This is a genomic window from Streptomyces sp. NPDC016640, from assembly GCF_043076215.1.
In the GTDB taxonomy this organism is placed as follows: Bacteria; Actinomycetota; Actinomycetes; order Streptomycetales; family Streptomycetaceae; genus Streptomyces.
The window spans coordinates 1-111,862 of sequence record NZ_JBIBRG010000016.1; the positions used below are offsets into that span (position 1 = coordinate 1).

General features: G+C 70.4%; 102 protein-coding genes and 18 pseudogenes (1 of these 120 cut by a window edge). 68 read left to right on the top strand and 52 right to left on the bottom strand.

Annotated elements, in window-relative coordinates:
• Positions 1 to 212 precede the first annotated feature (212 nt).
• Positions 213 to 752 (top strand): winged helix-turn-helix domain-containing protein, encoded by a 540-nt coding sequence (locus tag ACF07S_RS27490; RefSeq protein WP_391975397.1) that lies wholly within the window; start codon positions 213 to 215, stop codon positions 750 to 752.
• Entirely contained in the window at positions 749 to 1,276 is a 528-nt protein-coding gene (locus ACF07S_RS27495; RefSeq protein ID WP_391967237.1) for a transposase, read from the top strand. The genes ACF07S_RS27490 and ACF07S_RS27495 overlap by 4 nt, the downstream gene beginning before the upstream one ends.
• Positions 1,277 to 1,300: 24 nt before the next feature.
• Here the strand turns inward: ACF07S_RS27495 and ACF07S_RS27500 are convergent, their stop codons facing one another.
• On the bottom strand, positions 1,301 to 1,810 hold the full coding sequence (locus ACF07S_RS27500) for an SUKH-4 family immunity protein (protein WP_391975398.1): 510 nt from the start codon (positions 1,808 to 1,810) through the stop codon (positions 1,301 to 1,303).
• Positions 1,811 to 2,037: 227 nt separating this feature from the next.
• Here ACF07S_RS27500 and ACF07S_RS27505 point away from each other — a divergent pair, with 227 nt between their 5' ends.
• From ACF07S_RS27505 to ACF07S_RS27515, 3 genes and pseudogenes are all read left to right on the top strand, one after another.
• Complete coding sequence (locus ACF07S_RS27505) at positions 2,038 to 2,535, top strand: SRPBCC family protein (protein ID WP_391967229.1); 498 nt, start codon at positions 2,038 to 2,040, stop codon at positions 2,533 to 2,535.
• Positions 2,532 to 3,380, top strand: coding sequence for a helix-turn-helix domain-containing protein (locus ACF07S_RS27510; RefSeq protein WP_391967230.1), 849 nt, complete (start codon positions 2,532 to 2,534; stop codon positions 3,378 to 3,380). The genes ACF07S_RS27505 and ACF07S_RS27510 overlap by 4 nt, the downstream gene beginning before the upstream one ends.
• Before the next feature lie 215 nt (positions 3,381 to 3,595).
• Positions 3,596 to 4,053: pseudogene (locus ACF07S_RS27515) on the top strand (transposase); the annotation flags it as partial.
• A 361-nt stretch (positions 4,054 to 4,414) separates the two neighbouring features.
• Here ACF07S_RS27515 and ACF07S_RS27520 read toward each other — a convergent pair.
• The 4 genes and pseudogenes from ACF07S_RS27520 to mobF all read right to left on the bottom strand — a co-directional run.
• Positions 4,415 to 4,804 (bottom strand): annotated as a pseudogene (locus tag ACF07S_RS27520) (transposase); the annotation flags it as partial.
• Between the two features lie 48 nt (positions 4,805 to 4,852).
• Entirely contained in the window at positions 4,853 to 6,025 is a 1,173-nt protein-coding gene (locus ACF07S_RS27525) for an ISL3 family transposase (RefSeq protein WP_391975399.1), read from the bottom strand.
• A gap of 213 nt (positions 6,026 to 6,238) precedes the next feature.
• On the bottom strand, positions 6,239 to 6,796 hold the full coding sequence (locus tag ACF07S_RS27530) for a GNAT family N-acetyltransferase (protein WP_391975400.1): 558 nt from the start codon (positions 6,794 to 6,796) through the stop codon (positions 6,239 to 6,241).
• 93 nt (positions 6,797 to 6,889) lie between these two features.
• A pseudogene (gene mobF, locus ACF07S_RS27535) lies at positions 6,890 to 7,638 on the bottom strand (MobF family relaxase); the annotation flags it as partial.
• 219 nt (positions 7,639 to 7,857) lie between these two features.
• On the opposite strand from mobF, the gene ACF07S_RS27540 reads away from it, so the two are divergent.
• From ACF07S_RS27540 to ACF07S_RS27550, 3 genes are all read left to right on the top strand, one after another.
• Entirely contained in the window at positions 7,858 to 8,055 is a 198-nt protein-coding gene (locus ACF07S_RS27540) for a hypothetical protein (protein WP_391975401.1), read from the top strand.
• A 219-nt stretch (positions 8,056 to 8,274) separates the two neighbouring features.
• Entirely contained in the window at positions 8,275 to 8,574 is a 300-nt protein-coding gene (locus ACF07S_RS27545) for a hypothetical protein (protein WP_391975402.1), read from the top strand.
• Positions 8,575 to 8,583: 9 nt separating this feature from the next.
• Positions 8,584 to 8,844, top strand: a complete 261-nt coding sequence (locus tag ACF07S_RS27550) for a hypothetical protein (RefSeq protein WP_391967479.1) — start codon at positions 8,584 to 8,586, stop codon at positions 8,842 to 8,844.
• Between the two features lie 65 nt (positions 8,845 to 8,909).
• Here the strand turns inward: ACF07S_RS27550 and ACF07S_RS27555 are convergent, their stop codons facing one another.
• Entirely contained in the window at positions 8,910 to 9,854 is a 945-nt protein-coding gene (locus ACF07S_RS27555; RefSeq protein ID WP_391975403.1) for an AraC family transcriptional regulator, read from the bottom strand.
• Positions 9,855 to 9,934: 80 nt separating this feature from the next.
• Between ACF07S_RS27555 and ACF07S_RS27560 the strand changes: the two genes are divergently transcribed.
• Positions 9,935 to 10,780 carry an SDR family oxidoreductase gene (locus ACF07S_RS27560; protein ID WP_391975404.1) on the top strand — a complete coding sequence of 282 codons (846 nt, stop codon included), beginning with the start codon at positions 9,935 to 9,937 and terminating at the stop codon, positions 10,778 to 10,780.
• Between the two features lie 208 nt (positions 10,781 to 10,988).
• On the opposite strand, the gene ACF07S_RS27565 is transcribed toward ACF07S_RS27560, so the two are convergent.
• Positions 10,989 to 11,465 carry an integrase gene (locus ACF07S_RS27565; protein ID WP_391975405.1) on the bottom strand — a complete coding sequence of 159 codons (477 nt, stop codon included), beginning with the start codon at positions 11,463 to 11,465 and terminating at the stop codon, positions 10,989 to 10,991.
• A gap of 79 nt (positions 11,466 to 11,544) precedes the next feature.
• Here ACF07S_RS27565 and ACF07S_RS27570 point away from each other — a divergent pair.
• Positions 11,545 to 12,731 (top strand): IS3 family transposase gene (locus ACF07S_RS27570; protein ID WP_391975406.1). Its coding sequence is split into 2 segments (ribosomal slippage): positions 11,545 to 11,823 and positions 11,826 to 12,731, totalling 1,185 coding nucleotides; the frame shifts between segments, so codons are not numbered across the junction.
• Positions 12,732 to 13,107: 376 nt separating this feature from the next.
• Here ACF07S_RS27570 and ACF07S_RS27575 read toward each other — a convergent pair.
• Complete coding sequence (locus ACF07S_RS27575; RefSeq protein WP_391975407.1) at positions 13,108 to 17,712, bottom strand: glycosyl hydrolase family 18 protein; 4,605 nt, start codon at positions 17,710 to 17,712, stop codon at positions 13,108 to 13,110.
• Between ACF07S_RS27575 and ACF07S_RS27580 the strand changes: the two genes are divergently transcribed.
• From ACF07S_RS27580 to ACF07S_RS27615, 8 genes and pseudogenes are all read left to right on the top strand, one after another.
• Positions 17,711 to 17,923 (top strand): hypothetical protein, encoded by a 213-nt coding sequence (locus ACF07S_RS27580; protein WP_391967485.1) that lies wholly within the window; start codon positions 17,711 to 17,713, stop codon positions 17,921 to 17,923. The two genes, ACF07S_RS27575 and ACF07S_RS27580, sit on opposite strands and share 2 nt — an antisense overlap.
• Before the next feature lie 291 nt (positions 17,924 to 18,214).
• Positions 18,215 to 18,934, top strand: a complete 720-nt coding sequence (locus ACF07S_RS27585) for an IS6 family transposase (RefSeq protein ID WP_391975408.1) — start codon at positions 18,215 to 18,217, stop codon at positions 18,932 to 18,934.
• Positions 18,935 to 19,466: 532 nt separating this feature from the next.
• Positions 19,467 to 19,745 carry a polyprenyl synthetase gene (locus ACF07S_RS27590; RefSeq protein WP_391967496.1) on the top strand — a complete coding sequence of 93 codons (279 nt, stop codon included), beginning with the start codon at positions 19,467 to 19,469 and terminating at the stop codon, positions 19,743 to 19,745.
• Positions 19,735 to 20,790, top strand: a complete 1,056-nt coding sequence (locus ACF07S_RS27595) for a polyprenyl synthetase family protein (RefSeq protein ID WP_391975409.1) — start codon at positions 19,735 to 19,737, stop codon at positions 20,788 to 20,790. Before ACF07S_RS27590 ends, ACF07S_RS27595 begins: the two co-directional genes overlap by 11 nt.
• A gap of 82 nt (positions 20,791 to 20,872) precedes the next feature.
• Positions 20,873 to 22,033 carry an oxygenase MpaB family protein gene (locus tag ACF07S_RS27600; protein WP_391975410.1) on the top strand — a complete coding sequence of 387 codons (1,161 nt, stop codon included), beginning with the start codon at positions 20,873 to 20,875 and terminating at the stop codon, positions 22,031 to 22,033.
• 173 nt (positions 22,034 to 22,206) lie between these two features.
• A pseudogene (locus ACF07S_RS27605) lies at positions 22,207 to 22,257 on the top strand (hypothetical protein); the annotation flags it as partial.
• A gap of 121 nt (positions 22,258 to 22,378) precedes the next feature.
• Positions 22,379 to 22,908 (top strand): annotated as a pseudogene (locus ACF07S_RS27610) (ISAzo13 family transposase); the annotation flags it as partial.
• 41 nt (positions 22,909 to 22,949) lie between these two features.
• Entirely contained in the window at positions 22,950 to 23,129 is a 180-nt protein-coding gene (locus ACF07S_RS27615; protein ID WP_391975503.1) for a hypothetical protein, read from the top strand.
• A 141-nt stretch (positions 23,130 to 23,270) separates the two neighbouring features.
• Here the strand turns inward: ACF07S_RS27615 and ACF07S_RS27620 are convergent, their stop codons facing one another.
• The 6 genes and pseudogenes from ACF07S_RS27620 to ACF07S_RS27645 form a co-directional block, all read right to left on the bottom strand.
• Positions 23,271 to 24,032 carry a DJ-1/PfpI family protein gene (locus ACF07S_RS27620; RefSeq protein ID WP_391975411.1) on the bottom strand — a complete coding sequence of 254 codons (762 nt, stop codon included), beginning with the start codon at positions 24,030 to 24,032 and terminating at the stop codon, positions 23,271 to 23,273.
• Positions 24,029 to 25,033 carry a GlxA family transcriptional regulator gene (locus ACF07S_RS27625; protein ID WP_391975412.1) on the bottom strand — a complete coding sequence of 335 codons (1,005 nt, stop codon included), beginning with the start codon at positions 25,031 to 25,033 and terminating at the stop codon, positions 24,029 to 24,031. Before ACF07S_RS27625 ends, ACF07S_RS27620 begins: the two co-directional genes overlap by 4 nt.
• 143 nt (positions 25,034 to 25,176) lie before the next feature.
• A pseudogene (locus ACF07S_RS27630) lies at positions 25,177 to 26,263 on the bottom strand (integrase core domain-containing protein).
• A 270-nt stretch (positions 26,264 to 26,533) separates the two neighbouring features.
• Positions 26,534 to 26,641: a SapB/AmfS family lanthipeptide gene (locus ACF07S_RS27635; protein ID WP_391967461.1), complete on the bottom strand. Its 108-nt coding sequence runs from the start codon at positions 26,639 to 26,641 to the stop codon at positions 26,534 to 26,536.
• A gap of 25 nt (positions 26,642 to 26,666) precedes the next feature.
• On the bottom strand, positions 26,667 to 29,315 hold the full coding sequence (gene lanKC / locus ACF07S_RS27640; protein ID WP_391975413.1) for a class III lanthionine synthetase LanKC: 2,649 nt from the start codon (positions 29,313 to 29,315) through the stop codon (positions 26,667 to 26,669).
• Between the two features lie 507 nt (positions 29,316 to 29,822).
• Positions 29,823 to 30,929 carry a YihY/virulence factor BrkB family protein gene (locus ACF07S_RS27645; RefSeq protein WP_391975414.1) on the bottom strand — a complete coding sequence of 369 codons (1,107 nt, stop codon included), beginning with the start codon at positions 30,927 to 30,929 and terminating at the stop codon, positions 29,823 to 29,825.
• A 283-nt stretch (positions 30,930 to 31,212) separates the two neighbouring features.
• On the opposite strand from ACF07S_RS27645, the gene ACF07S_RS27650 reads away from it, so the two are divergent.
• From ACF07S_RS27650 to ACF07S_RS27660, 3 genes and pseudogenes are all read left to right on the top strand, one after another.
• Complete coding sequence (locus tag ACF07S_RS27650; protein ID WP_391975504.1) at positions 31,213 to 32,031, top strand: DUF2382 domain-containing protein; 819 nt, start codon at positions 31,213 to 31,215, stop codon at positions 32,029 to 32,031.
• A gap of 447 nt (positions 32,032 to 32,478) precedes the next feature.
• Positions 32,479 to 32,610: pseudogene (locus ACF07S_RS27655) on the top strand (IS6 family transposase); the annotation flags it as partial.
• Between the two features lie 56 nt (positions 32,611 to 32,666).
• The gene (locus ACF07S_RS27660; RefSeq protein ID WP_391975415.1) at positions 32,667 to 33,902 is read left to right on the top strand and encodes an IS701 family transposase; all 1,236 of its coding nucleotides are present in this window, start codon (positions 32,667 to 32,669) and stop codon (positions 33,900 to 33,902) included.
• Positions 33,903 to 34,141: 239 nt separating this feature from the next.
• On the opposite strand, the gene ACF07S_RS27665 is transcribed toward ACF07S_RS27660, so the two are convergent.
• The 3 genes from ACF07S_RS27665 to ACF07S_RS27675 all read right to left on the bottom strand — a co-directional run bounded on the left by ACF07S_RS27665 (position 34,142) and on the right by ACF07S_RS27675 (position 35,926).
• The gene (locus ACF07S_RS27665) at positions 34,142 to 34,963 is read right to left on the bottom strand and encodes an NAD(P)H-binding protein (RefSeq protein ID WP_391975416.1); all 822 of its coding nucleotides are present in this window, start codon (positions 34,961 to 34,963) and stop codon (positions 34,142 to 34,144) included.
• 346 nt (positions 34,964 to 35,309) lie between these two features.
• A complete protein-coding gene (locus ACF07S_RS27670; protein WP_391967466.1) occupies positions 35,310 to 35,687 on the bottom strand; it encodes a fic family toxin-antitoxin system, toxin component in 378 nt (125 codons plus the stop codon).
• Positions 35,687 to 35,926, bottom strand: coding sequence for a hypothetical protein (locus tag ACF07S_RS27675; protein ID WP_336542613.1), 240 nt, complete (start codon positions 35,924 to 35,926; stop codon positions 35,687 to 35,689). Before ACF07S_RS27675 ends, ACF07S_RS27670 begins: the two co-directional genes overlap by 1 nt.
• Before the next feature lie 691 nt (positions 35,927 to 36,617).
• On the opposite strand from ACF07S_RS27675, the gene ACF07S_RS27680 reads away from it, so the two are divergent.
• The 5 genes from ACF07S_RS27680 (at position 36,618) to ACF07S_RS27700 (ending at position 39,382) form a co-directional block, all read left to right on the top strand.
• Positions 36,618 to 36,749 carry a hypothetical protein gene (locus ACF07S_RS27680; protein WP_391967467.1) on the top strand — a complete coding sequence of 44 codons (132 nt, stop codon included), beginning with the start codon at positions 36,618 to 36,620 and terminating at the stop codon, positions 36,747 to 36,749.
• Complete coding sequence (locus ACF07S_RS27685) at positions 36,746 to 37,288, top strand: hypothetical protein (protein ID WP_391975417.1); 543 nt, start codon at positions 36,746 to 36,748, stop codon at positions 37,286 to 37,288. Before ACF07S_RS27680 ends, ACF07S_RS27685 begins: the two co-directional genes overlap by 4 nt.
• A 245-nt stretch (positions 37,289 to 37,533) precedes the next feature.
• On the top strand, positions 37,534 to 37,668 hold the full coding sequence (locus ACF07S_RS27690; protein ID WP_391967469.1) for a hypothetical protein: 135 nt from the start codon (positions 37,534 to 37,536) through the stop codon (positions 37,666 to 37,668).
• A gap of 644 nt (positions 37,669 to 38,312) precedes the next feature.
• The gene (locus ACF07S_RS27695; RefSeq protein ID WP_391975418.1) at positions 38,313 to 38,894 is read left to right on the top strand and encodes a competence protein CoiA family protein; all 582 of its coding nucleotides are present in this window, start codon (positions 38,313 to 38,315) and stop codon (positions 38,892 to 38,894) included.
• A gap of 248 nt (positions 38,895 to 39,142) precedes the next feature.
• The gene (locus ACF07S_RS27700; protein WP_391975505.1) at positions 39,143 to 39,382 is read left to right on the top strand and encodes a hypothetical protein; all 240 of its coding nucleotides are present in this window, start codon (positions 39,143 to 39,145) and stop codon (positions 39,380 to 39,382) included.
• Positions 39,383 to 39,579: 197 nt separating this feature from the next.
• On the opposite strand, the gene ACF07S_RS27705 is transcribed toward ACF07S_RS27700, so the two are convergent.
• The 3 genes from ACF07S_RS27705 to ACF07S_RS27715 form a co-directional block, all read right to left on the bottom strand.
• Entirely contained in the window at positions 39,580 to 40,821 is a 1,242-nt protein-coding gene (locus ACF07S_RS27705) for a serine hydrolase domain-containing protein (RefSeq protein WP_391975506.1), read from the bottom strand.
• Positions 40,822 to 40,883: 62 nt separating this feature from the next.
• Positions 40,884 to 41,300: a hypothetical protein gene (locus tag ACF07S_RS27710; RefSeq protein WP_391967471.1), complete on the bottom strand. Its 417-nt coding sequence runs from the start codon at positions 41,298 to 41,300 to the stop codon at positions 40,884 to 40,886.
• 31 nt (positions 41,301 to 41,331) lie between these two features.
• Entirely contained in the window at positions 41,332 to 41,730 is a 399-nt protein-coding gene (locus tag ACF07S_RS27715) for a hypothetical protein (protein ID WP_391975419.1), read from the bottom strand.
• 229 nt (positions 41,731 to 41,959) lie between these two features.
• On the opposite strand from ACF07S_RS27715, the gene ACF07S_RS27720 reads away from it, so the two are divergent.
• The 4 genes from ACF07S_RS27720 to ACF07S_RS27735 all read left to right on the top strand — a co-directional run bounded on the left by ACF07S_RS27720 (position 41,960) and on the right by ACF07S_RS27735 (position 45,317).
• Entirely contained in the window at positions 41,960 to 42,943 is a 984-nt protein-coding gene (locus ACF07S_RS27720; protein WP_391975420.1) for an ArsR/SmtB family transcription factor, read from the top strand.
• 217 nt (positions 42,944 to 43,160) lie between these two features.
• Positions 43,161 to 43,304 (top strand): hypothetical protein, encoded by a 144-nt coding sequence (locus tag ACF07S_RS27725; RefSeq protein ID WP_391967474.1) that lies wholly within the window; start codon positions 43,161 to 43,163, stop codon positions 43,302 to 43,304.
• Positions 43,301 to 44,437, top strand: coding sequence for a hypothetical protein (locus ACF07S_RS27730; RefSeq protein WP_391967475.1), 1,137 nt, complete (start codon positions 43,301 to 43,303; stop codon positions 44,435 to 44,437). Before ACF07S_RS27725 ends, ACF07S_RS27730 begins: the two co-directional genes overlap by 4 nt.
• Before the next feature lie 118 nt (positions 44,438 to 44,555).
• Entirely contained in the window at positions 44,556 to 45,317 is a 762-nt protein-coding gene (locus ACF07S_RS27735) for a transposase family protein (RefSeq protein ID WP_391975421.1), read from the top strand.
• Positions 45,318 to 45,447: 130 nt separating this feature from the next.
• On the opposite strand, the gene ACF07S_RS27740 is transcribed toward ACF07S_RS27735, so the two are convergent.
• Together ACF07S_RS27740 and ACF07S_RS27745 are read right to left on the bottom strand one after the other, a co-directional pair.
• Positions 45,448 to 45,600 carry a DnaB-like helicase C-terminal domain-containing protein gene (locus ACF07S_RS27740; RefSeq protein WP_391975507.1) on the bottom strand — a complete coding sequence of 51 codons (153 nt, stop codon included), beginning with the start codon at positions 45,598 to 45,600 and terminating at the stop codon, positions 45,448 to 45,450.
• Positions 45,601 to 45,995: 395 nt separating this feature from the next.
• On the bottom strand, positions 45,996 to 46,196 hold the full coding sequence (locus ACF07S_RS27745; protein WP_391966299.1) for a hypothetical protein: 201 nt from the start codon (positions 46,194 to 46,196) through the stop codon (positions 45,996 to 45,998).
• 380 nt (positions 46,197 to 46,576) lie between these two features.
• Here ACF07S_RS27745 and ACF07S_RS27750 point away from each other — a divergent pair, with 380 nt between their 5' ends.
• On the top strand, positions 46,577 to 46,903 hold the full coding sequence (locus tag ACF07S_RS27750) for a beta galactosidase jelly roll domain-containing protein (RefSeq protein ID WP_391975422.1): 327 nt from the start codon (positions 46,577 to 46,579) through the stop codon (positions 46,901 to 46,903).
• A gap of 21 nt (positions 46,904 to 46,924) precedes the next feature.
• Positions 46,925 to 47,362: a VOC family protein gene (locus ACF07S_RS27755; protein ID WP_391966301.1), complete on the top strand. Its 438-nt coding sequence runs from the start codon at positions 46,925 to 46,927 to the stop codon at positions 47,360 to 47,362.
• Positions 47,363 to 47,510: 148 nt separating this feature from the next.
• Here the strand turns inward: ACF07S_RS27755 and ACF07S_RS27760 are convergent.
• The 4 genes and pseudogenes from ACF07S_RS27760 to ACF07S_RS27775 all read right to left on the bottom strand — a co-directional run.
• Positions 47,511 to 47,714 (bottom strand): annotated as a pseudogene (locus tag ACF07S_RS27760) (hypothetical protein); the annotation flags it as partial.
• A 127-nt stretch (positions 47,715 to 47,841) separates the two neighbouring features.
• On the bottom strand, positions 47,842 to 48,009 hold the full coding sequence (locus ACF07S_RS27765) for a hypothetical protein (RefSeq protein ID WP_391975423.1): 168 nt from the start codon (positions 48,007 to 48,009) through the stop codon (positions 47,842 to 47,844).
• A 137-nt stretch (positions 48,010 to 48,146) separates the two neighbouring features.
• Positions 48,147 to 48,440: a hypothetical protein gene (locus ACF07S_RS27770; protein ID WP_391966303.1), complete on the bottom strand. Its 294-nt coding sequence runs from the start codon at positions 48,438 to 48,440 to the stop codon at positions 48,147 to 48,149.
• Between the two features lie 62 nt (positions 48,441 to 48,502).
• Positions 48,503 to 48,691 (bottom strand): zinc ribbon domain-containing protein, encoded by a 189-nt coding sequence (locus tag ACF07S_RS27775; protein WP_391966304.1) that lies wholly within the window; start codon positions 48,689 to 48,691, stop codon positions 48,503 to 48,505.
• Between the two features lie 67 nt (positions 48,692 to 48,758).
• Between ACF07S_RS27775 and ACF07S_RS27780 the strand changes: the two are divergent.
• The 3 genes and pseudogenes from ACF07S_RS27780 to ACF07S_RS27790 form a co-directional block, all read left to right on the top strand.
• Positions 48,759 to 48,947, top strand: a pseudogene (locus ACF07S_RS27780) (integrase core domain-containing protein); the annotation flags it as partial.
• Positions 48,946 to 49,060, top strand: a pseudogene (locus ACF07S_RS27785) (transposase); the annotation flags it as partial. The pseudogenes ACF07S_RS27780 and ACF07S_RS27785, both read left to right, overlap by 2 nt.
• 111 nt (positions 49,061 to 49,171) lie before the next feature.
• Positions 49,172 to 49,459: a hypothetical protein gene (locus tag ACF07S_RS27790; RefSeq protein ID WP_391975424.1), complete on the top strand. Its 288-nt coding sequence runs from the start codon at positions 49,172 to 49,174 to the stop codon at positions 49,457 to 49,459.
• Here ACF07S_RS27790 and ACF07S_RS27795 read toward each other — a convergent pair.
• Positions 49,434 to 51,284, bottom strand: a complete 1,851-nt coding sequence (locus ACF07S_RS27795; RefSeq protein WP_391975425.1) for a DUF4157 domain-containing protein — start codon at positions 51,282 to 51,284, stop codon at positions 49,434 to 49,436. The two genes, ACF07S_RS27790 and ACF07S_RS27795, sit on opposite strands and share 26 nt — an antisense overlap.
• 869 nt (positions 51,285 to 52,153) lie before the next feature.
• On the opposite strand from ACF07S_RS27795, the pseudogene ACF07S_RS27800 reads away from it, so the two are divergent.
• A pseudogene (locus ACF07S_RS27800) lies at positions 52,154 to 52,441 on the top strand (transposase); the annotation flags it as partial.
• Between the two features lie 99 nt (positions 52,442 to 52,540).
• Here the strand turns inward: ACF07S_RS27800 and ACF07S_RS27805 are convergent.
• From ACF07S_RS27805 to ACF07S_RS27815, 3 genes are all read right to left on the bottom strand, one after another.
• Positions 52,541 to 53,950, bottom strand: coding sequence for a lyase family protein (locus ACF07S_RS27805; RefSeq protein ID WP_391975426.1), 1,410 nt, complete (start codon positions 53,948 to 53,950; stop codon positions 52,541 to 52,543).
• Positions 53,947 to 55,452 carry an NAD-dependent succinate-semialdehyde dehydrogenase gene (locus ACF07S_RS27810; RefSeq protein ID WP_391966307.1) on the bottom strand — a complete coding sequence of 502 codons (1,506 nt, stop codon included), beginning with the start codon at positions 55,450 to 55,452 and terminating at the stop codon, positions 53,947 to 53,949. The genes ACF07S_RS27805 and ACF07S_RS27810 overlap by 4 nt, the downstream gene beginning before the upstream one ends.
• Before the next feature lie 98 nt (positions 55,453 to 55,550).
• Positions 55,551 to 56,249: a type 1 glutamine amidotransferase domain-containing protein gene (locus tag ACF07S_RS27815; protein WP_391966308.1), complete on the bottom strand. Its 699-nt coding sequence runs from the start codon at positions 56,247 to 56,249 to the stop codon at positions 55,551 to 55,553.
• Positions 56,250 to 56,458: 209 nt separating this feature from the next.
• On the opposite strand from ACF07S_RS27815, the gene ACF07S_RS27820 reads away from it, so the two are divergent.
• Positions 56,459 to 57,328, top strand: coding sequence for a helix-turn-helix transcriptional regulator (locus ACF07S_RS27820; RefSeq protein ID WP_391975427.1), 870 nt, complete (start codon positions 56,459 to 56,461; stop codon positions 57,326 to 57,328).
• Positions 57,329 to 57,467: 139 nt separating this feature from the next.
• On the opposite strand, the pseudogene ACF07S_RS27825 reads toward ACF07S_RS27820, so the two are convergent.
• The 3 genes and pseudogenes from ACF07S_RS27825 to ACF07S_RS27835 all read right to left on the bottom strand — a co-directional run.
• Positions 57,468 to 57,781 (bottom strand): annotated as a pseudogene (locus tag ACF07S_RS27825) (Tn3 family transposase); the annotation flags it as partial.
• A gap of 11 nt (positions 57,782 to 57,792) precedes the next feature.
• Positions 57,793 to 58,722: an enoyl-CoA hydratase-related protein gene (locus ACF07S_RS27830; RefSeq protein ID WP_391975428.1), complete on the bottom strand. Its 930-nt coding sequence runs from the start codon at positions 58,720 to 58,722 to the stop codon at positions 57,793 to 57,795.
• Between the two features lie 61 nt (positions 58,723 to 58,783).
• On the bottom strand, positions 58,784 to 59,746 hold the full coding sequence (locus tag ACF07S_RS27835; RefSeq protein ID WP_391975429.1) for an alpha/beta hydrolase family protein: 963 nt from the start codon (positions 59,744 to 59,746) through the stop codon (positions 58,784 to 58,786).
• A 165-nt stretch (positions 59,747 to 59,911) separates the two neighbouring features.
• On the opposite strand from ACF07S_RS27835, the gene ACF07S_RS27840 reads away from it, so the two are divergent.
• The 8 genes from ACF07S_RS27840 (at position 59,912) to ACF07S_RS27875 (ending at position 71,129) form a co-directional block, all read left to right on the top strand.
• Positions 59,912 to 60,508, top strand: a complete 597-nt coding sequence (locus tag ACF07S_RS27840; protein ID WP_391975430.1) for a TetR/AcrR family transcriptional regulator — start codon at positions 59,912 to 59,914, stop codon at positions 60,506 to 60,508.
• 782 nt (positions 60,509 to 61,290) lie between these two features.
• Entirely contained in the window at positions 61,291 to 61,488 is a 198-nt protein-coding gene (locus ACF07S_RS27845; protein WP_391966313.1) for a thiazolylpeptide-type bacteriocin, read from the top strand.
• A gap of 53 nt (positions 61,489 to 61,541) precedes the next feature.
• Entirely contained in the window at positions 61,542 to 61,721 is a 180-nt protein-coding gene (locus ACF07S_RS27850; protein WP_391966314.1) for a thiazolylpeptide-type bacteriocin, read from the top strand.
• Between the two features lie 155 nt (positions 61,722 to 61,876).
• Positions 61,877 to 64,564, top strand: coding sequence for a lantibiotic dehydratase (locus tag ACF07S_RS27855; protein ID WP_391966315.1), 2,688 nt, complete (start codon positions 61,877 to 61,879; stop codon positions 64,562 to 64,564).
• Positions 64,561 to 65,721: a lantibiotic dehydratase C-terminal domain-containing protein gene (locus ACF07S_RS27860; RefSeq protein ID WP_391975431.1), complete on the top strand. Its 1,161-nt coding sequence runs from the start codon at positions 64,561 to 64,563 to the stop codon at positions 65,719 to 65,721. Before ACF07S_RS27855 ends, ACF07S_RS27860 begins: the two co-directional genes overlap by 4 nt.
• Entirely contained in the window at positions 65,718 to 67,475 is a 1,758-nt protein-coding gene (locus tag ACF07S_RS27865; RefSeq protein ID WP_391975432.1) for a hypothetical protein, read from the top strand. Before ACF07S_RS27860 ends, ACF07S_RS27865 begins: the two co-directional genes overlap by 4 nt.
• Entirely contained in the window at positions 67,472 to 69,394 is a 1,923-nt protein-coding gene (locus ACF07S_RS27870) for a TOMM precursor leader peptide-binding protein (RefSeq protein ID WP_391975433.1), read from the top strand. The genes ACF07S_RS27865 and ACF07S_RS27870 overlap by 4 nt, the downstream gene beginning before the upstream one ends.
• Before the next feature lie 46 nt (positions 69,395 to 69,440).
• On the top strand, positions 69,441 to 71,129 hold the full coding sequence (locus tag ACF07S_RS27875) for a thiopeptide-type bacteriocin biosynthesis protein (protein ID WP_391975434.1): 1,689 nt from the start codon (positions 69,441 to 69,443) through the stop codon (positions 71,127 to 71,129).
• Positions 71,130 to 71,392: 263 nt separating this feature from the next.
• On the opposite strand, the gene ACF07S_RS27880 is transcribed toward ACF07S_RS27875, so the two are convergent.
• Positions 71,393 to 72,031 carry an IS6 family transposase gene (locus ACF07S_RS27880; protein WP_391975435.1) on the bottom strand — a complete coding sequence of 213 codons (639 nt, stop codon included), beginning with the start codon at positions 72,029 to 72,031 and terminating at the stop codon, positions 71,393 to 71,395.
• 13 nt (positions 72,032 to 72,044) lie between these two features.
• On the opposite strand from ACF07S_RS27880, the gene ACF07S_RS27885 reads away from it, so the two are divergent.
• Positions 72,045 to 72,953, top strand: coding sequence for an alpha/beta fold hydrolase (locus ACF07S_RS27885; RefSeq protein WP_391975508.1), 909 nt, complete (start codon positions 72,045 to 72,047; stop codon positions 72,951 to 72,953).
• Positions 72,954 to 72,966: 13 nt separating this feature from the next.
• On the opposite strand, the gene ACF07S_RS27890 is transcribed toward ACF07S_RS27885, so the two are convergent.
• Positions 72,967 to 73,716, bottom strand: a complete 750-nt coding sequence (locus ACF07S_RS27890) for a transposase family protein (RefSeq protein ID WP_391975436.1) — start codon at positions 73,714 to 73,716, stop codon at positions 72,967 to 72,969.
• Between the two features lie 113 nt (positions 73,717 to 73,829).
• On the opposite strand from ACF07S_RS27890, the pseudogene ACF07S_RS27895 reads away from it, so the two are divergent.
• The 11 genes and pseudogenes from ACF07S_RS27895 to ACF07S_RS27945 form a co-directional block, all read left to right on the top strand.
• A pseudogene (locus tag ACF07S_RS27895) lies at positions 73,830 to 73,991 on the top strand (MBL fold metallo-hydrolase); the annotation flags it as partial.
• A 283-nt stretch (positions 73,992 to 74,274) separates the two neighbouring features.
• Positions 74,275 to 74,712, top strand: a complete 438-nt coding sequence (locus tag ACF07S_RS27900; protein WP_391975437.1) for a transposase — start codon at positions 74,275 to 74,277, stop codon at positions 74,710 to 74,712.
• 104 nt (positions 74,713 to 74,816) lie between these two features.
• Entirely contained in the window at positions 74,817 to 75,695 is an 879-nt protein-coding gene (locus tag ACF07S_RS27905; protein ID WP_391966322.1) for a CPBP family intramembrane glutamic endopeptidase, read from the top strand.
• A 28-nt stretch (positions 75,696 to 75,723) separates the two neighbouring features.
• Positions 75,724 to 76,941 carry a sensor histidine kinase gene (locus ACF07S_RS27910; protein ID WP_391975438.1) on the top strand — a complete coding sequence of 406 codons (1,218 nt, stop codon included), beginning with the start codon at positions 75,724 to 75,726 and terminating at the stop codon, positions 76,939 to 76,941.
• Positions 76,942 to 76,945: 4 nt separating this feature from the next.
• A complete protein-coding gene (locus ACF07S_RS27915) occupies positions 76,946 to 77,638 on the top strand; it encodes a response regulator (protein ID WP_391975439.1) in 693 nt (230 codons plus the stop codon).
• 98 nt (positions 77,639 to 77,736) lie between these two features.
• A pseudogene (locus ACF07S_RS27920) lies at positions 77,737 to 78,444 on the top strand (IS6 family transposase); the annotation flags it as partial.
• Positions 78,445 to 78,661: 217 nt separating this feature from the next.
• On the top strand, positions 78,662 to 79,729 hold the full coding sequence (locus ACF07S_RS27925; protein WP_391975440.1) for a nitrous oxide reductase family maturation protein NosD: 1,068 nt from the start codon (positions 78,662 to 78,664) through the stop codon (positions 79,727 to 79,729).
• 643 nt (positions 79,730 to 80,372) lie between these two features.
• Positions 80,373 to 80,525 (top strand): hypothetical protein, encoded by a 153-nt coding sequence (locus ACF07S_RS27930; protein WP_391975441.1) that lies wholly within the window; start codon positions 80,373 to 80,375, stop codon positions 80,523 to 80,525.
• A 193-nt stretch (positions 80,526 to 80,718) separates the two neighbouring features.
• On the top strand, positions 80,719 to 81,087 hold the full coding sequence (locus tag ACF07S_RS27935; RefSeq protein WP_391966327.1) for a hypothetical protein: 369 nt from the start codon (positions 80,719 to 80,721) through the stop codon (positions 81,085 to 81,087).
• Between the two features lie 739 nt (positions 81,088 to 81,826).
• Positions 81,827 to 82,402, top strand: a pseudogene (locus ACF07S_RS27940) (SGNH/GDSL hydrolase family protein); the annotation flags it as partial.
• A gap of 326 nt (positions 82,403 to 82,728) precedes the next feature.
• Entirely contained in the window at positions 82,729 to 83,103 is a 375-nt protein-coding gene (locus ACF07S_RS27945) for a MarR family winged helix-turn-helix transcriptional regulator (RefSeq protein ID WP_391975442.1), read from the top strand.
• A gap of 378 nt (positions 83,104 to 83,481) precedes the next feature.
• Here ACF07S_RS27945 and ACF07S_RS27950 read toward each other — a convergent pair.
• Positions 83,482 to 83,667, bottom strand: a pseudogene (locus tag ACF07S_RS27950) (DUF6411 family protein); the annotation flags it as partial.
• A 161-nt stretch (positions 83,668 to 83,828) separates the two neighbouring features.
• Here ACF07S_RS27950 and ACF07S_RS27955 point away from each other — a divergent pair.
• Positions 83,829 to 85,634: a B12-binding domain-containing radical SAM protein gene (locus tag ACF07S_RS27955; RefSeq protein WP_391975443.1), complete on the top strand. Its 1,806-nt coding sequence runs from the start codon at positions 83,829 to 83,831 to the stop codon at positions 85,632 to 85,634.
• A 27-nt stretch (positions 85,635 to 85,661) separates the two neighbouring features.
• Here ACF07S_RS27955 and ACF07S_RS27960 read toward each other — a convergent pair whose 3' ends face one another.
• Positions 85,662 to 86,606: a DMT family transporter gene (locus tag ACF07S_RS27960; protein ID WP_391975444.1), complete on the bottom strand. Its 945-nt coding sequence runs from the start codon at positions 86,604 to 86,606 to the stop codon at positions 85,662 to 85,664.
• Positions 86,607 to 86,862: 256 nt separating this feature from the next.
• On the opposite strand from ACF07S_RS27960, the gene ACF07S_RS27965 reads away from it, so the two are divergent.
• The 3 genes and pseudogenes from ACF07S_RS27965 to ACF07S_RS27975 form a co-directional block, all read left to right on the top strand.
• Positions 86,863 to 87,039, top strand: coding sequence for a hypothetical protein (locus tag ACF07S_RS27965; RefSeq protein ID WP_391975445.1), 177 nt, complete (start codon positions 86,863 to 86,865; stop codon positions 87,037 to 87,039).
• A 349-nt stretch (positions 87,040 to 87,388) separates the two neighbouring features.
• A complete protein-coding gene (locus ACF07S_RS27970; RefSeq protein ID WP_391975446.1) occupies positions 87,389 to 87,877 on the top strand; it encodes a hypothetical protein in 489 nt (162 codons plus the stop codon).
• Positions 87,878 to 88,183: 306 nt separating this feature from the next.
• Positions 88,184 to 88,340, top strand: a pseudogene (locus tag ACF07S_RS27975) (IS5/IS1182 family transposase); the annotation flags it as partial.
• Between the two features lie 284 nt (positions 88,341 to 88,624).
• On the opposite strand, the gene ACF07S_RS27980 reads toward ACF07S_RS27975, so the two are convergent.
• Entirely contained in the window at positions 88,625 to 89,290 is a 666-nt protein-coding gene (locus tag ACF07S_RS27980) for a ScbR family autoregulator-binding transcription factor (protein ID WP_391975447.1), read from the bottom strand.
• 520 nt (positions 89,291 to 89,810) lie between these two features.
• On the opposite strand from ACF07S_RS27980, the gene ACF07S_RS27985 reads away from it, so the two are divergent.
• Complete coding sequence (locus tag ACF07S_RS27985; protein ID WP_391975448.1) at positions 89,811 to 90,569, top strand: HAD family hydrolase; 759 nt, start codon at positions 89,811 to 89,813, stop codon at positions 90,567 to 90,569.
• 33 nt (positions 90,570 to 90,602) lie between these two features.
• Here the strand turns inward: ACF07S_RS27985 and dhaL are convergent, their stop codons facing one another.
• The 3 genes from dhaL to ACF07S_RS28000 form a co-directional block, all read right to left on the bottom strand.
• A complete protein-coding gene (gene dhaL / locus ACF07S_RS27990) occupies positions 90,603 to 91,256 on the bottom strand; it encodes a dihydroxyacetone kinase subunit DhaL (protein WP_391975449.1) in 654 nt (217 codons plus the stop codon).
• Between the two features lie 47 nt (positions 91,257 to 91,303).
• On the bottom strand, positions 91,304 to 92,302 hold the full coding sequence (locus ACF07S_RS27995) for a dihydroxyacetone kinase subunit DhaK (RefSeq protein WP_391975509.1): 999 nt from the start codon (positions 92,300 to 92,302) through the stop codon (positions 91,304 to 91,306).
• 515 nt (positions 92,303 to 92,817) lie between these two features.
• On the bottom strand, positions 92,818 to 93,012 hold the full coding sequence (locus ACF07S_RS28000) for a hypothetical protein (RefSeq protein WP_391975450.1): 195 nt from the start codon (positions 93,010 to 93,012) through the stop codon (positions 92,818 to 92,820).
• A 1,168-nt stretch (positions 93,013 to 94,180) separates the two neighbouring features.
• Between ACF07S_RS28000 and ACF07S_RS28005 the strand changes: the two genes are divergently transcribed.
• Positions 94,181 to 95,035: a DUF4397 domain-containing protein gene (locus ACF07S_RS28005; protein ID WP_391975451.1), complete on the top strand. Its 855-nt coding sequence runs from the start codon at positions 94,181 to 94,183 to the stop codon at positions 95,033 to 95,035.
• A 5-nt stretch (positions 95,036 to 95,040) separates the two neighbouring features.
• A complete protein-coding gene (locus tag ACF07S_RS28010; protein ID WP_391975452.1) occupies positions 95,041 to 95,724 on the top strand; it encodes a class F sortase in 684 nt (227 codons plus the stop codon).
• 668 nt (positions 95,725 to 96,392) lie between these two features.
• Here ACF07S_RS28010 and ACF07S_RS28015 read toward each other — a convergent pair.
• Entirely contained in the window at positions 96,393 to 97,523 is a 1,131-nt protein-coding gene (locus tag ACF07S_RS28015; protein ID WP_391975453.1) for a LuxR C-terminal-related transcriptional regulator, read from the bottom strand.
• 121 nt (positions 97,524 to 97,644) lie between these two features.
• Positions 97,645 to 98,172 (bottom strand): hypothetical protein, encoded by a 528-nt coding sequence (locus ACF07S_RS28020; protein WP_391975454.1) that lies wholly within the window; start codon positions 98,170 to 98,172, stop codon positions 97,645 to 97,647.
• 395 nt (positions 98,173 to 98,567) lie between these two features.
• Between ACF07S_RS28020 and ACF07S_RS28025 the strand changes: the two genes are divergently transcribed.
• Positions 98,568 to 98,732, top strand: coding sequence for a hypothetical protein (locus ACF07S_RS28025; protein ID WP_391975455.1), 165 nt, complete (start codon positions 98,568 to 98,570; stop codon positions 98,730 to 98,732).
• 170 nt (positions 98,733 to 98,902) lie between these two features.
• On the opposite strand, the gene ACF07S_RS28030 is transcribed toward ACF07S_RS28025, so the two are convergent.
• On the bottom strand, positions 98,903 to 100,150 hold the full coding sequence (locus ACF07S_RS28030; RefSeq protein ID WP_391966345.1) for a hypothetical protein: 1,248 nt from the start codon (positions 100,148 to 100,150) through the stop codon (positions 98,903 to 98,905).
• A 13-nt stretch (positions 100,151 to 100,163) separates the two neighbouring features.
• On the bottom strand, positions 100,164 to 101,006 hold the full coding sequence (locus ACF07S_RS28035) for an alpha/beta fold hydrolase (protein WP_391966346.1): 843 nt from the start codon (positions 101,004 to 101,006) through the stop codon (positions 100,164 to 100,166).
• Positions 101,007 to 101,223: 217 nt separating this feature from the next.
• Here ACF07S_RS28035 and ACF07S_RS28040 point away from each other — a divergent pair, with 217 nt between their 5' ends.
• Both ACF07S_RS28040 and ACF07S_RS28045 read left to right on the top strand, forming a co-directional pair.
• On the top strand, positions 101,224 to 103,056 hold the full coding sequence (locus ACF07S_RS28040; protein WP_391975456.1) for an AMP-binding protein: 1,833 nt from the start codon (positions 101,224 to 101,226) through the stop codon (positions 103,054 to 103,056).
• Positions 103,057 to 103,082: 26 nt separating this feature from the next.
• A complete protein-coding gene (locus tag ACF07S_RS28045) occupies positions 103,083 to 103,367 on the top strand; it encodes a hypothetical protein (RefSeq protein WP_391975457.1) in 285 nt (94 codons plus the stop codon).
• Positions 103,368 to 103,639: 272 nt separating this feature from the next.
• Here the strand turns inward: ACF07S_RS28045 and ACF07S_RS28050 are convergent.
• The 7 genes and pseudogenes from ACF07S_RS28050 to ACF07S_RS28080 all read right to left on the bottom strand — a co-directional run.
• Positions 103,640 to 103,769: pseudogene (locus ACF07S_RS28050) on the bottom strand (S-(hydroxymethyl)mycothiol dehydrogenase); the annotation flags it as partial.
• Between the two features lie 90 nt (positions 103,770 to 103,859).
• A complete protein-coding gene (locus tag ACF07S_RS28055) occupies positions 103,860 to 104,642 on the bottom strand; it encodes a TSUP family transporter (protein ID WP_391975458.1) in 783 nt (260 codons plus the stop codon).
• A 280-nt stretch (positions 104,643 to 104,922) separates the two neighbouring features.
• Positions 104,923 to 106,050: an LLM class flavin-dependent oxidoreductase gene (locus ACF07S_RS28060; protein ID WP_391975459.1), complete on the bottom strand. Its 1,128-nt coding sequence runs from the start codon at positions 106,048 to 106,050 to the stop codon at positions 104,923 to 104,925.
• A gap of 16 nt (positions 106,051 to 106,066) precedes the next feature.
• A complete protein-coding gene (locus ACF07S_RS28065) occupies positions 106,067 to 107,164 on the bottom strand; it encodes an LLM class flavin-dependent oxidoreductase (RefSeq protein ID WP_391975460.1) in 1,098 nt (365 codons plus the stop codon).
• Entirely contained in the window at positions 107,161 to 108,603 is a 1,443-nt protein-coding gene (locus ACF07S_RS28070; RefSeq protein ID WP_391975461.1) for an NtaA/DmoA family FMN-dependent monooxygenase, read from the bottom strand. The genes ACF07S_RS28065 and ACF07S_RS28070 overlap by 4 nt, the downstream gene beginning before the upstream one ends.
• Before the next feature lie 21 nt (positions 108,604 to 108,624).
• Entirely contained in the window at positions 108,625 to 109,827 is a 1,203-nt protein-coding gene (locus ACF07S_RS28075; protein ID WP_391966353.1) for an LLM class flavin-dependent oxidoreductase, read from the bottom strand.
• 297 nt (positions 109,828 to 110,124) lie between these two features.
• The gene (locus ACF07S_RS28080) at positions 110,125 to 111,075 is read right to left on the bottom strand and encodes a glutathione S-transferase C-terminal domain-containing protein (RefSeq protein WP_391966354.1); all 951 of its coding nucleotides are present in this window, start codon (positions 111,073 to 111,075) and stop codon (positions 110,125 to 110,127) included.
• A 558-nt stretch (positions 111,076 to 111,633) separates the two neighbouring features.
• Here ACF07S_RS28080 and ACF07S_RS28085 point away from each other — a divergent pair.
• Positions 111,634 to 111,862: the 5' end (the start) of an amino acid ABC transporter permease gene (locus ACF07S_RS28085; RefSeq protein WP_391975510.1), read on the top strand. The gene runs 701 nt beyond the window's last position; the window shows 229 of its 930 coding nt (coding positions 1–229); its start codon is at positions 111,634 to 111,636; the stop codon falls past the right edge of the window.

Consider the following 111,862-nt stretch of genomic DNA (forward strand, 5'->3'; position numbering starts at 1 on the left):
GTCAGCCCGCCCCCTTGTGGATACCGCATGTCCCGGTGATACCGCACGGGCGACCAGCCGTCAGCCCCTACGACTCCACGAGTTCAACCTCAGTAACTGAACTAACTTGACTGTTTTCGCAGGTCAGTCGAGGTATCTGCTACTGAACTTGATTGAGTGATGTCGGGATGGTTCGCCTGACAGCGGCCTGCTGGCTCCGGTAGCTCTGGGGCGTGAGATACGCGCAGGGTGGTGGGCTGACCGACGCGGAGAGGGCCGCGCGGGAGCGGGTCCGGTTGCAGGCTGTCGTCCGCTTCGAAGGTGGGGAGACGAACCGCGAGGTCGCCGTCGCTTTGCGGGTGAGCGAACGGTCGGTGGAGCGGTGGCGCCGGGCCTGGCGCGAGCGTGGCGAGGCCGGGGTGCTGTCGCAGGGCTCTCCGGGGCGGTCTCGGCTCAGCGAATCGCAGATCGCCAGGCTGGAACGTGAGTTGCAGCCTGGTCCGCTGGTCCACGGCTGGGCGGACCAGCGGTGGACGCTGGCGCGGATCAAGAAGTTGATCGGTCGGCTGTTCCACTTCTCCTACACCGTCGAGGGCACGTTGCGGTTGCTGAAGCGGCACGGGTGGAGCTGGCAGCAGCCGACCAGGCGCGTCATCGAGCGGGACGACGAGGCGGTTGAGGTGTGGAGGAGGGAGACCTGGCCGCGGGTAAGAGCATCGCGGCGGAGCACGGGGCCTGGATCGTCTTTGAGGACGAGGCCGGGCAGTCGATGACTCCGCCGCGTGCCAGGACCTGGGGGCGGATCGGTCACACCCCGGTCGTGCGGGTTCGAGGCCGCGGTTCGGGACGCGTGTCGATGGCGGGCATGGCCTGCTTCAAGCCGGGCCGGCGGTCCCGGCTCATCTATGCGATCCGCGAGTATCGGGGCCGCAAGGACGAGCCGAAGGGCTTCGGCTGGCGGGACTTCCGCGACCTGGTCGTCCGCGCCCGTATCCAGCTCGGGGGCCCGATCGTGCTGGTCTGGGACAACGTCCGCCTCCACCTGACCGCCGGTATGAAGGAGTTCATCGACGCGAATGCCGAGTGGCTGACTGTGTTCCAACTCCCAGCTTACGCCCCTGACCTCAACCCGACCGAAGGCATCTGGGCGCTGGTCAAGCGCGACCTGGGCAACCTGGCCGCCGCGGACCTGGGGGAGATCACCAGAGCCGTGAAACGTCGGCTCAAGGGGATCCAATACCGCCCTGCCCTCGTCGACGGCTGCATCGCTGCCACCGGTCTGAGCCTGGACGGCTGACCGAACCCGGGGACCGGTCCCAGATCACGCATCCCAGTTCGCATAGTCCCCGATCGCCACGTCGTCACAGAAGGTCTCCCAGAACCCGTTGTGCGCGAGAGCGGTCTCGTCGATGCCGGAGATGAGATCGCGCAGCTCTTCCGCCGCCTCCTCGAATCTCTCCTCGTCGTCGTCCGCATGGAACGGGAAGCGTGCGATCACGGCCGCGACGCAGCGGTTGAAGGAGTCGAGGTCGCTGTTTACGTGATGGGCCGTCGCTGACTCGATCTTGGGGACCTGCACCACGTGACCAGTGGCCACGTCGACGGCGATGCGTCCGAACAGGCCACTCGTCGCGATGGCGACCAGCCCCCGCTCACCGAATCCCCCGAAGTACACCGGCTTGCTCAGCGGCCGGTACTCGTATCCGATCAACCCGCCTGGAACGCCGGTCTCCCCGAGATCGACAGCGATCTGGGTGGGCACCTCGACCGGGGCCTCGACGTGGATCAAGACGAACTCGGGCTTCGGCAACTGCGGCAGGGACTGGATCACGAGAGGATCCTCTCCCGATGGACCGCCCGGCAACACCCATAGGATCGCGAGCCAGGCGAATCAGGTCGGGCGGCCAGCCCCGACATCACGCAATCAAGTTCAGCAGCAGCGCTCCGGCGACGACACGACGGACACTGCGCCGTTGACACGGCGAACACGACGAGACCGCGAGGGTATGTACTGACAGGTGTCTGCCTCGGGCAGGCGCCGGCCGCGATGCTCGTGGCATGACCAAAACGAGCGTCCCGATCACCGTCTTCGCCCGTACAACATCCAGCCCCGCGCACACCTACCAGGTCATCGTGCCGATCGACCTCGCCCAGGTGTTCAAGCCGTGGGGACCCTTCCCCGGCGTCGCGGAAGTGCGCGGCCAGACCGGCACCTGGAACCGGCCGGGGATGTCGCGCCAGACCTGGTTCACCGACGGCTCCAAGGCCGACGAGCGGCTTACCGAGATCGCGGAGGGGCACGGGTTCGCCTACGAGCTGAGCGGCTTCACCAACGTGCTGGCCAAGCTGGTCTCCGGGGTGCGCGGCGAGTGGTCGTTCTTGCCCGATGGGACCGGCACGTCGATCCGGTGGACGTACGACTTCCGGCCGCTGCCAGGCCGCCGCTGGATCGTCGCGGGGCCGTTCAAGCCGCTCTGGGCCCGCTACATGCGCGCTGCGCTCACCAGGATGGTGACCGTGGTGCAGGAAACACCCAGTGGCATGATGGAGGAGTGAGCGACCTGAGCTTCGGCGCCTTGCTGCGCGGCTGGCGCGACCGCCTCGACCCGGCCGATGCCGGCTACACCCGGTCAGCCCGCCGCCGCGCCCCTGGCCTGCGCCGCGAGGAACTCGCCGAGCTCGCCGGCCTCTCCGTCGAGTACGTGCTGCGCCTGGAGCAGGGCCGGGCCACCACTCCCTCCGCGCAGGTGGTCTCGGCCGTCGCCCGCGCGCTGCGGCTCACCCCGGCCGAACGCGACCAGCTCTTCCGCGCCGCCGGCCTACTCGCCCCGCGCGACCACACCGTCGGCACGCACGTGCCGCCGAGCATCCACCGCCTCGTCGCCCGCCTCGGTGACCTCCCGATCGGCGTGTTCGCCGCCGACTGGAGCCTGTTGTGGTGGAACGACATGTGGACGGTTCTGCACGGCGACCCGTCCGGCCTGCCGCCCACCGAACGCAACCTCGCCCGTGCACTCTTCGGCACGGGAGAGGGCCGCTGGCACCTGTACCCCCTCTCATCGGCGGCCGGAGAGTACGCGTTCGAGACGGCGATCGTCGCGGACCTGCGCGAAGCGGTCGCCCGCTATCCGGCCGACCCGGAGCTGGCCGCGCTCGTGGACGGGTTGCGCAGGGCCTCGCCGTTCTTCGGTGAACTGTGGGCCGTGGCGGGCATGGAGCAGCTGACCGGGGACCTGAAGACGATCAGCCATCCCGAGCTTGGCGACGTCACCCTGGACTGCGACGTGCTGACCTTGCCAGGAGCCGACCTGCGCATCGTCACCTACACCGCGGCCCCGGGAACCCGCGGCGCCGACCAACTCGATCTCATGCGTGCGTCCCGGCTCAGCGAAGCCCGCTGACCATCGGAGCGCTGAGGAACCCATTCGGCATCTGGCCGTGAAGCTCTCGACGAAGCGCGAGCCCTTCAGCGCCTCGTCGAAGTACACGGTTCCCAACGCGCGGTCGCCCGATCGCTCGCAAAGTCCAGCGGTTGGGTCACCCAAAGACTTGAGGCTGATCCTTTGGAGTGGACACCCTGACAATGGATCTTGATGGTCCAGGGAGGGATGTCCAAGTGGGACGCAGGTCTCCGTACCCGGAGGAGTTCCGGGAAGACGCCGTCGCGCTCTACCGTGCTGCAGCGGGCAAGCGGACGTACGCGGCGGTGGCTGCGGATCTCGGCATCACTGCCGAGTCGTTGCGGACGTGGGTCCGTAAGGATGAGGTTCAGGCTGTGCCCGGACGCCGTGGCGCGGGCGGGAGCGAGGCGGAGGAGCTGGCCCGGCTGCGGGCGGAGAACGCCCGGTTGCTGAAGGCCGAGAAGGAGTGGCACCTGGAGCGCGAGATCCTGCGCCGGGCAGCCGCCTATTTCGCTCGGGAGGTGAGGTGACACCCTGCCGCTGGGACTTCATCTCCGACAACCGTGCCGACTTCGGCGTCAAGCGGATCTGCCGGGTGCTCGGGGCATCGCGCGCCGGCTACTACCGCCACCTGGCCACCGGGCAGGCCCGCGCCGGGCGCCAGGCCGAGGAGAATCCGAGCCGCTCCCCATGCCGTCGCAGCTGGCGTCAGTCCCGTCCTCTCCACGCGAGTAGAGGTGAGCCGATCCGCGGTGACGCGATCTGGCTCAAGGTCGAGTCCTCTCCGCGCGAGCGGAGGTGAGTCGGCGCCCAAGTTCGACGGCGAGTTCGACCCGACGTCCTCTCCGCGTGAGCGGAGGTGAGCCGTCCACCCAGCGTGGCCTGGGTGGACTTGTTGAGTCCTCTCCGCGCGAGCAGAGGTAAGCCGACGGCCACGATCGTCTCGCGGTGTCGGCGTCGGGTGAACCGTGGTTCTGGATCACTTTCCGTGCTGAGACCACGAAGGGTCACCACAACCGCGATCATGAACGGCCTCACGCTGTGAGGAGGACCCGCTTGCGGAGCAGGTCGAAGTTGGCCCGGCCGAACATCTGCCGCTTCAGCATCTTGATCTTGTTGTTGTGGCCCTCGACGGCGCCGGAGCTGTAGGGGAGGCTGAGTCCGGCGACGACCGCGTCGCGGTCCTGGCCGATCCCGTTGACGAAGCCGTGCAGGGCGGGCAGGTCATCGGCCTGAACGCGCTCGATCCACTGGTCGAGGTCCTGACCTTGGCGATTGTTCATCAGCTCGGCGAAGGCCCGCACGTGCCCGGCGGTCCGGTCGAGTTCGGGGCAGCGGGCGAGGATCGTCTTGAGCCGCCGTTCCTGGTCGTCGTCGAGACGGTCGGGGCGGCGGGTGAGCCAGCCGGTCACGCCCCGCACGGACGGGGCTTTGCGGGGCGGATCGTCGTGGGGACGGGATTCGCGGAGCCGCTATATGTACTTCTTCACGACGCTTTCGCCTCCGGGGTAGCCGCGCTCGCGGAGTTCCTCGAACAGGCGGCGGGCGACGGTGCAGCCCTCTGCCCACCGCTGGTGTAGGTAGGGCTTGTAGGGATCAAGGATGCTGGACCGGCCGGTCCAGCGGCCGACCAGAAGCTCGTCCGCGGTGGCCGCGTGGGCGAGGCGGCGGACGGTGTTGCGGGCCAGACCGAGCCGCCGGGCGATGGGCCGCAGCCCGAGCCCTTCGTCCAGGAGGGCGTGGACGGCCGCGTGCTGCTCGCGGACCCTGTCGGACAGGCGGCCGGATTGCCGTGGCTCGCCTGCGGAACGTGATTCCAGGTCTGTGATCTGTTCGGCCGGTGCGGGACGAACCGGGCCCGGCTCCTCCGGCTCGCGCAGCAGGGCACGGTGCTGGATGACCGTCTTCTCGACGGCCTCGACCAGGTTCGTCCAGATGTGCCACCGGTCCGCGACGTGGATAGCGTCCGGGGCGCCAAGCCGCCCGGCCTCGGCGTAGGCGGCGGAGCGGTCGCGGCAGATCACCTTGACACCGGGGTGGTCCGTGAGCCACCAGGCCACCGTCGAGGTTTCCCGGTCGGGCAGCAGATCGACCGGGGGGTGTGTCTCGATGTCCACCAGGATCGTGCCGTAGTGGTGCCCCTTGCGCAGCGCGAACTCGTCCACCCCGAGTACCCGCGGCGTGGGCACACCGGGTTCCGGCAGGCGACGTATCAGCCGCAGGAGCGTCGATCGGATCGCCCGGACCGCGAGCGTGTCCGCCAGGCGGGCGCCGGCCCGGCCCGCCAGCATCACCGCTACCTGTTGCAGTACCGTCTGCAGCCCGGTGCTTCGCCTCCCGTGTCGGAAGGTCAGCCCGTCGACCTGTTCGGCGAACGTCGCCTGTGGGCAGGCCTGTTCGCGGCAACGGAACCGCCGAACCTGTAACTCGACCACCACCGGTCGACCGCCGACCGCGTTGTCCACGAGCCGGCGTACGTACCGGCTGTGCACCCGGGCCGATGCCGTCCCACAGGTGGGGCACACCGCCCGCTCCGCTGATGTGCGAGCCCGTACGACCACCAACTCGCTGTCGAGCACGACGTTTTCGATCACAACACCTTCCACCTTGTGGAACCACAGGTCCTGGAGGAGAACATCATCCACGGTCGTTCATGATCGCGGTTGTGGTGACCCTTCGTGGTCCCGGCACGGAAAGTGATCCAGAACCAGGGTTCGGCCGTCGCCGACAGCCGGACGTGTACGCGCAGCAGTGCGGGCGGGCTGCGGCCTCGAGCGGAGGCTTCGGCCTGGCTGCTGACCGTCGCCCTCGCACCGGGCGACGGGCCCCGCTCCTGGCCTGTGCCGCCTGGGGTCGGCTCAGTGGCAGGGCATGCTCATGTAGAGCGCCTGCTCACCCTTGGAAGGGGTGCCTTCGTAGAGGGTGGTGTCGAGTCCGCAGAAGGCGAAGCCCATGCGCCGGTATGCGTGGATCGCCGGCGCGTTGATGCTGGTGACCTCCAGCCAGAGGTGGCCGGCACCCCGCTCGCGGGCGAACTCCCTCGCGAGTCCCATAAGCGCGCGGCCTACTCCCCTGCCCCGGTGCGGTGGGGCGACTGCGATGTCCTCGATGATCAGCCGACGGTTCCAGCCGGAGTACGAGACGGCGGCGAACCCGGCCAGGTCACCGGCGACGCCGTGGGCGACGAAAGTGCAGGAGTCCACGGCGTCCTCGTCGTCGCCGTCCGGCTCGTCCTCGGGAAACACCTTGGTCAGGGGCGGCTCCACCGGGATCTCCCGCAGCGCGAACCCCTCCTCGGCGACGGTCACCTGGAAGACGGTGTCGGTGGTGAAGGAGTCGTCCAGGGCCCTGATGGCCTCGGTGTCCTCGGCAGCGGCGATGCGGTACCGGTAAACCGTGTCGCCCACAGTGGTCATGGCACGACGCTACGACCGCTCCCACCACGGCAGGACGGGTTTCGGCCGGTCACACCCGCACCTGCCCGATCCAAGGCTCCAGGTCGCCGGACACGGCGTCACCTCTCGCGGCTCCCACGCCCACCCCAGCCGGGCGGACACTTCCTCCATGAAGTACAGGAGGTAGAGAGTGTCGGCCGCGACGATGTGGGCCAGCATCGAGTCCGCCGACAGGTTGCCCCACGTGCCCTTGCCGTCCGGCCGTCGCGCGCGGATCAACACCACCGCATGATCATAAAGAAGTGGCTTCGACTCGGTGGCTCTGGACTCGTAGTGCCAGAACACCGCGACGATCAGCCCGTCCTTGACCCGGGCGCGGCGCTTGCCGCCGCCTTTCCAGCGGATCTCCGCGACCTCATCCCCCAGCCACGCCAGCGTCTTGTCCCGGGCGATCTCCTGGCACAGCTCCAGCACCGAGCGGGTCTCGTCATCTCCCAGAGCCCACGCGATGTGTGCCGTCGGCGGGGGCCGGAACACCAGGTCGAAACCCAGCCAGGGGGTGCGCTCCTTGGCCTTGTCGGTCTTGGGCGAGCGGTTGTGCTCGATGGGCCTGCCCAGCACAGTTCCCCGCCACGCCTGCGCCGGGCTCTTGCCCTGCGCCAGCAGCTCGCGCTCGATCCGGCCGGCGTCCGGGTGCCGGTCTTCCCCCAGGAGCAGTTCGGCCTGCCGCTCGGTCACCACGTCCTCGGCCATCAGGCCGACCGCGGCCAGGCCCCGCCCTTCCAGATCCCGGGCGGGACACCGGCTTCGTCCTGGGCGGCGCGCAGCGGCATACCCGCAGCGCGGTGGCCGTCACCGACCATCACACCGCAGAAGAGATAGCGCACCCCGTGCCCCGGGCGAACCCCCGACATACTGATCACTGGCCCATGGAACCCCAGCGCTGACCTGCGAAAAAGCGCGGTCCCGGGCCCGTCCCGCCGGGCGGGAGGCCATCACTAGATCTTTACCGCATCGCCCGCCGGGCGGACCGTCACAGCAGCCCGCGACGGTAAGCCGCCGACCTGTGCACAGTCCGCCGTATGACTACCGAACTGCTCCACGGAGACCTCTGCCCGCTGTGCGGCCGGCCCCTCACGCTGCGCCCGACCGTCGTCGTCCGCTCGAACGTGCCGTACCCCACCTGGACCGACTACCTGCCCTACTGCACCGCCTGCGCCAATGACCTGCCCGACGTGCAGAGGTGGAACGACCTGATGAACGACCGCTACGGCCTCTGACGCGGACCGTGCGAATGCTGCGCCACGACCACATCAGCACCACCCACTACGAAATCCGCCCCGAGCCGACTCCAACGCCATCCAACGCGCACCCACGCACCACTTCCCCGACCGTTCACCACCGCTGAGCGCACCGCGTCACCGACGCCCTTCAACACGAGCAGCCACGACCGCCCCCGGCCGACCGGCCGGGGGCTTCGTGCGTCCTAGGGGTTCATCGTGCCCACCTACGAGACCTTGCCGCGCTTCGCCGTCGACCTGGACCGCCTCCCCCCGGAGCAGCGTCGCCGATTCCGCCGTACCGTGGCTGCCTTCGTCGAGGACCTACGCACCGGCAGCTTCCGCGCCGGTCTCCGCGTCCAGTGCGTTCAGCAAGCACCGGACGTCTACGAACTGACCTGGTCCATGGGCACCGGCCCCGCAGGACGCGCGACGTGGGAGTACGGGCCCGCGTGCCGCCCCGGCGTGTTGACTGAACTACTTTCGACGTTTTCGCAGGTCAAACGGGTTGTCTGTTAGGTTCTCGGCATGCTTGATCACAGCGGTCCCGGGAGGGATCTGAGGAGCTTCGCCCTGCCCGACTCCGGTCAGCTGCTGGCGACGGGAGACGTCTGGGAGCCGTACCGGTTGGTCGATCAGCATGGTCTGCCGGTCGAGCCGGTCGCCGTGTATTTCAAGGACCTGCTTGCGGCGGACACCCCGGCAACCACGCTGCGGTCGTACGGCAACGACCTGCTGCGGTGGTGGCGGTTCCTTCTCTGCACCAAGCAAAAGGACACGCCGGGGTGATTGGTTCAGGTATTCACGGACCCGTCCGTCTCGCCTTCACACTTCGTGGGACAGAGCGGCGGGACTCATCCGGCCCGCCACTGCGTCGGTTCCGGGCTCCGGTGATCACTGGGCCGCGTGCCGCGCAGCCGCTTGAACGCCACGCTCAGCGCGAAGGCGTTGGCGTAGCCCACCTTCCTTGCGATCGTGCCCACCGTGTCGTCGGTCTCCCGCAGCAGGTCCGCGGCCAAGGTGATCCGCCAGTCCGCGAGGTAGGCCATCGGTGGTTCGCCGACCAGCGCCGTGAACCGCCGGGCGAGCGCTGCCCGCGATACCCCCACCTTGGCCGCCAGGTCCGCCACCGTCCAAGGGCGGGCGGGTGTGTTGTGCAGCAGCCGCAGCGCGGTACCCACGACCGGGTCGTCCAGTGCGCGGCACCAGGCCGGGGCATCGGTGTCTGGGTTGTCGAACCAGCTGCGCAGCGCGGAGACCAGCATCAGGTCCAGTAGCCGGTCCAGCACCAGCTGTTGTCCCGGTCGCTCTCTGGTGACCTCCTCGGCCACCATCTCCACCGATGGGTAGGGGCTGCCCTCGGCCGGTACCACCAGCACGGCGGGCAGGGCCTGCAGCAGTCGTTCGCTGAGCTCTCCCCGGCGCTCGAAAGCCCCGCTGACCAACACGGCAGCCCCCTCGGCTGGCGTTCCGCAGGTCCGGGCGGGCCTAGAGGCGTGCTCTACGCCCTCGGCTCCCGTGCAGTAGTCGGCGCTGGTCACCATCAGCGAGGGTGTGGTCGCGAGGTCGTCGGCCACTGTGTAGGGCGCGTCGCCGCGGATGACGGCGATGTCGCCGACGCCGATGGGCACCGGTTCGTGCTGGTCGGGAACGATCCAGGCCCGGCCGCGCAGCATCGTGGCCAGCGTCAGCGGGGCGCCACTGGCCATCCGCAGGGCCCAGGGCGGTCGCATGATCGTCTGACGGAAGACGGCGCTGCGCGCCCGTACCTCTGCCAACAGCTCCGACACGGCGTCCATGCCCCCAGCGTAGACGCCTAGACATCATGTGGAGCTTGCTAGCCATGGATCGTCTCGGCGCCCGCCGGTTGACTGGGGTCATGTCTGAACATCCAATCCTTGTCACCGGGGCAACGGGTAAGTCTGGCCGCCGCGTTGTCAGCCGACTGCGGGCCAAGGGGCTGCCGGTTCGCGCGGCTGCCCGGAACGGCGAGCACATCTTCGACTGGACCGACAGCGGCACCTGGGATGCGGCTCTGGAGGGCGTGCGGTCCATGTACATCGTGCAGTTGGACGGCACGAAGCTCGTTCGCCCGTTCATCGAGCGGGCGGTGCAGCATGGGGTGCAGCGAATCGTGCTGGCCTCGGGGCGTGGTATCGACAATCCGGATTACGCGAAGGACAGCAGCGGTGTCTTTGAGGGCATCGTCGACAGCGAGGCCGCCGTGCGGGAGAGTGGTCTGGAGTGGACGATCAGCAGGCCGGGCTGGTTCGCGCAGAACTTCAGTGAGGGCTTCTTCGCCGATGGCATCCTCGCCGGTGAGCTGCGGCTGCCCGCCGGCGATGGGGCTGCCAGCTTCGTCGATGCCGAGGACATCGCCGCGGTGGTGGTCGCCGCACTGACCGAGGACCGGCACGCCGGCCAGATCTATGAGTTGTCCGGACCCCGGGCGGTGACGCTGACCGAGGTGGTCGCCACGATCTCCGAGGCTACCGGCCGCGAAATCCGCTACGTGCCGCTCTCCGTCGAGGACTACGTCGCGGAACTCGTTCAGCAGGGATTGCCGCCCGCGGACGCCGAAGCCTTCGCGGACGTCATTGAGCCACTCAGGGAGGGTACGGACGAGTACGTCTCCGACGGCGTGCAGCGTGCCCTTGGTTGCCCGCCGCGGACCTTTGCCGAATTCGCCAAGTCCACTGCTGACGGAGGCGGTTGGCCAGGCTGACCGTCTTACCGAAACTGGCGCGACCGGGCAGAATCTGCAGTCGCCCAAGGTCGTCACTTCCCTGGGCGGCTGCGGCCGTCGCCGCCAGAGCGTCTCGCGCTGGGGCTATTGCGCAGTACATGAACCGTCGCTCGCGGAGCGGCCGAGTAGGCGGCCGTCGAACCAGTCGGTCATCCCCGGCCGTAGGCCGCGTATCCGATCCGATGGGTCACAGGGAGCCGTCGCGCGAGTCAGGCAGCGGCGGCGGGATGCCGGGTATGCCGAGGTCGACCGGCGCCATGCGGGCCAGCCGCCGGCTCTCTTCGCGTTTCTGACGCAGGAAGGTGAGGGTGAGATCGATGCCCTCAATCTCACCGAGCCATCCCTCTTGCTCGGCACGGGCCCGGCGGGCCAGGAGGTCGATCTCGTCGAGGCGAGGCAGCATCTTAGGGTTGATGTTGAGCATGGGACATCGCAAACAAGCGTGTTCATGCCGACAAGGGGTGCCGTAGGGCCGAGCACGCCCGCCCGGCTCAACCTTTCGGTGGTCGAAGTGTTCTTCAAACCCGCGCCACTCGGTGTCAGTGACCGGGCGGTACTCGTCTGCGGGGCGGGCCTGGCGACGCCGGTCGAGAAAGCCCTGATAGTGGCGGACGACGTCTTCGTTGAACACGGCGACGTAGCCGCGAGTTGTCTGCAGATTCAAGTGGCCGAGTAGGGGGATTGCTGCAGGGTTGGGTGACATCTGACCTGGCCGCCGTCAGGCGGGCTGGAAGGATGGAGCAATGCCCAAGCCGTATCCCAAGGAGTTCCGCGAGGACGTCGTGCGTGTCGCGCGCAGCCGCGAGCCTGGCGTGACGCTGGAGCAGGTGGCCGCCGATTTCGGGGTCCACACGGTCTCGCTGACGAAGTGGCTGCGCCGCGCGGGGACCGAGGACAGCACCGCCACCAGGTCCGCGACGGCGCCGGCCGAGTCGGCCGAACTGCGCGAGGCCCGCAAGCGGATCCGGATGCTCGAGCAGGAGAACGAGGTGCTCCGGAAGGCCGCGGCCTGTCTGTCGCAGGCGAACCTGTCGGCAAAATGATGTACCCGCTCGTCCGCGAGCTGGCCGCCGCCGATGCCCCTGCAAGGGTGCCGGTGGCGGTGACGTGCCGGGTATTGGGTCTGGCCCGCCAGCCCTACTACCGGTGGCTGGCCCGTCCGGTCACCGACGCGGAACTGACCGAGGCCCACCGGGCCAACGCCCTGTTCGACGCCCACCGCGACGATCCCGAGTTCGGCCACCGCTTCCTCCTCGACGAAGCAAGGGCCGCCGGTCGGGCGATGGCCGAGCGGAGCGGATGGCGAATCTGCCGCGGCAACGGCTGGTGGAGCGTGTTCGGCAAACGCAAAGGCCGCGGCAAGAACGCCAAGGCGGGCCCGCCGGTCCACGACGACCGGGTCCGGCGCGACTTCACCGCCCCGGTGCCGGACCGGCTGTGGCTGACCGACATCACCGAGCACGCCACCGGCGAGGGCAAGCTCTACCTGTGCGCGGTCAAGGACGTGTACTCGGGCCGGATCGTGGGCTACTCCATCGACTCGAGGATGAAGTCCCGCCTCGCGGTGAGAGCCCTTGAATCCGCGGTCGCCCGCCGCGGCCAGGTCGCCGGATGCATCGTCCACTCCGATCGCGGATCTCAATTCCGTGCACGGAAGTTCGTGGCCGTTCTCGCACGTCGCAGCATGATCGGTTCGATGGGAAGAGTCGGTGCGGCCGACGACAACGCGGCCATGGAGAGCTTCTTCGCGCTGCTGCAGAAGAACGTCCTCGACCGCCGACCCCGGCGGACCCGGAACGAACTGCGGATCGCCATCGTGACCTGGATCGAGCGCACCTACCACCGCAGACGGCGCCAGGTCCGCCTGGGCCGATTGACGCCCGTCGAGTACGAAACCATCATGGCCCCTCACGCAGCACCCGCTGCGTAAACCCCGACTGTCACCCGATCGCGCAGCAGTCCCATGTGCTGGTTCAGTCGTCCGTGACAGCTCTTCTGTGGCGAAGTCGTTCCCGGAGAGAGCCGACCATCGGGAGAGTGTCAGTGTCCACGCGCAACTGCGGCCCTACCTACTGAAGAACCGACGTGCTCCAGTACTCCGCCGGAAGCACCACAGCGATTTCCGCTCATCCGTAGGGGTCGGCTGCGCCAAGCCCGCCACAGCAGTTGCACTTGAGCGCTGTCGGCGAGACCGGCCCCGTCCAAAAGGTGGGCTCCTTGTCCCCCTCGCATCCCGCGAGGGGGACAAGGAGCCCACTCATGGCCGAACAGGTCCAGCCTCGATCAGGCTGGGCGGCTGAGAACGGTCAGTCGGCGTTGCCGATCAGCTTCCAGGACTCGTGGTCGGCGTCGGCCCCGCTGCCGGGGGCATTGCCCTGCGTCCACCACTTGGCCTTCCAGACCTTGCCGTTGTACTTGACCGTGGTCTGCTCGATCGGCTGGCTCGCCGGGGAGTAGACCTTGGTCGCGTCCCAGTTCCCGGCGCTGCATCCACCGGCCGGCGGGGTCGCCGAACCGAGTCCCTTGAGGTTGTCGGTCACCGGCGCGTACGCCGTACCGCCGATCGACAGACTCGTGTTCACCGGACCGGTGATCGGGAGGTAGTAGATGATCGGCAAGTCGAGCGACTTCCCGGCCGGGATGATCTGGCAGTAGTCCAGCGTCGTACTGATCCGGTGGAGCGTCGTACCGGGTGTCAGCTTCCACTGGCCGCCTTGGGCATCGGTTTGCCAGTTGCCGTCCTTGACCAGCCATGACGTCGAGGCCGGGATGTCGAACGACAGCTTCGTGTCCTTGCCACCGCCGAGCGTGCGCCCGGTGTTGTTGGTGATTCGGACGGTCGGCTGCAACGGCCACAGGTTCGCCGTCGAAGTCGGGTAGTTGACCAACTCGACGCTCACGTTGGCCGTCACTGTCGGCGCGGCACCGCTGCTGCCGGTGCGCAGACTGTTGTCGTAGGCGCCGATATTGCCCAGCTTCTCGTTCAGCCGGGTGGTCAGCGTGTACCCCATCCCGCACGGGGTGTCCGGCTGGACGTCGGCCGGGCAGGCGTAGTCGCCGCCGAGTTCCCACATCATCACGCCGCCCGCACCGGTCGACTTGACCAGATCGGTGACCGCGTCGATGCCCTGCTCGTCCTCGGTCGAAAGGAACACCTTCTTCTCGGCGTTCCACAGCCACGACGTCTTGGTGGTGTCGTCCCAGTACCGGGTGTAGTGGCCCGTGCGCCGGTCGGTGACGTCGGTGTGCGGCTTCAGCCCGACGTTGGGGGCGTAGACCGGGGTGATGTTCTTCTCCAGGTTCTTGGCGTGCCACAGCGGGTTCGTCCCGGAGCCGAGCTCGCTGCCGTTGTTGGTCTCGTCGTGCCAGATGTTGTCGATGCCGAAGGCACCGTCACCGCACGGCCGTTTGATGCCCGTACCCGGCTCGCAGCCGTTCGGCTTGGGCGACGTACCCCACAGGCCGTTGGTGCCGCCGGTAACGTTCTGCCAGCCGCGCGTGTAGTAGGGCACACCGATGTTGACGCGCCCGGCCTGCATCGCGCCGCGCATGTACTTCATCGCCCAGTCGGTGTTGAAGTACCCGATCTTCCCGTTCTCCGGGGTGGCGTACTGGTCGGCCAGTTCGGGGTCCTTGCCGTCGTCGAACAGTGCCGCGTTCGGGCCCACGACGTCGTTCCAGGTGCCGTGGTAGTCGTACGCCATTAGGTTGGTGAAGTCCTGGTACTTCAGCGCGGTCTGGTTCGCCATCCCGCGGGCCAGGTAGCCGGAGGCCGACGACGCCGAGGTGAGCAGGTAGTACTTGCCGTCCGCGACGGAAGCCCGGTTCAGCGAGTCCCGCAGCGTCTTCATCAGCGCGGCGTATGTCGTGGGCAGGCCCTTGCGGCGCGGGTTCGACACCGCCCAGTCGGCCGGATTGCCGGTGTCCTCGAGGACCGTGGGGTACTCGAAGTCGATGTCGACACCGTCGAACCCGTAGGTCCGCAGGAAGTCCACGACCGAGCTCGCGAACGTGTCGATCCCGCCCTGGTTGACCGAGCCGTCGGCGTTGGTGGTCATCGTGTAGAAGCCACCGGAACCGGCCCAGCCACCGACGGATATCAGCGTCTTCACTCGCGGGTGCAGGCGCTTGTACTTCGTCAGCAGGTTGAAGTGCCCCTTGTAGGGCAGCGAGGGATCCATCTCGGCGCCGGCCTCGCCGGGCCACTCCTTCTGGGTGGCGTTCGAGTCGACCTTGATCTTGTTGTTCTCCACCGACGCGAACGCGTAGTTGAGGTGGGTCACCTTCGACCAGGGGATGTTCTTCACGAGGTAGTGCGGTGTGCCGTCGGCGCCCGTGCGGCCACCGTTGAAGTAGCCCACGACCCGGCGGCTGCGGCCCTCGCCGAGCCATTCGCGGCCGTCGCTCTGGTAGATCTTGCAGTACGGCGTCGCCACACCCGGAGTGGTCGCCAGACCGTCCGGTCGGCAGTCGCCGGTCGCGGCCGGCCGCGTACCGCCGTCGTCGCCACCGGGGTGCGACTCCATAGGGTCGCCGACACCGCCGTTGACACCGAGATCACCGGCACCGCCGTCGGTGCGGCTGCCGTCGCCGTAGCTCGGCACCAGCCAGCCGTCGATGTCACCGGCACCACTCGCCGCGGCCGCCTTGGCTGCCTTGAGGACGGTCTTTGCCGTCGTAGCCGTAGTCGTAGCCCCGGAGCGGGTCAGGGTGAAGTCCTGGATCCCGTCGCCGTTCAGGTCGGCGAAGGTCCCGGTGGTGCCCTGGAACGGGTCGCCGGCGCGGATCACGCCCAGCGACTTCCAGCCGGAGGTGACGCTCCACGGCGAGCCGGTATTCTCCCAGGCTCGGACGTCACCGGTGGTGAACTCGACCCGGACCGTGTCGGCCTTGCCGTCACCGGTGATGTCGGCGAAGGCGACCTGCGCGGCGGGCGACTCACCCGGAGTGGCGAAGCCCGAGATCTTGCTCCAGCCGCCCGGAGTGGGCATTTCCTTGCCCTTGTTCTGCCAGGCGGTCGGGAAGCTCATCCGGTCCACCGTGATCAGGTCGTCGCGGTGGTCACCGTCGAGGTCGGTGAAGTACATCTGCGGCGGGTAGCCGAGGTTGTTCGCGACGATCGTCGCGGTGCCCCAACTGATGCTGTTGCCGCTGCTGGTGTTGCGCGACATCCGCATCGCGACGATGCCGGTCGGCGAGTCGGCCGGCGGCAGGATCCGGATGTAGTCGTCCTTGCCGTCACCGTCCAGGTCGGCGAAGTAGACCTCATCCGGGTTGTTCCCGCGGTCGGCCGGGCTGATGTCGCCCAGTGAGACCGCTTCCTCGGTCGGGTCGTCGTTGCGCCAGCCGGTGACCTTGCCGTCCGTACCGACCACCGCGTAGTCGGCCTTGCCGTCGCCGTTCAGGTCGGGGAAGGCGATCTTCGAGCCGGTCGCGGCGGCGTCCCGGATCTTGCCGATCGGCTTCCAGACGTACGAGCGGCCGCTGATCATGTGCTGCAGGAGCGCGATCCGAGTGCCTGCGGCGAAGGTGTCCGCGATCTTCTTGTAGCCGGCGTCGGTCGGGTAGATCTCGTTGGTGATGTCCTCCGTGGTCACCGCGCCCATGTCGACCAGCACCAGCCGTGCGCCGCCCTGGATCTTGGCGTAGGCCATCGTGCGGAGCGCACTGTTGTAGGCGTCGATCCGGGCCTGGTACGTCGGGTTCGTCGACGGCGGCAGGGTGCCGAGCAGGACGGTCGTCGTCGGCGAGGTCCGGTGGATCTCGTCCAGGAAGCCCCGCATCTTCCCGGCCGTCGCGGCGCCGTCGGCACCGCCGGTCAGGTCGGCCGTGCCCGCGATCAGGGTCATCATGTTCGGCCGCAGCGTCTTCAGCGCGGGGATCGTCTGGGCCTTGATGTCGTCGATTCCCTTGCCCTCGAACCCCATGTGGTCGGGGTCGCCGCGCTTGCCGTTCTTCTGCTCACCGACGAAATCCGTGCGCCCGAAGATGACACTGAGCGCGCCACCGAACAACGCAGCGACGGTCATGCCCTTCGCCTGGGTGCTCAGTCCGTCCCGGTAGCCGGTCTCGTCGGTGCTGTTCGCACCGACCGTGATCCCGTCACCGACCGGCATCACCCGGAGCTCTTCGACCGGGCTGGCGGCGGGCGATGGAGTGGGCCCGGCCGCGTTAGGTCGGCCGAACTGGACCGGCCGGTGGTCGGAGTCGCCCTCGGAGCGGACATCGACCGCGGTATCGAGATTCAGGTGGGTGGTGACGAAGTAATCCAGCTCATGACCTTCCTGGTGGGTCGCCCTACCCGAGCTGCGGATCTGCATGCCCGGCGGGAAGTTGGCCCGCGCAGAGAGGTCCTCCGGCTCGACGTTGAAGTCGCCACCGATCGTCGCGTGGTAGGTCACACCACGCTGGGTCCCGAGGGCCGCGATCCGGTCGTTGATGGCTCTCAGCATCGGCGCGGAGTCACCGCCACCGCCGGACAGGCCATGGAAGGTGAAGTACCACTCGTTGCCGAACCGCGCCCCGAGCGCGTTCCGGCCGGCGTCGACCGGGTTGCCGACGACTATCAGCTCGTCGGGCCCCTCACTCAGGACGAGCGCGACGTTGACCCGGCCGCCGATCCGGCGCGGGTTGGTCGCGTCGTCGTCGGTCTGCAGGAAGTAGACCTCACGGGTCGGGATGGGATTGCGCCAACTGGAGTCGACGACCCAGGTGTGGTGCAGCACGGTGTGCTGATGCGTGTTGCCCTGGCTGTCGACCGTGGTGAAGGTCTCGCGGGGCTGTTCGGTGCTGCCCGGAGGAGGCTCCGGGCCGGCCTCCTGAACCATCACGATCGGCACCTGCAACGCGAACTGCCTGACCGTGTTGGTCCACTTGCTGCCCGTCGGTGCGCCGTTGTTGGCCCCCTGCATGTTCCAGGAGACCAAGGGCGTGGTCGCCGCAGGAAAATCGGTGGCGGAGGCCGGAACGACAAGTGTCGCTGCCAGCCCGGCCATCATCACCACTACGGCGATTAATCGGCGGAACAAAGAGTTCCTCCCCGTTTCTCACATCCAACGGATCGGGAACAACCGATCGCTGGTCACTAGTTGGCTTCTCAAGGTACGTCTCGATCGTTCCTGATGCTACGTCAACTTATCGTCGAGATCTGGGTGTTGAGTGCCGATGGCCTACCGGAGTCGGAGCAGGCTGAGCCCGGATCCACCGTCTTGATTCAGGAGTGGCCATTCCGGGGGGCTCGTCGGCACCTCCCGTCCGCTCCGGAGCGACCGGCCGCCGCTCAGTGTGGGTGCGCACCGGCAGTGAGCCGACGACCGCGCGTAGCCCGCTGGGCTTTGCGGATGGCGGGCGCTGTCACGTTGGCCTGACCGGGTGGGATGATCTTCTGGTTGGTCGTGCTGGGAGGGGTCGTCCGTGGGCAGCGCACCGCCGTCGTACAAGGGGCACCGGTACCCGGTCGAGGTGATCGCGCACTGCGTGTGGCTGTACTTCCGCTTCCCGCTCGGCTTCCGCGAGGTCGGGGAGCTGATGCTCGAGCGCGGCATGATGGTGACCCACGAGACGATCCGCCGCTGGTGCGCGAAGTTCGGGCAGTCCTACGCCGACGGCCTGCACTGCCGCCAGCCCCGGCCCGGGGACAAGTGGCACCTGGACGAGGTCTTCGTCAGGGTCAACGGCGAGCAGCGGTACCTGTGGCGGGCCGTCGGCCAGGACGGCAACGTGCTCGGCATCTTGGTCCAGAACCGGCGGGACACCGCTGCGGCCAGGCGCTTCTTCCGTAAACTACTCAAGAAGACTTGCTCGGTGCCGCGGGTGGTGGTCACCGACAAGCTCCGTTCCTACGACGCGGCCCACCGCGAGGTCATGCCCTCCGTCGAGCACCGCTCGCACAAGGGTTTGAACAACCGGGCCGAGAACTCCCATCAGCCCACCCGGCAGCGTGAACGCGCCATGAAAGGCTTCCGCAGCGTCGGCGGAACCCAGCAGTTCCTGTCCGCGTTCAACGGCATCTCACCCCACTTCCGACCCCGCCGCCACCTGATGAGCACCCCCGGCTACCGAGCCGAGATGGCCATCCGCTTCGCGATCTGGGATCAGATCACCGGCGCCGCCGGCCAGCCCGCCAAGGCTTGAGCACCGGCCCGAAACCCGGCCCTCCCCACGCCCCGATACGCGGTCAGAGACCCACGCACCCAATAATGTGACAGCGCCCGAGGAACGGCTCCACTCCGCCCTCAACTACGTACCGCCCGCCGAGTACGAACGCGACTGGTGGCGACAACAGGAACCCACCCCGCAGTCCGGCTGAAACAAGATCACCGGACTCTACAGAACTCGGGGCAGCTCACCCGCCGCCGGCACTCCACCCACGGCCACCTCAGCCCCAACGAACACGAACGCCGACACCACACCGCCAGGATCACGCTCGCCGTGTGATCAAAGACCGCGTGTCCACCACCACGAAGGAAGGTCCGGTGGGGGACACGCGTACCGCACACCGGTGCATGGCGAAAGGCTGGGCCAATGATGCACTAATCGCACATTCATAGGTGTGATCGCTCATTGGTGAGTTCCTCCTTCTCTCCGCCTGGTGCGACGCGACGCTGGAAAGGGATGGCGTGAGCAAGGCGCCTTGGGACATAAGTTCTGTGGTTGGGGAGAAGGCATGACACGGCAGTCGGAACGCCCAGGGAACCCGGAACAGCAAGCGGTGCTATTGGTGGCGGGGCTGGCCGATCTGGCGGTGAGCACTCTGTGGTCGGCTCTCGGAACGATGCGCGGGCTGCTGCGTCGTTCTGATACGGCTGAGCTGGCGGCCGAGGCCAAATTGGACCTGATCGTACGCGGGCGCCTGGCACTCGACCGGTACGCAGCCGTACCACCGGCCCATCTGGAAACCCTCGCGCGGCACTCCTTGGCCCGGCAGGCCAGTGATGGTCTCTGAGTACTGGGAGCCGACCGCGTTCAGAGCCCGCATCGACGAGGTGCTGCATCATTTCATCGCCCAGGAAGCCGACCAGCTCGCGGCGATCGATCCCGCTCTGGACCCTGTTGCCCGGCAGGTGGAACAGGCGGTCACGGACGGCAAACGGCTGCGAGCAGCGTTCTGCTACTGGGGCTGGTGTGCGGCCGGCCAGCCGGACAGTGACGCGCTGGTGCGGGCGGCGGCTTCCATGGAGCTGGTGCACGCCGCCGCGATGGTGCACGACGACCTCATTGACGACAGTGCACTGCGACACGGTCGTCCTACCGCGCACGTGGCCCTGCGAGCCGCGTTACGGCGCCGCCCACGGGCGGCGCATGCGGCCCGGTCGCTGGCGATGCTGTTGGGTGATCTGCTGATGTCGCTGGCCGGACAACTGTTCGTCACCAGCGGCCTGCCCGTCGCCTACCTCGGCCGTGCCCGCCCGTTGTGGGCGGCTCTCGCCCGCGAGCTGATCGCCGGCGAGTGCCTGGAGATCCTGCACACCGCAACCACTCCTGACACTTCTACGTCGCTGAAGGTGATCCGGTACAAGACCGCCAAGTACACCGTCGAGCAGCCCCTACTGATCGGTGGTGCTCTGGCCGGCGCCAACCAGCGGCTGCGCGAGGGGTATTCGGCGTACGGGCTGCCGCTGGGTGAGGCATTCCAACTCAGGGACGACCTGCTGGGTCTGTTCGGGGATCCGGAGCGCACCGGTAAGGCCAACCTCGACGATGTGCGCGGCTATCGTCCCACCGCCCTGCTGGCAGAGACATGGCGCATTGCCGGTGACGGAGAGCGCGAGCAGCTGCGCGCCCTGCTGGGCCGACGCGACCTGGACCACAACGGACTGGAAGCCGTGCGCGCCGTGATGCTCCAGCTGAAGGCGCCGGACCGTATCGAGGAAATGATCACCGCTCGGGTCCAAGAAGCCACAGACTGCCTGTACGAGCTGGACATCTCCGGGCACGCCACGGCGGCTCTGACCGCGCTGGCCCAGTCGGCGACGGTCCGCCGCCACTGACGCCCTCGACAGCAGCGCGGCCGTACCGCCCCATGCCCGCGCCGTCACCTCCGCTCGCCCCGCAACATCAAGGAGCCCTGTGATGACCTACACCGAGGCGTCGATGGACGCGCTGCGCCAGGTGGGCGACGAACTCGCCGACGCCACCGTCGCCACGCTGTTCGAGCGCGGCGAAGTCGGAAAATTCAACACCCTCATGCGGTACGTGTCCAGCGCCGGTACTCCCCTGCCCGACGGGCTGCCCGACGTGGCCCGGGAATACCTTCGGGTCACCAGCGCCCCGCCGGCCTGGGTGGAGTGGGGGGTGATGGAAAAGGCCCGCCTGTTCTTCATCGACAACAACGTGCACATCTCCACCGCGCTGTCGTTCGCCTCGATGCCCGCCTGCTACGTCGTCCCGCACGTGGCCAAGCTGCTGTCGGCCACGCACGGACTGAAGTACCCGTCCAAGCGGATGGCGGAGACCGGCCAGTTCACCGTCTACCTCATGCAGCCCGGCGCGTTCGAGGCCGGCAGCCGCTTCATCCCCGCCGCGCAGAAGGTCCGCCTCCTGCACGCCTCCATCCGCCACCACCTCAAGCGCGAGAACCTCTGGGACACCACGTCGCTGGGCGTGCCGATCTGCCAGGAGGACATGATCGGTGGTCAGATGTTCTTCTCCCTCCTCGTGCTGGACTCGCTGCACCGCCTCGGCATCCACATGTCCGCCGAGGGCGCCGAGGCGTACTTCTACGCCTGGCGGGTGGTAGGAGCGATGCTCGGCGTCGACCAGGACGCCGTCCCCAGCACCTTGGAGGAAGCCCGCCAGTTCCTGGACCTGTACATGATCCGGCACATGGGCCCGTCCGAGGAGGGCGCGCACCTGACGCGGCAGTTGATCGACCTGTATGAGGAGGTCGTGCCCGGCACGCTCTTCGACCCAATCGTCTCCGCGCTGATCCGCCACCTGATCGGCGACACCTGCGCCGACTGGCTCCAGGTCCCCCGTACCGCCTGGGACACCGTCGTCAAGGCCGTCCCCCACCTGCTCGGCGTCTTGGAGACCATCGAGGACCGCTCCCCGCTCGGCGCCTGGGCACTGGACCGCCTCGGCCACCTCACCACCATCCTCGAGCTGTCCTCCCTCACCCGAGGACGCGTCATGCACTACGCCATCCCCGAACAGCTCAAGAACGAGTACGGCATCACCGGAACGGTGCCCCGCACACACCGCTGGACCCCGCCCGCACCCACCATCATCTGACAAACAGCTTCAGGCGCGGCGTCGGGTGAAGCCTGCCGGATCGCAGCACCGTCGGGCTCGCTGCCGCGTAGTGCCAGGCATAAGGCAGATCAATGACGCGCATGTGGAAAGGCCGGGTCGGCCGCGGTGGAGGTCGCGGCTGCGGATGACGAGACCGCGTTCGCGGTCCCGAGGTGCTCGCCGAACCCTGGGGAACCGCGCCAGCACACCGTACGACCCGGAAGCCCGGCGGGCCGGGCGTGCGGCTGCACTGCTTCCTGGACATGCGTCAGATCGCGCGTCGGAGCCTAAGGGCCCGCAGAGAATCAAGGTGTTGCTTCCCGCGATGCGGCTCGTTGTTGTGGTATGAGCGTCTCCGACGAGGTTCGTGGCCAACTCTCTGCGAAGTTCGCGGTGTTGTTCCCGCACCTCGACGAACGGCAGCGGCGGCTGATGATGGGGGCCGAAGCCCGGATCCTGGGCCACGGCGGTATCCGGGCGGTCGCGCGGGCAGCCCAGGTCAGCGAGAGGACGGTCCGCAGGGGCGTGGACGAGCTGGAGGCCGGCGAGGAACCTCTGGGCCGGGTGCGCAGGCCCGGTGGTGGCCGCAAGAGGGCCGCGGATCTTGATCCGGGGCTGCGGCCCGCGCTGCTGGCACTGGTGGAACCTGACGAACAGGGCGATCTGATGTCGCCGCTGCGCTGGACGGTGAAGTCGACCAGGATCTTGGCGGCCGAGCTCACCGGTCAGGGCACCGGGTGAGTGCGGACACGGTCGGGGACCTGCTGCGGGAGGAGGGCTTCAGCCTGCAGGCGGGCGTCAAGACCCTCGAGGGCAGGCAGCACCCGGACCGTGACGCCCAGTTCCGCTGCATCAACGAGCAGGCCAGAGGGCACATGGGCTGCTCTACCTGCGCAAACTCGGCACCCGCGACCTCCTGGCCCAGCTCTTCGGAGTCAACACCAGCACCCTCACCAGGGCCGTTCACCAAGTCCAGCCCCTCCTGGCCGAGCACGGCTGCACCATTCCACCCTCGACGGCCAGGTTCCGGACACCCGCTGACATCACCGCGTTCCTCGCCAACAGCAGCCCCACAAAGATCAAACCAGCACGTTGATTCTCTGCGAGCCCTTAGCGATCACTCAGGTCGGAAATATCGATGAGAAGTGACAACACCGGAGGCCGTAACCGATCCAGGCTGTGGGCCTGCGGGCGGTGAAGCGGGCGGTGCCTGTCCGCTCAGCGGCTCCGGCTTCGGCTACACCTGCGAGGCGGCCAGCAACTGCATTGCTTTTTCCTTCAATTGGGGACTGGCGACTGCGGCGTTGCCGGAGTCGAAGGGGGGCTGGGGGTCGTATTCGACGGCGAGTTGGATCGCCTTGGCCGTGTCGTCGTCTGTGATGAGGGAAGCGAGATACAGGGCCATGTCCACTCCCGCCGACACCCCGGCCGCAGTGATGATCTTCCCTGAGCGTACGTAGCGCTGCGGCAGATAGGTCACGTCGAACGTGGACTGGAGGTATTCGGCGGAAGCCCAGTAGGTCGTCGCCCGCCTTCCGTCCAGCAGCCCGGCCGCGGCGAGGACGATGCTGCCGGTGCACACGGAGGTCGTCCATTGGCTGTGCCGGTGGATCTGGCGGATCCAGCGCAGGAGCGCCTCGTTGTTCATCGCCGCGACGGTGCCGCGGTTGCCCGCGCCCGGCACGAGGAGGACGTCGAGACGGTCCACCTCGTCGATGGACTGCTCAGCGACCACGGCCACGTCTGCCGTGTCTGTGCGGACCGCGCCGCGCCGCTCGGCGATCATCGTCACGGTCGCGTCCGGCAGCCGGGACAGCACCTCGGCCGGACCGGTCGGGTCCAGCAGGCTGTAGCCGTCGTACAGCAGGATTCCGATGTTCGGTCCCGCGCCGCCCCGCGGAACGGCGTGCGCCCCGGTCGGGACTGCAGCCGTGGCGGCGAGCGCGGCCGTGGCCACGGTCCCCCGGAGTACGTTTCTGCGTGTTGTCGAATGCCTCATGACCCGGCAGTTTTCTGCCTCGGCGCGACGCGCGCAGCCGGCATGTCCGGCATCCTGCGAATCCTGTCCCCCGTGACCCCGTAGTGGTCCAGGAACGCCTGCCGCAGCGTCTCCGCCGACCCGAAACCGCAGCGACGGGCGACCGCCGCCATGGACAGTCCGCTGGACCGCACCAGACGCGCCGCTGCTTCGGTACGCGCCACGCGTACGGCCTGTGCCGGAGTCGTACCGAGGTGCGCGGTGAACAGGCGTGACAGGTGCCGAGGGCTGACTCCCGCCCGCGCTGCCAGGGTGGCGGGTGTGAGGTCCTCGGCCAGATGACCGGCTATATGGCCCACCAGGTCCCGCACCAGCCGGTTCTCCGGCGGCGGAGCGGCCAGGAACATGGAGATCTGCGCCTGATCGGCTGGCCGGTGCAGGTGCGTGACGAGTTCTCGGGCGACGGCACGAGCCAGCGTCGGCCCGTGGTCGTCCTCGATCAGCGCCAGCGTCAGGTCGAGTGCGCTGGTGACCCCGGCCGAGGTGTAGACGTTGCCGTCGCGTATGTAGAGAGGAGCAACATCCACGGCCACGGCGGGGTGACGCTCGGCAAGTTGTTTCCCCCACCCCCAATGGGTCGTTATCCGCCGGTGGTCCAGCAGTCCGGCGGCGGCGAGCACATAGGCGCCGGTACACACAGAAGCCACCCGTCGACTGAGTCCGGCCAGCCGGCGCACCTGGCCCAGTAGCGGCTCGTCCGACGCCGCGTCCTCACAGCCGATGCCGCCCACCACGAACAGGGTGTCCAACTGCCCCGCGACCGTCTCCAGCCCCTGCCCCGCTCCCATCAGGATCCCCGCCGAGCTACGGGCGACCCGACGGCCCAGGGTCCCCAGCTCGATGGAGTACGGCGGCTCGGCGCCATACCGGTTGGCGATGTCCAACGCGCCACTGGGACAGGCGATGTCGAGAATCTGCGCACCGTCGTAGGCGACGATCAGCACGCGCCGCTTGTTGTCCATGCCCTGATACCAGCACATCCCGCAACGCCACCTACCGGCGCGGCAGCAACAGTCCAAGACCGTCGACGGCTTTCTGGAGGGGGCCAGCGTGGCGCGGCCGGTCACGGAAGTCCCTGTGCCGCTCGAAAAGTCATCGTCGCCGGTCAAGCGATATAGCGGTACTCGCTGATCACGCCGCCGAGGATCCTGGTCCGCAGCACTCGGCGGGCGTTGAGGTCGTGCACTGTGACGTCGGGCCGTTCCTTGGCATCAGGCGGTAGTTGCTGTCGGGCTTGGTGAGGTCGGTGGGTGTTGTAGTGCCGCTGGTAGGCGGCCAGGACCTGGCGGGCGTGGGCCTCGTTCACGATCAGGACGTGGTCGAGCATCTCGCGCCGGATGCTGCCAACGATCCTTTCGCAGTGGGCGTTCATCCGAGGAATCCGCAGGGCACTCAAGATCACCTCCAGCTCCTCGGCCTCGAAGACCGTGTCGAATGCCGCACCGTACTTGCCATCGCGGTCACGCAGCAGGAACCGCAGAGACTCCATGCGCATGCCCAGGTCGGCGGCGAGATTCCGCGCCTGTTGCACGGCCCGCTCCCGGGTGGGCTGGGCGGTGACTCCGGTGATGTGCAGGCGCCTCGTGCCGTGCTCGAGGAACACCAGTGCGTACAGCCTCGTGCCGAGCGCGGTGTCGAGGTGGAAGAAGTCTGCCGCGATGGTCCCCTCGGCTTGGGCGGCCAGGAACTCGCGCCAGGTTGGACCGGCACGACGCGGCGCCGGGCCGGTGCCCGCGGCGTGGAGGATCTCCCAGACCGTCGAGGCGGCGATCCGATGCCCGAGTCGGGTGAGCTCCCCTTGGATCCGTCTGTGCCCCCCACCGCGGGTTCTCCTGGGCCAGCCGCAGAACGAGCGTCTTGATCGCCCCTCGGGTGGGTGGGCGTCCGATGCGTCGGCGTGCGGTGTCATCCCACTTGGCAGCGACGAACCTGCGGTGCCAGGCGAGCAAGGTGCCTGGGGTGACCGGGAAGACCTCGCGCCAACGTCGCCGGGGTATCAGCCCGGAGAGGGCAGCGAACCAGAACCGGTCGGCCGGCTCGTAGCGGACCGGGCCGGCAATCTGCCGGCGCAGGACTGCGTTCTCATGCCGCAGCACGAGCAGCTCGGCGCCCTTCGCGGTGTCACGGCGCAGCAGCACCGACGGGACGGACAACAACCTCCGGGCCACCCTGTACAGCAGAGACACGATCACGCGGACATGATCCCAGGACCGAACTGCATCACTCCCACCTGCGACGATGACTTTTCGAGCGGCACAGGCCAGCAGGTGCACACGAACACCGTCTGGACCCTCTCCTGCACGGTCTCAGGAACTCCGCGGCCGACGCGAGTCCCGGTCCGGCGGCCCGGTTCCCCGGCGGAGTCTCCAGTCGCCGGCAGCACCGCTGTGCCGATCTCGGGCGGAGCGGTGCTGCCGGCGGCCCGCAGGGCGTCCAACAGCGGGACTGGGTGTGCTGGCAGCCTATTCGCAGAGCAGGAGACTGATGGCGCTGTCCCCGATGTCGATGGAGGCGTCCTGCGCCTCCGGGGTCTCCTCCGGCTCCAGGGTCTGCAGGTCGAGCAGGATCATGATGGGTTCCTTTCCTTCTCGCGGGTCATCGCCGGGTGGTGGCCGGCGAGCATGGGGGGCCGGTGGTCCGTGTCCCGGCGGTGTTCCCGGGCGTGCCGCCGAGTGGGGCTGGCCCGGGGAGGAAGGGAAGTGCGGAGCGTCGGCTGCCCAGGGCGGAGTCGAGGGCGAGGAGGACGCCGGCGGTGCCGGTGGCGAGGTCCATCGACAGACGCATCATCTGGTGTCCGGGGAAGGCCAGGTGCCCCCGGTAGGTCATGGCGTACCAGTGCATGCGGTGGACGTGGGCGTCGATGTCGGCCCGGAGGTGTTCGTTGTCGGGTGTCCGGGCCAGGTGGTGCAGGAGTCCGGCTCTGCCCTGGTACAGGCCGGGCTGGGCGTAGTAGGTGCTGCGCGCGGCGGTGAGGATGGCCGAACGTGCCCGGAGGAGGTCGTCGTCCGCACGATGGGCGAGGTAGTCGTCGATGACCATGCCGATGCCGGCGCTGCCGTCGCCGAGATAGGGCAGGGAGCGCCGGCCTTCGCCGACGTGGAGGCCGTGGTCGGTGCTCACGCAGCGGTCCAGGTCGGAGGCGAGCGCGCGGTGGGCGAGGTCGAGCAGGCGTGTGTCACCGGTGTGTTCGTGCAGCCGCAGGAAGGCCAGGGCGGTGCCGGCGAGGCCGCGCATCAGACCGGCGCGCCGATGAGGCGTGGACTCGTACCGGGAGAGGCGGTCGGCGAGGATGTCGGCGCCCTTCAGTGCAAGGCCCTCCAGCGTGCTGTCAGCGGTGCTCCGGGCGAAGTGGCGCAGCACGACGACGATGCCGGGCAGGCCACCGTGCAGGTCGCTGCCGAGCTGCTCCCAGGGTGCGTGGAGGATGCGGTCGATCAGCTCCAGGGCGTGGTCCCGGTGACCGAGGCGGTCCAGCACGTAGGCGACGCCGGACAGGCCGTCGTAGAGGCCGAGGGGTGTCGTCGGCTTCGGCGCCGCCGTGCGCTCCAGCAGCCATCGTTCACCCGCCTCGTGGCGAAGGGCGCCGACTTCGTCGAGGACGTAGAGGACTCCCGCGGCGCCGTGGGCCAGACCCAGCCCTCCGCCGTCACCGAACTGGGCGATGTCCCCGGGGTGGAGGCGGTCGCCGCGCTGGGGGGTGGCACTGGCGTGAAGGGCCCGGATCATCGAGTCACGGCTTCGGGGCCAGTCGGCGGGCGGGACTGTCGTGCCGGGGTCGTGCTGTACGGGCTGGGCGGGAAGGAGTCCTGCCGAGGGGGCCCCGGCGGCGGGCCGGAGGATCTCGGCCACCGCCTCGGCGAGCCACTCCCGCGGGACGGGGAAGACTTCGGTGATCGCCCTGGCCAGGCTGATGGCCTTGGTCCGGTCGATGGTCAGCAGGGAGGTCATGGGCATGAACAGGGCCAGGCGCAGGCAGGCCAGGGCGTAGCGGTCCACGGCGACGCCCCGCCTGTCGGGGGGTGCGGCGAAGGCAGGGCTGGCCATGGTCTGGCGCCCGGAGGTCGCGGCATCGCCCGCGGCTTCGAAGTCGAGGAGCCGTGTGCTTCCGTCGTCGGCGACCATGATGTTGAACAGGTGCAGGTCGTGGAAGACGAGTCCACGGCTGTGCACGGCCCGGACGGCCCGCTCGACCCGCTGGTGGATGTCCATGGCCCATGCCGTGTAGTCGGCCACGTCCGCCGGTGCGGGAGCCGGCCCGTGGAGCGGATAGCGGCGGGCCAGGCACTCGTTGAGGGGCGTGCCGGGCAGGAACTCCATGACCAGGAACCGGTGATCCCCCACGGCCAGCCAGTCCCTGAAGCCGGGCGCGACGCCGAGGCCGTCGAGACGCTGCAGGGCGTTCCTCTCCCGGGCGAGGCGGGTGACGGCATCGGCGCCGTCAGCAGCGAGCCCAGCGTACGGTCGGGCCTCCTTCAGGACGACCTTGTCACCGGTGCGGGTGTCGGTGGCCGTGTAGACACCACCGCCGTTGGAGTAGTGCAGCGCCTGGTCGATCCGGTAGGGCAGGCCGGCGGTGGTGACGGCGTTGCGGGCGGCGCGCGCGGGTTCCAGGAACGCCGGCAGTTCCACCCAGGCGGGCACCCGGAAGGAAGGCGTGCGCCGGTCGGGTACGAGCGTTCCCTCCCGGTTCTCGACGGCCGGTACCCGCACGCCGCGTTCGTCGAGGCAGTACCGGAGCGTGAAGGCACCGTACCGGACATAGAGGGGACCGTCGCCCCACCGCAGGTCGGTGAGGACGTAGGGGCCCGGCTCGCCTTCGAGCAGGCTCCCCAGTTCCGTCAGGACGGTGTGCAACTGCCGTTCGTCGGCCGGGTAGAGCGTGGCGAACTTCCCGCTCCCGTGCCTGGCGGCGTACTTGCTGTTGCGGAGGTGCCAAAGGTGCGGCCGTGGCACGAACTTGAAGGCGACAGCCCGTTCCGTGCAGTACGTCCACACCGTCGAGGCGACCTTCTCGGCGTTGTGCTGGGTCGCCGAAACGTGGAGCTTCCAGCCCTGGAGCGGCTTGCGGCATCCCGCCGCCGCGGGTGGGTGAAAGGCAAGCCAGTCCCCGAAGACCGTGGTCTGCCACCCCTCCGGCAGCGGCCGCTCGGCCGCCGCGTAGGACACAGGCGTCGCAGAAGCCCCGTCCGGGCGGTCGTAGAAGCAGGAGTCGCCCAGGACGAAAGCCTCGTAACCCTTCTCCATCGAAACTCCCTGCGCAGCGCGAACGGCGGTCCGGCCCTGCGGACGCCGGGACACGGCCGTTTCACCTGGGGCGATTCGGGACCGGCGGCCGTCTTCCGGCCCGCCCGCCACGGCAGTCAGCGCCACCGCTGTGCTGCCTGCTGGCAAGCCTGCCCGTCGGCACACGCCACCAGACCCTCCAGTACGACAAATCACCCGCCCGGAGTCCTCTAGTGCGACAACGGCACGGACCGGAACCCGGTGCCGCGGGCGGGTCGTCGAGCGCACGGTCCCCGGCCGTCCGGCCACCGCCCTCCGTCACCCCGCCGCGAGCGCGATCCGCGCGCTCACCCGGCCTCCCCCGGCCTCGGCGCGACCCCGTGCCGCTGCGAGCGCCTCCTCCAACCGGCCACGCGGGACACGGTGGTGGTCTAGCATGCCGATGACGGATAGCTGCTCCTGCGGTGATGCACTTGGGTCAGGTCTTGGCGGCGGCCGTCGGTGATCAACTGTTCCTGCGGGTGATGCCTATTGCATGCGGCGTCGGTCTTCGTCGTCCCATTTGCGGGTGTCACGCGGTTCGACGTACGGCTCGTCCTCGGGCGGGTGACCGCCGGCGATGGCGCGCTGGCGGGAGGTTTCGGCGTCGAACTCCAGGCCGAGCAGGATGGCGATGTTGGTGATCCACAGCCACACCAGGAAGATGATCACTCCGGCGAAGGTGCCGTAGGTCTTGTTGTAGGAGGCGAAGTTCGCCACGTAGAACGCGAACCCTGCCGAGGCGATCATCCAGATGATCAGGGCCAGGAAGCTGCCCGGGGTGACCCACTTGAAGCCGCGGACCTTGGCGTTAGGGCTGGCCCAGTACAGGATCGCGATCATGAGGGTGACCAGGACGATAAGGACCGGCCACTTCGCGATCGACCACACGGTCAGTGCGGTGTCACCCAGTCCGATCACCTCGCCGGCCCGGCTGGCCAGGGGACCGGTGAAGACCACGATCAGCGCGCTGGCCACCGCGAGGATCATCAGCACGACCGTCAGGGCCAGCCGCAGCGGCAGCACCTTCCACACCGGGCGGCCCTCGGGTATGTCGTAGACGGCGTTGGAGGTGCGGATGAACGCCGCGATGTAGCCGGACGCCGACCATACGGCCAGGACCAGGCCAACGATTGCCATGATCGACCCGATGCCGGCATTGCCCTGCAACTGCCGCACCGCGTTACGGATCACATCGCTCGCCGTGCCCGGGGTGAGCTGCTGAACGTTGTCCAGGACCGCGTTGGTGGCCGATCGCCCGGCCAGGCCCAGCAGAGAGACCAGCACGAGAAGGGCGGGGAAGAGGGACAGGATGCCGTAGTAGGTCAGGGCTGCGGCGCGATCGGTCAGCTCGTCGTCCTTGAACTCCTTGAACGCGCCACGCAGCACCGCCCACCACGACTTCTTCGGCATCTTGGTGGGAGCGTCAGGCGCCCTGCGCTCCACCTCCGGATCCGGACCGAACCCCTCCCGCCCGCTGTCGCCGACCGGCGCGTCGGTGCCGCGGCTGCGCTCACCGGGCTCCGGGTCAGGTGCATGGCCCCGGCCATGGCGAGCGTCCTCACGCTTGTGACCTAGTTTCATCAGTTTCGCCATACCGGGACGAGTAACCACAAAAGTGACAGTCATCCAGCGTCTCGTACCTGGCTCGACGCGTACGACGTCACCGCGACGTCGGATGACGGCACGCCGCGAGCGGGGCGCATTCGGTCTCCTCGGTGGAGGGAGGAGTAACTGCAGTGGCTGGTGTGGTCAGCGGGGCAAGTGTCGCAGGTGCTGCAGACAGCACATTGCGCAATAAATAGGAGATATGCCGGTTTCATCCTCTTTGTTGGTGGTGACCCATGCACAAATCAACGAGCAAGGGACGCGAAAAAACATGATCACTCGTGAGCAGATACCGACTGTGCTGGACCACCCTGTCTATGACACAGACGGCAACAAGATCGGAGACGCGCGGCACGTCTTCTTCGATGACGTCACCGGTGAGCCGGAGTGGGTGAGTGTCAGTACCGGCCTATTCGGTACCAGCGAGTCGTTCGTACCCATCCATGACGCCACCGTCGTCGAGGACCACCTCGAGGTGCCTTTCGACAAGAGCCGGGTCAAGGACGCCCCCAACGTCGACGTGGACGCCGGCGGTCACCTGTCCGAGCAGGAGGAGCACCGCCTGTACGAGCACTACGGCATCGACTGGGACACGGCCTGGCAGCAGACTGACCAGACCGACCAGCCAGGCCAGGCCGGGCGGGCTCACAGCAACACCAACGAGACGACCGGCATGCCTCGCGCCGACTACGCCGACACCGGCGTGGGCGGTGATGACGCGATGACGCGCTCAGAGGAACGCATGAACGTCGGCACCGAGCGGCGTGAGGTCGGCCGGGCGCGGCTGCGCAAGCACGTCGTCACCGAAGAGGTGCAGCAGACCGTTCCGGTACGCCGGGAGGAAGTCCGCGTCGAACGCGAACCGATCACGGACGACAACCGGGAGGCCGCCCTGTCCGGACCGGACATCACGGAGGCCGAGCACGAGGTCATCCTGCACGAGGAACGCCCCGTGACCGAGACCGAGACGGTGCCGGTGGAGCGCGTGCGAATGACGACCGAGGAACGCACGGACGAGGAGACGGTGCGCGGCCAGGTCCGCAAGGAGCACATCGACACCGAAGGCGTCGAGGAGCGGCGCGACCGGTAGGGGTGACCTGTCCCGTCTGGACGCGCCGGCCCGCTCGGTTTACTGCACGAGCGGGCCGGCGCTTGGGCGCCCGGCGGCCCCAACTGCCGACCACATGCGGACATGTCAGCCAGGTGGCCGCCGCGACGTACCAAGTCACCGTGCGGGTAACCCGCCCGCCCACCGCTCAACCCCTCTCGCTCGAACCCGGGCGCAATCGGTGTCCTGATCTGGACTGTTCGGGGTACTCGCGTGCGTACCACGCCCACAGGTCACAGGACGGGCCCGTAGGCGTGGACATATGAGGACCGAAGAAGACGGGAGGTGATCATCGTGTCGACCATGCAGCCATCCCCTGCCGGCTCCGACCGCAGGACCACTCACGACGGTGACGAGCCGGTGGGCGAGCTGGTGCAGTGGGCGTCGCAGCAGTTGACGGGGCGCTGTCACGTTGGCTGAGCGGGTGGGATGATCTTCGGGGTGGTCGTGGTGGAGGGGGGGTCGTCCGTGGAGGTCACGTCGCCGTCGTACAAGGGGCACCGGTACCCGGTCGGGGTGATCTCCCACTGCGTGTGGCTGTACTTCCGCTTCCCGTTGTCCTAGTAGTGCTTCGTTACGTTGGGTTATCTTGCGTGGTGGTGGGCGTCTTCTCCGGTATGAGGCTGGGGGAGGTGGAACGGCTCCGGGGTGAGTTATCGGAGTTCGTTGCCGGTGTGTTCGCCTCGGTGCCGCGGCGGGATCAGCGGCGGTGGGGCGAGCGTTATCTGCGGGGCCTGATGCTGGACGGCCGGCGCAAGTCGATCCAGCCGATGGCCGCCCGTCTGCCGGACGGGAACATGCAGGCCCTGCAGCAGTTCGTGAACCAGTCCCCGTGGGATCCACTGCCGGTGCGGCGGCGGATCGCCGAGCAGCTGTGCGAGACGGTCCGGCCCGAGGCGTGGGTCGTCGATGACGTGTCGTTTCCCAAGTGCGGCACCGCGTCGGTGGGGGTGGCCCGGCAGTACTGCGGAGCACTCGGCAAACGGGCGAACTGCCAGGTCGCGGTCAGCGTCCATGCCGCCACCGACACCGCGTCCTGCCCGCTGGACTGGGAGATGTATCTGCCGCGTGAGTGGACGGATGCACCGGAGCGATGCCGCAGGGCCAAAGTGCCGGATCACGTCGTCCACCAGGAGAAGTGGCGTCTGGCGCTCGGCCTGCTCGACACGCTCGGCGAGTGGCAACTGAAGGCGCCGGTCGTGGTCGCCGATGCCGGCTACGGCGTCAGCACGCCCTTCCGGCTAGGTCTCGAGGAGCGAGGGCTGGCCTATGTCCTGGCGTTGACCGGGAAGGAAGTCGCTCACCCGGAGAATGCCGAGCCGCACCAGCCCTCTTACGGCGGGCTCGGACCGCCGACGCTGCCCCGCTACCGCACCCCACCGCGAGCCGTCTCGGTCCTCGCCGCAGAGGCCGGTGCCGGCCGGTTCACCGAGGTGACCTGGCGCCGCGGCAGCAAGGGCGCGATGACCTCACGATTCGCGGTGCTGACGGTCCGGCCCGCGGGCAAGCAGTCCCTGGCCGCAGCCCAGGAGACGGGCGGCGGCCGCAACCGGTGGGACGGTGTCCTGCCCACCCGGACGCTCCTGGTCGAATGGCCGGACGGCCAGGACACCCCGACGGGCTACTGGATATCGAACCTGCCCGCCACCACACCGGTCACCGACCTGGTGCGGTGGGCGAAGATGCGCTGGCGGATCGAGCACGACTACCGCGAGCTCAAGCACGGCCTGGGCCTGGACCACTTCGAAGGCCGCACCTGGCGCGGCTGGCACCACCACGTCACCCTCGTCACCGCCGCCCAGGCCTTCCTCACCCTGCGGCGACTCGACCCAAAAGCACCCACGCCGGCCTGACCCTCTACCAAGTCCTGGACGCACTCCAGGACCTGCTGAGGTGCTGGACCGGCACCTGCACCACCTGCGGCCGTCCCCTCACCACACGCAGAACCAAAGCCAGAACCTAACGAAGCACTACTAGTGAAAAGTCCTGGTCATGCCGCAGATGTCGAAGCTCCAGCTGCACGCGGCCTTCGATGGCGAACGTCACCCGGGACACGGCGAGTGGGGGAATGTGGCGGGCCCGTTCCCGCGTATCAGGCGCGGAAGGCGTCGGCGTGTTCGACGGCCCATTGTGCGAAGGTCCGCGGCGGGCGGCCGACAACTTCCTCGACCGTTGAAGTCACCCTGGCCACCGTCTCAGGCACGGTCGCCCACATGTGCAGCATGAACTCGATGCCCTCCTCGGGCCACCCCTCAGCCCGCCAGTGCCGACGTGCCTGATCATCGGTCAGCTCGGTGAAACGGATCTCACGGCCGGTCGCCGCCGCGATGGCGGACACCTTGTCGGCCGGCATGAGTGCTTCGGGGCCCGACACGATGAGGCTCCTTCCCGCATAGCCGCCCCTTGCCAGCACGGTCGCGGCAACGGCGGCGACGTCCGCCTCGTCGGCCGAAGCAGTCCTGCGGTTCGCGTACGGCTCGCGAACCTCCGCCGTACGCCGGATGACCTCAGCCCATCCCAGTGCGTTCGACATGAGGTCGATCGGCCAGATGAACGTCCATTCCATGCCGCTGTCACGGACGGCTTTGCCCAGCTCTCCTTCACCGGGCGACAGGACCGTCAGCCGCTGCACGCCCGCCTCGGCGGCCATCCCCATGAGCTGCGGCCCCGTCTGCAACGGGGCGTGGTCGTGCCCGGTGGCTCCGAGCAGGTGCACGGCGGAGACTCCATCGAGAGCCGCGGCCATTGTCTGCGGCTTCGTAAGGTCGCCGCCCACCACTTCGACATCGTCGGGCAGGCTGGTCACCTCGGCCGGGGTGCGCGTGAGCGCGCGAACCGTCTGTCCGGCCTGCCGAAGTCGCTCGACCACGTGGCGCCCCAGAGTTCCCGTCGCACCAGTAACCAGAATTGTCACGTCACTCCTTGCCTGCTGCCCGTTGAGGCGGGCACCGCGCTGAGCGGTGGCCGAGCCGCGTTGCCCGGCCGCAGACGAAAGTACGTGGCAGTTAGGTCAGATACTGTCCTCAATCCGACCGAGGCACGGACCGCGCTGCACACCACTGGCTCTAGCCATGCGGGATCGTGCTCGTGGGCATGGCGCCCACCACCCCTCGGCACGGGACGCAGGCACTCCCTCCGCCGGCGACAAGCCCTGGCCTCTGCGCGCAGCCGAAACCCATGGCAACCCACAGCGAACGCTGCTGCGTACAACAGGTTCACGAGACGTGGTCCCGCGGAGGGCGGTGGCGGGCCTGCGGGCGTCAGGTGGTGGTGGGCCAGGTCCGCAGCAGAGCGGCGATCTTCCCCGCGGTGCAGGCGGGGTCAAGGAGCAGTTCCTTCAGGGCGATGGCGTCCTCACGGCCGGGTTTGACGGAGATCCCGGCGGCTTCGAGGTACATGACGCCGGACGCGGCGGCGACGGCCATGTTGGAGCGCTCCAGCCAGCGGCATCGGCCCAGTGTGTGCACCAGGGCGGCGGCTTTTGCGTAAGGGCCGCCGTAGACGGGCTGCTCGAACAGTTCGGCCCGGTGGCGGGAGACCGCCGAGATGGGAACGCCGTAGTCGTCGGGGGCCGGATCGTGCGCCCCGGCGGCCTCGGCGACTTGCAAGATCCAGGGAACGTCGATGTGCAGATCCATCAGGCCGCGCGTGCTCCCCTGGGTGCTTGCTGGGCTTGTTCGGCCTCGTCGAAGACCGCCTGGTGTTCGGCCAGGAAGCGGGCTGCCGCGTCCACCGCTCGGGCGCGCAGGCCGCTGGCATCGTCCTGTACCAGCCTGGCGAGGTAGTCCCCGATGCTCAGTCCCAGATCGGCGGCGCGTTTCTTCGCGAGTTCCGCAACGTCCTCATCCACGCGCGCGCCCAGCTGTGTCTTCGCCATACCGGCATGGTAACAGCTGTTACCGGGATAGGGGGCGGCCGCCGACCGGTGGTCTCCTCCGTCCAGTCCCCGTCGAAGAGGGCGGGTAACCAGGCGTTCATGACCAGCGTCCAGTTGGCCGGCCCGCCGCTCGGGGCGGGCCCCGGTCCTTGCCGTGTCACCGCCGGCCCCGGGTGGTCGCACGAGCGGCGGGAACGCACAGCCTTCACGGTGGCGGAAAGAGCTCCCCTGGCCTGCGCGGTCCGCTCGCAGGTGCGGCGCGTGCGGCGGGCGGGGTGAGCAGATTGCTCTCGAGAGCCGAATCAGAGCACCCCTCCGCCCGAGAGGCAGTGCGGGGTGCGCGGCGGGCGACGGCTGGGCGTGGTGCCGGACGGCGGCCGGCCACTGCGGCTCCGGGCGGTGTGCAGCTCTTGACCGTTTCTCGCCCGCGACCTGCACCCGCGTGTACGGGGCGCGGTTGGCGTACCTTCCGGAAGGGTCGGCGACCGGCTCGCGTCGTGGGCACCGGCACTGCCGGCATCGTCGTCACCGCGCCGGCCGCAACTCCCGTCCCACCACCCGCACACACCGAGAGGACCCGCCATGCCCACCGTCCCCCGGACGAGACCGCCCCGCCCCAGGCTTCCCCGCCGCAGCCTGCGGACGTCTGAGCGCGGGCGAGGCGGCCGTCACCATCGCCGCGATCACCGCGGTGACGGTACTCACCGTCCTCGAGCGGCCGATCCCCGCCGTCCTGACCGCGATCGCCTCGGCTGCCGCCTGGCTGCTGCTCCCCCACCGCGCGCACCAGCTCCTCGCCGCGCTCACCAGGGCCGGCCGGTGAGCTCCCCCCGCTCGAGCACGGTCGAACTGGCGCTCCTGCGGGGCTGGTTGCACGGCATCAAGGGCGCCTTCACCTACGCCACCATCGCCCGCCGCGCCAGCGACCACGGGCAGCCCGTCTCCGAGCGGACCCTGCGCCGGGCCGTGCGCCAGACCCTTGACGGCCGGCTTCCCGCCCTGCGCATGGTCGAAGCCTTCGCGCACGGCGCCGTGCACGCACGGGCCCACGCTGCCGGCGGGAGTCGCGGCGCCGCCCCGCCCGAAGTGCAGCGCGCCGAACAGGCGGGACGCGCCCTGTGGGAGGCCGCCGAGCGCAGCCTCCACTGGCGAGCGCAAACCCGCCCGCACCGGGTGACGTGGGTGCCGGGCCACATCACCACCCCGGCCGGGCTCGCCCGGGCCGTGCGGCGGCTGCACCAGGAAGCCGGCAACCCCTCCCTGCGCGTCCTGGCCGCCGCCCCCGAAGCCGACGGCCGGCTCTCCCGCAGCGCGCTCCAGCTGGCTCTGAAAAGAAACGGCTGCTCAGCGAGCAGCTGCTGACCGCGTTCGCCGCCGCCTGCCACGCGAGCGAACCCACCCGCCAGGCGCTGCTCGCCGCCCGCCGGCGGATCACCAGCACGCCGGAGCCTGCCGTCTTCACGTGCGCTGGCTACCCGTGTGAGACCGCCGAACGCGCCGAGGACCTCCGGGCAGACGAGACCGCCCGGCCCTGGCTCACCCCCGAACCCGAACCCGACTGGTACGACCGACAGTCGCGCGACGAGGAACACACCGCCGACGACCGCATGACCGCATGGGTCGACAGCCTCACCGCCGCCGAGGTCGGACAACTGCAGCAGCAAACCGCCGCCTCCCGTGCCGGACGTGACCTGCGCGCCGAGCTCACCAACCTCCTCGCCCGCACCGAACCCCCGCAGTAAGGCCGGACATCCCATGCCGTCGTACGGTGCCGTACGGCCGCGGCGGCCGGGGAGACCACCCTGCCCGCCGCTCCGCGCGGACCGACGGCGAAGGCCGACGCGGCCCGCCGACAGCGAGAATCCTGCGGACCACCGCCCGACGGTGCGCAGAACAACGGTGCGGCGCACCCCCACGGTCTGCGGCGAGCGGGGCAGCTACCGACCGAGCTGCCGACGGAAGACGTCCCGTCCTCGTGGCCACGGAGCCGCTCGGTCGCTCACCGACGCCGGAACGCGGCCTGTTCCGGGCCCGCCGCACCCTGGACGGCCTCCTCGGCGACCTGCGCATCCGGCGCCTCCTGGGCGTGCTCCAGCTCCACCGCCGCCAGGACCCGCTGCCCGTCCGTACCCCTCCCGCCGGAGACGGCTTCGATCGGGCCTGTGTCCCTGGGGCCCCCGTCGGCCCGGGTTGGCTCATGAGAGAGACTGAGTCGCCCGGTGGCGTGCCCTTGTCCGGCCGATGCTGCTGCCGTTCGTGCGCAGATGGGCCGGCCTGGCCGGCCCATCTGCGCACGAACGGCAGCAGCCGCGGTGTCCTCATCTGGTGTACCGCCGTCCCGGCATGAGGGGATGCTGTCCTTCTCGGGCCACACGGGAGGGGGCTGATGGGGTACACCGCTGTGCATGCGGGCTGGGGCCGACTGGATGCGTCGCTGGACGATCTTGGTTGTGGCCGGTCCTGGGCGGACGTCCGCCGTGTGAAGGGGCTGGAGCTGGCGTGTCCGGAGTGCCGGGGAAGGGTGTTCGCGCACGTCTCCCCCCACCGCGCCAGGCACTTCTACCACCAGGTGCGGCCGCGCGACTGCGAGTTGGCGAACGAGTCGCCGGAGCATCACCTGCTGAAGCCGGAGCCGGCCACCGCCGCCCGGGCGGCGGGCTTCAGATGTGAGCTGGAGGTCGGCAACGAAGCCCGTACCTGGCGTGCCGATGTGCTGGTCTTCGATGAGCAGGACCGGCCGTTCATGGCGCTGGAGGCGCAGTTGTCGCCGATGACGCCGCAGGACGCGCGGACGCGGACGGATCGCTACGCGGCGGACGGCGTGGCGGTGTGCTGGGTGGCGATGGAGAAGCGGCCGTGGGAGCGCGGCGTGCCCTCCCTGCGGGTGGCGCCCCCAGGGACCGCGGGGACGCGTGGACGGTGCGTCATGGCATGGCGCGCTACACCTGGGCAGCGCCACGCACGGTGAGGACGAAGGCGGCGTGGACACACATCAGCTGTTGTCTGGACGAGGCGGTCCGGTGGATTCTTCAGGGACGGGTCCATGCCCATACCGGCCCGGACGGCACGGTGTGGTGGACCGCCCACTCCTACGTCCACCTGGCCATCGCCCGGGCCCGGCTCGAGGCCGATGCCGAAGCCGTCCAACAGGCGGCTGCGGCCGAGCAACGCCGACGGGCCGCACAGCAGCAGGCCGCTGCCACCGAGCGAGCCCGACTGGCCGCCTCCGCGCTCGACTCGGACGTGGTCGGCTGGGCCCGCTACGACGGCACCGGCGCCACCCGCCCCACCACCGGCGACGGCGACGAACCCCCGTACCGCGACGGGGTCGCCGCCCTGCGGGACGGCTGGCGGCTCTTCCAGGCGTCCCAGCTCATCCCCCCGTGCCCGGGGGCGGAGCACGCGACCTCGTTCCTGAAGCGCGAGTTCTTCTTCGAGAAACTCGTCGCCGTGTGAGGGCGGTCGGGCCGCCGGGCCGTGCGGCGGTGGGGCCGCATCACATCCCGTGGACGTCGCGGGGCCGGGCGAGGGCCGCGCCGTGCTCGACGCGACGCCCTCGCCCGGCCGGGCGGATGCGGGAGCGTCCTTCACCCCCGGCACAGGCGGGGGGGTGGAGGACGCGGCCGTCATCGTGGGCCCGGGTGGGCCGATTGTCAGCGGTTCTCGGCCAGGTCCGACTCGGCCGGGAGCACCGGCGTCCCGGTCCGCGCGGAGGACGACGTCACAGCGGCCGGCTTCTTGCCGCAGAACGCCGCCTCGAGCGTGCCGCCAAGCGCCGTGTTGGCGGACCCCTTGTTCGAGGTGTTGGCCATCGCCGAGAGGCTGCGGCGGCCGTCGCGGGTGGCGAAGGCGTAGGTGTAGTAGCCCTGCACGGTGCCGGTGTGGCCGTAGACCTGGGTACCGCAGGACAGGTCGTAGCGGCGCAGGCCAAAGCCGTAGAAGCGGGTGTTGGTGGTGTCGGTCGGCGTGACGGTGGTCATCGCCTCCAGCATCTCCGGCGAGAGCAGCTTGCCCCGCATCAGCGCGATCACGAAGAGGTTCAGGTCGGTCGGGTTGGAGATGACCGCCCCCGCCGACTGCGCCCAGGACACCGTCTGCTCGGTGGAGTCGACCAGCGGGCCGCCCGCCTCGTCGGGGTGCAGGTAACCGCGGACGTGCAGCCCCGTGATCTGGACGTCGGGGTGCACGTACGAGGTGTTGCGCAGGCCCAGCGGCTCGATGATGCGGCGCTGGTACTCGGCGGCGACCGGCTTCCCTGTGAGTTTCTCGATGAGCATGCCCACGACCACGAAGTTCGTGTTGGAGTACTGGTACGACACACCGGGTTCGGTGGTGCGGGGCTCCTTCAGCGAGAGATCCACCAGCTCCTGGTGGCTGAAGACCCGGTTGCGGACCGCCTCGAAGCCGGGGACGGTGTGCTCGAACATCGCGTTCGTGTAGTCCCACAGCCCGCTGCGGTGGGTGAGCAGATGACGCACCGTAATCCGGTCGTCGGGCAACAAGCCCGGCAGGTACCGGTTCACCGGGGCGTCGAGCTCCAGCTTCCCTTCCTGTACCAGCTGGAGCAGGACCACGCTGGAGAAGGTCTTGCTCACACTTCCGATCCGGAAGCGGGCGCGGATGTCCATGGCCGCGCCCGACTCGCGGTCGCGCACGCCCAGGGTCCGGGTCTCGATGCCGTCGGGGCCGATGAACCGGGCCATCGCTCCCGGGGCGCCCTGGGCCATGGCGGCCTTCAGCGCGGCGGACACGCCTTCCATGTCGGGGGCGGGCGTGGTCTCCCGCGCGGCGCCGGGAGCGGCGGGCGCGGCGTGCGCGCCGGTGGCGGGGAGCACACCGGCGGCGAGAGCGGCGATCAGGGTGACGCCGACGGCCAGGCGTCGGCGGTTGTACAACGTCACGTCAGTTCCTCAAATCTGCTGAGCGGTGCGCGGGGCGGCGGGAGCGGGCGACCGCGTCAGCTCGCGCGGCACTGTTCAACCTGCTGCTTCCACACGTCCGGGCTGCCGCTGTTCAGGTACCAGTCGTTGACGAAGCCACTACGGCTGTTGGGGAGTTCAACCAACATCCAGTAGCGGTAGTTGGGGTTGTCGACGGCGCCGTCACCCGTCGTCCAGCAGTCCAGACCGACCTCGTTGCCGTTGTACAGGCGGCTGTACGCCTGCTCGATGGGGCCGTATCCGTAACCCGGGCCGGTCCGTACCTGGAGCCAGGACCCCGGGTTGATGCCGGTGACCGTGGTGCAGGGGATGATGGAACCGGACTTCTCACACGGGTAGGTCGCGGCGTTCGCCGGAGCGGCCGTGACCATCACGGTCGCGGCGGTCGCGAAAACGGTGGCGAAGCCGAGGATCTTGCGGCGTACGGAGTTCATGGGGTCCCCCTCTGTGTCGTGGTCAGATTCTTCAGCACTGCCGGATTCGCTGCTTCCATACGTCCGGGTTACCGGTGTCCAGGTACCAGTCGTTGACGAAGCCCGAGCGGACACCGACGTCGACCCGCATCCAGTAGCGGTAGTTCGGGTTGTCCGCGGCCCCGTCACCCGTGGTCCAGCAGGACAGGCCCACTTCCTGACCGTTGCCCAGGCGGCCGTTCGGCACGTCGGCGTAGCCGTAGCCGGGGCCGGTGCGCATCTGCAGCCAGGAGCCGGGGTCGATGCCGGTGACGTACGCGCAGATCGCGCGGTCGCCCGACACCTGGCAGTCGTGGATGGCGGCCTCGGCCGGAGTCACCAGCCCCAGCGTGGCCGCCAGGGCCGCCGCCGCGGCGAACAGTCCGGTGCCGGCACGGCGTCGAAGTTTCATTCAGTGCCCTGTCCCTGTGACGTGTCGTGCGTGGGGCACGGCGAAATGCGCGGCCGGTCGGCCGCCACCGCCCCCGTGGTCGGAGACAGTCTGTGCAGGGTCAGCGGCGCTGCCCAGCATTTCGAAGGACTTCAAAATGTGTCCCGGTCGCGTCTTTGCCGAGGCCAATGAAACCTTTACCCGGGCTCGTGCGTCAGAGGGGGTGGCAGTACGTCGATGGGGAGTGTTCATGTCCCGGTTCTCCGCATTGCGCCTGGGGCCGCTGGAGACGGTCCCTGTGTCCGTCGTGGCGCAGCCCGGCGTCACCCTGATGTCGCTCGTCGCGGATGTCCTGGGCGGGCGTTCCCAAGGTGTGCACCCCAACTGGCGGCGCGCGCTGCGCTCCGCGGTGCCCGAGGGGGCCGAGGCGGTTCTGCGGCCGCTGTTCGCCCGCGAGTACTCGATGGTCCCCGATTGCCTCACTCCCACGGCACCTTTGTGGGAGACCGACCTGTCGGTCCAGCTCGAACGGCTGGCGGAGGTCCCCTCCGACGTGCTGCTGCGGGAGCTGGAGACGGACTTCGCGGGGACGGTCCCCCGGCAGTGGCAGGGGGTCGTCGACCGGCCGAAGGCCTTCATCCATTCCTACGCGGCCATTCTGGGTGCCGTGTGGGAGGCTTTCGGACCGATCTGGGCGCGGGCCGGCTCGCTGCTGGCCCGGGAGACCGAGCGGGTGGGGGTGGCGACCGTCAGCAACGCCCTGCCGCTGGTCCTGTCCGGCCTCGGACCCAAGATCCGTTTCTCCGGGCAGACGCTGTCCGTGCCGGATCCGCACCCCGAGACGTTCGAGCGGGGTACCCGCCGCGTGGTGCTGGTCCCGATCGTCTCGGGCAACGGGGCCTCGGTCTTCAGTTTCGACCGCTCCGACGCCGTGTGGTTCGGCTATCCCGTGCCCGGCCTGGACACGCTGTGGAAGGCCGAGCGGGCCGCCCCCGCGAAGGACCCGCTCGAGCTCATGGTGGGCTCCCTGCGGGCGCGGATCCTGCGGGAGCTGGCGCGTCCGTGCACCATGGGCTCGCTGGCCTCCGCGCTCAACTGCACGCCGGCGACGGCGACGTACCACTGCGGCCAGTTGGAGGCGGCCGGTCTGCTCACCCGGGAGCGCCGAGGACAGCACGTGGTGGCCCGGCGCACGACGTCGGGTGCGGCGCTGGTCGGCCTGCTGACGGGGTGAGTCGGCGGAGGCGGTGGAGGTGCTGGTCGGCCTGCTGTCGGGGTGAGCCGGCGGAGGTGCTGGTCGGCCGCTGTCGGGGTGAGCCGGTGGTGCGGGGGCCGTCACCCTGACATCCGTCAGGACCGCGGGCACCGCTCCCTTTTCTAAGGTTCAAGTCGTCCTCCAGGCCCTGGTGGTATCTCGGGGCTCCCTCCACAGACAGGAAGCGACGGCTCGCATGCGCCCGTTCCCCTCCACGCTGCCCGCGTTCGCCGACAGGCCGGGCGACGTCGGCCTCGACAGCGTCCGGATCACCCGGGTCCGCCGTGGACTCCCGTTCCGGCCCGGCAATGCGCTCGCCTCTCGGGAGTACGACCTGTGAGGCGCCGTCTGCTCGCGACCACGGTCGCCCTGCTCCTGGTCGGCGGCGCGGTGGGGTCCGCTGCCGCCGACGCCCCGGCCGGGCGCCCCGCACCGGCCGACGCCGCGTCCGTCCAGGTGCCCGCCGGCGTCAGTGCCGGGGTCGCCGTCTTCGACCGGCAGACCGGCACCTTCACCGAGCAGCTGAACCCGAACATGCAGTTCCGGTCGGCCTCCGTGGTCAAACTGCTGATCGCGCTGGACTACCTCTGGAACCGCGGCCCGGACTACCAGATCCCGTCCGGTGACCAGGCCAAGTGGAACTCCATGCTGCGCAGCAGCGACGACGACGCGGCCAGCGAATTCTGGGTGCGCAACGGCGGGGGCTCGATCGTCACCCGGATGGCCCGTGAGCTGTCCCTCTCCAGCAACACGACCCCGCCGCCGGCCAACCAGGACGGCATGTGGGGCTACACAGCCTTGACGGCCGCGGACACGGTGAAGATCTACCGTTACCTGCTGGACACGGCGCCCGCCCGCGTCCGCGAACTGATCATGGGCAATCTGAAGCAGTCCACACGCTGCTCCGCCACCGACCACTTCGACCAGCACTTCGGTATCGCGGGCGCCTTCAACAAGCCGTGGGCCGTGAAACAGGGCTGGTCGGGTTTCGGCGACATCGAGCAAGGTACGTGCCGCCCCGCCACGTCGGCCCTCAACGGCAAGGCAGCGTCCGTCGACCTGACGAAACCGGCGCTGCACACGACCGGGACGGTGGGTTCCGGTGACCGCTCCATCGTGGCCGTGTACACCCTGCACGACGTCGGCACCTCGTACGGCAAGGCGTACACCGACCTGGGCAGGCTGACCCGTTCGCTGAACGTTCCCGGTGGCGTACGACCGGCGGGCACGTGGTTCGGCACCTGGAGCTCCGGTGTCAACGTCCGCCCCGAGCCCAACACCACCCGCGACCCGCTCCTCCAGCTCCCCGCCGGGGTCGAGGTGCTGGTCGGCTGCCAGACGCGAGGGGAGACCGTCTCGGTCCCGCCCTACACCAACGAGTGGTGGGCCTACCTGCCTCAGTACGGGGGCTATGTCAGCAACATCTACATGAGCAGTCCGGACAACCAACTGCCCGGCGTCGCGCAGTGCTGAGCAGTGAGCCCCTTCCAACCTCCCAAGGACGACTGGGTGTTGGACGGGCCTGCGGAATGGCGAAGCTCCTGGTAGACGAGTTGTCGACCAAGATCAACCGTCGTTCCAGGAGCTCCGTGTGCTTGTCTACCCGTCGGCCATCGACCTGTCCACCGCGCAGCTGCGTCACCTGAGCCGGGAGCTGGCGGCACGACGTCGGGAGATAGGCACTCGGTGGCGGCGGCTGACGGTCGGTCGTCAAGCCCTGCTCGCCCTGGCCCACCTGCGGTGCGGCGACACCTACGCACAGCTCGCGGCCGGGTTCGGTATCGGGATCGCCACCGTGTACCGCTACATACGCGAGGCGATCGACGTCCTGGCCGCGCTCGCGCCCATGCTCAACGAGGCAATGGCGACGGCCCGTTCGAAGGCGTACGTGATCCTGGCCGGCACCGTGCTGCCCATCGACCGGATCGCCGCCGACCGGCCCTACTACTCCGGCAAGAAGCGGCACCACGGCATGAATGTGCAGGTGCTGACCGATCCGTTCGGCCGGCTGCTGTGGGCCTCGCCCGCTCTACCCGGCGCGACACACGACCTGACGGCGGCCCGCGAGCACGGCATCATCGACGCCCTCGCCGAAGTCGGCCTCAAGGCTTACGCAGATAAGGCGTATCAGGGCGCGGCCCGCAACGTCCGAGTTCCGTTCAAGGGGCGCCGCCTCAAGCGGTGGCAACGGCGTCACAACACCACCCACGCCAAGATCAGGTGCGTCGGCGAACAGGCAATGGCCACGCTCAAGGGCTGGCGTCTCCTGCGCAAGCTGCGCTGCAGCACCAACCACATCACCGCGATCGTCAAGGCTGTCCTCGCCCTTCATCTCGCTGCCGCGTCAGGATGAAAACACCTCAGTGGGGACGAAGCGTCAGCTACGGGTGGAGCAGCGGCTGCGACGCCAGCACCCACTCCGCAAGGGTGTTCTCGTACGACATGAACGGCAACAACGCCGACTCCTGGTTCTCGATCGTCCTTCATTCGCGCACCATCCCGTCGTCGTTGAGCTGGGACAGGGCGATGACGTGGCAGTCGAGCTGGACGGACAGCTTCTTCAAGCCGCGCGAGACAGCGGCGACGGCCTGCTCGCGGGTTGTGCTGCGGGACTGCTCGATCTCGACCAGCTGCAGGTAGGCCGCCTACGCCCTCCAGGCCGGCCGGCCCGAAGAAGCCCTGGAAATCTTCGAACACGGCAGGGGAGTGCTCCTCGGCCGGCTGCTGCGCACCCGCGACCTCGACCTCGATCGGCTGCGCCGGCAGGCACCCGCCCTGGCCGACGAGTTCCTGCGGCTGCGCGAGGAGGAGACCGGCGGGTCGGCTGGCCCCTCCGTACCGACGGCCACCACCGAACAGGCCGCCGAACGGCGTCGCGCCCACGCCGCCGCATGGCAGCGCCTGCTGGGCCGGATCCGGGCACTGCCGGGGTTCGATGGCTTCCTGCGCCCGCCCCCGGCCGAGGAGATCCTCCGCCAGGCGGGAGACGGACCCGTGGTGCTCCTCAACATCAGCATCCGCTGCGACGCCGTCATCGTGACCGACGGCCCCTGCGCTCCACCACAACCCAGCGGAGGACCTCCTCCGCCTCGTCGAACTCTCCTTCCTGGCGGAGTTGCTCGGCCAGCTCGAACGAGAGCCGTACGACCTCCGGATGGTGCGGGCCGTGTTCGGCCGCGAGATGCCCCAGCTTCATGCGCGTCATCCCCGACGGCGTCAGGGAGAGCGTCATATTCATCACGGGGATGCCGTCCTCGCCCTCGTGATGGGTGATCCGCTACGAGCCCAGGCCCTCCAGCTCGCCCTCGTCGGCCGCCCCGTCCGGTGCCGGTGACGGCCCGGGCACGGGGGCCGAGGAGGGCTGAGTCCATGCGGCCGGGCTCTCCGTCCCGGAGCGCGCGCCCCGTCCGCGCCGACGGAACGGCCACCTGCCCCGACCTGTCCGTATCGGCCATCCCCACTCCTTCGTCAACCGAGGGAGTCGTTCCCCGTCCACCGGCGGTCCACCCCCGCGCGTCCGCCCTCTCACCGCATGTCCAGCTGGCACCTGCCCGGCCACGACGACGCCGACTGGGGGAAGGCCGAACTCCTCCGCGACACCGGCAGCAGGACGTGCCCCGGTACCGGACCCACTTCCGGCTGGACGTCCCGAAGGGCATCGACGCGTCGGTCGGGCTCACCCTCGACGACGACAGGTCCCGCGCCTGGCGCGCCCAGATCTTCGTCAACGGCTGGAACCTCGGCCAGCACGTGAACGACGTGGGCCCGAAGCACCCTCCGTACCTCCGAAAGGAGCGCCCCCGCGGCGGCGACACCCTCGCCCTCGCGGTGCTGTCCGACGGCAGGACCCTGTCCGGTCCGCGGGACGTACGGCTGACACTGCTGGACTGTGCGGCCGGAGGAGCACCGGTGGCGCCGGTGGACTCCCCCGGCCGCTGAGCGCCGCATAGCCTGCCGCCTATGGCCATCAAACTTGAGAACGTCGGCATCGCCGTCCGCGACCTCGAGGCGGCGATCGCCTTCTTCACCGACCTCGGTCTCACGGTCGTCGGCCGTGACACGGTCAGCGGTGAGTGGACCGACACGGCCGTCGACCTCGACGGCAACCACGCCAGGATCGCTATGCTCCAGACGCCGGACGGCCACGGCCGCCTCGAACTCTTCGAGTACATCCACCCCGAGGCGATCGAGAGGGAGCCCACCCGCCCCAACGAGATCGGCATGCACCGCGTCGCCTTCTCCGTCGACAACATCGAGGATGCCCTGGAGACAGCCGCACGGCACGGCTGCCACCCGCTCCGCGGAGTGGCGACGTGCCAGGACCTCTACAAACTCACCTACCTCCGCGGGCCGAGCGGCATCCTGGTGATGCTCGCCGAGGAGCTGAAGAAGAACTGACCCAAATCCGGGCCGATGCCCCTGAAGCGGGACGTCCCCGTCGGGCCGAGTTGGCTCGTGGGAGAGACTGAACCGCCTGGCGACGTGCCCTGTGTCCGGCCGATGCTGCCGCCGCCGGGCACCGCCAGCGGTCGGCCGGACCGGTTCATCTACGCACGAACGGCAGGAGCCGCGCGTCCTCATCCGGCGACCGCTCGGCCATCGGCTGGATCGACTGGCGTCGGCCGTCCAGGATCCGACTCCGCACACAGCACGCACCCCGCCGTCGCTGGTTCCGGCGCGGCAACGAGGCGAACACATCGGCAACGAAGCCCGATGCCTCACCCGGAGCCGTTCCACCTCCCAGCCTCATGCCGGAGAAGATGTTCACCACCAGGCGGGATCACCCGGCGCAGAGAAGCACTACTACCTGGCTGCACGAGCAGGGGATGCCTGGTGGGTGGGGTGACGGTCTGTCACCCCACCCACCGTGACGGGGGTCAGCGTCTGCGGGTCCGGTTACCGCCGATTCCGGCCACGTGCAGCGCCAGGGCGGTCAGCCCCAGCAGCATGACGTTTGTCGAAGAGAACACATCGTTGGTGCTGAGATCTGCCGCGTTGATCAGAAATGACACGAAGAACAGCACCGCCGCGACTATGCCGAGCATGAAACGAGCTCCTCTCACAGGGGGTGAAGTCCGTATGCCCGGCCATCGCCCCGGTAGACGCGATCCTGCGTCCCCAGGGCCGCACTGAGGACGCAGGTGTGGGCCGGACCGGTTCACAAGGAACGGCTGACGGGTGATCAGGCGTGAGCGCGGCGGTGGCCTGCCGTCTTCCGTGATGCGCCGTGATGCGCGGGCCGGCCTGCCGCAGAGGCCTGGAGACGCCGCAGGAACAGACCGGCGGTGACGAGGAGGCCGGTGAAGACGGCGAGGAGGAGGGCGGACACCCACATCTGCCGGCTTCCGGGCAACTGCCAGCTCGTCCAGGCGGTCAACACCGCCCACAGCAGGACGCCCCCCGTGTAGAAGGCGCGGACCCGGTACAGCTGCCGCACGGCCCGCAGGGACATGACGCGATCGGTCTTGGATGCCATGCCGCCCCGTGTACCCCGGTGCATGGCTGTTCAACGGATCGGGTTCGTCCTCTGGCCGCCTTTCACTCCTGCTGCTGAGTGCGTCCTTCGAAGTCGCGTCGTACCGCTGCGCCTTGGTCTTCGATCAGTCCTGCAGCGTCAGGCAGGTCCAGAACCGTGCCGCAGTGTTTGCACATCCTGCCGTCTTCGGCCGGCGTGCCGCACGCCTTGCAGAACCGGTTGCCTTTGTCGTTCTCGGTCTTCTGTGTCATGAACGCTCTCCTGCGGGATGGACAGTGATGAACGGGGAGTACCCATGGCGTCAGGGCTGATCCCCTGCCTCATCTTGGCCACAAACGCATCCGGCCCTACCGGCCGCGGACCAATGGCAAGATCGAACGGTCCCACCGCACCCTGCTCGACGAATGGGCCTGCGCCCGCACTTGCCGCTCCGAGCAGGAACGACGCGACGCCTTCCCCGGACGCGACGCCTTCCCCGGCTGGCTGCACACCTGCGATCACCACCGTCGAAACGGCCGTGCCCCGCGACCGCGAGGGCTCCTTCGAGCCGAGGATCGTCAGGAAGCGGCAGAAGCGCCTGTCCGGCGTCGACGAGATGGTCCTCCCGCTCGCCGCCAAGTTCACCGTCGGCAAGCGGACCGCTGCCTCGTGCGCTCCGTGGACACCTGCTCCGCGAGCGCGGTCCGGGTGTTCGACACGGACGGAAAGATCCTCTGCCGGGAGGGCGGCCCGTGCCGTCCGCCGGCCGCGGGGACGTACACCACGCGTCCTCGACCGGCGCGTGCCCCTTCTCCTACACGGAGAACGGCCTGGACGGCCTCCTCCTGCTGGACCGCGCCTCCGACGCCGGGTGCGTGGTCACCGAGACCGATTCCTGCAAAGGCGAGTTGAACACGGTCGGGCGGGACGACTGCCTGACGCTGGAGGCCCCGCAGGGCTCCAGCGTCACCGCGCTCACCCCGATCGCCGCCACCGGTGCGGACGCCGCGGGCGCTATCGTCTCTTCTTCTCGTACTTGAGGGTTCTCCCCTCGTTCAGGCGCTGCACCAGGTCGAAGGCGGCGACGGTGAGGGGCAGGAGGTCGGAGGTGCGCAGGCCGTCCTTCATCCGGCGCAGCTCGGCGACCAGGGCGACCTCCTTCTGGCCGGCCCTGCCCACCTGGTCGTCCACCGACCCCAGTGCACCGAGGGAGCCGTGGACGTGGTTCCAGTCCGCCTCGTCGACCTCGGTCTTTTCCACCTGGGTCAGGTGCTTGTAGTTCCGCAGCAGGTCCTTGCCGGCCGGCATGCCCGTCAGCCAGCGGTGGCGGGTCAGCGGAATCTGCCGCTGCTCGCGGTGTCCGGCCTCCCCGTGCTCGACGGGCCTGGAGTAGACCCGGGCCTGGTGGTCGGCCGGGTCGAGACCGGCCGCCTTGAGGACGAACACGGCGAACTCGTCCGGGTGGGCGCGGTAGTAGATCCGCATCGGGCGGGGCAGCAGTGTGAAGTTGTGGGCGAAGGAGGTGCGGGACATCAGACCGCCCGCGATCGACTTCGAGTTCGCGTTGTCCCCCAGTTGGGCGCCGTACTCCAGATAGCTGCCGATCAGGGTGGCCAGACCGACCAGCCCGGCCGTGGACTCACCGCCGGTGATCTCCGCGGGGAGACCCTTGGCCTGTTCCTCGGCTGCCTGGCGGATGCCGTCGACCATGCGGATGCTGTCCCGGTGCAGATCCTGCTTGGCCTCCTTGCGCTGCTCGAAAGCGCCGGGGGTGGTGAACGTGGGCCGCTTGTCCGGTACCAGGAGGTACTCCACCAGCCGGGGCAGCTCGTCCAGCTTGAACCCACCGGTCATCTGCGGTGCGTAGACGAGCACGCCGCTCAGCGGGAACACCACGATCCCGGGGGACGCTTTGAAGCCGCCGAGGTTGACCTCTTCGAGCGGGAAGGACTCCTGGTCCTGCCGGGCGTCCAGGGCGGTCGACACCTCGGTTATCTCCCCCATCACCTGGAGGAGTTCGTCCTTCGTGGTGAGTGGTTCGGTCACCCATTCCAGGGCGGAGCCGCCCGTCGGGCTGACGTCCGAGGTGAGATCGTAGCCCTCGCCGCCGCCGACGCTGCGCATTTTGGGGACTTCGCGGCCTCGGATGGGGGTCTCCCGGATCGCGTTCTTCTGGAGCAGCGCGAGTTCCACGGCGGCCATGTGCTTCGCGTACCCGTCGGCAGAATCCCGCCGTGCCCTCTCGAGCCGCGCTCGGCCCTCGGCGGTGGCCCGGTACCCCACCGGGTCGCCCGCCAGGGGGGTGAGCCACGCGTTCTTCAACTCTTCGCCGGACCTGGTCCGTTCGGTCTCGTCCAAGAGATCACCGGTCTGCCGCCGGTCGGACATGGTCAGCAGGAGCTGCGCGCCACAGAGGGCGTCACGCTCCGAGACCTCGTTCTGGTAGTTCTGCTCGTCCTGCGCGTTCAGGTTGCCGTGATCGCGCATACGCCACTGCGACTCGAACTCGAAACCGACGCGGCGCTGGATCGCGGCACGGTGGACGCCGCCGCCCTCGTGCTCCTCGCCGTCGACGGCACAGCGGTGGACGCTCTGACCGCGGGCGACCCGGGCTCCGACGTCGGACGCCTCGCGTTCCCATCTGCCGTCGGGATCGCTGAGGCCGACGGGGGCGTCGTGCTGGGTGGTGTGGTGGATCTCGTGGGCCATCGTCTCGACGTCGCGCAGGACGCTCGCGCTCTGGACGACGATGTTGTCGCCGACGGTGTACGCCTTGGCGTCGATGCTCGCGGTGGCCTGCGCGTCGACCGAGACCCTGATGTGGTCGAGCGTGGTGCCGAAGGCGTTCTCCATGGTCGTGCGCACACCGTCTGGCAACCGGCTGCCACCGCGCCCGGCCGTTCTCGCGGCCTCCCGCACGACGTCGGATCGGCTCGCATCGCCGCCCCCGGAGGCCTGCACGGCGCAGCGGTCGGCGCCTTCCCGGTTCCGCTCGCGCTCGATCATCCGTGCGACGGCCGCGTTCCCGATCGCTCGTTGCAGGGTGGCCGGCGAACCCACCTGAAGCGGCCGGCCGCGCGCCGGGACTCCGAACGGGGACGCGTGGTTTGGCCTGTTCGTGGTCGGGGCCGGTGTTCTGTCGGGACTCGCTGGTGCGCCGCATGGGAGATCCATTCGAACGAGGTCTGTCGCATCGCCTCAGAACGCGACTCTGCCGCAGGAACAGCCGCGGGGGAAGGGCAAAGGGGATGGACGGAGGGCCAATTCGCTCTGCCCGAAGGGTCATCCAGCAGCCGTCCGAAACCCCGCCCAGGGTTCTCGGTAACAGGTTCGCGGGACGCCGTCGAGCGGTACGGGTGCTTACGGGTGCTGGGGAAATGGAGCGGGTGCGGGCGAAGCTGAGGCGGAGGTGCGGCCGGTGCGGTCACGCCCCAGGGTCTTTGAAAGGCCGTTCTCTTTCCGAACCTCGTGTGAGGTCTTCGCTGGTCAGGCATGAAGTAGCTGCTGCCGCGGGAGTCTCGGCCTGTCGCCGGGCGAGATGTCGTGGAGGTGGCGGATGCCGTCGGTGCGGGCGGTTCTGGAAGCGTTCACGCTGCACCTGCTGTCCGACGACCGGGCACGCCCGCTGACCTGGCAGACCTCCCCGGGCCAGCGAGGCGACAGCCCCATGTTCGTGACCGTGCTGGAGAGCTTACGGATCCGGGCGGCACGGATCCGGGCGGCCGCGCAGCCGCCCGGACCGTGTCCGTGGCGACGAGGCGTACTCCAGCCGGGACAACCGCGCCTACCTGCGGCGGCGAGGTATCGAGGCGACCATCGCCCAGCCCGGCGACCGGCGGGCCAACCGCAGGCGCAAGGGCCGGGCCGGAGGGCGTCCACCGGCGTTCGACAAGGCCCAGTACCGCCGCCGCAGTGCCGTCGAACGGTGTGTCGGCAAGTGGAAGCAGCACCGGGCAGTGGCCAGCCGGTACGACAAGCGTGACTACGTCTTCAACGGCACCCTGGCCGTCACAGCGATCGTCATCTGGCTCCGCGACACCGTCCAAGAGCCGTCGGAAACGCCCCGGGCCCCCTGTGTCCCTCATGACGAGAACGGCCCTGGGACTGTACGGCGGGGGCGATCAGTTGGTGACGAGGTGGGCGAGGGGGGTGGGCGGTTCGGGGAGCGATGCGGTTTGGGTGTGCCAGAGGCGGGTGGTGGTTTCGGCGGTCCGGTGTGCCTGTCCGAGGTAGTTCTCCGGCTGGGTGTGAAGGCCGGGCAGGAGTGTGTCGAGGTGGTGTTCGGCCAGGACGGCGCGCAGTGTCTGCGTGAGGTGTGTGCCGGTGGTACGGGTACGGGTTGCTGCTTCGTGGACAAGGTCGTGGGCGCGTTCCCGGCCGACGGGTCCGGCGAGCGTGATCATGTGTGATTCCGCCATGACGAGGCCGCCGTCGCTGTCGAGATTGGTGCGCATGCGGCGGGCGTCGACCCGGAGTCCGCGCAGGAGGGCGATTGTTTCTGTGAGGGCCGTTCCGGCGGATACGGCGAGTTCGGGCAGGACGCGCCATTCGGTGTGCCATTCGCCGGCGGCGCGCTCATGGCCTGCTTCCTGGGCGCGGAGCAGTGCGGAGGTGAGGGCGCCGGCGGTGCCGCTCAGTCCGATGATGCTTTCGGAGGTGATCGGGTTGACTTTCTGCGGCATGGTCGAGGATGCGCCGCGGTGGTCGCTGTAGGGCTCGAAGACTTCGGCGATCTCGGTCCGGGAGAGGTCGACGATGTTGCGGGCCAGGCGCGCGCATGTCGCGGTGAGCAAGGAGCACAGCCAGCCGAACTCGGCGAATCCGTCGCGGGCCACGTGCCAGGGGGTCGCGGTGTCGTGCAGGCCGAGCAGACGGGCCATGTCGCTTCTGACGGCTGCCGCGTGAGGGCCGAGTGCGGCTGCGGTGCCGCCGGCTCCGGACAGGGAGATCATGCCGATGCGCGGTGCGGCCTGGGCCAGGCGCTGCCGGTGGCGGGTGAACTGCGCCAGGAGGGTGGCCAGGGTGGCGCCGAACGTGGTGGGTACGGCCTGTTGGCCGTGGGTGCGGGCCGCCATCACGGTGGAGGCGTGCTCGGTGACACGGTCCGCGAGGACATCGCCGAGTTCGGCGATCCGGCGTTCGAGAGCGGCCAGGGAACGGACCATCTGCAGGGCGAGACCGGTGTCCATGATGTCCTGCGTGGTGGCGCCGTAGTGCACCCGGCCGTCGGGTCCCGGCGGCAGCCGGCGGCTGATCTGCCGGACCAGGCCCAGGATGGGATAGCCGACGGTGCGGGCAGTGCGCCATAGCTCTTCGCGGTCGATGTGGTGCAGCTGTGCCGCGTCGCGGATGGCGGCGGCCTCCGCGTGGGTGAGCACTCCGGCTTCGGCCTGGGCCTGGGCGAGAGCGCGTTCGGCGGCGAGCCAGCTGTTGAGGGTCGCGTCCTCGCAGAAGAGGGCACACTGTTCGGGGTCCGTCGCGAGTCGGCTGGTCAGGGAGAAGGGTTCCGGCAGCGGGGCGTGGGTGTTCATGACCGGTCCTGCGGGGCGGGGGTACCGGCGTCGGCGGGAGTGTCGATGGCGATGTACTTCTGCTCCAGGTATTCCTCGATGCCGGAGTTGCCGCCCTCGCGGCCGGCACCCGAATGCTTGATGCCGCCGAAGGGCGCCCCGGGGTCGGAGACGTAGCCGCGGTTGAGGCCGACCATGCCGCTCTCGATCTGTTCGCTCATCCGCAGTGCCCGGCCGAGATCGCGGGTGTAGAGGTAGGCGACCAGGCCGAACTCGGTGGCGTTGGCCATCGTGAGGGCCTCGTCGTCGCTGGAGAAGGTCCGGATGGCGGCGACGGGGCCGAAGATCTCCTCGCGGCTGATGCGTGCGCCGTCGGGGATGTCGGTGAGCACGGTGGGCGGATAGAAGTAGCCGGGCAGGTCGGGGGTGCTGCCGCCGGTGTGCAGCCGCGCGCCGCCGGCGATGGTCTCCTGCACCAGTTGCGCGACACGGTCGCGCTGGGTGCGGTCGATCAGCGGGCCGAGGTCGGTACCGGGTTCCGTTCCGCTGCCGAGGGTCAGGCCGCGCATCCGGTCCACGAGACGCCCGGTGAATTCCTGCGCGATGTCGGCATGAACGAGAAAGCGGTTCGCCGCGATGCACGCTTCGCCGATGTTGCGCAGCTTCGCGGTCATGGCGCCGTCCACCGCCGCTTGCAGGTCGGCGTCGGCGCACACGATGAACGGGGCATTGCCGCCCAGCTCCATCGATGTGCGCAGTACGTTGGCGGACGCCTGGGCCAGCAGCAGCCGGCCGACCGCGGTGGAGCCGGTGAAGGAGACCTTGCGCAGCCGCGGATCCTTCATCAGTGTCTCGGACACCGCAGCAGCGTCGGTGGTGGGAAGGAGGTTCAAAACACCGGCGGGCAGGCCGGCCTCGATCAGGACCGTGGCCAGTGCGATGGTGGTGAGCGGGGTCTGCGGGGCGGGCTTGAGGACCATCGTGCAGCCGGCGGCCACAGCGGGGGCGATCTTACGGGCCGGCATCGCCAGAGGCGCGTTCCAGGGCGTGATCAGCAGGCACGGTCCGACGGGCTGGCGCATGACCAGAACCCTCGCCGTTGCGTCCTCGCTGACCTTCCAGGTCCCGTCGATGCGGACGGCTTCCTCGGCGAACCAGCGCAAGTATCCGGCCGCGTAATCGACTTCCGCACGGGCCTCGGCGAGGGACTTGCCCATCTCCAGAGTGATGAGCCCCGCGAAGGCCTCACGGCGCTCCAGCAGCAGGTCGTGGGCGCGGCGCAGAACACGGCTGCGCTGTCCCGGCGAGGTTGCGGCCCACTGCGACTGCGCCCCGGCAGCCGCACCGAGGGCGTCGAGTGCGTCCGTGGTGCCGGCATCGGCGACCCGGGCCACCGGTTCGCCCGTCGCGGGGTTCTCCACGGGGAACGTGGCGCCGCCGGCCGCGGGCAGCCACCTTCCGCCGATCAGTAGCCCCTGCGGCAGAGCATCAACGCCATAGGGGCGTGGCGTGCGGTCCGTCATGGTGGTTTCTCACCCGTCGTCGAAGGAGGAAAAGCAGAGGTGTGGCCCGGGCCGCCGCTGCCTGGAGGAATGCGCAGCGACGGCCCAGGGGCGAGAGGTCAGCCCGCTGCCAGCGCGGTGTTGATCGCGTCGGCCATCGGGGTGCTGGAAGCCGGGTTCTGGCCGGTGAAGAGGTTGGCGTCCTGGATGGTGAATGCCTGGTAGGGGTCACCCTGCTCGTGCCGGGCGCCCATCTCGCGCAGACGGCTCGCCAGCAGCCACGGAGCGTTGTCGGCGGTGCCGAACAGGCGCTCCTCCTCGTCGGTGAACGCGGCCATCCGCCGGCCGGAGAAGATCCACTCGCCCTGCTCGTCGACCGCGGACAGCAACGCGGCCGGACCGTGGCAGACCGCGCCGATGATCTTGCCGGCGCGATCGGCCTCGATCAGCAGCCGGCCCAGGTTCGCGTCCCGGAAGAGGTCGACCACGGGGCCGTGCCCGCCCGGCAGAACCACGGCGTCGTAATCGGAGGCCGAGACCTCCTCCAGCTTCAGCAGCGGCCCGAAGTCGCTGAGCGCCTTCTGAGCGTGGGCCACGTGCCGGGCGCAGTCCTCACCGGCGATCGCCGGGTCGGCGCTGTGCTTGTCCAGCGGCTGCAGCACACCCCCGGGGGAGGCGAAGTCGACAGTGTGGCCGGCGCCGACGAATGCCTCGTGCGGCGCAGCGAGCTCCTCCGCCCAGTAGCCCGTGGGGTACTGCGAGCCGTCGGTGCGCTCCCACACGGCGGCTGCGGACATGACGATCAGAATGCGACTCATGACTTTTTCCTCGGCTTCTCGCTGTCAGCCGGTCACCTGCGGGACCGGGGCTGCCGGATCGGCTGGTCCGGCAGCCCCTCCACTGTCACCCGCCCCGGCCGCCCGACGGCGGCCATCATCGGCCCTGACCTGCCTCGGTCCGCCTTGCCTAGGACTGACAGTCCTTGTTGAGGCGGCCGTGACCGCAGCGCATCGGCCACACTGGATCCATGACCGCCTCGAACCGCGAACTCGCCGATTTCCTGCGCCGGGCCCGTGCCCAGTGCGACCCGGCGCGCGCAGGGCTGCCGCCGGACACGCGCGTACGCCGCGTACCCGGTCTGCGACGCGAAGAGGTGGCACGACTGGCCGGAGTCTCCGCCGACTACTACGCCCGCCTCGAACAGGGACGCCACATCACCCCCTCACCGGCAGTGGTCGAAGCGCTGGCCCAGGCACTGGAACTCGACGCCGCCGGCCGTGCCCACCTCAACGACCTCATCGGCACCACCACCGCGGTTCCCCGACGCCGACGTCCGCCAACCGTCCAACGCTTGCGCCCCGGCCTCCACCAGCTGCTGGACTCCATGGGGGACACCCCCGCCCTGGTCCTGGGACGCCGAGCGGACGTCTTGGGCATCAACCGGATAGCCAAGGCGCTGTTCACCGACTTCGACGCCCTGCCGCCAGCTCAACGCAACTACACACGGTGGCTCCTCCTCGACCCGGAAGCCCGCACCCTCTTCGTCGACTGGGACCTCCAGGCCCGCGCAGCCGTGGAAAGCCTCCGCCTCGAGGTCGGCCGTACCCCCGACGACCAAGCCACTCAGGACCTCGTCACCGAGCTGAGGGAAAACAGCGCAGAGTTCGACCGCTGGTGGCAGCAGCACCGCGTCCACCAGCGCACCCACGGATCCAAGCGACTGCTCCACCCGCTCGTCGGTGAGGTCACCGTGCAGTACGAAACCCTCGCCCTCCCCGGAGACACCGAAGCAGCTGTCTTCCTCTACAGCACCGAAGCGGGCTCCCCGTCCCGTCACGCACTCGACCTCCTCACCTCCTGGACGCTCACCCCCGCCGTCCCTCGCAGCGAGTCCTGAACTCCGCGAGCCTCGCTCACCCAGCGTTACGTCACTGGCATCTGAACGGATGCTGCGACCTGCGCCCGCGCGACGGCCCCGAGGCGGCTGACAAGGCGAGGACCCGCAATCTCATCACCGCCCTGGCCGGCCACTCCTGATCCTGTCCGCCGTCGTCCTCGTCCGGCTCCGGCGCGTCCGGGTCGCGCAGCGGGCGCCGGATGCCGGGGGAAGCCGTGAAGCTGTAGCGGCCGAGCAGGTTCAGGCCGCGGTGCCCGAGGGGGAGAGCCCGGCGATGTCCTCGTCCCGGATCTCGTGGCCCTCGGCCTGGAGCTGGGCTACGGCGGCGCCGATGTAGCGCGTCGTCCAGAGCACGATGGCGTTGAGGACCAGGCCGAGCGCGCCGAGCCGGTCCTCCATCCCGTCGCGGTGCGCCTGGTGGATGGTGACGCGCTTGCCGTGGCACACGTCCCTCGGCCATTCAGCTACCCGGCGAGCTTGCGGAACGGATCCTCGAGGCCCTGTTCGCCGTCCCGGGTCTGAACGCCGTTGGCCAGCCCGGCGCCCATGAGCTGTGCTGTGGCGGGACGGAACACGAGCCCGGCCCAGGCGACGTTCTCCCGCGCCAGGCCATCAGAATGATCGTGGAGGACGATGGTGCGCTTGGCTGCCGCGACGACGCCGCCGGGCAACGCGGCGATGTCACCGGCGAGGCGGTCGACGAACTCGTCGAGCTGGTCGGCGGGGACGGCTCGGTTGACCCAGCCGTACCGCTCGGCGGTCTCGGCGTCCGTCAGGTCGGCGCCGAGCACGATCTCCGAGGCACGGTTACGGCCGACGCGCTCGGCGAGGTACTGCGTGGCGCCGCCGCCGGGGACGATGCCCATGAGGGCTTCGATCTGACCGGGCCCGGCCTTGCCGATCGCCGCGAACGCCATGTCCGCGGCCACGACGAACTCGGCTCCGCCGCCGCGCGCCTTGCCTGCGAGCTTGACAATGGTCACCTGAGGCTGTCGGCGTAGCTGCTCCTTGACGGCCTGGAAGACGTTGACGCCGTCCGGCAGGTCGGCCATGAGTCCGGCGAGGGCGTCCGGGGTGGCGGTCATGTCGACGTGGGCGAGGACGAAGTCCGGGTCCGCGCTGTCGAACACGATCACGTGTACGGTGTCGTCGCCGGCCAGCGTGGTGAGCAGGCGCCGCCAACACGTCATACCCGATCCGAAGCCCAGCTCCTGCGGCAGGTACTGCCACCGGATGCCGGTGTGCAGCACGAACAGGATCCCGCACAGCGCCTGCCGGTCCGGCACCCGCGGCCGGCCCGCCACCGGCTTCGGACCCGGCCGCGGCAACAACGGCTCGATGAGCGGCCACAGTTCGTCCGACACGATCCACGGCCGCGACTGCCGTTTCCCCACGTCCCGACCAACGAGGAGACACACCGACGGTCACTTGATCAACAACTTCTGTTAGGGCCTCTTACTTGGATTCGACGCGTCCTATCGGATCGAGCTCGGCCGTCAGTGCCCTGCACACGGCCTGCCATGTGGGGTCACCAGGACGGAGCTGGGTGCGGAGGTAGGCCGCGGTGAGCCGGGCGAGGGCGGCGACTCGTTCGGGATTCTCGTCGGTGGTCTCGGCGGCGTCGTATCCGGCGATCCCGCCGAGGCCGTGCTCCGCGCCGAACAGGGTGAGCAGGGTTTTGGGACCGGGGGCGAGGGTGTAGGGGTCGGCGTGCCAGTCCGGTCCCATGTCCGTGAAGTGCCGGGAGTCGTCCTGGTCGCCGGTGACGACCAGCGTGGGTGTGGTCATGGTGGAGAAGTCGATGGTCCGGAAGACCGGCAGCGCGTCGGCCATCGGTCCGTTGAGGACGTCGCCCCTGCCGGGCGCGGCGAGTAGCACGCCCGCCTTGATCCGGGGTTCGAGGAGGCTCACCCCCCCGCCTTCGTCGGGGTCGGTGACCTGGGCCCCGAGCAGGAGGCTGGAGGTGAAACCGCCGAACGAGTGCCCGGCGACGGCAACCTTGGTGTGGTCGATCCGCCCGGAGAGCATCGGCACGGCCTTCTCGATCATGTCGAGTCGGTCGAGGATGTGTGACATGTCTTCGGAGCGTGAGCGCCAGAAGAAGGGCGCTCCGGGGGCGTCGGCGACCAGGTGGCTCAGTGTTCTGGAGGTGAGGTGGGTCGGCTGGATGACCACGAATCCGTGGGCGGCCCACGAGTTGACGAGCGGCGCGTAGCCGTTGAGCGAGGAGAGGTTGTTGGAGGGGCCTTGGCCGTGGGAGAGGAGGATGACGGCGAGGCCGGTTCCGGTCGCGGGTGCGGAGACGCGTACCTGGAGGTCCACGGGGCGTCCGGGCACGGAGAGGGTGACGGGGCTGAAGGACAGGACCGGGGCGGGCGCGCCCAGGGTGTCGGCGCCGGTGACGGTGGATGTGCTCACGATGTGGGTTCCTTTTCGGTGGCACCTGCTGCCCGCCGGTCTCCTGCGACCGGCAACGGGCAAGGCGAATAGGGGCATTCCGCTTCGGCTAAGCTGAAGCGGAGCGCCGCTCCACTTAGTATCCGGATCAACGTTCCGTTTTGTCAATCGGTGAGGGAGTACGTGATGGCCACCGACAGCGCTGCAGGGCAGCCGCCGTCCCGGGGCAAGCGGGCCGACGCGCAGCGCAACCGGCAGACGGTGCTCACTGCCGCTGCCGAGGCGTTCGTCACCTCAGGCGTCGACGCGCCGATCCGTCAGATCGCGGCCCGGGCGGGTGTCGGGATGGCCACGATCTACCGCCACTTCCCGACCCGGGCGGATCTCGTCACCGCCGTCTACCGCCACCAGATCGAGGCCTGCGCCGAGGCCGGCCCGAACCTGCTGGCCAGCGCCGACTCCCCGCTCGACGCACTGCGCCAGTGGGTCGACCTCTTCGTCGACTTCCTGGTCACCAAGCACGGGCTCGCCGACGCCCTGCAGTCCGACAGCGACCGCTTCGCCGCGCTGCACACCTACTTCCTCGACCGCCTGCTGCCCGTCTGCGCCCAGTTGCTCGACGCTGCGGTCGACGCCGGCGACGCCAAGCCCGGCACGCAGCCGTACGAGCTGATGCGCGGCATCGGCAACCTCTGCATCGGACGCGACGACGACCCCCGCTACGACCCCCGACGCCTGATCGCCCTCCTCCTCCAGGGACTCCAGCGACCCCACGCCCCCTGACACCGACAAGCGGCACGCAACCTGGCCCTCCGCGCACCCGTGCGACCTGAGCGGTCTTCTCCCCACAGCCGGTAGACGCCGGCGGACAGCAGAGCCCCTGGGCCAGCGCCGTCACGACCACCGTCAACTACGCCGACACCAGCCGCACAGCCCATGTCCAGAATCCGGCGTCAAGGCCCGCCAGCCCGCCAGCCCGCCAGCCCGCCACGGCCTGAGCACAGACCCCAACCGCACGCCCGCATGTCCCGACACACCGTCAGGAATCTGCAAGCTCGACGACGTGACAACGCCCCCGCGTGCAGGGGGCGGGCCCGCCGGACCGAGCAGGGCCCATCGGTCCGCTGCACCACCGCGGACGTTCGGAGCCGGCGGGGGCCGACGAAACCACCGCCCGGAGCAAGAAAGCGGAACAGGGCGCACCGCACCCGGTGCACGCTGTGGACGGCCGTACGGAAAGAGGGCTGCCTGTCCGCCTTTTTCCGGAGGATTCCCCTCCCCTTCATGCATCCCGCAGGCCCGTCCGACAACGAATTCCGCACCGAAAGGTATGCGCCAGCGGCGCATCTCGGCCAAAACCGCGCCAGAGACGACGGAAAGCTCATCTCCGGGCCGACGTCAGGCCTATAGTCGGACCGCAAAAAGCGATCGATAAAGACGGGCCAAGGCGGCGCTTGCGCCGCCTTTCCGTCGTGCAATGCATTGCACGACGGACCGCAAGGCTCCGTTTCGCACGGCCCATTCGAAGCACTTTCGGTCTTGCTTTCCCGTACGGAGGAGCTCCCATGTCCGACCTCGCGCGCACCGCCCTGGACCTCCAGGACCTCGACCTGGACCTCAGCGACCTCACCGTCACGGCCATGCGCGACACCGCCGCGCTGCCCGAGGGCGGGGCGTCCTGGGGGTCCTGTTCCTGTCAGGCCTCGTCGTCCTGCGCCCAGCCCGAGTCCCCGCTGCAGACCGGCGTCGTCGACGCCGGCTGATCCGCACCCGCGCCCACGACACACCGGACCGCAACGTCAGAAGGGAGAAACCGATGTCCGACACCAGCGTCACCTCGGACCTCGACCTCGCGGACCTCGACCTCGGGGACCTCACCGTGACCTCGATGCGCGACACCGTCGCGCTTCCCGAGGGCGGCGCCTCCAACGGCGCCAGTTCCTGCTCCTGCAGCTCGTCCTCGTGCGCGCAGCCGCAGATGCCCGTCCCGCTGTAGGTCCCGGTCACACCGGGCCGTCGGCCGCGCGACCCGTGACACGCCACGGGAGCACCTGACCGGCCGGCGTGCGTCGCGGGCCGTCCACCCCCGGTGGCCGGCCCGCGACGGTGCCGCACCACGGAAACCACGGGCACGAAGGGACGGGACAGCCCATGCCGCACACCGCGAGCGCCGACACACCACCCGCGCACAACAGTTACCTCGTCGACTCGGCGCCATACGCCCTGGTACGCGCCACCGTGCTGACCTGCCCCGCGCAGTCTCCGGCCACGGCGGCGTTCCGTGCCGCCCTCGCCCGCCTCACCTCGCTCGAAGTCACGCTGCGCGCGCTCCGCGAGCCGCTCTGCGACGACCTGTACGCCAGCCGGCCCGGCCACGGCGAGCAGTACCACCGTGACGTCGTCCTGCCACTGCGCCGCGCACTGCACAACGGGCGCGAGCCGCGGCCCGCCGTGCTGGACCGCCTGGCCGACCTCCCGCGGCGAGTCCCCCGGCTCGCGTCCTGGCTGGCGCTGCGCGACCGTCGCCGAGCCCTGGTGACCGAGCTGGGCGACGCCGCCGAACCGGCACTCGCGGCCGAGCGGGCGGCCCTCGCCACCCTGTGCCGGGAACCCGCGTTCGCCCGGGCCGTCGCGCTCACCAGCGGCGACCTGCTGCGCGCGGTCGAACGCGCCGGCCGCCGGGCCGACGACCGCAAAGCCCGCAAGGAGGAGCCCACGGTGCTGCGCCACGCCCTGCGGGCCGGCACCAAGACCAGTCCCCTGTCGTGGTTCACGGCCGTCGGCTGGGGCCGGCCGGCCCCACCGCGCGCCGGCCGCCCGCGCGTGCGGTCGTGGGGCGGACAGCCCCTCCTGGACGGCCCTCTGCACGCGTCGGTGAAGGTCAACCGCACCCTGACGACCGCCCTCGCCGAGGCCCTGCTGGCCGACCCGCGCCACGGCGCCGGGCTTCCGCACCGCGTCACCAGCACCGCGCGCGTCTGCGACGGACGCGCGACGTACGCCCGCGACCGGGTCGCCTTCGCCGGTGGCCGCTACCTCGTCACCGACGAGGACGCGGCGGAGGTGGCCTTCAGCGAGCCCTTGCGGCTCCTGGCCCCGTACGCCGCCGCCCCCGCGCCGCTCGACGAGATGGCGGAGCTGCTCGCCTCGGCCCTGCCCGGGGCGCCCGACACGAACCGCGCGGCAGCGCTGGCCTTCCTCGAACGGCTCCGGCAGGCGGGTCTGCTGGTGCCGGCCGACCCGGTCCCGCCGCAGGACCCGGACCCCGCGGGCCGGCTGGCCGCGTGGCTCCGCACGCTCCCCGGCGTCGGCGAGCAGGGCCCCGAGGCGGCCGGCCGCCTCGCGGACCGGCTGGCGGAACTGTCCGGTGAGACCTCGGCGTTCGCCTCCGCGCCCGCGCCGCGGCGCCCGGCCCTCCTCGCCGGGCTCGCCGACGGCTGGACCCGGCTGCTCGCCGACGTCGGACGGCCCATCCCGGCGGGCTCGGCGCCGCTGAACGTCCTCTCCGAGGACGTCGTGGCCCCACGGCCGGCGCCACTCGACGGGTTCCTCGACGGGGCCGACCACGAGGCCCTGGGCGAAGTCACGGCGCTGGCTGAGCTGTTCGACCTCGCACACGTGATGCGGCGAGCCGCCCGCGACCGGTTCGTGGAGCGGTACGGCGCAGGTGGGAACTGCCCGCACCCCTGGGAGTTCGGCGCCGAGGTGGAGGAGGCCTGGGAGCGGGCCGCCCGCGTCACCGCCCCGGGCCGGGACGATCCGGCCGGGTTCCCCACCGGCGTCGGGGCGCTCATGGCCCTGCGCGCCGAACTGACCGACGCCGTGCGCACCGCCGCGGCCGGGTCGCCGGACGGCACGGAGGTCCTGCTGCCGGCCGACGCCGTCAAGGGCCTGGGCGAGCGGCTGCCGCGCTGGGCCGTCGAGCGCCCCCTGAGCTACGCGTACTTCCTCCAGCGGGACCCGGACGGCGGGATGCTCTGCGTGAACCGCGTGTACGGCGGCTGGGGCCGGTTCACCAGCAGGTTCCTCGACGCGCTCGACCCCGACGCGGCCGAGGACGTGGCCGCGCAGCTGCGCCGCGGCCTCGGACCGGGCGCGCGCGCCGCGCAGATGCGACCGGTCGGAGGGTTCAACGCCAATCTGCACCCGCTGCTCGTCCCGGACGACATCGGGCCCGACCGCCGCTGGACCTCGCTGGCCGAGGCAGACGTGGAACTCTTCCACGACGAGGCCGGCGACCAGGTGCGGTTCCGGGTCACGGCCACCGGCGAACCGCTCGACGTGCTCTACCCCGGCTTCCTCGCCCCGCTCATGCTGCCGCAGCGCATCGCGGCGCTGCTGTCCGACCACCCGCACGGCGTGGTGGACTTCCGGTCGCTGCCGCCCCGGCACTCCGTGGACGCCCCGGGGGGCGAGGTGGTCCTCGCCCCCCGGCTGCGCCACCGGCACGTCGTCCTGCACCGCCGCCGGTGGAGCCTGCCGGCCGGCGTGGTGAGAGCCCTGCACGCCGAGCTGACGGCGGCCCGCGGGACCCCGGTGGAGCCCGTGGCGCACTGGCGCGCCCTGCTCGGCCTGCCCGACCAGGTTTTCCTGCACCCCGCGCCCACCGCCTCCACCGGCCGGGTGACCGAGGACTTCCTGGCGCACCTGCGCCGCCCCAAGCCCCAGTTCGTCGACCTGGGCAACCCGCTCCACCTGCGCTGCCTGGCCAAGTGGCTCTCCCGCCACCCCGGCGGTGCGGTCCTCGAGGAGGCGCTGCCCGCGCCGGGCGGATCCGCCGTGCCGACCCGTGCGGTGGAGCTCGTCACGGAGACGTACCGGGCGGGGAGGTCGCGATGACGTCCACCCCGCTTCCGGCGGACGGCGGCGCCGGCGAGGTGCTCGACGTGGTGGCGTACTACCACCAGCCGGTAAAGGCACGGTTGCTGCGGGAGGCGGTGCTGCCGCTCACGGCGGAGTGCCGGGCCCTGGGCCTGGCCGCCCACGTCGAACGGCACTGGCTGCACGGCCCGCACGTGCGGCTGCGTCTCCGGGGCGCCCCGGCACGGCTCGGGCCGGCTGCCGGGCACGCGGCACAGGCACTGCGCGACTGGGTCGACGCCCACCCCTCGCGACACGGCCTCACCGACGCCGAACTGCTGGAGCAGGCCGCCCGCAACGGACGCGCCGAGCTGGTCGCGCCGCCCTACGACCCGATCGTGCCGGACAACACGGTGCGCCTCGAACCGGTCGACCTCACTCCCCTGCGGCGCCTGCTCGGGGAGGACGGCGCGGCGCTCCGCGACGACCTGCTGAGCGGCGGGGTGGAGGCGCTCGGGGCGGGCGCCGGGTTCCTCGGCGAGCACGGCGACGGCGCGCAGGCGCGCGTGCAGCTCGCCGTCACGGCGCTCGCCGCGCACGCGGCCGCCCACCCCGGCGGGCTCGCCGGCGGCCACTGGTCGTACGTGTCCCACCTGGAGGACTTCCTCGTCCACGACGACCCCCACGGCCGGCTGCGGGAGGGCTTCGAACGGCGCTGGGAGAGCGCGGGCGACACGGTGACCGCGCTGGTCGACCGGATCGCCGGGGGCGCGGCACGCGGGTGGGAGCGCGACTGGGCCCACTGGTCGGCCGCCGCCTGGCGGCTGGCGCAGAGCCGCCACGACGCGGGAGCCGACCTGCACGGCGATCCGCTCCAGTACCGGGAGCGCGCGGCGGCGACCGGGGACGCGGGGACGACGGAGCGGTGGAGCCGGGAGCTGCGTACCCGCTACAGCGAGTTCCACCGGCTGCTGCGGCGCTCCGACCCCGGGGGGACGATGTGGAGCCGCCCCGACTACCTGGTCTACCGGGCCTGCACCAACGCCCTGTACCGGCTCCTCGCGATCTGCGACGTCACGCCGCTGGAACGCTACCTCGCCGCCCATCTCGTCATCCGCACGGTGCCCCGCCTGACCGGGTGCGACTGGCGCGCCGAGATGGCGGCGGCCGTCGACGCGAGGGAGCGCGGAGCATGACCACTCCCCCGGCGCCCGGAACCCTTCCGGCGAACGCCCGGGCCGGCGGCGACACCACCGGTGAGGCCGCCGGCGACACGACGGAGCCGGTCCTTCCGCGACTGCGCCCCGATGTGGCCGTCACCCCGCTGCGAGCCGGCCTGCACCTGCGCGGACGGCGAGGCAGCGTCACCCTCGAGGGCAGCACGGCGCTGCCCGCCCTGTGGCGTCTGCTGGAGGAGCCCCTGCGCACGGGCGACGCGACGGAGCTGGACCGCAGGGCCGCGCCCGGCACCCCGGTGCGCAAGGCGCTGGACACCCTCGTCGAGCGTCTGCGGGCCCACGACCTGGTGGTGTCGGCGCCGACCGGACGCGCCGCCGACTGGGTCGCGGCGACGGCGAGGCGGCCCGCCGACACCGCCGCCGCGCTGGCGGCGGCCCGCGTCGAGGTCGCGTCCGGCGCCCCGGGCGGCCCGCTGGCGCAGGCCGTCTCGCGCGCGCTGTCGGACGCCGGGGTGGCCTGGTCGCACGCCGCGGACCTGGCGCTGCCCGAGGACGTGGTCCTGCTGCGCGAGGCCGGGGGCGGCCGGAGGGCCGTGGCCGTCGGGGTCCGGGGCGGCCGGGGATACGTCACGGCCCCCGGAAGCCCGGAGCAGGTCTCCTCGGACGCGGCCGCGCTCGCCGCGCACCGGCCGTCGGAGTCCGCCGAAGCCGGTCCGGCCGCGTTCGTCGCGCTGCTCGGCGGCTCGGCGGCGCAGCGGCTGCTGTGCACGGTCGGCGGGCTGCCGGACCCTGCGAGCGAGGGGGACGACCCGCGACTGGTGCCCGGGCTGCCCGCGGTCCTCGTGGCCGACGCCCGGCCCTTGCGGGCCGACTACCGCAGCTGGCTGGGGCCCGGCCTGATCGACGCCGACCGCCGCGCCCGCCTGGAGCCGGCCCGGGCGCTCGCCGAGGTGCTGGGACGGGTGTCGGCCCTCACCGACGAACGCGTCGGGGTCCTGCCGGGCCCGGCGCCGGGAGCCCTGCGTCAGTCGCCGGTGCCGTTCGCCTCGTGCGAACTGCCGGAGGGCGCCGTGCTGGCCGGCGCGGCGCGCCTGGACCTGGCCCGTCTGGAGGCGTTCTGCCGGGCCGCGGAGCTCCGGCTGGCGGGGTCCGGCGCCGGGCGCGCGTCGGTGGGCGCGGATCCGGCGCACGCCCTGGGCCGCGCCCTGCGCGAGGCCGCAGCGGAAGCCTTCCCGGCCGCGGGCGCGGTACTGCCCGAGGCGCACTGGCGGGAGCATCCGCAGGCCAGCCACTGGTGGACGGCCCTCACGGGACGCCTCGGCACGCCCGCCCGGCTCACGGTACGGCGTTTCGCCGACGAGGAGGCGTACCTGGCCGTCGTGCGCGGCGGGACGGATCCGGCCGCCCACGGGCCCGTCCTCGGCGACGCGGTGGAGGCGACGCCGGGCGACGCGGCGGCGTTCGCCGCCCTGTCGGCCGCCGCCGCGGCCGACTCGGCCGCCCAGGGGCTCGTCGTCGGGCACCTCTACCGGGCGAACGGCGCGGCGGCGGCACTGGCCGCGGCGGACGCCCGGACGGCCCCTTGGGAGGACAGGGGCTGGACCAACGGCTGGCTGGCGGACGTCGCACTCCGGGAGGCCGCCCTGCAGACCGTGCTGCGCCGGCTGACCGGGCTGCGCGTCCGGGAGTCCGGCGACGCCGCCCCTGCGCTCGTCGCGCGACTGCGCGCGTTCGGTTTCTCGGTGCTGTACGGCCGGGGGGAGGGCCGGTGAGTCATGCCGGACGTCCGGTCCTCGGCCCGCTGCCCGTGCCGGTGCTCGACGCCGGGGCCGCGCTCGCCGCGACTGCGGGTCCGGCGGTCGTCCTGCTGCCCCGGTGGACGCTGGAACTCGCCGAACGGCTCAGCCGCCACGCGCTGGCCCACCCCGTGCGCCTCGTCCCGGTGCGGTTCGACGGAGCCCTGGCCGTCGTGGGGCCGGTCCTGCGTCCGGGCGCCGTCGCCTGTCTGTCCTGCGCCGAGTACCAGCGGCTGGCCACGACGGGCGGGCGGGTGCCGTGGCACAGTCCGTCCCTGGCCCTGGCGGGGGCTCCCTCGGCCGCGCTGGGCGGGGCGACCGGCGCACTCGCCCTTGAGCTGCTGGAGGCGGCCGACGGCGAGTCGCCGGGACCACGGCCTGGCGCGGACGCCACCGCCACGGTGCACCTCGTCCATCACGGCCGCGCCACCTGGTCCACCCACCGGGTCCGTCCGGTCGGCGGCTGCGCGGTCTGCCGGCCGCTGCCGGACGACTCGGCCGCCGGCGTCGTACCGGTGCCGTCGGGCCCCCATCCGCTGCCCGACCCCGCGGTGCTCCGTGGCGCCAACCCCCGCACCGGGGTCGCGGAATTACGCGCGGCGCTGCACGACGAGCGGTTCGGTCCGGTGCGCCGGCTGTTCCGCAGCGAGGACTCCGCCTTCTGCCTGACGACGGCGTTCGTCACGGACGGACGGGCGGTGGACGCCGGCGGGCACGGGCGGGCCGGCGACTTCCGCACCAGCGAGCGGGTGGCGCTCTTCGAGAGCGTCGAGCGGTTCGCGGGCATGCGGCCGACCGGCCGGCGGACCCGGCTGCGGGCGTCCTTCGGCGAACTCGGGCCGGACCGGGCCGTGGATCCCGTGCGCCTGGGGCTGCCCGACCCCGCCTACCAGGGCCATCCCGCCTCGCGGACCGTCCCGTACAGCCCCGGTCTGGAACTGGACTGGGTCCACGGCTGGTCCCTCACCCGGCGCCGGGCTGTGGCCGTGCCCGAGCACGTGGCGTACTGGGACGTGCCGGGCGACCGGCCGCGCGTGGTGTACGAGTCCTCCAACGGCTGCGGGCTGGGCAACAGCCTGGAGGAAGCGGTGCTCTACGGGCTGTTCGAAGTCGCGGAGCGAGACGCGTTCCTGATGGCCTGGTACGCCTCCACCCCGCTCCCCCGCGTGGAGCCGCCGCCCGAGGACCTGGAGACGGCCCTGCTGACCGACCGCGCGGAGCTGGCCGGCTACCGCCTCGTGCTCCTCGACGCCACGAACGACTTCGGCGTCCCGGCGGTCGTCGCGGTCTGCCGGTACGAGGGCTCCCACCCCGGGGCCCCGAGGATGCTGCTGGCCGCCGGCGCCCACCACGACCCGCGCGTCGCGATCCGTTCGGCGGTGGCGGAGGTGGTGACCAACGTCCTGGAGTCCGCGCACCGTTCCGGTCCCGGGAACGGACTGCGGGACCCGGCGCGGCTGCTCCCGATGCTCGACGACCCGGAACTCGTGGTAACCCTGGACGACCACGTGGGGGTGAACTCCCTGGCCGAGGCGGCCCCGCGGCTGGCGTTCCTCTTCGCCGACACTCCGACCCGCTCCGTCGCCGAGGCCTGGCCCGGCGCGCCGGAGCCGGTGGCGGACCTCGGCGTGCTGCTCGAGGCGACCGTGCGGCGGCTGACCGGCGAGGGCCTGGAGGTCATCGCCGTCGACCAGACGGAGCCGGGGCTGAGGGACCGGTTCGGCCTGCACTGCGCCAAGGTCGTCGTGCCGGGCTCGCTGCCCATGACGTTCGGCCACGTCAACCACCGCACCAGGGGCCTGCCGCGCCTGCTCCGGACGCCGTACCGGCTGGGCCGCACGGACCGGCCGCTGCGCCCGGACGACCTTGCGATCCACCCCCACCCCTTCCCCTGACCCCGCTCCCTCCCGGCCCCCGGCCCCCGAACGAACGAGGACCTCTATGACGACGACCGGCACCTGGCACGGCTACCACCTCTTCCTGCACTCGAGCACGGAGGACACCGACGCCTTCCTCACCGAGGAGGCGGCCGGGCTGCTGGACGGACTGGTCGCGTCGGGGCAGGCCGCGAAGTGGTTCTTCATCCGGTACGGGGAAGGAGGACCGCACCTGCGGATCCGGGTCGCGGGGCTGAGCCCCTCGGCCGCCGCGGAGCTGCCGTCCACGCTGGCCCGGGCCGCCAAGGCGGTGCCGTCCGTGGGCAGCCCGTGGCCCTCGCGCCACGGTGAGGTCCGCGTGGTGGAGTACGTCCCCGAAACGCGCCGCTACGGCGGGCCGCGGGCGCTGCCCACGGCCGAGGACGTCTTCGTGGTCTCCTCCCGGGTTGCCGTGGCGGCGCTGCGCGCGCTCCGGCGGCAGCCGGCTGGCGGGTCGGGCCGGCTCGTCCTCGCGGCCGACCTGGCCCACGCCACGGCGTACGCCCTGGGCATGGACCGGGCCGCGGCGGCGAAGTGGCTGCGGGGCCACGCGGCGGGTTGGCGCTGGGTCACCGAGGTGCCCCTGCTCCCGGCCGCGGCCGTGCACATGCGGATCAACTCCGTTTACGCGACACAGCGTTCCGCGCTGGGCCGCCGGGCGGCGTCCCTGTGGGAAGGACTGGCGGAAGGCGGGGCCGGGGAACCCTGGCTGGTGGAGTGGGCGGACCGGATCCGCGCGGCGGACGGGACGCTGCGAGCCCAGGCGGAGTCCGCGCCCGCCGACGTGGACACGGTGCTGCGGTGGGTGTGGGCGTCGCAGCTGCACATGCTCCTCAACCGGCTCGGCGTCTCCCCGGACGAGGAACGCGCGGTGTGCCGGCTCGCCGCCCGCACGCTGCTGGACACGGGCGAGCCGGTGTCGTACTTCCCGCAGGGGCACCGCGCGCCCGACTGGCAGTACCTGGAGAGGAGTCAGATCCGGATCGGCCGCAACGAGGACTCCGCCCTGCGCCAGGCTCCCTCCGACGCGGCGGCCCGGACCGACCGCCCCGAGACGCCGCTGCCGGCGGACCCGCTGCCCGAGGTGTCGTTGTCCGCAGCGCTGGCGGCACGGTCGTCCGCGCGCGGTGAGATCGGCGGGCCGCTGGACGCCGGCACGCTCGGCGCGTTGCTGTGGAACGCGCTGGCGGAGAGCAGCCGGACCCGGAGGAGGTTCCCGGACGGCTCGCACCGGATCTACACCCACCGCCCCTACCCGAGCGCGGGCGCCCTCCACACCGCACGGGTGCGGCTGCTCGTCCTCGACGTGGCGGGGATCCCGGCAGCGACGTACGACTGCGTGCCGGAGCGCCGGACGCTGCGCCGGGTGGGTCCGGCGCCCGAGAAGGCCGAAGTCGAGGCGCTGTCGACCTATTTCTCCCGTCCCGAGGAGGACCCGGACCGGATCGGTGTCGACGGCGCGCCGGTCGTCGCCGGACTGTACGTGGAGCTGGGCCTGCTGCGCCAGCGCTACGGCCTGCGGGCGCTGCGCCTCGGGCTGCTGGAGACGGGGCACCTGGCGCAGACGCTGCTGCTGACCGCCGCGGCCCTGGGGCTCGCGGGCACGCCGCTCGGCGGCTTCCACGACGACCTGGCGCACGAACTGCTCGGCCTGGACGACATGGACCAGCCGCTCCAGTACCTGCTGCCGCTCGGGCGCCGCACGGACGGCTGACGGCACGGCCCACGGTGACCGGCGGACGCCGACCCGGCCCCGCCCGCCGTGCCGTGCAGCGACCGGCCCCGCCTGATGGCTACCGCCGCGCGATCGAGGCACACCGCCAGGCCGTACGGCCGTCCGGGGTGGACCCGGCCATCGCGGAGACGGTGCGGCGGCGGACCGCCGCGATGCGGGAGCTGGGCACTGTCACCTTGTTGGGTGCGCGGGTCTCCGGCGGTGCGTCGGGGCGTGGTGGGGGCCGGGCTCCGGGCCGGTGCTCAGGCCTCGGCGGGCCGGCCGGCGGTGCCGGTGATCTGGTCCCGGATGGCGAAGCGGATGGTCATCTCGGCTCGGTAGCCGGGGGCGGTCATCAAGTGGCGGCGGGGCCGGAAGCGGGGTGGGATGCCGCTGAACGCGGCCAGGAACCGCTGGGCTGCGCCGACGCTGCGGAAGCCCTTCATGGCCCGTTCGCACTGCCGGGCGGGCCGGTGGCTGTTCTCGGCCCGGTTGTGCAGGCCCTCGTGCGAGCGGTGCTGGACCGAGGGCATGACCTGGCGGTGGGCGGCGCCGTAGGAGCGCAGCTTGTCGGTGACGATCACCCGGGGCACCGTGCGGGTCTTTGTGAGAAGACGGAGGAAGAAGCGCCGGGCCGCGGCCTTGTCCCGCCGGTTATGCACGAGGATGTCCAACACGTAGCCGTTCTGGTCAACGGCCCGCCACAGGTGGCGTTGCTCACCGTTGATCTTGATGAAGACCTCGTCCAGATGCCACTCGTCGCCCGGCCGGGGCCGTCGGCGGCGCAGGCCGTTCGCGGAGACCTGCCCGAACTCCGCGCACCAGCGCCGGACCGTCTCGTGGGAGACGGGCACGCCGCGCTCGAGCTCCTCCACCTTGTTGCACTCGCTGTCTTCTCGCATACAGGGTGGGGTGGTGAATGGAACAGAGATCGAACTCCCCGTCATGGATGGAGTCCTGTCCGGTGTGGACTTCGGCGGTCACGGTGAGGGCGTGCTGCTTGTCCACGGCAGTGGACATAACGCTGCGGCCTGGATGGATGTGGCGTCGCATCTGGTGAGCGAGTGCCATCCGATTGCCCTTGACCTGCGTGGCCATGGGCAGACCCGTCTTGACTCCACCAGTCCCGAGCAGTACTGGCGAGACATCGGTAGCGTCGTCACCGCGCTGGCCTGGGACCACCCCGTGCTGGTGGGCCATTCCACCGGCGGGTACGCGGTGACGGCCGCCACGGCCAGTGGGCTTGTGGAACCGGCCGCTCTCTGCATCGTGGACGGCGTGGTGCTCGATGACCGTAAGGCGTCACTTGCCGAGCATGGTGACGTGCGGACTACCGAGGCGGCGGACCGTCTACGGGCCATGTTCCGCTACGGCTGGAAAGCCGGCGACGCCCAGATGCATGCCTATGTCGAGCAGTGCGTGCGGGAGGCCGGAGGGGACTGGCTCAACGCGGGAGCACGGCCCGGACTTGTCGAGGAGGTTACGCGGCGCTCCTTCATGCGTCGCGGTCACTGGTGGGTACGGCGGCCGGCCATCGAGGAGGTCGCGACTGTCACCGCCGTGGAGCCCGATGCAGAAGTCTTCCCAGCCGTCGATGTGTACGACCGCCTCACCTGTCCGATGACGATCGTGCTGGCCGAGGATGGTTTTTACTCCTCGCGGCGCGACGAGGTGCGTGCCATCGTCGATGCCGCCCCTGGCCGCCGGCTGATCGACATCAGCTCGAACCACAACGTCCCCATGACCCGGCCTGCTGACCTCGCCGCGATCATTCTCGGCCTGGTCCGAGACCGGGCTGCGGCATCGGTCAGGAACGTCGATTGAGCGTTTTCCAACCTCACGCTGATGCGTGGTGAAGGACGAGGACGGCCTTCACGACGTCGGTGATCCGGTTGGTGCTGCAGCGGAGCTTCCGCAGGAGACGCCACCCCCCGAGGGTGGCCATGGCCCGCTCGCCAAGGCAGTGGATCTTGGCGTGGGTGGTGTTGTGGCGGCGCTTCCATCTCTTGGGTCGGCGGCCCCGAAGCGGTACCCGGACGGGTCCGCCGGCGCCTTGATACGCCTTGTCCGCCCAACACTTGAGCCCTGCTTCGGTGAGGGCTTCGACGATCCCGTGCTGTCGCGTGGCGGTCAGGTCGTGAGTCGAGCCGGGCAGAGCCGGCGAGGCCCGGAGCAACCGTCCGAACGGATCGGTCAGAACCTGCACGTTCATGCCGTGACGCTTGTGTTTCCCGGAATAGTAGGGGGTGTCGGCGGTGATGCGGTCGATCGGCAGCAGGGTTCCGTCCAGGATGACGGACTTCTTCTCCCGGATCGTCCGCGTTGCCCCGGCCAGGGACGGGGCGATGGCGGCCAGGACCCCGACGGCTTCACGTATGGAGCGGTAGACGGTCGCGATGCCGAACCCGGCGGCCGGCTGGGCGTAGGTGTCACCGCACCGCAGGTGGGCCAGGGCGAGCAGGGCCTGTCGCGAGGCGGGAAGGCGCCGCCACCGCGTCCCGGTCTCCTGCCGCCTGGTCTTCAGCCGCCCGGTCAGGAACCGCAGGGTGCGATTGGGCAGATCGATCGAGGATGGGCAGACAAGCACGCGAAGCTCCTGGCAGACACGGGTGATCTTGGTCGAGAGCCCGTCTACCAGGAGCTTCGTCGTTGCGCATGCATGTCCAGCACACGGTCAGCACCGTCAGCCTGGAAAAGGCTCACTGGGAGCCGAACGCCGACTTGGCGGTGCTTGCTCTGCAGAGCTGGGTGCTGCGCAGCGCGGGCCGGACCGTCCTGGTCGACACCGGAGCGGGGAACGGGCGCGAGCGACCGGGCATGGAAACGTTCCACCACGCCCAGAGTGATTTCCTCGGCCTCCTAACGGGAGGTGCTCGTTCCCGCGCACCCGCGCACTTCGGTGGCGCAGGGGCCCTGGAAATACGACGGGACAGTGACGGGTTCGCCCTCGGTCCATGGGCAACAGCCAGCCGGAAGAAGAGTGCGTCCGCCTTCGAGTGAGCCGTGACCCCACCCGCTCACCGCCCCGCCGCCCTCCGAAGCCCTCGACGCCTCGGCGGACGGCGCGACCATCGCCACCTGCGTCAGCCCGGGAACCCACAGGCTGAGCGCACGACCATGAACACCATCCTCAAGACGCTGCGCCGTGGCTCCGGCAAGCTGCCCATCGAGCGGATCCACCCGGTCACGAGCCTGCCACCCGGCGGGCGCGGCCACCGGCAGCGCATTCGCCGCATGGATCCGCGGCCACTGGAAGATCGAGAACCAGCTCCACCACGTCCGCGACCGCACCTTCCGTGAGGACGCCTCGAAGATCCGCCCCCGGCACCTGCCCCGCGTGATGGCCGGCCTGCGCCACCTCGCCATCGGCGTCCACCGCCAGGACGGCCACACCAACATCGCCGCTGCTCTCCGCCACACCGGCGCAGCCATCAGCGACCCCTCACCGCCCTCGGACCGACCTGACGAACCCAGGCACAAGATCACTTTTCAAAGCCCCTGCTCTTACGCCGTCCAGTCCCGTTCCTGCCTCGACCGCGTCCCGTGGCGGAACGGGCGCAGGCGGGTGGTGCATCCCCCGTGAGAGCTACAGGAGCTGTCCATGCACGGGTGATTCGCGGACGTCTGCGGATTCCTAGTGTGGTCGTCAGGTCGCCGCAGAGGTGACCCACCACCGGGGAGGCCACCATGGGTACGACGTCCGCCATACGACACAGCGCAGGCTCCGGCCCGGGCAAGGGCCGCGACGGGGGCGACGGCCGCTTCGGTCGGATCGTGCGGTCTCCGCTCGGCTGGATGCTGGCGGGAATGGTCGGCGTCGGCCTGCTCTCGGGGCTGACGGCGACCGGACCCGGCCCCGTGCCGGTGCTGGGCGCGGTTGCCGCGGTGGCCGTCTACTGCTATGTCATGCGGTGTGGGGCACGACGCTCCGCGCCGGAGATCGCCCGGTCCGGGGCCGCCCGGGAGGTGCTGTTGGGCGGCGGGATCGGCCTGGGCTTCATCCTTGTCTCCGCCCTCCTGATCACGGCGTTCGGAGGCTACTCGTTCACCTGGGCGGGCGACGGCTTCATGTCGGTCGTCTGGACCGCGGTCGTGGTGCAGATCGGCGCTGCGGTCACCGAGGAGTTGTTGTTCCGCGGTCTTGCCCTGCAGGCTCTTGAGCAGCTGTGGGGTAGCCGGGCCGCCGTCGCGATCACCTCGCTGTTCTTCGGTGTCGCCCACCTGGGCGCCCCGGGAGCGAGCGCGTGGAGCGGACTGGCGATCGCTCTGGAGGCGGGCGTCCTGCTCGGAGCCGCGTTCTTGTGGCGGCGTAGCATCTGGTTCGTCGTGGGGCTGCACTTCGCCTGGAACACCACGGAGCAACTGCTCGGCATCCCGGTCTCCGGACACGCCCCCGAGGGCCTGTTCACCGTCGACGTCCATGGCTCCGCCCTTCTGACCGGTGGCAGCTTCGGTCTGGAGGCATCGATCATGCCCGTCCTCATGGGCGTGGCCATCGCCGTTCCGATGCTTGTCCGCGCCCACCGGAACGGTGGCATCAAGACCCGCCGACGCGCGCCCCGTTGAGACAGGCCGGCTGGAGGAAACTGAAGTGATGTCCCGTCAGGCGACCTGGAGCATCCCACTGCTCCGGGCGTCGCTCGACCGGTGGCAGGAGCGGGATGCTCTCCTCAAGGACGGTGTCCTCGCCCTGACGCTCACCACGCTGGCCTTCGTGCCGCCCCTGTCCCAGATCGGTGCGCAGATCGGCGATCTGCCCGAGCGGCCGGCGAACGTGCTGAGCGTCGGGCTGGTCCTGGCCCAGACCGTCCCGCTGGCGGTCCGCCGCAGGTGGCCCGCAGTCTGTCTGGCCGTCATCGCGGGCGTGTTCGCCGTGCACCAGGCGCTGGGCTTCGCGACAACGTTTGCGAGCATGGGGCTGTATCTGGCCCTGTACTCCGCCGGGGCCCACCAGGTCCGCTTCCGCCACGGCCTGGTCGTCGTGGCGAGTGCGGGTTACGCCGTGCTGGCCGTCGTCCTGAACCGTCTCGGCTCACCGAATTCGCTACCGGACTACCTCGCGTTCTCTCTGGTTCTGGCCGCGGCCTGGCTGGTGGGGAGCACGGTGCGCACACGGCGGACGGAAGAGGCGAAGCAGCGGCGGCTGGCCGCCGAGATGGCCACGGCCGCCGAGCGTGCGCGGATCGCGCGCGAGCTGCACGACGTGGTCACCCACCACGTGACGGCCATGGTGGTCCAAGCCGACGCGGCGCAGTTCCTGCTCACGTCCGCGCCGGAACGCGCCAGCGAGGGACTGACGGCCGTCAGCGACACCGGCCGTCGGGCTCTGACGGAACTGCGGTACCTGCTCGGTGTCCTGGAGGCGACCGGCGAGGCGGCGTCCGCGGACCCGGTGGGTGCGGGCCGGGCACCCGCCCTGGGGCGGGTGGGGGACCTGGTCGAGCAGGCCCGCAGGTCGGGTCAGCCGGTCGAGTTCGGCGAGCAGGGTGAGCGGCGGCCGCAGAGCCTGGACGTGGAGCTGGCCGCGTACCGGGTGGTGCAGGAGGCGCTCACCAACGCCTTGAAGTACGCGGGCGGGAAGCCGACACGAGTCCTGCTCCGGTACGGCGACGAGCACATCGAGATCGTGGTGACCACCGACGGACCCGCCGCCGCACCGGTCGCGCGGAAGCCGGGTCCCGCGGGCGGACGGGGGCTGGCCGGGCTGCGTGCACGGGTGCGGATGCTCGATGGTGAACTGGAGGCCGGTCCCCGGTCCGGAGGCGGGTTCGAGGTCCGTGCCACGATTCCGTCCAAGCCCCTTCAGGAGTGACCTCGTGAGCGATAAGCCGCCACCGACCCGTGTGCTCGTCTGCGACGACCAGGCGCTGGTGCGGACCGGCTACGTCACCATCTTCTCCGCGCAGCCCGACATGGAGGTCGTCGGGGAGGCCGAGAACGGCCACGAGGCGGTTCAGACCGCGCGGCGGCTGCGCCCCGACGTGGTCGTGGTGGACATCCGGATGCCCCTGCTCGACGGCATCGAGGCGACGCGGCAGCTGGCCGGTCCCGATACCGAAGGCGCGCCGAAGGTACTGGTCGTCACCACGTTCAACGTCGACGCCTACGTCTACGACGCGTTGCGCGCCGGAGCGAGCGGGTTCCTCCTCAAGGACGCGCCTCCGGCGGAGCTGGTCAACGGTATCCGGACCGTCGCCCGGGGCGAGGCCCTGCTGGCACCCGCCGTCACCCGCCACCTCATCGGCCACTTCGCCCAGCATCTGCGACCGGCCGGCGCCTCCCGGCCGGCCCGACAGGACGTCGTGCGTGCGCTGACCCCCCGCGAGCTGGAAGTGCTCCAACTGATCGCCGAGGGGCTGTCGAATGCGGAGATCGCCGCGTCGATGTTCATCACGCCCGAGACCGTCAAGACCTACGTGTCGCGCATCCTGGCGAAACTCGGCCTGCGAGACCGCGTCCAGGCCGTCGTCCTCGCCTACCGGGTCGGACTGGTGCCCGGCACACTGTGACCGGCATGCGCGTGTGCCCCGTACAGCGCCGCCTGCTATCGGCTTCAGGGCACTGTCGCGTTGGCTGACCGAGTGGGACGATCTTCTGGTTGGCCGTGCTGGGGAGGGGTTCGCTCGCGCCGTCCGCGCCGCCGTCGTACAGGGGGCACCGGTACCCGGTCGAGGTGATCGCGCCCTGCGTGTGGCTGTGCTTCCGTTTCCCGCTCGGCTTCCGCGAGGTCGAGGAGCTGATGCTCGAGCGCGGCGTGATCGTTCCCCACGAGACGATCCGCCGCTGGTGCGCGGAGTCCGGGCAGTCCTACGCCAACGGCCTGTGCCGCAGGCAGCCCCAACCCTGCGACAGGTGGCACCTGGACGAGGTCTTCATCAAGATGGGCGGCGAGCAGAAGTACCCGTGGCGGGCCATCGACGCCGACGGCACCGTGCTGGACATCCTGGTCCGGAGCCGGCGGGACACCGCTGCCGCCGGGCGGTTCCTTCGCCGCCTGCTGAGGAGGACCTGCTCGGCGCCGAGGGTGTTCGTCACCGACGAACTCCGCTCCTGCGGCGCGGCCCACCGCGAGGGCGTGTCCTCCGTCGAGCACCGCTCACACAAGGCTCTGGACAACCGGGCGGGGAACAGTCATCAGCCCACCCGGCAGCGTGAACGCGCGATGAAGGGCTTCCGCAGCGCCGGCGGGGCCCAGCGGTTCCTGTCGGCGTTCAGCGGCACCTCACTCCGCTTCCGGCCCCGCCGCCACCTGATGACCGCCACCGAATACCGCACCGAGATGACCATCCGCTTCGCGATCCGGGACCAGATCACCACCACGTCCCATGACCCTCTACACGGTCACGAGCGCCAGGCGACTCGAGGAACCGCCGGACGGGCCCTGGGCCGGATCCCGCTCGATCATGGTTCCTCGCCCTGCCCGGACGGGCAGCCGACGGCGGAGCCGGGGAACGAATCCAACGGGTGACTCCTTGGAATCATATGGTTGCCAAAAGTAGCAACATCATAAATCCCCCCATATCTTCAAAACCATGAGAAAAAGACGGGCCATACTCATTAGTTGCGCCATCGCGCCCCTCGTCATCGGCACGGGCGTCCTCGCTCCGGCCGTGTCCGCCCACAGCGAGTCCGAGCGACTGGTCCGGCCGGGCCAGTCCGTCCAGGAAGCCATCGACGCGGCCGGCCCCGGAGCCACCATCGTCCTGACGCAGGGCACCTACAGAGGAAGCGTCACGATCACCAAGCAGCTGACCCTCCGGGGCGCGGGCGAGCGGACCGTGATCGCGCCGGGAAAGGACGAGGAAGGACAGAGCGCTTGCGCTGAGGAAGGCAACGGCATCTGCGTCACCGGCACGGACGAGCACCCCGCCACCGGGGTGCGGATCCAGTCGCTGACCGTCGAAGGGTTCAAGAAGAACGGTGTCTCGGCCACGCGCACCGACCGACTGGAGGTCCGCCATGTGACCGCCCGGGACAACGGCCAGTGGGGCATCGCGCAGGATCGCTCCACCCGCGCCTCGTTCCGCCACAACACCGCGAGCGGCAACGGCGACGCCGGGATCTACACGGCCAACGTGTTCGAGGCCGACGCGGAGAGCAGGACCTTCGACACCCGTGGCACGGTGATCAGCGGCAACCGCCTGACGGACAATCGGATCGGCATGACCACCCGTCGGCTCAGGAACCTCACCGTCGAGCACAATGTCGTCACCGGGAACTGCGCGGGCGTCTTCCTCGTGTTGCCACGCACGGTGGGCGACCTGACCGTCCGCAGCAACGCGGTCCACGAGAACAACAAGTACTGCCCTGCCGCCGCGCGCCTGCCCCACCTCCAGGGGGTCGGCATCGTCCTCGTCGGTACGGAGAAAGCGCTGGTGACGCGGAACGTGGTCCACGACAACGTGGGCGACTCGCCGTATTCCGGCGGCATCGTCGTGTTCGGCAGCATGGACGGCGTCTCCAACGAGCGGAACGTCGTCCGCGACAACCTCGTGCTGGGCAACCGCCCGGCGGACCTGGCCACCCGCGACGACAAGGGGAAGGACAACGAGTTCATCAACAACACCTGCGAGACCTCCGAACCGGTCGGCACATGCTGACCGGCCAGGCCGCGGCGGTCCGGGGCAGCCGTCTCCGGAGGGACACACGCGCGATCACAACAGGGGAAGGCACCCTTCCCCTGGCGTACGGCTACGGGCGTGGGTTCGTCCCGTCCTCGTCGGGGTGGGTCAAGGAATCTTCCTCTCCGCTCGTCAAAGAGCCGGAGGGTCGGGGCCGGCAGGTGCTTGGAGGGCCTTCGCCGGCCAATGCGGTCGCTCTCGAGCCGGGCGGGACGCCGGCCGGCTCATGGAGGGGTGGGAGGCCGGGTGCCGGTCGCGCACAAGGATCTTGACGAAGGTGTTCACGCCGGAGCTGGAGGCGGCCGTCGCCACGCACGGGCGGGACGAGCAGCGGTGCCGCCTGCTCCCGGCCCCGCCCGTGCCGGATCCCTCGTCCATACAAGCGGGAGCGGGTTTCGGGGTGCCGGCCGTGGCCGATCGAGCGGCGGGCGGTGGCCGGGACGGAGGAGCTGTTCAACGCCGCGCGTCACCTCCTCCCCGAACGGGCCCGGCTGCATGTGACCGTGGAACGGGCCGGCCCGGACGAGGACGCCCACCGGAGGTCCGTCTGGCCCCTCCGCAAGCTTCCGGGAGGACGAGCCGGCACCTGTGGCGCACCGACGCCACCTCCGCGGAACTGGCGGTGCAGATCGGCCGGCGGCTCGGACTCGACGGAAACCGGCTCTGGCAGCCCGGCCCGGACGGCCGGCTGACCCAGACCGACCTGGTCCGCCTGGCCGCCCTCGCCTGGGCCGTGCCGGCGAGCACCACGGCGCCGGGCACCGCGGCACCGTAGTGCCGCGGCGTCGCGGGCCGGCCCCACCCGACGGCAAGGTGCTGGGGTCGCCGCCCGTGGCAGCGAGGTCTTCGCCCGCGTTCGCGTTCGCGTTCGCGTTCGACCGGAAAGTCCCTGTCAGAACCGATCAACGCCCCGTAAGAATGCCTTCTCGGCCTGACCGGCCGCCCGCAATCAGAAGGAGCCACCACAGATGCGTCGCCTTCGTTCCGTCTGCCTGGCCCTCACCGGCACGGCAGCGATGTTCGCTCTGACCGCCGCGCCCGCCCAGGCCGCCCCCGGTGACGTCTCCACCTCCTGCGCGAGCGTTCTCACACCGGCCGGTCACGTCGACGTCAGCTGGGGCTACAGCAGCAGCTGCGGCACGCAGAGCTTCAGCCCGAACATCAAGCAGATCAAGCAGCTCACCGGTCTGCCGGTCGGCACCGTGGTCAGTGCCTGCGCCTCCACCTACCAGCCCGCCGGCTGGGCCCAGACCAGCTCGTACTACAGCAGCAGCTGCGTCTACTCGTCGGCCCCCAGCTTCAGCCACAACGCCTGGCAGCTGAAGCGCGTCTCCTGACCCGAAGGGGGTGGCGAGGCCCCTCGTCGAGCCGGGTGAGCACGGCGAGAAGGCCGTCGGCCGACGCCTCCGGGCGTTCCTCGCCGCCGGAGGGCCGCCGACGGCCGCGCGCACCGCGTGCATCGCACGAGCCGGGCCGCACCACCGCTCTCGCCCGGACGGCGGGCGCTGCTCGCTGCGACACGGGGCGGGTGCCCGTGGACGGGGTGATCGTTCTCCGCCGGGTGGGGCAGCCGGGAAAAGCTGAACGTCACGTCGGCCCGCGCGTGCTGGAGCGCAGCGGCCTCGTCGAGGGCATCCCCGAACCGCTCCACCGGGCGTGAGCGCCGGCGGCGTGCTGGGCACCGTGCCCATGAGACGGCGAAGCCCTGTGCGCGCGGTGAACCGGGTGCGCACGGCTCCGGCTGGGACAAGAGGCACGCCTGCGTGCCGTACACGGAACAGCAAGCCGGCGGCCTGTACGCCTCCTTCCGTCTCAAGGAGACTCAATGCACCACTCCCTTCAATTCTCCCTGCGCCGCAGGAAGAAGGTGACGACCGCTGCCCTCACCGTCGCCATCGCCTCACTGTCGCTCTCCGGGTCCGGTCCGGCAGCGGCGGCCGGTGCCTCCGGGCAGGGGTCCGTCAGGCATCACGTCGCCCTCGCCGGCTCCTACGCCGCCGGCACGGGCCTGCCCCAGCGGACGGGCGCGGAGTGCAGCGTTCCTCGGGCAGCTACCCGTCATGACTCGCCGAGACGTACAAACCGACCGTGTTCAAGGACGTCACCTGCGGCGGCGCCACCACGCGCTCGCTGTGGACCGAGCAGGGACCGGCCGCACCGCAGGTCGACGCCCTCACCAAGGACACCGACCTGGTGACCGTCACGCTCGGCGGCAACGACCTGGGCTTCTCCGAGGTGCTCACCACCGGCGTGCTGGCCGGACTGGCCGGACTGGCCGCCAAGGAGCGCATTCCCTGCCATGACCAGCTGCTCAACAGCGGCAAGAACCTGGACGCGGACTTCGTCAAACTGAGCACACGCGTGCCCGACATGCTCACCGACATCAAGCGGCGCAGTCCCGAGGCGCGTGTCGTCGTGGTCGGGTACCCGAATCCGTTCCCCGCCGACGGGAGCACCTGCGGTTCCTCCGTGCCCCTGGCCAAGGGGGACGTCGCCTGGCTCAACCAGACCACGAACCGGCTGAACCTCCTGCTGGAAAGGGCGGCCTACACCAAGCAGGCCGAGTTCGTCGACATTTCCTCCCCGTTCCGCGGCAAGGACATGTGCCAGCCCTCCAGCAGGAAACGCAGCGAGTGGAACTGTCCGATGTGAAGGGCATCGCGCAGGTCAGCCCGGTGGATTTCTCCGATGACGGGGCCGCCGCTCGCGTACGGGTCGTTCCGGCCACGGGGCCGCGTGCCGCCGCGACCAGTGATCTGGTCACCCGGCTGCAGGACCCGGCTGGCACCGCCGGCCCGGAACAGTGGCAGCGACCTCGCGGTGACGGGACAGACGGCCGTGGACGTTCCCCCGGGGGGTGCGGGCCAGGGACGGGTACGCACCCCCCGGGGTGGCGGGCACTTCGGCGGGACTAGCCGGCGGGCAGGGCGACGAGGGGGAAGTCGACGTCCGTGCGGGCGACGGAGTTGAAGTAGTTGGTGAAGACGCTCACCTCCAAGGGGCTCGTCGAGCGCCGGCGCGACACCACCGATGCGCGCGCCGCGTCACTGACCCTCACACCGGCCGGCAAGGCGGAGGCCGAGCGCCTCGCCCAACTGCCGACAGAGTTCGCCGAGGCCATGTCCTCGCTCGCGCCGGAGGATCTCGCGGCCATGCTCCGCGGCATGAGCAGCATGATCAGATCACTGCAGGGCCAGCGGGCCATCCCGGTCACCCGGATGTGCTCGACATGCTCCCATTTCAGGCCGCAGGCCCACCCGGGCAGCGACAAACCGCACCACTGCGCGTTCGTCGACAACGCCTTCGACGACGGAGAGCTACGCCTGGAGTGCCCCGACCACCAAGCGCCCTGAACCGGGTCGGGCACGACGCTCCACGAGCGTCCGGCGCACTCTGGTGGCACTTGCGCCGCATCACCCCCGGCCGCCCCGAGGGCGCTCACCACCCCTTCACCAGGAGGGCGCGGCCCTGCTCGAACCGCCGGGCGCTGCTCGCGCGTCATGCGGCCGGCCGACGGCACGGAAGCGTGTGCTGCCGCAGGTCCGGATCCAGGTCGCGGCCGGGGGCGGGATCGCCTGGGACGTCCCGGTGGGCCGCCCCGCCGTCCGAGCGCATCGGCACGCGGCCGGCGCCCTCACCGATCCGCCGCCGCAGCCTGCGCCGCAGGGGGCCGCGGGCTCCTCTGCCGCTTCGGCGGCGTGGGTGGCATCGCGTGTGCCGAGGACGCCCGGGCGCCGTCGGCGACCCGCGGAGCCGCTGCGGCCCGCCGCGCGGGAGCTGGAGCGCAACGGCTTGTCGATGAGTCGCTCGAGCGGGCCCGGAGCCCGGAGCCCGGAGCCGGCTCGGGAGCAGATGCCGGGGGTGCGCTGCGCGCCGTTCTGCGGATGCCGGGACAGACGCGGGACAAGGAACGCGAGCCGGGACGGGCCCGCTGTCGCGTCTTCCCCTTTTCAGCCCGAGGGCCCCCTTCACGCCATTTCCGGGAGAGTGCCGATCGCGGCAGTGTGAGCCACGCCACTATGGCGAGCGAACTCCCGTTCGCATCGGTCAGTTGGTCAACCGGTCAGAAGGAGCACCCGTGACTCAAGCCGTACCCCCCTTACCCGTGGTCGTGGAGAATCCGGTCGTCAAGTTCTCCAGCGCCCCGCAGCGCCCGCCCTTGCGGCATCTGGGCCGGCCCTCCCTCCGCACCTCGGTCTCCGGCGCCCGGCGACGCGCCCGCGGTGAGGCGCCCCGTGTTCTGCTCGTCGTGCCCTCGTACACGCGGGTCGTGGAACCCTCCCCCGAGCGCAGCAGCTTCCGGGCGCTCGGCCTGGACACTTTCGAGGTCATGAAGCGGGCCGGCACCCCGATCGGGCTTCTGCGCATCGCCGCCAACGCCCGCCTCGCCGGTTTCGACGTCCGCATCGTCGACTCGCCCTTCGCCGGCTGGGAGCAGGAACGCCGGCTCGTCGACCTCGGCGGCGGCAGCGGCCTGGTCCGCTACGGCCTCGACGACTCACAACTGCGCGCGATCATCGAGGAGTTCGAGCCTGACATCGTCGGCGTCCAGTGCATCTACACGGTCCAGTGGGGCAACGCACGCGCCCTGGCCGACCTGGTCAAGGGCATCGACCCGGCGATCGTGACGGTCACGGGCGGCGCCCATCCCAGCGGGGACTGGCAGTACGCCGTGCCGGACTCCCCCTTCGACCACGTCGTCATCAACGAGGCCGACCAGACCTTCACCGCGCTGCTGCAGGCACTGACCGAGGAGGGCGGCGACGTCGACGCGGTGCCCGGCGTCGCCTACCGACGGGCCGACCTCGCCGTGGTGCGGACCACCGCCAAGTCGCCGTACATGCGCATCCTGCCGAAGCGGCAGGGGCTGGACCAGCGGCTCGGCATGATGCCGCTGCCCGACTTCGGCATGCTGGACATGCGTCAGTACGAGCAGGCGTACCACTCGTCGGGAAAGCGGGTGCGCGACCACGGCTCCTGGGCGCAGATCTTCTCGACCATCGGCTGCAACGTGGGCTGCGACTTCTGCTACATCCCGATGGTGAACGGCCCTTGGCGGGCGCTCGGCGTCGACTGGTTCGACCTGCACCTCGCCGAGATCACCAAGCAGGGTGTGACCGAGGTGCTCATCGAGGACGACCATCTGCTGCACGACCCGCTGTACGCGATGCGCGTCTTCGAACTGCTGCGCAAGCACGACCTGCCGTGGGTGGAGGAGGGCGGCCTGAGCCTGTTCAACCTCGTCCTGCTGCACTTGGGCGAAGGATTCGCGAACGGCATGGACGACGCGGAGCGGCGCAACCCCAACTTCCGCAACATCCTCTCCGCGATGCGTTCCGGACTGACCTGCCGCGACCTGATCAGGGCGATGGCCGACGGCGGATGCTACAGCGTCTACCTCGCCGTGGAGAGCGCCAACGAGGACAGCCTCGAGCAGTCCGGCAAGCCCCGTCTCAACGCCTTCCAGAAGGCCACCGGCGAGATCGTGGAGATGTTCACGGAGTACGGCATCCAGGTCACCGGCGGTTTCATGCTGGGCTTCGTCAACCCGCCCGAGCGACCCGGCGGCGAACCGTACATCGAGTCACTGGAGCAGATCGAGAAGACCATCGACTACGCGGTCACGCTCATGGGCCACGGGATGGCGTACGCCAACCCCTTCATCGTCACCCCGCTGCCGGGCACCAAGATGTGGGACTTCCAGAAGGACTACGTCGTACGCCACTACGACAACGGCTGGTCGCACGAGAAGGCGACCATGGCGACGGAGAGGTGGAGCGCGGAGGACATCGAGCGCATGCGGCTGGAGCTGCTGGTGCGTGCCAACGGCGCCGACAGGGTGACCGAAATGGTCCGCCGCGGGACCTGGCCCGTGGACGCGTGACGGGTTCGCGACGCGGTCGCGACCGGCTCAACCCCGGCGGCGCGCCGCACGCAGCGCGTCCGCCGAGGCGAGCATGGCGCCGCCGGTGATCAGCACGCAGGCGGCGGCGACGGGCCAGCTCGCGTCGGCCCGTCCCGTCGCGATCAGCAGGGCGGTGGACAGCAGCGGGGCGAAGTACGACAGGGTGCCCAGGAGCCGGATGTCGCCGTGCTTGGTGCCGTGGTCCCAAATGTAGAACGCGCCGCCGACCGGCCCGAGGCCCAGCGCGAGCACCGCGAGCCACTCGCCGCCGTCGGGCCGAACCGTGTCCTCGAAGAACAGATGACAGACGGCCGCGAGCACCGCGGTGGCCAGGCAGAAGAGCGCCACCATGTCCGTCGGAACCTTCGGATAGCGCCGGTTGGCCACCGAGTACGCCGACCACACCACCGCGCAGACGGCGGCTGCCGCGTACCCGAGCAGGTACTCCCCGCGGAACTGGACGCCCTGCCCGCCGGTGACCAGCAGGAAAGTGCCGCCGAGTCCGAGCACCGCGCCTGCCGCGTGCCACCAGCGCAGCCGTTCACCCGGCAGCAGTGCGGAGAACACGACGATCAGCAGCGGCCACAGATAGGCGATGAGGCCGGCGTCGACCGCGGGGGCGTTGCGCAGGGCCACGAAGTAGAAGAAGTGGTAGCCGAACAGGCCGCCGACGCCGAGCGCCCAGGCCCCTCGGGGCACCGCGCGGACGAGCGCTCCTCCGCCGCGCAGCGCCCGCGGCAGTCCGAGGATGCCGCCCATCGCGAACGCCATCGCGGTGAGCTGGAACGGCGGAATCCGCCCGATCAGCGTGGTGAACAGGGCCAGCGACGCCCACAGCAGCACGGCCCCGGCGCCGATCGCGGTGGCCCTGAGCTGGTGCGCCGGATGCGGCGCGGCATCGTGCTCCCCCTCCGGCGCCGCGACGTCGGCTCGCGCGTCCCGAGCGTCCACATGCCCTCCAGCCACAGCCGCCGTATGACGGCCCGTCAACCTACGACCACTCAGGGACATCGTAGGGAGGCGCCTCGCGTGGACCCGCGTTTTCCGGTCAGCGGGCGGGGCCTGCCGGGGAGGAACGGCGTGGTCCGGCCCTCGGTCTTCCCGAGGTCGGGCGGTTGTCGGCCGGGACGGCCACGGGTCATGCACGAGCAGGGCTCCCGGCCTCGGCGTGAGAGCGAGGCGGGCGACCACATGCGCGGTACGCTCCATGAGAAGTCGAATATTCGCGCGGACCGACCCGGACTTCGGACACCAGCGGCGGACCGTCCCGCAGGAGACGATCACACCGGGTGGGAGCATCGACTCCTCCACCTCGCGGAAGCCGAGCGGAAAGCGGAAGTACAGCCACACGCAATGGGTGATCACCCCGGCCCGGTACCGGTGACCCCTCCACGACGGCGACGCGCTCCCCGCGGACGGCCCCTCCCAGCCTGATCAACTTGAAGATCATCCCACCCGGCCAGCCATCGTGACAATGCCCTTCCCCCACATCGGCGGCCTTCTTGTCACCGCAACGGGGATCGCAACGAGCCCTGGACATCGCCCTACGACCGGGCTGGGCGTCCGGCGAGAGCTGTTGGCCAGCGTGTACATGGTCTTGTGCGGGCTGCCCTCGACTGCGATGGTCGGTCGGCGGGCACGGCTTGCCGCGTGATGCCCGACAACGGCCCGGGCACCGAACAACGGAGCATGCAGTGAAGCGATTACGCCCTGTCCCCACATTCGGCGCAGCGATGGTCCTGGCCTTCGCCGGGCTCTTCCTCGCCGGAAGCCCTTCCACCGCAGGAGAGGTGCCCGCCTCCGCCAAACAGCCCACTGCGGAGGGCCACCTGCTGGTGTACCCGAACAAGACCTGGGCGAGCTTCCCCAGTCTGCAGGCGGCCATCCAAGCCGGAGACGCCGCCGGCATCTCCGCCGTGACGTTCTACGACTGGGTCAACTACAACTCCAGCGGCCCTACTCTCACCTACTCCGTCTCCAGGGATTGCACAGCCACCACCGGCGACAAGGACCACGTGTTCGAGAACTTCCCCAACGGGTGGAACGACAGCGTCAGTTCGGTCAGCACCCAACTGGGCAACGGCTCGCACTGTGACGTGTGGTTCTCGGCCGACGTGAAATTCGAGGGCGAGTGCGGAAACCAGTGGTTCGACCTGCACCCGAACCTGACACAGGTGCCCTACGGGTGCGACAACAAAGCGAGTTCCTTCGAGCTGAGCTAGCGCGCTCCAGCCGGACTGAACCGCTCCGGACTCAGTGGAAGGCTTGGCTCTGCCGCGTGAAGGCAGCGACCACGCCGAAGCTCGGCATGCACCCGGACGATGACGACGAGCCGGGGCACCTGCCTGCCGGACGGCCCGGCCTCCTGCCGAGCCCGGACGGCCCTCCGGGTCGAACCGGATCCGCTCCACGTCCGTGAACTCGATCTCCAGGCCCTGGGCGTGGCCGCCGTCGCGGAAGTACATCTTTCCGAGGCCCTCGGCGGCCGGGCGCGCGGCTGCCGCCCGCTCGCGCCTCCGGTCTGTGCGTCGAGGAGGAGGCGTCGCCTGGCCCGGGACCTCGGTGTGAAGCCGTTGATCGCCCGCCGCGGCACCGAGCACGGCTCCGGACCGGGCACCCGACGCTGGGGCGTGGAGCGGTGTTCGCCCCCTGCACTGGTTCCGCCGTCTGCGGATCCGCCAGGAGAGTGGGTCGACGGGTACAACCACCGTCGGCTCCATGGCGGGACAGGGCACGTCCCACCCGCCGAACACGAAGCCACCTCCTACCGGGTAATCACGGAACCCCGGCTCGCAGCCGCCGACTGAGATCTCCGCCGGATCCGGGGCGGTTCGCCGTTCACCGGCGAGGGCTTCGGGTTCGGGCAGTGGAGCAGGACGCGCCGGCGTCCCGGGCCACTGCCGCGTCCCGGGCCCCTCGAAACCGGCCGCTCGACGTCCCACCCGGACGGCCCGGGCAGGGTGCAGCCGTCACGCGGTGGCTCCAGGGGCCGCCCCGTTCATCACTTCGGCCCGCGCCCTTCTCACCGTCTCCGCCGGGTCGGCGCCCCGCTGCAGGCAGGGCAAGGTCAGGTGCCACCAGTCGGTGAGCCGGTGGGTGATGCGCTGAGGGCCCTCCAGGGCCTCGGTGAGGGTGCAGAGGCCGAAGAAGGAACGGACCAGGATGCAGGCGGTGGGCGCGGGTCGAACGCGGTACGCGAGATGGCCGGAAGCCCGGGCCTGGGCGAGGAGACGGGTGGCGGCGGTGGTCCACAGGGCGAAGGGGTCGGGGAGCGGAGCGTCGATGGTGTCGCGTTCTGCCCACAGGCGTGCGCCGGCGCGCGTGAGGGTGTCCTCGGCGAGGGCGCGGGCGGCCTCGTAACTGAGGGTCACAAGGCGTTCCAGGGGCGGTGTGGCAGGGTTCGCGTACCGTGCGGCGAGGCTCGGCCAGGTGGCGAACCGGTCCCGGACGACGGCGAGCGCGAGCCCTTCCTTGCTGGCGTAGTGGAAGTAGACGGAGCCGCTGGTCCGGCCGGACGCCGCGCTCACGTCGTTTACGCTCGTTCCGGCGTAGCCCTGCTCGGCGAAGAGGCGTGCGGCTGCTTCCAGAAGAGATCTGCGGGTCACTCGCGCCCGTTCCTGCAACGTGCTGTCCACCTTCGCTCGGCGTTCTTCGGACGACCGAGAATGTAGTGCGCCCGCGCACGCCGGAGACAATCAGCGACTTCTGTGCGCTGCGACTGCGCATTCTTTCGAACGTGAACACTTACGGGTGTTTCCGAGGTCATTTCCGGTGTGGTTCCTGGCGCGGCACCGACTCCTTCAACAGGAGTGGGCCCTTCTGGGCCGCCTTCCGGATATAACGCAACTCGTCACATCTTGCGGGTGGTTGACGGACCGGAATACCGACGGCAATCCGCTGGCACCCCACTGCGACTTACACCTTCTTTCTCACTTTTGTCCATCACACGAAGTAGTGATTGAACTACTTTGGGTGGCAAAATAACGTAGCGAGTGCAATGTTTCCCGTTCGAGGCGCTTTGTCCGATTAATTTGCCTTCCGTTCGTATGAGAACGCCGGAAGGGGCAGGTGATCCGCACGTCCTGAACGGGAGCGGCATCCCTACTCGTCCGCGGTCCCGCCACGAGCACGACCGCTCACCCCTGCGAGGCCACCATGACCGCTCAGGCACATCTCCTTCTCGGCTGGTCCCCCGAAGCCGTCGTCCTCGACTGCGACGGCACTCTGATGGACACAGAACGTCACTGGCAGGTCAGCCGGAACCAGGTTTTCGGCGCCTTCGGGCTGACACCCCCGCCCGGGTTCGCGGAGCGGGCCAAAGGAGTGCACTACACCGACTGCGGTCGGCTGATGGCCGAGGAGACACACAAACCGGAGTTGGCCGCCGATCTCACGAGGGCGCTGCTGGAGCGCTTCCTCGCGCTCGTCGCCGACGATCCCGCGACGATGCCGGGGGCAGCCGAGTTCGTGCGGCTGCTCTCCGGTCGGCTGCCCCTCGCGGTAGCCAGCAACTGCCCCCTGGAAGTGGTGGAGGAGAGTCTCGGCCGGGCGGGGTTGCGTCAGCACTTCCAGCACATCGTCGTCCCCTCCGGCATGCCGCCGGACGCGGATGGTGAGAACCGGGAGGCGGACCGTTGCGACATCGTGCGCCCCAAACCATGGCCGGACGTGTACGCGACGGCGGTGCGTCTGTGCGGCGTCCGGCCGGAGGCGGCGTTGGCCGTCGAGGACTCCCTGACGGGGGTCGAGTCCGCGCGGCGGGCGGGGCTGCGGGTGGTGGGAGTGGGGCCTCGGCCGATCGAGGAGGAAGCCGCGCGGGCTGACCTGTGGGTGACGACACTGCGGTCGCCCGAACTCCTGGCGTGGATCAGGACGCGGGTGCTGGAGCAGCCCGAGGCACCTGGACGGGACTGAGGCCGGCCGGGACCTGGGCGATCCGGGCACCGATCAGCCGAGGTGCGGGGTCAGGTCCCGCACGACCCCGCCGGCCGAGGCGAAGAGCAGGCCCACACCGACCGCACCTGGATCGGGTATGCCTTCGGTGCGTTCACCGAGGTAACTGGCGCGGCCCATCCGGGCCCGCAGCCGGGCGGTCTCGCGTACCCCCTGCCAGGCGGCTGCGGCAGCGTCGGCCAATGCCTGGGCGGGCGGGGTGGCGCCGGGAGCCGACCGCAAGGCGCCGGCGGCAGGGGCGAGGGCGTCGACGAGGGTCTTGTCACCGGGGGCGGCGCCACCGACACGACGGATGGCGGCGAGCCCGTGGGCGACTCCCTCCGCCAGGGCGGGTGTGGTGGCGCCGGAGGACTCCAGTGCTACGGCCAGCGACTGGAGCAGCAGGCCGAAGAGGGGGCCGCTGGTGCCGCCGATCTCCTCGAGGAAGGCACCGGCGGCGGCTTCCAGGGAGGCACCGTCGTCGGGGGAGGTGAGGGAGTCGAGACGGGCGAGAGCGGCGGTGGCCCCAGCCGTGAGGTTGCCGCCGAAGTCACCGTCCCCGACCCGCTGGTCGAGAACGGTGAGCTGATCCTCGGTGGCGCGTACCGATGCGGCGAATCGCCGCATCCAGGCATCGGCGGACACGGTGTCACGGGCAGTGGTCGTCATGGTGTGATTCCCCATCTCGGTGGCCTGGGCAGTGCCGGGGGGTGAGGTCACCAGCGCAGGGCGGCGGTGTGGACGGGTGCGTCGTAGTGAGGCAGGTCCGAAGGGTCCGCGACGAGCAGGGTGAGCGAGAAGCCGCGCATGTCGAGGGCGGTCGCGTAGTCGCCGACGAGGCAGCGGGAGACGCTGAGGCCTCGGGCATCGAGGACCCGTACGAGTTCGCCGTGGACTGCGTACAGCTCCAGGGGTGTGACGGCGCCGAGACCGTTGACCAGGACGACAAGGGCGCAGCCCGGCTCGGGGGCGAGTGCGGTGAGGAGTTCGCTGGTCATGCGCTCCACGAGGGGGCCGAGAGAGCTTTTCTCAGCGGTGTGCCGGGCGCGTTCCCCGTGGATGCCGACGCCGTACTCGATCTCGTCCGGCCCGAGGTGGAAGGCGGGTTCGCCCAGAACGGGAGAGGTGTGGGCGCCGGAGGCGACGGCGAGAGTGCGGCAGCGGGCGGCGAGGCGGTTGCCGAGCCGCTGGAGGTCGTCGAGGCCGGCGCCGGTGTCGGCCGCGGCGCCGAGGATCTTTTCGATGAGGACGGTGCCGCCGGTCCCTCGGCGTCCGGAGGAAATCTCGTCGGAGTCGGAGGCGAGGTCGTCGTCGACCAGGACGCTGGCACAGCGGACGCCGCGGTGGGCGAGGCGTTCGGCTGCGATGCCGAAGTTGATGCGGTCGCCGGTGTAGTTCTTGACGATGTGCAGGACGCCCGCGGGCCGGGCCGCCGCAAGGGACGCCTCGTAGATCTGGCGGTTGTGCGGGGAGGCGAAGATCCGGCCCGGGCAGGCGGCGTCGAGCATGCCCCGGCCGACGTATCCGGCGTGCATCGGCTCGTGCCCCGCGCCGCCGCCGGAGAGCAAGGCGACCCGCCGGACGGGAGCGGTGTCGCGGGCGAGGAGAAAGCCGTGGTCGGGGTCCAGGGTGAGCAGGTCGGCGTGGGCCAGGGCGAAGCCCTGCAACGCGTCGGACACCAAGGTGTCGCTGTCGTTCTCGAAGTACGAGGCCATCGGGTCCTCCGTCGTCGAGGGCCGCAAGGGGCTCGGCCAGCCGCTTTCCGCCGGAATCGGTTGTTCCATGCTGTGGCCCTCGCCGTCGGGGAGCAACTCACACGGTGAACAGGTGACCTCGGACGCAGCAATGAGGGTCCGGATCAGCGCGTCGACGGAGGTCAGGTGAGCGGTGCCGCCGGCCGACGTCTCGAGGCTGGAGGCGAGATCCTGTCCCCGCGACCAGAGGTCGGGGGCTGAGGTCGCTCGAGGAGGACCGGGCGGAGCTGGTCAGCGTGACGACGGTCCTCCCAGCCCGCTTGGCCCGGCCGGTGAATCGTTCCGGTCGTGGTGTGCTGGGCCGAATGCGCGCACAGGTCGTCTTCGGCCCTGGCGGCAAAGCCGTGGACGTCGTCGACGGCGGGACGACGACACCCTTGGTGCCTCGGAGGGACGACCGGCGTCACCGGTGGGATGCGCGCCCGGGACATGCGGCAGGGGGCGGGGAGTGGCCGCAGCGGTGGCCGGGGCCGTGGTCAGGCCGCGTCAAGCCGGCGGTCGTGCGTGGGGAGCGTGCTGTGTCCTCGCCTGCCACCGGGGATCAGGCGCAGGTGCCGGCGGCGGGCGTGGCGGGGCGGTTGTGCGGTGCGGGTGAGCCATTCCTCGATGCGGCTCGTGGTGTACAGCAGTGCTGTCATGACCAGCAGGAGCAGACACGCGACCAGGACCACCGGTTCCCCTTTCGTGGCAGGCGATCCGTTGACGAGTGCCCCGGTCCGACGCGGCGACGGCATGCGGGGATGAAAGTGCTGTGCCTGTGCCTTCGGACCGCCCTCACAAGGGGGCGCGTCCCGGGGGCGTGCCGCCCGGTTTGCCGAAGAAGGGTGATGCGGGCGTTGTCAACTTGGCTGAGCGCAGGGTGTGTCAGGATATACCGGGCCGGGGCCGGGGCCCACCGAGGCCGTTCTCAGGCCGCGGTGGGCGGGCTGGCGATCGCATTCCAGACGGTGAAGCGGGTGGTCAGCTGATCGCGGCACCGGGCGCTGCTCCTTCGGCAGCATGCGGAGGGACCGTTTCGCAGCCGGCGCGTCGCGCCTGCTCCGGACGAGGATGCCTGGGACGTTGCCGTCCTGGACGGCAGCCCGCCACGGGCACCGGCGCTCGCCGTCGACCTGATGAAGACCTCGTCCCGGCGCCACTCGTCCCCGGCTCCCGGTCGACGGCGCCGCCTCGCGGGCACAGGCCGGACCGGACCTTGCGCACCACCGCCGGATGATCGCGTACGAGACGACCACGCCCGGGCAGGCATCAGCTCCTCGATCTCGCGCGAGCTCAGTGTGAAGCGGTGACGGATCCGGACGCGGCGGGCGGTGATCTTTGACGGCAACCGGTACCCCTTGTACGACGGCGCTACGAGGCCCCTGCCGACAGCCGAGGATTCAGAGGACGGCCCCAGCCGATCGTCCTGTCCGTCAGCCTGACGACGCGACCGGGCCAGCCGCTGCGGCGGCTGGCCCGGTCGGCGCGCCGCTCCCGGTTGGAATGTACAGGACATAAGTGGTGAAAGGCCATGTCTAATATCATAATGGTGAGGTGTCATGAAGAGCAGCCCGCTCAATGAAGAGCGCCTGCATCACCTCGCGGTGACCGGGACCGAAGTGTTGAGCCCCTTTCATGGGCCCTCCCGGACCGGCCCGCCTCCACTTCCGACAGCACACGTGACACCGCTCCTCACAGCACCGGCCTCGGCAGCGCGCGGCAGCACGGCGGCCGCCGGACGCCGGTGAGGTGCAGGCTGGGCCTCCGACCGGAGAACTCGTCGCGTGGCGCATTCGAAAAGCCGCTCATCCGGAAGCCGGGCCCCACGTGTGACCGGGGTCCCCCACGAAGGGAGTTCCGATGACAAACTCGCGCAGCAGGAAGATCGCCACCGCCAGTGTGTGCGTACTGTCCCTCGCCGCGGCCGTCCCCGCCTCCGCCTCCGCCTCCGCCTCCGCGGATGGTGCGGCGCAGGGGAACGGCAACGCGTCCGTGTCCGTCTTCCACGGCGTTCCGGGCCTCACCGTCGACGTGTATGCCGACGGGAACGAACTGCTTCCCGACTTCAGGCCCGGCACCCTGACCGAGCCCCAGTCCCTGGCCCCGGGCACCTACGACATCGAGGTCTTCGCCGACGGCCAAGGCCCCGACGGCGATCCCGCCATCCAGAAGAGCGTCGATGTCCCGGCCGGGGCGAACGCCACGCTCGCCGCCCACCTCGACGCGCAGGGCGACCCCACGCTCACCGCGTTCGTCAACGACACCTCCAAGGTCCCGGCCGGACAGTCACGGCTGACAGTCCGTCACCTGGCGGCGGCACCCGCCGTGGACGTCCGCGCGGGCGGCGAGCCGGTCGTCGAGGGCCTGACCAACCCGGACGAGAAGTCGCTCGAGGTGCCCACCGGCACGGTCAGCGCCGATGTCGTCCTGGCCGGGACCGACACCGTGGCCCTCGGCCCCGCCGATCTCGACCTCGCCGAGGGCGCCAACACGGTCGTCTACGCCTGGGGCAGCGCCGAGGACGAGAACCTCGCGCTGAAGACGCAGACGATCAGTGGCATGGACTCCGCGCCGCGCGGTGTGGACGCAGGCGAGAGCGGCGCCATGGCCGCCGACAACGAGTCCGCCAGGATCTGGCTCGCCTGGGGCGCTGCGGGCGCCGCCGCGGTCGCCGGTCTGCTGGCCGCCCGCCGCCGGTACACCCGGAACGATTGACGGCCATGCGTTCCCCCGCCAGGGGTGGGCGGCCTTCCGCGGCGGTTGTCGGGGCCGCCGCGGTCGTTGCCGCCGTTCTGGCGGCGCTGCTGGCCTGGTCGCTGTGGCCGTCCGGAGCCCCGGTGCCGTCGGACTTCGGCGAACGGCCGAGGGCCCAGGAGCCCACGGCCGAGCCGTCGTTCGGGGTCCACGACAATGGACCGAACGGGGCGGAGAACGCGTCCGGCCCCATACCCGAGCCGACGGTGCTGCGCGTCCCACGGATCTCCCTGGAGGTCCAGGTCCAGGACATCGGCGTCAGGGACGACGGTACGGTGGAGGTTCCCGACAGCGCGGGGCAGGCCGGCTGGTACCGCTACGGCCCCGCGCCGGGTGCCCCCGCCGGATCCGCCGTCCTCATCGGCCATGTGGACGACCGCACTGGTGAGCTGGGCGCTTTCGCCAAGCTGTACGGAGTCCGGAAGGGCGACGACGTCACCGTCGCCCGCGAGGGCGCGCCCCCCGTACGGTACGAGGCGACGGCTCGAGAAGTGGTCGACAAGGACAGGCTCCCCGACGAGGTGTTCCGGCGCCACGGACGGCCGGTCCTGACCCTGGTCACCTGCGCGCCCCCGTACGACCGCCAACGCGGCGGCTACCAGCGGAACCTGCTGGTGTACGCCGTTCCTGCCCGAGATCGCGGCTATTGAACTCGAACTCGTGAGGTCGTAACGGGCCGATCGCGGCCCGCTCGGCGTGGAATCACCGTGGGATGCGGTATCCACAAGGGGGTGGGCTGACCGCCGGACGCGGGGAGGGGCGGCAACGGCCACGGCTGGAGGTGGCTGGGCGGTTCGAGTGCGGTGGGACGAACACGGTGATCGCCAAAGGAGGTTCGCCGGCGTCCCTGGGCAGCACAACCGGGCCGGGTCACGGTGGCCGCCACGTACGCCGGCGGGCTCGAAGGTCTCTTCGTCGGAGGCGGCCGTGCCGGGGCGGATACCGTCGAGGACGGTGGGCGGACAGGGGCAGCCCGGCCGTCCGGGACCCGGCCGCTGGTCTTGGGTGCGGCGCCGGCTGCGATGCCGGACTCGGCCTGGTCGTGCAGGGGGTCACGGAGGCCGGCGCGGGCCAAGGGACCGGCCGCTGGTTCGGGGTCGGCCGGACCGCCGGCCCCCAGTGCCGCCGCGGGGTCGGTGGAAGCCGTCACGAACCCGTCGGCCAAGCGCTTCTTCGACGATGAAGCACTTGGCGTTGACTCAGGGCAGGCCGACGTTGTTGTGGCGGATCCTGACGGCAGCGGCGGCGGCCCGGGCGATGCCGGCGTCGGCGAGGACGACGAACGGGCCGGAGCCGCCGAGTTCGAGGACTTGCTTCCTCAGTCCCGGGGACGACGTTGTGGTGCGGATACGGCCAGCGTTGTGTCCGGCAGGTAGTGACGAGCGAAGAGGGTGGCGACCAGATCCCGCCGGCTGCGGACGCCCGTCTTGTCGAACACCGCCTTCAGGTGGTCCTGCACCGTGTGCGGTGACAGGCCGGCACTGCGGCCGATGTCGGCTGTGGACTGCCCCCGCAGTACCAGGGCCGTGACGTCCCTCTCACGAGGGGTCAGCCCGTACGCCGCGACGATCAGCGCGATGTGCTCGGCGGGACCGGCCCGTTCGACAACGACGGCGGTGCGGGCCGAGGTCTCCGTGGGTTCCTCCAGGCGCCAGGCGTGCAGCCGTACCCGGCCGTGCCTGCGGCTGTGCATCCACGAGGTGTGGGAGGCCGCGGCCCCTGCGGCCCGTACCGCCGCTGCCACCGCGTACACGGCGGGAGGCAATCCGTGGTCATGGGGTGGCACGCCGTCGGTGTGAGCCAGGTCGTCGAACCACATGGCCACGGTGGGCGTCGCATGGACCACCTGGTGGTCGCCGTCCAGCAGCACCAGTCCCGGCGCCGCCCCCGAGGCGCTCTCCTCGGCGAGCCGCGCCAGGTGCAGCCGGCGCAGTGCGTTCCCCAGCGGCTGGACCAGCGACGCCGCCACAGCCAGCTCCGGGGAGCCGAACGGGGGCGCGTCGTCTGCGCGGCCCATGACCAGGGCGCCCCACGTTCCGTGGCGGTCCCGCAGCAGCACACGTAACTCGTCGCGGAAACCCAGGGGCCGCATGATGTCGCGGTACCGGGGACTGAGGTCGAGGTTCCCGCTCGTCTCCCGGCTGAGCAGGCCCACCGGCGTCGGTCTGGCCGCCAGATCCGACAGGTCGTTGGCATCCCCCTCGCGGTACTCGATGTCGAGCATGCGCGGCATCATGGCGGCCGGCAGACCGTCTCGGTAGTCACCGCCGGTGTTCATCAACGTCTGCGGTTCCACGGTCACACAGGCGCATACGTCGAACCGCAGCACGGGCCGTACGACCCGTTTCACCGCCTCGAAGAACTCCTCGACACTCCGCGCGGACTGCGCCGCCCGCGCTGCCGAGTTCCCGATCTCGCCGACCCGTGTTACTCCCCCGTAGCGCCTCATGGTCCGAGGCTAAGCGTGTACAACGGTTCCCGAGCCCGGTTTGCGCAGGTAGCTGTGCCTCCGCTTACCGTGCCCGGGAACCGTCGCTGTCCGAGACGTGTGATCGACGTCTTGATCCGGGTCAGCGGTTGTTGTGCAGGACGAGGTTGAGCTTCGCCCAGTCCTTGCCGCCGTTCTCCCCGTTGCGGAGCGTGATCTCGCTGACCGTCGAGGTCTGTCCCGCGGGGACGTAGCGGTTGAAGTCGTACGCGGCGTCGAGGTCGGTGTTGGTGTCGTTCGTGCCCTCGTAGAACCGCAGGGTCACATGGATCATGACTCCGCCGGTGGCGTCCGTCTCCGCCGACACGTGCTTCTCCACACGGATCTCGCCCCCGCACGTGGTCTCCCACCACACCGACGGCGTGCGGACCTCGTTCACCCAGCCCTCGGAGGCGACGTTGCCGTTGCAGTACGTACCGGCGGTGAGGATGCCCTCGTCGTCGCGGATCGTGTAGGTGCCGGTCAGAGCGATGTTCCGCCACACGGAGGCCGTGATCGCGTTACCCCCCGCGGACGGGGCCGCAACAGCGGCCGGAACTCCCGCCACCGTCAGGCCGGCGGCGGCTGTGGCTGCGGCCAGCATCCCCGTGGCCTTTCTTCGTATGGACATCTCTTTCCCCTCGTTGTCGTCACCGAACGCGCCGAAGGCGGCTCACCGCCGTCGACCGGGTAAAGAGTGCCGCGGCCGGCCGGCGTATCCCATCCCAGACAGCTGGGGGGTCTCACCGTCGGCGTCCCGACCGCTCGGCAGCAGTCCGAGCGGTCCGGCCCGTATCGGACGAAGGGCATCGTGTCGACCCATGGCCGACGGGGGCCGCCGCCGGCGGCCCGTCAGCTCCGGACCCGCCGTCAGCGCCCCCGCCGGCGGGCCAGGACGATGCCGATCACAGCCGGCACCACGGCCACGACGACAAACCACGTGGGCATCACATCGGGTCCCCTGTGGGCGACAGGGGCGGTCACGGGTATCGAACCTCCCTGAGCAGGAGCAGGCTCCGGATGCCCGTGATCAAGATCGAGATGCGCTTTCCCGCGGGCCTTGCCGCCCGCGTGCCCCAACCTGCGTTCACCGCCGTCGGTCACAGGGCGGTGGCGGCGTGGGCCGGCCCCGCGACCATGTCCGGTTGGGGCGACGGCTTCCGAGGACACCGCAACCCGCTGTGCCGGTGACCGGGAATTCGGAGCACCGAAGGTTCGGGCATCAGCCGGCGCCGGTTTCCCCGGCCGGCCGGGGACAGCGCCTTTGCGCGCGAGGCGCCTGGTCATGAGGGTGATGGCGGCCCACACATGCGGGGGCTGGTCGAAGGGTGCCGGGGCCCTGGTGCTGGATCTTCTCCACATTACGTAGCGCGCGGCGTGCCCAGGATCTCGGTCATCACCGAGTGGATCGGGGTGCCGTTCAGCAGATTCCCGAGCTCTTCGACACCGCGTCGTCGTTGCGGTGGGGTGAGCGTGAGGTACTGCTCGATGCGTTCGTTGAATGTCCGCCGGTACTTCGCGTAGAGCTCCCGGTCCTCCCGGATACGGCCGGCCAGCTCGACCAGGGCGGCGGTCCCGGCGAAGTCGTCCTCAGGCAGCGGGTGACACGGAACCACGTCTGTGAACCGGCCCCCGGAGCGGCCGAACAACGTGCCGTCCAGTGCGCGCATGGTGAAGACATGGGCGTAGTGCTGCTCGTGGATCGCCAGGGGCAGCCGCCCCAGGGCGATCGATTCGTGGAGTGCCGTGAGCCCGGGAGCCAACAGGTAGTCCGCAGTGGTCGCCGCCGCCTGGAGCAGTTCACGCTGGCGCAGGAGACGGCAGTCGGCCCGGCCGCCCGCGGCCCGGATGGTCCGTTCCCGGCCCTCACCGAACGGACCGCCGCAGACGAGTACGTGACGGAACCGGGGCCAGTCGCGCAGCAGGTCCGGAATCCACCGGTGGAGCAGGCGTACGTAGTCGTTGTTGACGTCGAAGTCCAGGAGGAAGTTCTTGAACCCGCCGATGTTGATCAACAGGTCGTGTTCCGACTCGGCGGTGCGCACGACGTCCCGCAGGCCTTCGACGTCGACGATCGAGCCGGTCAGATGTATCTCGGGCCCCTCGCCCAGGGCGGCGAACCCGGATGCGCGCTCGGTGACGCCGGGGAAGTTCTGAACGACACTGTGTGTGGCGAGCAGGTGAGCCGCGACGACCCGCTCGTGCGGTGAGATGCCTGACAGGTGCTGGTCGGCGGCCGCGAAGCGGGAACGTGGCATGGCCGTGCACAAGTCGCGGATCTCGGTCAACGGTCGCGTGAGCTGCCAGAAACTGAACAGGCTGTCCACCATGGTCACGGGCCGCCGCGCCACGACGGACCGGAGCACCAACTCGGCGTCCATGACCGAAACCACGTGATCACTGCCTCGCAGCAGGTCGTCGATCAGTGCGGACCTGGCGTTCTCCGACAGCCCGCTGGTGTCATACGTGGCGTCGAAGGCATCGGGGTTGCGCCGGGCGAAGACAGCGGCGACGCCGTCCCCGACGAACACCCGCTCGTGCTCATGGAACGGCCGGGAGACCGCGACGAGTTCGGAGACCGGACCGAAGCCGCAGTTCTGCGCCCCCATCACGATCCGCACCTCACTGCGTCCCGCCGGTGGTTCCCCGCCGAGCGTCCGCCGCCTCGGCCGCGGGGGTGAGCACCTCGACGAGCCGTCCGGCGAAGTCGGCGGGATACCTCGCGTAGCCGACGTGCCCGCCGGGGAACAGTTCCACATCGCGGCCGAGCCGGCCGGCGAGGACGAGCGTCGGGCGGTGCACGAGGTCCCCGCGTGAGGCAAGGCCACCGGCCCACACCACTTTGTCCGCCACGTCCCGCAGTGCGGCGAGGTCGGGTACGAAGCGCGTGAACGGCCGGACGAAGTGGGTCAGGAAGAAGTCGGTGTTGTTGTGCACTTCGGGGAGGGCAGGCGCGGGCCGGCCGCCGTGGAGGGCCTGCAGTTTGGTGAGGGCCGGCGCCATTCCTTCACGGAGATACGTCTCGCAGATGTCGTCGAGAAGTGCCAGGTGCCGCTCGGCGTCCGGAAGGATGCTCAGAACAGGCGGCTCGTGGGCGACGACCAGCCGGACTTTGCCCGGGTGGCGGATGGTGAGTTCCAGCGCGATGAGCCCGCCCGAGCAGCTCCCGAAGACGTACACGGGCTCGTCCGGGTCGGCGAGGTGCCCGATCAGGCGGTACGCGTCGTCGGCGTGCTCCTCGACCCTCTGGTCCACCGGGGGGCCGTCGAGCACGCTGCGTGAGTTCCCGCGCGGATCGTAGGTGACGACGCGGTGACTCCCGGCCAGGACGGCGGCCAAGCGTTTGAACACCGCCGCATCGGAGTTTCCTCCCCCGATGAGGAGCAGGAAAGGCCCTTCACCCCGTACCTCGAAATAGATCTTCGCGCCCGGTACCGCGAGCGTCCCGCTGTTCAAGGGGTTCATCACACTCCAGGGGCTCAACCGGCGTGATGTCACAGCGTCGCACGGAGAACACGGACGGTGCAGGGCGCGCGGGAGCGGGGCTGCCGACTTCGCGGGCGCACTGTGATCGCAGGCGCTTCCCACTGCTCCCGTGCGCCGGTCTCATGGCGAGGCGCGCTGGGCATACCGGTCACATTGGTCCCGTTCCCACCATGTGTCCTCAGGCAAGGAGGCCCGGTTGACGGGCATCGAAGAAGTGCGGAAGATCCTCCGTGACCTGGGAATCGAGGAAGTGCTGCTGCGCCAGGACGCGCAGTTGCGTGCGCACCTCGGACTCGATTCCGTCGACCTCACGCAGATCCAGCTGGACCTGGCCGAGCGCTTCAACACCCGCGTCGATCTCTGGACAGAACACGATCTCACCGTGCGGCAACTCGCCGACGCCATCGGCGACCGCCAGCCCGTCGCGGGGGCCGGCGGAGAATACCGGGACCGCGGCTGGTGGCGTCCGGAGTTCCTGGACGACACCGTGCTGAACGCCCGGGCGCACGCGTCTCACCGCGTGGCAGTGGTCGACGCCGAGCGCACCTTCACCAGGGCCGAGCTCGACGCGGCGGTCTCCGGCTGCGCCGCCCGGCTGGTGCGCACGGGCATCCGGCCCGGCGACACCGTCCTCGTGCAACTGCCCAACCAGGCCCGGATCATCCTTCTCGCACTCGCGTTGATCAGGCTCGGTGCGCGCCCGGCTCTCGCCCTTCCCGCCCTGCGCGAGCACGAACTCGAGGCGGTGATCGCCGCGTTGGCGCCGACCGCGCTGGCCGTACCGGCCCGACATCAGCGCTTCGACCATCTGCGGCTCGCCGAGAAGCTCCGCGAACGGCACCCGTCGGTACGCACCCTGCTCGTCTCGGGTGCCGGCGACCGGGCCATCGGCCACGTGGACATCGACCGTCTCATCGAGGCCGGTGAGACGGCTCCCGCCCATCGGGACCGGCACCCCTCGGACACCGCACTCTTCCTGCTGTCGAGCGGAACCACGGGCGCTCCCAAAGCCATCGCCCGGACCCATGAGGCGCTGGGTCACGTGATCCGCTGCGCGGCAGCGGTCTCGGGACTGACCCCCGAATCCGTGTTCCTCGCCGTCCTGCCGGTGACGCACGGTTTCGCCCTCGCCTCTCCAGGGGTGCTGGGCACGCTCGCCTGCGGCGGAAAGGTCGTCCTCTCCGATCCGAACGATGCGGCCGCCGCCATGGCGCTGATCGAGCGGGAACGCGTCACACACTGCGCGCTCACCCCCGCGCTCGCGCGGCAGTGGCTCCTCACCCGCACCGCTTCCAGCGGTCCTGACCTGTCGAGCCTGCAGGTCCTGCAGGTCGGCGGGGCGCGCCTGGACGAATCCACGGCCGCCCGGCTGAGTCGTTCCTTCGGCTGCCGAATCCAGCAGGTGTACGGCATGAGCGAGGGACTGCTGAACTTCACCCGGCTCGACGATCCGCCCGAGGTGGCGTTCACCACGCAGGGACGCCCCTCCTCGCCCGGTGACGAGATCCTCGTGGTGGACGGCGAGGGCCGGCCCGTCGCCGGCGGTGAGGTGGGCGAACTCCTGGTCAGAGGGCCGGGTGTCATCACGGAGTACCACGGTGGCGCGGCAGCCGCGTCATTCACCCCCGACGGCTTCTACCGCACCGGCGACCTCGTCCGTCGCCACGAGTCCGGGAACCTCGTGGTCGCCGGACGCGTCAAGGACGTGATCAACCGCGGAGGAGAGAAGATCCCGGCGGACGAACTGGAGGCGTTGGTACTGGCGCACCCCGGGGTGCGGGCCGCCGCGGCCGTCGCGATGCCCCATCGTGTACTGGGTGAGGCCGTGTGCCTGTACGTCGTGGGCGGTAACGAGGGGGCACCGTCCCTGCCGGAGCTCCGCCGATATCTGGAGGACAGCGGACTGGCCCGGTTCAAACTGCCCGAACGGCTCGTCGAGGTGCCGGCACTCCCCCTGACCGCGGTCGGCAAGACGGACAAGGTACGGCTGCGCCAGGACATCGTGACCCGGCTGGACACCAAGGGCTAGGGAACAGCAGCGGCATCGCCCGCGCCGTGCTGGCCGCGGCCGCCGCTCCCGATCAGGCAGCCGAGTTCACCCGCGTCCCGTTGCGCTCACTGCTGAAGAAGGCCGGCCGCCAGCGCGGCATCGAGGCAGGAGTCGAACGACTGCGAGACGCCCTGCGCATCCCGCACATGCGCCGGCCCTCACAGGTCGAGCAGGCTGTGGGACGCCAGGCCATCGCCCTGCTCAGACAGCTCGATGCCGCCCGCACCAGCGTCGAGGACCTCACCGCGTTCCCTGCCACGCCCACCCCACAACTCACCGTCGCCGCTTGACAGATCAACTGCATCGCATGTCTCCTTCCACGCCTGCCGCCACCGCCGCACCGACCGGACACCGACCCGCGGGTCCTTGGCGGTCACCGAACTCGCCTCGCCCCGGACGAACCGCTCGGCCGCCTGGAGCCGTACCCCCTCGCGAAACTGCTGCCGTTCGGTGGTCGGCCCGTCCCCTTGTGGATACCGCATGCCCCGGTGGTACCGCACAGGCGACGACCCGTCAGCCCCTACGACACCACGAGTTCAGCCTCAGCAGCTCGCGTACCACCCTCCACCAGGTCCCGTTCCCGCGAGTTGCCGGTGTGTGGCGCCCAGGGACTCGGCGGTGGCGAGCTCGCGGTCGTCGATGTCAGCCGCGACGATCTTCGCGGCACCCGCCAGCCGGGCGCCGGCCAGCGCGACCGGACTGGCCGGTCGGGCCGGGTCAGGGAGTGTCCAAAACTGACACACCCGCTCCTTTCTGCGGAATTCGAAGCCGGGACTCGTTGGTCATCGCAGTGACTGAACGGCGTAGAGGGCCCCGAAGGACGCAGCAAGGACGCCCAGCAGCAGGCGCAGGGCGGTCTCGGGCAGTCGGGGCTGCAGGTACGCCCCAAGGTATCCGCCGATCAGCCCGCCCAGGCCGCAGGCCAGCCCGAGGTGCCAGTCGGGGGCGATGCCCCCGGAGCCGGTCAGGGACAGCAATGCGAAGGTCGCGGCCCCGGCCGCAGAGGTGGCGAAGGTGGAGGCGAGGGCTGCCGGAGCGACCTGGCTCACGGGCATGCCCCGGCCGGCCAGGAGGGGGCCGAGGATGGAACCGCCGCCGATTCCGTAGACCCCGCCGACGATGCCGACGGCCAGGGCCAGGCCGGTGATGGTGCGAGGGGAGGGCTCCGCCGCCGAGGCGGCCGGGGCGGGCCGGAGGGTGCGGGCGATCAGCCACAGACCCAGCGGCATCAGCAATCCGGCGACGAGTAGGCGGAAGACGGTGGAGCCGGTTACGGCAAAGACCCGCACCACCGCTCCGATGACCACGCCGGGCAGGGCGCCGATCACCAGGCGGCGGGTCAGCGGACTGTTCAGCAGGCCCGCTCGGCGGTAGCGCAGCAGGGCACCGGGCCCGGCCACCACGTTGTACAACAGGTTGGTGGGGGTGACCGCCGGACCGGGTACGCCGAACACGCTCAGCTGCACGGGCAGCAGGAACACCGCTCCCGAGACCCCCACGGGCGCGGTCACCACGGCGATCATCAGGCCGACGGCCAGCCCATACAGTTCCACCGAGCCTGCCATTTCAACTCCCGGTCATTCGAACGTCCGCCCAGTATCGCCACCCCGCGCCGACGCCTCGTCAGAGGGTTTGCCGCTACCGAGCGGGAGCGGGGTGACGCGGTGGTGCTGGCAGGAGGCGCAGTTGATCCGCTTCCTGTACGTCAGCCCCTCGACGGTGTCGGCGGCCCGTCGGAAAGGTGCCGTGGACCGGGGCCGGCAAGACCAGGCGAGCCCGCTGGGACGGTCGGGCAGGCCGCGGACGTGGCTGCCGCACAACGTCAGGAACCGGGCCACGACCGGCTCATCGGCGGTGCCACTCCTCTGCGAGGAGTTGGTAGGAGCGCACCCGGTCGGCGTGGTCGTGGGTGAGGGTGGTGATGATCAGCTCGTCGGCGCCGGTGGCCTCCTGCAGTTGTTCGAGCTGGTCGGCGACGCGCTCCGGAGAGCCGACGAACTGGGTGTCGACGCGGTCGGCGACCAGGGCCTGATCCGCTTCGGTCCAGGCGTGGGCGCGGGCCTGGACCGAGGTCGGGAAGGGGATGGCGCCCTCGGCGGTGCGGATGCTGCGGACCCACAGGCCGTAGCCGGTGGCCAGTTCGCGGGCGGTTTCGTCGTGCTCGGCGACGACGACGTCGGCGGAGACGCTGACGTAAGGCTTGTCGAGGTGGCCGGACGGCTGGAACGCGGCGCGGTAGCCCTCGGCCGCCTCCAGTACGGTGGCCGGGCTGACGTGGTAATTGGCCGCGAAGCGCAGGCCGTTGCGGCCCGCGACGTCGGCACTTTGTCCGCCGCTGCTGCCGAGGATCCATACCTGCACCTCGGCGCCCTCGCCGGGGACGGCGTGCGCTTCGATCCCGTCCGGGGAGCGGTAGTCGCCGCGCAGGAGCGCAAGTATGTCGTCGATCTGCTCGCCGTAGTCCTGGGGGCGCGCGCCCGGCTGGTGCAACAGTCGCTGCTGGAGCAGGAAACGCGGCGAACCGATCAGGTGTTCAGGGGAAAACCGTGGTGGGATCTTCAGACCGTTGGGGGCGCGCCCGTCGGCGACGGGGGGCGTGGCCGGCCGGGGTCCTGCCGTCCGTCCGGAGGGACGTCCGCCCGAGCGGCCGAGGCCCAGGTCGAGTCGCCCGGGGTGCAGGGCGTCGATCAGCCCGAACTCCTCGACGGTGGACAGGGCGGTGCGGTGACCGAGCTGTACGGCCCCGGATCCGATCCTGATCGTGGAGGTCGCGGAGGCGGTCAGGGCCAGCACGACGGCGGGAGAGGTCCCGGCCACGCCCGGGTTGAGGTGGTGCTCGGCGAACCAGTAGCGCGTGTAGCCGAGACGCTCGGTCTGCTGGGCGAGGTCGATGGTGTTGCGCAGCGCCTCTGCGGCGGTGGAGCCGGACGAGATCGGGACGAGGTCGAGGACTCCAAGAGGGATGCCGGACATGGTCGGGTGTTGCTCCTCAGCGGTCGGTGGGCGCGGGTGCGGATGCGGACACGGGCCCGGCGATGGCCGGAGCCCAGGGGAACGGCGGGTCGGGGATGTCGCGTCGCAGAACGGGGGCGATGTCGGACTGGAAGAGTTCGAGCGAGGCACGGTGCTGGGCGTGGGTGAGCCCGCCCGCGTCGGCGTGCAGGTGGAGCACGCTGTGCCCGAACTGCTCGTGGTAGCGGTGCACTTTGTCGATCACTTGCTGCGGGCTGCCGATCAGCGCCGAGCTGCGTTCGACGAAGTCCTCCAGGGTGGCGAACACCGGCTCGGCACCCAGGCGTTTCCGGAAGGCGAGATAGCCCTCGAACACCGGCCGGTATGCGGCGACCGCTTCCTGCGAGGTACGGGCCGCGTAGTAGCCGGCCGTCCCCGCGCCGACGACGGCCCGACCCGGGTCGTTGCCGTAGTGCTTCCATCGCTCCCGGTAGTAGCGGATGAGATCGGCGTACGGCTCGATCGGGTGGGTGACGTTGGCCGAGAAGAGCGGATCTCCGTAGCGGGCAGCGAGATCGACCGACTCCTGGCTCGTCGCGCTGCCGTGCCAGACCCGGATGGGCTGCTGGAGCGGCCTCGGCCACACCTCGGCGTCTGCCGGCTCGGGGCGGAAGCGCGGGGAGGCGCTCACCTTGTCCTGCCGCCAGATCCGGCGGAACAGCTCGTAGCTCTCGGCGTTGCGGTCCCACTGGTCCTCGGGTGTGACGTGGAACAGCTCTCGCTGGGCGGTGCCGTTGCCCTTGCCGATGATCAGGTCGAGACGGCCCGCCGACAGGTGGTCCAGGGTCGCGTAGTCCTCGTACGCGCGTACCGGGTCGAGCAGGCTGAGGGTGGTGACGGCGGTGAACAGCCGGATCCGGGAGGTGAGCGCAGCGATGTGGCTCAGCACGACCGGTGGTGAGGAGGAGATGAACGGCCACTCGTGGCGTTCGCCGACGCCGAAGCCGTCGAATCCGAGTTCCTCGGCCAGCAGCGCGTTGTCGATCACCTCGCGGAAGCGCTCGTTGGTGGACTTCTGGACGCCGGTCGCCGGATCCGGGGCGTGCACGATGAGGGTGACGGCCAGGAACTTCACGACGCGGCCCGCCGGGTCTCCGGCTCCGCGCGTGCGTCGGGGTGTGCCAGGCCGAGGTGGTCGCGGAGCGTGGTGCCTGTGTAGTCGTGGCGGAACACACCGCGTTCCTGGAGCAGCGGGACGACGGTGTCGGCGAACTCGTCCAGGCCGCCGGGGGTGATGTGCGGGACCAGGATGAAGCCGTCTGCTGCGTCCGCCTGGACGAAGGCGTTGATGGTCTCGGCGACGGTGGCCGGGGAGCCGACGAACGACTGGCGTCCGGTGGTCTCGATGACCAGCTCGCGGATCGACAGGTTCTCCGCTGCGGCGCGCTCGCGCCATTGTCTGGCGACGGCGAGCGGGTCGCGGAACATCCGGACGCTGGCTCGGCCGCGGGCGATGGTGTTCTCGCCGGGGTCCGGGTCGATGTCGGGGAGCCGGCCGTCCGGGTCGTAGGCGGAGAGGTCCCGGTTCCAGACGTGTTCGAGGTACTTGATCGCGGTCCGGCCGCTGACCTGTTGGCGTCGTATCCCATGCGCCAGCTCCTGCGCCTCGGCGTCGGTGTCGCCGAGTACGAAGGTCGCCGCGGGGAGGATGAGCAGCTGGTCGTGGCTTCGGCCGTGGCGGGTCAGGCGTCCCTTGACGTCGGCGTAGAAGTCCCGGCCCGCCTCCAGGGTGCTGTGCCGGCTGAAGATGGCGTCGGCGCTGGAGGCGGCGAATTCGCGCCCCTCGTCGGAGTCACCGGCCTGGAAGATCACCGGGCGGCCCTGCGGGCTGCGCGGGACGTTGAACCGACCAGCGATGTCGAAGTGCTGTCCTTGGTGGACGAAAGCCCCGGCCTGCGCGTCCTTCAGGAAGATACCGGACTCCTGATCGGCGACGATTTCGTCGCCGTGCCAGGAGTCGAACAGCTCAGTGGCGGTGGACAGGAACTCCTTGGCCCTGGAATAGCGCTGCTCCTGCGGGAGGAAGCCGCCGCGCCGGAAGTTCTCGCCGGTGAAGGCGTCCCAGGAGGTGACGACGTTCCAGGCGGCCCGTCCGCCGGAGAGGTGGTCCAGGCCGGCGAACTGGCGGGCCACCTCGTAGGGCTCGTTGAAGGTGGAGTTGATGGTGCCGGTCAGGCCGAGATGTTCGGTGACGGCGGCGAGCGCGGACAGGACGGTGAAGGTGTCGGGCCGTCCCACCACGTCCAAGTCATGGATTCGGCCGCCCTGTTCGCGCAGCCGCAGCCCTTCGGCGAGGAACAGGAAGTCGAATTTGGCTCGTTCGGCGGTCCGTGCGAAGTGCGCGAACGAGCTGAACTCGATGTGGCTGCCCGCCTGCGGGTCGCTCCACACGGTGGTGTTGTTGACGCCGGGGAAATGGGCCGCGAGATGGATCTGCTTCAGGGGCTTGCCCGTGGTCGCCTTGCTCGTGGTCGCCTTGCTCGGGGCCGGCGTGCCGGTGGTCGGCTTGCTCATGGTCGTAGGACTCCTCCGGCTTCAGGCAGCGGCGTAGCGGTTTGCGGGGCGGGCAAGGCCGAGCAGCCCGCGCAGGGTGTCCGCCTCGTAGCTGTGCCGGAAGGCACCTCGGCGCTGGAGTTCGGGCACCAGGCCCCGTGTGACCTGCTCCAGGTCGTGACCGATCACTCCGGGACGCAGCCGGAAGCCGCTGAGGCCGGCCCGGCGCCACTCCAGCAGGAGATCGGCCAGTTGCCCGGGTGTACCCGTGAACACTTCAGCGTCGCTCGTGTACGTGTGGCCCGCGAGGTCGTCGAGACGGGCCTTGCGGTCCTCCGCCGCCGAGGGGGCGTCGTCCAGGAACACGACCAGGTCAGCGAAGATGTGCAGTGGCTCCTCCGCCCGCCCCGCCTCAGCCTGGGCGGCACGGATTTCGCCGATGACGGCGCGGGCCCGGCCGGTGTCGTGCGGGGTGACGTAACCGATGTCGGCCGAGAGGCCCACCAGCCGATACGACACGCTCTGGTGCGCGAGCGCGCTGACGATGGGCTGTCCCTGCGGCGGCCGAGGGGTGATCGAGGGTCCCTTGACGCTGAAGTGCCTGCCCTCGAAGTTGATGTAGTGCAGCTTGTCGCGGTCGATGAACCGCCCGGTGGCGACATCGCGGATCTCCGCGTCGTCCTCCCAGCTGTCCCACAGGCGGCGCACCACCTCGATGTGGTCGGCGGCCTCCTCGAAGAGCTCGGCGATCAGTTTGCGGCCGTCCGGGGTGCCCCGGTCGTCGGAGCGGAGACGTGGGAAGGTACGACGGCCGAAGTGCGCGGCCTCGTTCTGCCGTGCCGACACCTGGACGCGCAGGCCCGCGCGACCGGCGCTGACGTAGTCCAGGGTGGCGATCGCCTTGGAGATGTGGAACGGCTCGGTGTGGGTGGCGACCACAGTCGGCACCAACCCGATGTGCCGCGTCAGCGGTGCGACCCGGGCGGCGAGGAGTACCGCGTCCAGCCGGCCCCGCACCTGGTCGGTGCGCTCGTCCGGCTCCGTGAGGTGCGAGGACTGCAGTCCGAGAGAGTCCTCGAACGTTACGAAGTCGAGCAGGCCGCGTTCGGCCTCGGCCACGAGGCCGACCCAGTAGCCGGCGGTGAACAGGGCGTTGGGCCGGGCTCCCGGCTCGCGCCAGGCAGCCGGGTGCCAGCCTGTGCCGTCCAGCGCCACAGCAAGGTGAAGAGGGGGAGGTGCGGACACGAGAAGGGGGCCTTCCTGGTCGACCGTATGTGATCACCGGCCCTCATAGGGAGGGCCCAGCGGCGAGGAACAGGTCAGGAACAACAGAGAGCGCCGGCCACCCGTTGCGGGTCAATGCGGGGCCGGGAGTACAGGCGGACGCAGCCACGCGCGGCGCGAACCCCGACAGCTGGGACGAGAACGCGGGAAACAGGGGGCAGCACCGTCACCTCCGCTCCTCCGGCCGCTCGTCCTGCTCCGCACGGGCCCTGCCGTGCTCCGGTAGGGCAGGGCCCATGTCGTCGCAGGTTAGGCGGATCAGGACGGACGAAGGTGGAGGGCGTATTGCGGTTCCATGAAACCGTCCGGACACCGCTGGGCGGGCTGGGCGGCGGCCCCGTCCACGATGTGTACGGACCAGTCCAGGATCTGCACCGCCGCCCCTGCGGCCTCCAGCCCTTGGCAGTGGGCATGGTGGCGGCGGGCGATCCCGTCCAGGTCGAGGTGGGTGCCGAAGGCGGGGTGGGCGGCCAGTCGCCGTGCGTAGGCCCATAGGCGCGGATGGTCGGCGATGTGGTGGACCGCGGCGGCGTCCAGGTGCAGACGGTGCACGGTGTCGAGTTGCACCAGGGTCACCCACAACCGCACGTCGGCGGCGGTCATTTCGTCACCCAGGATGAATTCCTGGTGGGTGAGTCGCCACTCCAGCGAGTTCAGAACGCCGAGCAGGGAACTGAGGGCGGTCCGCCGTGTCGTGGCGTCGGCGCCGGCCTGCCCGGCGTGCTGTGCGGCTTCGTCGATGCGGTACTCGCAAAGGCGTCCGACGGCTTCGATCTCCTCCTCCGCGCCGTGTGGGTAGAGGGCGGGCCAGTCGGAGCCGTCACCACCGAAGTGCCTGGCCAGATCCCTGAGGATGCCCGGCGTGTCCGTGCTGACGATCCGCCCCGTCCAGTCGTCGCTCAGCACCGGTGCGGCGGCCGGTCCGGGATGCCGGTGCGAACTGGCCTCGTACAACGGGTGCAGAGCGGAGTGACCGCCGTCGGGGCCGTCGGGCACGGCCGGCAGCAGTGCCACCGGGAGGATGTCTGCCAGGCCGAGCAGGCCATGGGTGATGGCGATCCGCAGACAGTGGGGACAGGACAGCGAGAGGTGGAGGCGGTAGCGGCGCGCCACGGCGTAATAGCCACTGCTCGCGTCACAGCCGATCCTTCCCCGGAACGACGGCGAAGAGGGGAGGGACGGCACGGTGGGCAGGGGTGCGGCGGGCATGTCTCTCCCTGGGTCCGGGTTCCGACTTCTGGTTCTCAGAGGTGCGGTGGGCGCCGCACGTGGGGTGAGGGGCGCGCGGCGGCGTCGGCGCGTACCCGTACCCGGCGGGGATGCGGTGCCGATGGGCACCGCCGGTGTCAGCGCAGAGGGCTCGCCGCGCTGCAGACACGCAGGAGATCGATGTGACGGCGGGAGGTCAGCAGGAGAGGCGGCCGTCCGGCGCGGTCGGCGGGCGGCTGCAGACGCTCCATAATTTCCTACCAGTTCACTAGGAATCTCTGCTTCGGAGTGTCAGGCGGTCTTCGTGCCACGTCAAGAGGGCCTTACCGTGTATCGCCCGGCGTCTCACATGATGGAAGAGAGTGCTACGCCGCCCGGTCCGTCCCGCAGGAGGGGGCAGGGCGCGCACGGCTCGGCGGCGGCACCGGTCAAGGGAGGGATCGGGGCCCCGTCGCGCGAGGGCACCGAGCCGGACGGGCGGAACCGCCGGAAGGCCCCGGCGCGGGGTGAGCCCGTCGGGGTGCTGCCCGCCGGGGACTGCGAGGAGCGCGGCCCGACCTGGGCTCCCCCGCGTGCCGGCGGTGTCGTCGTCGGCACCCCGGTCGACGAGGCCGCGTACTCTTCGCGATGGTGGTCAACTCCGTCATCCGCAACCGCGCCTTCCAGTGGGATGTCGTCGGCCGGTACTTCACCACCGCCGCCGTGCTCGACGGGCTGCTGCTCACCCTGTGGCTGACCGGCGTGGTGATGGTGCTCGGCTTCCTGCTCGGCATCCCCCTGGCCGTCA

Bases quoted from the DNA above. Each gene is read 5' to 3' on its own strand.
- ACF07S_RS27840 (WP_391975430.1), top strand. From the start codon at position 59,912: ATGGCCACCGACAGCGCTGCAGGGCAGCCGCCGTCCCGGGGCAAGCGG.
- ACF07S_RS27810 (WP_391966307.1), bottom strand. From the start codon at position 55,452: ATGACGGACCGCACGCCACGCCCCTATGGCGTTGATGCTCTGCCGCAG.
- ACF07S_RS27550 (WP_391967479.1), top strand. From the start codon at position 8,584: ATGCTTGATCACAGCGGTCCCGGGAGGGATCTGAGGAGCTTCGCCCTG.
- ACF07S_RS27530 (WP_391975400.1), bottom strand. From the start codon at position 6,796: ATGACCACTGTGGGCGACACGGTTTACCGGTACCGCATCGCCGCTGCC.
- ACF07S_RS27690 (WP_391967469.1), top strand. From the start codon at position 37,534: ATGACCGCATGGGTCGACAGCCTCACCGCCGCCGAGGTCGGACAACTG.
- ACF07S_RS27770 (WP_391966303.1), bottom strand. From the start codon at position 48,440: ATGGCATCCAAGACCGATCGCGTCATGTCCCTGCGGGCCGTGCGGCAG.
- ACF07S_RS28060 (WP_391975459.1), bottom strand. From the start codon at position 106,050: ATGTCCGGCATCCCTCTTGGAGTCCTCGACCTCGTCCCGATCTCGTCC.
- ACF07S_RS27575 (WP_391975407.1), bottom strand. From the start codon at position 17,712: ATGCAGGGGGCCAACAACGGCGCACCGACGGGCAGCAAGTGGACCAAC.
- ACF07S_RS27660 (WP_391975415.1), top strand. From the start codon at position 32,667: ATGAGGCTGGGGGAGGTGGAACGGCTCCGGGGTGAGTTATCGGAGTTC.
- ACF07S_RS27555 (WP_391975403.1), bottom strand. From the start codon at position 9,854: ATGGACGCCGTGTCGGAGCTGTTGGCAGAGGTACGGGCGCGCAGCGCC.
- ACF07S_RS27600 (WP_391975410.1), top strand. From the start codon at position 20,873: ATGACCTACACCGAGGCGTCGATGGACGCGCTGCGCCAGGTGGGCGAC.
- ACF07S_RS27495 (WP_391967237.1), top strand. From the start codon at position 749: ATGACTCCGCCGCGTGCCAGGACCTGGGGGCGGATCGGTCACACCCCG.
- ACF07S_RS27620 (WP_391975411.1), bottom strand. From the start codon at position 24,032: ATGAGGCATTCGACAACACGCAGAAACGTACTCCGGGGGACCGTGGCC.
- ACF07S_RS27560 (WP_391975404.1), top strand. From the start codon at position 9,935: ATGTCTGAACATCCAATCCTTGTCACCGGGGCAACGGGTAAGTCTGGC.
- ACF07S_RS27625 (WP_391975412.1), bottom strand. From the start codon at position 25,033: ATGGACAACAAGCGGCGCGTGCTGATCGTCGCCTACGACGGTGCGCAG.
- ACF07S_RS28030 (WP_391966345.1), bottom strand. From the start codon at position 100,150: ATGGGGGCGCAGAACTGCGGCTTCGGTCCGGTCTCCGAACTCGTCGCG.
- lanKC (WP_391975413.1), bottom strand. From the start codon at position 29,315: ATGGAGAAGGGTTACGAGGCTTTCGTCCTGGGCGACTCCTGCTTCTAC.
- ACF07S_RS27965 (WP_391975445.1), top strand. From the start codon at position 86,863: ATGAGAAGTCGAATATTCGCGCGGACCGACCCGGACTTCGGACACCAG.
- ACF07S_RS27905 (WP_391966322.1), top strand. From the start codon at position 74,817: ATGGGTACGACGTCCGCCATACGACACAGCGCAGGCTCCGGCCCGGGC.
- ACF07S_RS27755 (WP_391966301.1), top strand. From the start codon at position 46,925: ATGGCCATCAAACTTGAGAACGTCGGCATCGCCGTCCGCGACCTCGAG.
- ACF07S_RS27845 (WP_391966313.1), top strand. From the start codon at position 61,291: ATGTCCGACCTCGCGCGCACCGCCCTGGACCTCCAGGACCTCGACCTG.
- ACF07S_RS27850 (WP_391966314.1), top strand. From the start codon at position 61,542: ATGTCCGACACCAGCGTCACCTCGGACCTCGACCTCGCGGACCTCGAC.
- ACF07S_RS27635 (WP_391967461.1), bottom strand. From the start codon at position 26,641: ATGATCCTGCTCGACCTGCAGACCCTGGAGCCGGAGGAGACCCCGGAG.
- ACF07S_RS27745 (WP_391966299.1), bottom strand. From the start codon at position 46,196: ATGACGCTCTCCCTGACGCCGTCGGGGATGACGCGCATGAAGCTGGGG.
- ACF07S_RS27580 (WP_391967485.1), top strand. From the start codon at position 17,711: ATGTTCCAGGAGACCAAGGGCGTGGTCGCCGCAGGAAAATCGGTGGCG.
- ACF07S_RS27860 (WP_391975431.1), top strand. From the start codon at position 64,561: ATGACGTCCACCCCGCTTCCGGCGGACGGCGGCGCCGGCGAGGTGCTC.
- ACF07S_RS27925 (WP_391975440.1), top strand. From the start codon at position 78,662: ATGAGAAAAAGACGGGCCATACTCATTAGTTGCGCCATCGCGCCCCTC.
- ACF07S_RS27880 (WP_391975435.1), bottom strand. From the start codon at position 72,031: ATGCGAGAAGACAGCGAGTGCAACAAGGTGGAGGAGCTCGAGCGCGGC.
- ACF07S_RS27820 (WP_391975427.1), top strand. From the start codon at position 56,459: ATGACCGCCTCGAACCGCGAACTCGCCGATTTCCTGCGCCGGGCCCGT.
- ACF07S_RS27725 (WP_391967474.1), top strand. From the start codon at position 43,161: ATGCGCCCGTTCCCCTCCACGCTGCCCGCGTTCGCCGACAGGCCGGGC.
- ACF07S_RS28005 (WP_391975451.1), top strand. From the start codon at position 94,181: ATGACAAACTCGCGCAGCAGGAAGATCGCCACCGCCAGTGTGTGCGTA.
- ACF07S_RS27595 (WP_391975409.1), top strand. From the start codon at position 19,735: ATGGTCTCTGAGTACTGGGAGCCGACCGCGTTCAGAGCCCGCATCGAC.
- ACF07S_RS27765 (WP_391975423.1), bottom strand. From the start codon at position 48,009: ATGCTCGGCATAGTCGCGGCGGTGCTGTTCTTCGTGTCATTTCTGATC.
- ACF07S_RS27505 (WP_391967229.1), top strand. From the start codon at position 2,038: ATGACCAAAACGAGCGTCCCGATCACCGTCTTCGCCCGTACAACATCC.
- ACF07S_RS28080 (WP_391966354.1), bottom strand. From the start codon at position 111,075: ATGCCCGCCGCACCCCTGCCCACCGTGCCGTCCCTCCCCTCTTCGCCG.
- ACF07S_RS27670 (WP_391967466.1), bottom strand. From the start codon at position 35,687: ATGGATCTGCACATCGACGTTCCCTGGATCTTGCAAGTCGCCGAGGCC.
- ACF07S_RS27540 (WP_391975401.1), top strand. From the start codon at position 7,858: ATGACTACCGAACTGCTCCACGGAGACCTCTGCCCGCTGTGCGGCCGG.
- ACF07S_RS27710 (WP_391967471.1), bottom strand. From the start codon at position 41,300: ATGAACTCCGTACGCCGCAAGATCCTCGGCTTCGCCACCGTTTTCGCG.
- ACF07S_RS27720 (WP_391975420.1), top strand. From the start codon at position 41,960: ATGTCCCGGTTCTCCGCATTGCGCCTGGGGCCGCTGGAGACGGTCCCT.
- ACF07S_RS27715 (WP_391975419.1), bottom strand. From the start codon at position 41,730: ATGAAACTTCGACGCCGTGCCGGCACCGGACTGTTCGCCGCGGCGGCG.
- ACF07S_RS27970 (WP_391975446.1), top strand. From the start codon at position 87,389: ATGGTCCTGGCCTTCGCCGGGCTCTTCCTCGCCGGAAGCCCTTCCACC.
- ACF07S_RS28055 (WP_391975458.1), bottom strand. From the start codon at position 104,642: ATGGCAGGCTCGGTGGAACTGTATGGGCTGGCCGTCGGCCTGATGATC.
- ACF07S_RS27815 (WP_391966308.1), bottom strand. From the start codon at position 56,249: ATGAGTCGCATTCTGATCGTCATGTCCGCAGCCGCCGTGTGGGAGCGC.
- ACF07S_RS27590 (WP_391967496.1), top strand. From the start codon at position 19,467: ATGACACGGCAGTCGGAACGCCCAGGGAACCCGGAACAGCAAGCGGTG.
- ACF07S_RS27985 (WP_391975448.1), top strand. From the start codon at position 89,811: ATGACCGCTCAGGCACATCTCCTTCTCGGCTGGTCCCCCGAAGCCGTC.
- ACF07S_RS28035 (WP_391966346.1), bottom strand. From the start codon at position 101,006: ATGAACCCCTTGAACAGCGGGACGCTCGCGGTACCGGGCGCGAAGATC.
- ACF07S_RS27645 (WP_391975414.1), bottom strand. From the start codon at position 30,929: ATGGCGAAACTGATGAAACTAGGTCACAAGCGTGAGGACGCTCGCCAT.
- ACF07S_RS27995 (WP_391975509.1), bottom strand. From the start codon at position 92,302: ATGGCCTCGTACTTCGAGAACGACAGCGACACCTTGGTGTCCGACGCG.
- ACF07S_RS28070 (WP_391975461.1), bottom strand. From the start codon at position 108,603: ATGAGCAAGCCGACCACCGGCACGCCGGCCCCGAGCAAGGCGACCACG.
- ACF07S_RS28010 (WP_391975452.1), top strand. From the start codon at position 95,041: ATGCGTTCCCCCGCCAGGGGTGGGCGGCCTTCCGCGGCGGTTGTCGGG.
- ACF07S_RS27875 (WP_391975434.1), top strand. From the start codon at position 69,441: ATGACGACGACCGGCACCTGGCACGGCTACCACCTCTTCCTGCACTCG.
- ACF07S_RS27695 (WP_391975418.1), top strand. From the start codon at position 38,313: ATGGGGTACACCGCTGTGCATGCGGGCTGGGGCCGACTGGATGCGTCG.
- ACF07S_RS27855 (WP_391966315.1), top strand. From the start codon at position 61,877: ATGCCGCACACCGCGAGCGCCGACACACCACCCGCGCACAACAGTTAC.
- ACF07S_RS28015 (WP_391975453.1), bottom strand. From the start codon at position 97,523: ATGAGGCGCTACGGGGGAGTAACACGGGTCGGCGAGATCGGGAACTCG.
- ACF07S_RS28020 (WP_391975454.1), bottom strand. From the start codon at position 98,172: ATGTCCATACGAAGAAAGGCCACGGGGATGCTGGCCGCAGCCACAGCC.
- ACF07S_RS27775 (WP_391966304.1), bottom strand. From the start codon at position 48,691: ATGACACAGAAGACCGAGAACGACAAAGGCAACCGGTTCTGCAAGGCG.
- dhaL (WP_391975449.1), bottom strand. From the start codon at position 91,256: ATGACGACCACTGCCCGTGACACCGTGTCCGCCGATGCCTGGATGCGG.
- ACF07S_RS27805 (WP_391975426.1), bottom strand. From the start codon at position 53,950: ATGAACACCCACGCCCCGCTGCCGGAACCCTTCTCCCTGACCAGCCGA.
- ACF07S_RS27910 (WP_391975438.1), top strand. From the start codon at position 75,724: ATGTCCCGTCAGGCGACCTGGAGCATCCCACTGCTCCGGGCGTCGCTC.
- ACF07S_RS27865 (WP_391975432.1), top strand. From the start codon at position 65,718: ATGACCACTCCCCCGGCGCCCGGAACCCTTCCGGCGAACGCCCGGGCC.
- ACF07S_RS27675 (WP_336542613.1), bottom strand. From the start codon at position 35,926: ATGGCGAAGACACAGCTGGGCGCGCGCGTGGATGAGGACGTTGCGGAA.
- ACF07S_RS27650 (WP_391975504.1), top strand. From the start codon at position 31,213: ATGATCACTCGTGAGCAGATACCGACTGTGCTGGACCACCCTGTCTAT.
- ACF07S_RS27935 (WP_391966327.1), top strand. From the start codon at position 80,719: ATGCGTCGCCTTCGTTCCGTCTGCCTGGCCCTCACCGGCACGGCAGCG.